The 115,343-nt window shown below is 57.4% G+C and carries 114 protein-coding genes, 8 tRNA genes, 1 other RNA gene and 2 riboswitches (2 of these 125 running past the window's edge); of the genes, 112 read left to right on the top strand and 11 right to left on the bottom strand.

Annotation, left to right across the window (positions count from 1 at the left end; genetic code table 11):
- The 10 genes from BCS37_RS09340 to leuB all read left to right on the top strand — a co-directional run.
- Window positions 1–3,791 carry the end of an autotransporter outer membrane beta-barrel domain-containing protein gene (locus BCS37_RS09340; protein WP_069181174.1) on the top strand. 4,966 nt of this gene lie to the left of the window's left edge, so the window shows 3,791 of its 8,757 coding nt (coding positions 4,967–8,757); its start codon lies off the left edge, out of view; the stop codon is at window positions 3,789–3,791.
- Between the two features lie 191 nt (window positions 3,792–3,982).
- Window positions 3,983–4,297: a hypothetical protein gene (locus BCS37_RS09335; protein WP_069181173.1), complete on the top strand. Its 315-nt coding sequence runs from the start codon at window positions 3,983–3,985 to the stop codon at window positions 4,295–4,297.
- A 64-nt stretch (window positions 4,298–4,361) separates the two neighbouring features.
- Window positions 4,362–5,342 carry a diaminopimelate dehydrogenase gene (locus tag BCS37_RS09330; protein ID WP_069181172.1) on the top strand — a complete coding sequence of 327 codons (981 nt, stop codon included), beginning with the start codon at window positions 4,362–4,364 and terminating at the stop codon, window positions 5,340–5,342.
- 76 nt (window positions 5,343–5,418) lie between these two features.
- The gene (locus tag BCS37_RS09325; protein ID WP_069181171.1) at window positions 5,419–6,045 is read left to right on the top strand and encodes a class I SAM-dependent methyltransferase; all 627 of its coding nucleotides are present in this window, start codon (window positions 5,419–5,421) and stop codon (window positions 6,043–6,045) included.
- A 116-nt stretch (window positions 6,046–6,161) separates the two neighbouring features.
- Window positions 6,162–7,091 carry a hypothetical protein gene (locus BCS37_RS09320; protein WP_069181170.1) on the top strand — a complete coding sequence of 310 codons (930 nt, stop codon included), beginning with the start codon at window positions 6,162–6,164 and terminating at the stop codon, window positions 7,089–7,091.
- Window positions 7,092–7,219: 128 nt separating this feature from the next.
- Window positions 7,220–7,750 (top strand): acetolactate synthase small subunit, encoded by a 531-nt coding sequence (gene ilvN, locus BCS37_RS09315; protein ID WP_069181169.1) that lies wholly within the window; start codon window positions 7,220–7,222, stop codon window positions 7,748–7,750.
- Entirely contained in the window at window positions 7,731–8,744 is a 1,014-nt protein-coding gene (ilvC, locus tag BCS37_RS09310) for a ketol-acid reductoisomerase (RefSeq protein WP_069181168.1), read from the top strand. The genes ilvN and ilvC overlap by 20 nt, the downstream gene beginning before the upstream one ends.
- 119 nt (window positions 8,745–8,863) lie before the next feature.
- Window positions 8,864–10,126 (top strand): 3-isopropylmalate dehydratase large subunit, encoded by a 1,263-nt coding sequence (gene leuC / locus BCS37_RS09305; RefSeq protein ID WP_069181167.1) that lies wholly within the window; start codon window positions 8,864–8,866, stop codon window positions 10,124–10,126.
- Window positions 10,126–10,629 carry a 3-isopropylmalate dehydratase small subunit gene (locus BCS37_RS09300; protein WP_069181166.1) on the top strand — a complete coding sequence of 168 codons (504 nt, stop codon included), beginning with the start codon at window positions 10,126–10,128 and terminating at the stop codon, window positions 10,627–10,629. The genes leuC and BCS37_RS09300 overlap by 1 nt, the downstream gene beginning before the upstream one ends.
- Window positions 10,619–11,692, top strand: a complete 1,074-nt coding sequence (leuB, locus tag BCS37_RS09295) for a 3-isopropylmalate dehydrogenase (protein ID WP_069181165.1) — start codon at window positions 10,619–10,621, stop codon at window positions 11,690–11,692. The genes BCS37_RS09300 and leuB overlap by 11 nt, the downstream gene beginning before the upstream one ends.
- A gap of 57 nt (window positions 11,693–11,749) precedes the next feature.
- On the opposite strand, the gene BCS37_RS09290 is transcribed toward leuB, so the two are convergent.
- On the bottom strand, window positions 11,750–12,946 hold the full coding sequence (locus BCS37_RS09290) for an MFS transporter (RefSeq protein ID WP_069181164.1): 1,197 nt from the start codon (window positions 12,944–12,946) through the stop codon (window positions 11,750–11,752).
- Between the two features lie 226 nt (window positions 12,947–13,172).
- Between BCS37_RS09290 and BCS37_RS09285 the strand changes: the two genes are divergently transcribed.
- A complete protein-coding gene (locus tag BCS37_RS09285) occupies window positions 13,173–13,832 on the top strand; it encodes a 3'-5' exonuclease (RefSeq protein ID WP_069181163.1) in 660 nt (219 codons plus the stop codon).
- Between the two features lie 89 nt (window positions 13,833–13,921).
- On the opposite strand, the gene ssrA is transcribed toward BCS37_RS09285, so the two are convergent.
- Window positions 13,922–14,273, bottom strand: a transfer-messenger RNA (tmRNA) gene (ssrA, locus tag BCS37_RS09280).
- A gap of 151 nt (window positions 14,274–14,424) precedes the next feature.
- Between ssrA and lpxC the strand changes: the two genes are divergently transcribed.
- The 15 genes from lpxC to lptB all read left to right on the top strand — a co-directional run bounded on the left by lpxC (window position 14,425) and on the right by lptB (window position 29,031).
- Entirely contained in the window at window positions 14,425–15,249 is an 825-nt protein-coding gene (gene lpxC / locus BCS37_RS09275) for a UDP-3-O-acyl-N-acetylglucosamine deacetylase (protein ID WP_069181162.1), read from the top strand.
- A 1-nt stretch (window position 15,250) separates the two neighbouring features.
- Entirely contained in the window at window positions 15,251–15,691 is a 441-nt protein-coding gene (gene fabZ, locus BCS37_RS09270; protein WP_069181161.1) for a 3-hydroxyacyl-ACP dehydratase FabZ, read from the top strand.
- A 167-nt stretch (window positions 15,692–15,858) separates the two neighbouring features.
- Entirely contained in the window at window positions 15,859–16,671 is an 813-nt protein-coding gene (lpxA, locus tag BCS37_RS09265) for an acyl-ACP--UDP-N-acetylglucosamine O-acyltransferase (RefSeq protein WP_069181160.1), read from the top strand.
- 10 nt (window positions 16,672–16,681) lie between these two features.
- Window positions 16,682–17,488 (top strand): LpxI family protein, encoded by an 807-nt coding sequence (locus tag BCS37_RS09260; protein ID WP_069181159.1) that lies wholly within the window; start codon window positions 16,682–16,684, stop codon window positions 17,486–17,488.
- 21 nt (window positions 17,489–17,509) lie between these two features.
- Window positions 17,510–18,643 carry a lipid-A-disaccharide synthase gene (gene lpxB, locus BCS37_RS09255; protein ID WP_069181158.1) on the top strand — a complete coding sequence of 378 codons (1,134 nt, stop codon included), beginning with the start codon at window positions 17,510–17,512 and terminating at the stop codon, window positions 18,641–18,643.
- A gap of 22 nt (window positions 18,644–18,665) precedes the next feature.
- A complete protein-coding gene (msbA, locus tag BCS37_RS09250; RefSeq protein ID WP_069181157.1) occupies window positions 18,666–20,390 on the top strand; it encodes a lipid A export permease/ATP-binding protein MsbA in 1,725 nt (574 codons plus the stop codon).
- Window positions 20,391–20,392: 2 nt separating this feature from the next.
- Window positions 20,393–22,906, top strand: a complete 2,514-nt coding sequence (gene lpxK / locus BCS37_RS09245; RefSeq protein ID WP_069181156.1) for a tetraacyldisaccharide 4'-kinase — start codon at window positions 20,393–20,395, stop codon at window positions 22,904–22,906.
- Between the two features lie 23 nt (window positions 22,907–22,929).
- The gene (kdsB, locus tag BCS37_RS09240; protein WP_069181155.1) at window positions 22,930–23,664 is read left to right on the top strand and encodes a 3-deoxy-manno-octulosonate cytidylyltransferase; all 735 of its coding nucleotides are present in this window, start codon (window positions 22,930–22,932) and stop codon (window positions 23,662–23,664) included.
- 91 nt (window positions 23,665–23,755) lie between these two features.
- Window positions 23,756–24,583: a 3-deoxy-8-phosphooctulonate synthase gene (gene kdsA / locus BCS37_RS09235; RefSeq protein WP_069181154.1), complete on the top strand. Its 828-nt coding sequence runs from the start codon at window positions 23,756–23,758 to the stop codon at window positions 24,581–24,583.
- A gap of 9 nt (window positions 24,584–24,592) precedes the next feature.
- Complete coding sequence (locus BCS37_RS09230) at window positions 24,593–25,570, top strand: KpsF/GutQ family sugar-phosphate isomerase (protein WP_069181153.1); 978 nt, start codon at window positions 24,593–24,595, stop codon at window positions 25,568–25,570.
- Complete coding sequence (locus BCS37_RS09225) at window positions 25,570–26,127, top strand: KdsC family phosphatase (protein ID WP_069181152.1); 558 nt, start codon at window positions 25,570–25,572, stop codon at window positions 26,125–26,127. The genes BCS37_RS09230 and BCS37_RS09225 overlap by 1 nt, the downstream gene beginning before the upstream one ends.
- 20 nt (window positions 26,128–26,147) lie before the next feature.
- Window positions 26,148–27,062, top strand: coding sequence for a lysophospholipid acyltransferase family protein (locus tag BCS37_RS09220; protein WP_069181151.1), 915 nt, complete (start codon window positions 26,148–26,150; stop codon window positions 27,060–27,062).
- A complete protein-coding gene (gene lptC, locus BCS37_RS09215) occupies window positions 27,062–27,607 on the top strand; it encodes an LPS export ABC transporter periplasmic protein LptC (protein ID WP_069181150.1) in 546 nt (181 codons plus the stop codon). Before BCS37_RS09220 ends, lptC begins: the two co-directional genes overlap by 1 nt.
- Complete coding sequence (locus BCS37_RS09210) at window positions 27,604–28,299, top strand: LptA/OstA family protein (protein WP_069181149.1); 696 nt, start codon at window positions 27,604–27,606, stop codon at window positions 28,297–28,299. The genes lptC and BCS37_RS09210 overlap by 4 nt, the downstream gene beginning before the upstream one ends.
- A 12-nt stretch (window positions 28,300–28,311) precedes the next feature.
- Window positions 28,312–29,031: an LPS export ABC transporter ATP-binding protein gene (lptB, locus tag BCS37_RS09205; RefSeq protein WP_069181148.1), complete on the top strand. Its 720-nt coding sequence runs from the start codon at window positions 28,312–28,314 to the stop codon at window positions 29,029–29,031.
- A gap of 48 nt (window positions 29,032–29,079) precedes the next feature.
- On the opposite strand, the gene BCS37_RS09200 is transcribed toward lptB, so the two are convergent.
- Window positions 29,080–29,409, bottom strand: coding sequence for a hypothetical protein (locus BCS37_RS09200; RefSeq protein WP_069181147.1), 330 nt, complete (start codon window positions 29,407–29,409; stop codon window positions 29,080–29,082).
- Between the two features lie 165 nt (window positions 29,410–29,574).
- On the opposite strand from BCS37_RS09200, the gene BCS37_RS09195 reads away from it, so the two are divergent.
- The 14 genes from BCS37_RS09195 (at window position 29,575) to BCS37_RS09130 (ending at window position 55,418) form a co-directional block, all read left to right on the top strand.
- Window positions 29,575–31,293, top strand: a complete 1,719-nt coding sequence (locus BCS37_RS09195) for a methyl-accepting chemotaxis protein (RefSeq protein ID WP_069181146.1) — start codon at window positions 29,575–29,577, stop codon at window positions 31,291–31,293.
- A 120-nt stretch (window positions 31,294–31,413) separates the two neighbouring features.
- Window positions 31,414–31,488, top strand: a tRNA-Gly gene (locus BCS37_RS09190).
- A 4-nt stretch (window positions 31,489–31,492) separates the two neighbouring features.
- Window positions 31,493–31,567 (top strand) — tRNA-Gly (locus BCS37_RS09185).
- Between the two features lie 71 nt (window positions 31,568–31,638).
- Window positions 31,639–31,715: transfer RNA gene (locus BCS37_RS09180), tRNA-Ile, on the top strand.
- 57 nt (window positions 31,716–31,772) lie between these two features.
- Complete coding sequence (locus BCS37_RS09175) at window positions 31,773–33,029, top strand: HD domain-containing protein (RefSeq protein ID WP_069181145.1); 1,257 nt, start codon at window positions 31,773–31,775, stop codon at window positions 33,027–33,029.
- A gap of 50 nt (window positions 33,030–33,079) precedes the next feature.
- A complete protein-coding gene (locus BCS37_RS09170) occupies window positions 33,080–33,610 on the top strand; it encodes a gamma carbonic anhydrase family protein (RefSeq protein ID WP_069181144.1) in 531 nt (176 codons plus the stop codon).
- A complete protein-coding gene (ndk, locus tag BCS37_RS09165) occupies window positions 33,610–34,023 on the top strand; it encodes a nucleoside-diphosphate kinase (RefSeq protein ID WP_069181143.1) in 414 nt (137 codons plus the stop codon). Before BCS37_RS09170 ends, ndk begins: the two co-directional genes overlap by 1 nt.
- Before the next feature lie 78 nt (window positions 34,024–34,101).
- Window positions 34,102–34,611 (top strand): cob(I)yrinic acid a,c-diamide adenosyltransferase, encoded by a 510-nt coding sequence (locus BCS37_RS09160; protein ID WP_069181142.1) that lies wholly within the window; start codon window positions 34,102–34,104, stop codon window positions 34,609–34,611.
- Window positions 34,608–37,238, top strand: a complete 2,631-nt coding sequence (polA, locus tag BCS37_RS09155) for a DNA polymerase I (protein ID WP_069181141.1) — start codon at window positions 34,608–34,610, stop codon at window positions 37,236–37,238. Before BCS37_RS09160 ends, polA begins: the two co-directional genes overlap by 4 nt.
- A gap of 2 nt (window positions 37,239–37,240) precedes the next feature.
- Window positions 37,241–37,846: a dephospho-CoA kinase gene (gene coaE, locus BCS37_RS09150; RefSeq protein WP_069181140.1), complete on the top strand. Its 606-nt coding sequence runs from the start codon at window positions 37,241–37,243 to the stop codon at window positions 37,844–37,846.
- The gene (locus tag BCS37_RS09145; RefSeq protein ID WP_069181139.1) at window positions 37,833–38,408 is read left to right on the top strand and encodes a lytic transglycosylase domain-containing protein; all 576 of its coding nucleotides are present in this window, start codon (window positions 37,833–37,835) and stop codon (window positions 38,406–38,408) included. Before coaE ends, BCS37_RS09145 begins: the two co-directional genes overlap by 14 nt.
- Window positions 38,405–42,178, top strand: coding sequence for a PolC-type DNA polymerase III (locus BCS37_RS09140; RefSeq protein WP_069181138.1), 3,774 nt, complete (start codon window positions 38,405–38,407; stop codon window positions 42,176–42,178). Before BCS37_RS09145 ends, BCS37_RS09140 begins: the two co-directional genes overlap by 4 nt.
- Window positions 42,179–42,481: 303 nt before the next feature.
- Window positions 42,482–43,852, top strand: coding sequence for a flagellin N-terminal helical domain-containing protein (locus BCS37_RS09135; RefSeq protein WP_069181137.1), 1,371 nt, complete (start codon window positions 42,482–42,484; stop codon window positions 43,850–43,852).
- Window positions 43,853–43,985: 133 nt separating this feature from the next.
- Window positions 43,986–55,418 (top strand): YDG domain-containing protein, encoded by an 11,433-nt coding sequence (locus BCS37_RS09130; protein ID WP_083205786.1) that lies wholly within the window; start codon window positions 43,986–43,988, stop codon window positions 55,416–55,418.
- 75 nt (window positions 55,419–55,493) lie between these two features.
- Here the strand turns inward: BCS37_RS09130 and BCS37_RS09125 are convergent, their stop codons facing one another.
- On the bottom strand, window positions 55,494–55,952 hold the full coding sequence (locus tag BCS37_RS09125; RefSeq protein ID WP_069181135.1) for a low molecular weight protein-tyrosine-phosphatase: 459 nt from the start codon (window positions 55,950–55,952) through the stop codon (window positions 55,494–55,496).
- A gap of 177 nt (window positions 55,953–56,129) precedes the next feature.
- Between BCS37_RS09125 and BCS37_RS09120 the strand changes: the two genes are divergently transcribed.
- From BCS37_RS09120 to gndA, 43 genes are all read left to right on the top strand, one after another.
- Window positions 56,130–57,785, top strand: coding sequence for a ShlB/FhaC/HecB family hemolysin secretion/activation protein (locus BCS37_RS09120; protein WP_069181583.1), 1,656 nt, complete (start codon window positions 56,130–56,132; stop codon window positions 57,783–57,785).
- A 100-nt stretch (window positions 57,786–57,885) separates the two neighbouring features.
- Window positions 57,886–58,545: a tRNA (guanosine(46)-N7)-methyltransferase TrmB gene (gene trmB, locus BCS37_RS09115; protein ID WP_069181134.1), complete on the top strand. Its 660-nt coding sequence runs from the start codon at window positions 57,886–57,888 to the stop codon at window positions 58,543–58,545.
- A complete protein-coding gene (locus tag BCS37_RS09110; RefSeq protein ID WP_069181133.1) occupies window positions 58,545–59,729 on the top strand; it encodes an FtsW/RodA/SpoVE family cell cycle protein in 1,185 nt (394 codons plus the stop codon). Before trmB ends, BCS37_RS09110 begins: the two co-directional genes overlap by 1 nt.
- A 158-nt stretch (window positions 59,730–59,887) precedes the next feature.
- Entirely contained in the window at window positions 59,888–60,133 is a 246-nt protein-coding gene (locus BCS37_RS09105) for a ribosomal L7Ae/L30e/S12e/Gadd45 family protein (protein WP_069181132.1), read from the top strand.
- A 63-nt stretch (window positions 60,134–60,196) separates the two neighbouring features.
- A complete protein-coding gene (gene rpsL, locus BCS37_RS09100) occupies window positions 60,197–60,574 on the top strand; it encodes a 30S ribosomal protein S12 (protein ID WP_006307578.1) in 378 nt (125 codons plus the stop codon).
- 27 nt (window positions 60,575–60,601) lie between these two features.
- The gene (gene rpsG, locus BCS37_RS09095; protein WP_006691183.1) at window positions 60,602–61,072 is read left to right on the top strand and encodes a 30S ribosomal protein S7; all 471 of its coding nucleotides are present in this window, start codon (window positions 60,602–60,604) and stop codon (window positions 61,070–61,072) included.
- 64 nt (window positions 61,073–61,136) lie between these two features.
- Entirely contained in the window at window positions 61,137–63,215 is a 2,079-nt protein-coding gene (fusA, locus tag BCS37_RS09090; RefSeq protein ID WP_069181131.1) for an elongation factor G, read from the top strand.
- Window positions 63,216–63,229: 14 nt separating this feature from the next.
- Window positions 63,230–64,417 (top strand): elongation factor Tu, encoded by a 1,188-nt coding sequence (gene tuf, locus BCS37_RS09085; protein WP_069181130.1) that lies wholly within the window; start codon window positions 63,230–63,232, stop codon window positions 64,415–64,417.
- Between the two features lie 261 nt (window positions 64,418–64,678).
- Window positions 64,679–64,990 (top strand): 30S ribosomal protein S10, encoded by a 312-nt coding sequence (rpsJ, locus tag BCS37_RS09080; RefSeq protein WP_006695835.1) that lies wholly within the window; start codon window positions 64,679–64,681, stop codon window positions 64,988–64,990.
- A 15-nt stretch (window positions 64,991–65,005) separates the two neighbouring features.
- Window positions 65,006–65,659, top strand: coding sequence for a 50S ribosomal protein L3 (rplC, locus tag BCS37_RS09075; protein WP_069181129.1), 654 nt, complete (start codon window positions 65,006–65,008; stop codon window positions 65,657–65,659).
- A gap of 18 nt (window positions 65,660–65,677) precedes the next feature.
- Window positions 65,678–66,301, top strand: coding sequence for a 50S ribosomal protein L4 (gene rplD / locus BCS37_RS09070; RefSeq protein WP_069181128.1), 624 nt, complete (start codon window positions 65,678–65,680; stop codon window positions 66,299–66,301).
- On the top strand, window positions 66,301–66,582 hold the full coding sequence (gene rplW / locus BCS37_RS09065) for a 50S ribosomal protein L23 (protein ID WP_006694704.1): 282 nt from the start codon (window positions 66,301–66,303) through the stop codon (window positions 66,580–66,582). Before rplD ends, rplW begins: the two co-directional genes overlap by 1 nt.
- Window positions 66,583–66,602: 20 nt before the next feature.
- Complete coding sequence (gene rplB, locus BCS37_RS09060; RefSeq protein ID WP_069181127.1) at window positions 66,603–67,430, top strand: 50S ribosomal protein L2; 828 nt, start codon at window positions 66,603–66,605, stop codon at window positions 67,428–67,430.
- 115 nt (window positions 67,431–67,545) lie between these two features.
- Window positions 67,546–67,827 (top strand): 30S ribosomal protein S19, encoded by a 282-nt coding sequence (gene rpsS, locus BCS37_RS09055; RefSeq protein WP_006307562.1) that lies wholly within the window; start codon window positions 67,546–67,548, stop codon window positions 67,825–67,827.
- Window positions 67,828–67,845: 18 nt separating this feature from the next.
- Complete coding sequence (gene rplV / locus BCS37_RS09050) at window positions 67,846–68,184, top strand: 50S ribosomal protein L22 (protein ID WP_006307561.1); 339 nt, start codon at window positions 67,846–67,848, stop codon at window positions 68,182–68,184.
- A gap of 16 nt (window positions 68,185–68,200) precedes the next feature.
- A complete protein-coding gene (rpsC, locus tag BCS37_RS09045) occupies window positions 68,201–68,872 on the top strand; it encodes a 30S ribosomal protein S3 (RefSeq protein ID WP_069181126.1) in 672 nt (223 codons plus the stop codon).
- Complete coding sequence (gene rplP, locus BCS37_RS09040; protein WP_006307554.1) at window positions 68,872–69,309, top strand: 50S ribosomal protein L16; 438 nt, start codon at window positions 68,872–68,874, stop codon at window positions 69,307–69,309. The genes rpsC and rplP overlap by 1 nt, the downstream gene beginning before the upstream one ends.
- Window positions 69,299–69,490 (top strand): 50S ribosomal protein L29, encoded by a 192-nt coding sequence (rpmC, locus tag BCS37_RS09035; protein WP_069181125.1) that lies wholly within the window; start codon window positions 69,299–69,301, stop codon window positions 69,488–69,490. Before rplP ends, rpmC begins: the two co-directional genes overlap by 11 nt.
- 51 nt (window positions 69,491–69,541) lie before the next feature.
- Window positions 69,542–69,799, top strand: a complete 258-nt coding sequence (gene rpsQ / locus BCS37_RS09030) for a 30S ribosomal protein S17 (RefSeq protein WP_009441255.1) — start codon at window positions 69,542–69,544, stop codon at window positions 69,797–69,799.
- 15 nt (window positions 69,800–69,814) lie between these two features.
- Window positions 69,815–70,183 carry a 50S ribosomal protein L14 gene (rplN, locus tag BCS37_RS09025; RefSeq protein ID WP_009657080.1) on the top strand — a complete coding sequence of 123 codons (369 nt, stop codon included), beginning with the start codon at window positions 69,815–69,817 and terminating at the stop codon, window positions 70,181–70,183.
- Between the two features lie 15 nt (window positions 70,184–70,198).
- Complete coding sequence (gene rplX / locus BCS37_RS09020; protein WP_069181124.1) at window positions 70,199–70,525, top strand: 50S ribosomal protein L24; 327 nt, start codon at window positions 70,199–70,201, stop codon at window positions 70,523–70,525.
- Between the two features lie 27 nt (window positions 70,526–70,552).
- A complete protein-coding gene (rplE, locus tag BCS37_RS09015) occupies window positions 70,553–71,092 on the top strand; it encodes a 50S ribosomal protein L5 (protein WP_006307549.1) in 540 nt (179 codons plus the stop codon).
- Between the two features lie 19 nt (window positions 71,093–71,111).
- A complete protein-coding gene (locus BCS37_RS09010; protein WP_006307548.1) occupies window positions 71,112–71,297 on the top strand; it encodes a type Z 30S ribosomal protein S14 in 186 nt (61 codons plus the stop codon).
- 30 nt (window positions 71,298–71,327) lie between these two features.
- The gene (rpsH, locus tag BCS37_RS09005; protein ID WP_006307547.1) at window positions 71,328–71,726 is read left to right on the top strand and encodes a 30S ribosomal protein S8; all 399 of its coding nucleotides are present in this window, start codon (window positions 71,328–71,330) and stop codon (window positions 71,724–71,726) included.
- 22 nt (window positions 71,727–71,748) lie between these two features.
- On the top strand, window positions 71,749–72,300 hold the full coding sequence (rplF, locus tag BCS37_RS09000; protein ID WP_069181123.1) for a 50S ribosomal protein L6: 552 nt from the start codon (window positions 71,749–71,751) through the stop codon (window positions 72,298–72,300).
- Between the two features lie 21 nt (window positions 72,301–72,321).
- Entirely contained in the window at window positions 72,322–72,681 is a 360-nt protein-coding gene (gene rplR, locus BCS37_RS08995; protein WP_006694692.1) for a 50S ribosomal protein L18, read from the top strand.
- Window positions 72,682–72,693: 12 nt separating this feature from the next.
- On the top strand, window positions 72,694–73,200 hold the full coding sequence (gene rpsE / locus BCS37_RS08990) for a 30S ribosomal protein S5 (protein ID WP_069181122.1): 507 nt from the start codon (window positions 72,694–72,696) through the stop codon (window positions 73,198–73,200).
- A gap of 15 nt (window positions 73,201–73,215) precedes the next feature.
- Window positions 73,216–73,401, top strand: coding sequence for a 50S ribosomal protein L30 (rpmD, locus tag BCS37_RS08985; protein ID WP_006692907.1), 186 nt, complete (start codon window positions 73,216–73,218; stop codon window positions 73,399–73,401).
- Window positions 73,402–73,420: 19 nt separating this feature from the next.
- Complete coding sequence (gene rplO, locus BCS37_RS08980) at window positions 73,421–73,864, top strand: 50S ribosomal protein L15 (RefSeq protein ID WP_069181121.1); 444 nt, start codon at window positions 73,421–73,423, stop codon at window positions 73,862–73,864.
- A 1-nt stretch (window position 73,865) separates the two neighbouring features.
- The gene (gene secY / locus BCS37_RS08975) at window positions 73,866–75,125 is read left to right on the top strand and encodes a preprotein translocase subunit SecY (protein WP_069181120.1); all 1,260 of its coding nucleotides are present in this window, start codon (window positions 73,866–73,868) and stop codon (window positions 75,123–75,125) included.
- A gap of 19 nt (window positions 75,126–75,144) precedes the next feature.
- Window positions 75,145–75,789 (top strand): adenylate kinase, encoded by a 645-nt coding sequence (locus BCS37_RS08970; protein WP_069181119.1) that lies wholly within the window; start codon window positions 75,145–75,147, stop codon window positions 75,787–75,789.
- An 18-nt stretch (window positions 75,790–75,807) separates the two neighbouring features.
- Window positions 75,808–76,026 carry a translation initiation factor IF-1 gene (infA, locus tag BCS37_RS08965; protein ID WP_006307539.1) on the top strand — a complete coding sequence of 73 codons (219 nt, stop codon included), beginning with the start codon at window positions 75,808–75,810 and terminating at the stop codon, window positions 76,024–76,026.
- A 94-nt stretch (window positions 76,027–76,120) separates the two neighbouring features.
- Window positions 76,121–76,234: a 50S ribosomal protein L36 gene (gene rpmJ / locus BCS37_RS08960; RefSeq protein WP_006307538.1), complete on the top strand. Its 114-nt coding sequence runs from the start codon at window positions 76,121–76,123 to the stop codon at window positions 76,232–76,234.
- A 14-nt stretch (window positions 76,235–76,248) separates the two neighbouring features.
- Window positions 76,249–76,617 carry a 30S ribosomal protein S13 gene (gene rpsM / locus BCS37_RS08955; protein ID WP_006307537.1) on the top strand — a complete coding sequence of 123 codons (369 nt, stop codon included), beginning with the start codon at window positions 76,249–76,251 and terminating at the stop codon, window positions 76,615–76,617.
- Between the two features lie 15 nt (window positions 76,618–76,632).
- A complete protein-coding gene (gene rpsK, locus BCS37_RS08950) occupies window positions 76,633–77,025 on the top strand; it encodes a 30S ribosomal protein S11 (protein WP_006307536.1) in 393 nt (130 codons plus the stop codon).
- Window positions 77,026–77,045: 20 nt separating this feature from the next.
- Window positions 77,046–77,639 carry a 30S ribosomal protein S4 gene (rpsD, locus tag BCS37_RS08945; protein ID WP_006692902.1) on the top strand — a complete coding sequence of 198 codons (594 nt, stop codon included), beginning with the start codon at window positions 77,046–77,048 and terminating at the stop codon, window positions 77,637–77,639.
- 50 nt (window positions 77,640–77,689) lie between these two features.
- A complete protein-coding gene (locus BCS37_RS08940; protein WP_069181118.1) occupies window positions 77,690–78,649 on the top strand; it encodes a DNA-directed RNA polymerase subunit alpha in 960 nt (319 codons plus the stop codon).
- A gap of 19 nt (window positions 78,650–78,668) precedes the next feature.
- Window positions 78,669–79,001, top strand: a complete 333-nt coding sequence (rplQ, locus tag BCS37_RS08935; protein WP_006694683.1) for a 50S ribosomal protein L17 — start codon at window positions 78,669–78,671, stop codon at window positions 78,999–79,001.
- A 184-nt stretch (window positions 79,002–79,185) separates the two neighbouring features.
- Window positions 79,186–79,623 carry a PTS sugar transporter subunit IIA gene (locus BCS37_RS08930; protein WP_069181117.1) on the top strand — a complete coding sequence of 146 codons (438 nt, stop codon included), beginning with the start codon at window positions 79,186–79,188 and terminating at the stop codon, window positions 79,621–79,623.
- An 11-nt stretch (window positions 79,624–79,634) separates the two neighbouring features.
- A complete protein-coding gene (ulaG, locus tag BCS37_RS08925; RefSeq protein ID WP_069181116.1) occupies window positions 79,635–80,684 on the top strand; it encodes an L-ascorbate 6-phosphate lactonase in 1,050 nt (349 codons plus the stop codon).
- A 28-nt stretch (window positions 80,685–80,712) separates the two neighbouring features.
- The gene (locus tag BCS37_RS08920; RefSeq protein WP_069181115.1) at window positions 80,713–80,991 is read left to right on the top strand and encodes a PTS sugar transporter subunit IIB; all 279 of its coding nucleotides are present in this window, start codon (window positions 80,713–80,715) and stop codon (window positions 80,989–80,991) included.
- Window positions 80,992–81,034: 43 nt separating this feature from the next.
- Complete coding sequence (locus BCS37_RS08915) at window positions 81,035–82,327, top strand: PTS ascorbate transporter subunit IIC (RefSeq protein WP_069181114.1); 1,293 nt, start codon at window positions 81,035–81,037, stop codon at window positions 82,325–82,327.
- 19 nt (window positions 82,328–82,346) lie between these two features.
- Window positions 82,347–83,771: an NADP-dependent phosphogluconate dehydrogenase gene (gene gndA, locus BCS37_RS08910; RefSeq protein WP_069181113.1), complete on the top strand. Its 1,425-nt coding sequence runs from the start codon at window positions 82,347–82,349 to the stop codon at window positions 83,769–83,771.
- A gap of 63 nt (window positions 83,772–83,834) precedes the next feature.
- Here the strand turns inward: gndA and BCS37_RS08905 are convergent, their stop codons facing one another.
- The gene (locus BCS37_RS08905; RefSeq protein WP_069181112.1) at window positions 83,835–85,595 is read right to left on the bottom strand and encodes an Rqc2 family fibronectin-binding protein; all 1,761 of its coding nucleotides are present in this window, start codon (window positions 85,593–85,595) and stop codon (window positions 83,835–83,837) included.
- 423 nt (window positions 85,596–86,018) lie between these two features.
- Between BCS37_RS08905 and dapF the strand changes: the two genes are divergently transcribed.
- The 7 genes from dapF (at window position 86,019) to metK (ending at window position 91,562) form a co-directional block, all read left to right on the top strand.
- Window positions 86,019–86,858 (top strand): diaminopimelate epimerase, encoded by an 840-nt coding sequence (dapF, locus tag BCS37_RS08900; RefSeq protein WP_069181111.1) that lies wholly within the window; start codon window positions 86,019–86,021, stop codon window positions 86,856–86,858.
- On the top strand, window positions 86,855–87,736 hold the full coding sequence (locus BCS37_RS08895) for a YicC/YloC family endoribonuclease (RefSeq protein WP_069181110.1): 882 nt from the start codon (window positions 86,855–86,857) through the stop codon (window positions 87,734–87,736). The genes dapF and BCS37_RS08895 overlap by 4 nt, the downstream gene beginning before the upstream one ends.
- Before the next feature lie 3 nt (window positions 87,737–87,739).
- On the top strand, window positions 87,740–87,991 hold the full coding sequence (locus BCS37_RS08890) for a DUF370 domain-containing protein (RefSeq protein ID WP_069181109.1): 252 nt from the start codon (window positions 87,740–87,742) through the stop codon (window positions 87,989–87,991).
- Window positions 87,988–88,581: a guanylate kinase gene (gmk, locus tag BCS37_RS08885; RefSeq protein WP_069181108.1), complete on the top strand. Its 594-nt coding sequence runs from the start codon at window positions 87,988–87,990 to the stop codon at window positions 88,579–88,581. The genes BCS37_RS08890 and gmk overlap by 4 nt, the downstream gene beginning before the upstream one ends.
- A 17-nt stretch (window positions 88,582–88,598) precedes the next feature.
- The gene (gene rpoZ / locus BCS37_RS08880; RefSeq protein WP_006692894.1) at window positions 88,599–88,829 is read left to right on the top strand and encodes a DNA-directed RNA polymerase subunit omega; all 231 of its coding nucleotides are present in this window, start codon (window positions 88,599–88,601) and stop codon (window positions 88,827–88,829) included.
- Window position 88,830: 1 nt separating this feature from the next.
- The gene (coaBC, locus tag BCS37_RS08875; RefSeq protein WP_107528601.1) at window positions 88,831–90,036 is read left to right on the top strand and encodes a bifunctional phosphopantothenoylcysteine decarboxylase/phosphopantothenate--cysteine ligase CoaBC; all 1,206 of its coding nucleotides are present in this window, start codon (window positions 88,831–88,833) and stop codon (window positions 90,034–90,036) included.
- Between the two features lie 140 nt (window positions 90,037–90,176).
- A riboswitch (SAM riboswitch) is annotated at window positions 90,177–90,282 on the top strand.
- A gap of 95 nt (window positions 90,283–90,377) precedes the next feature.
- Window positions 90,378–91,562 (top strand): methionine adenosyltransferase, encoded by a 1,185-nt coding sequence (gene metK, locus BCS37_RS08870; RefSeq protein ID WP_069181106.1) that lies wholly within the window; start codon window positions 90,378–90,380, stop codon window positions 91,560–91,562.
- A gap of 73 nt (window positions 91,563–91,635) precedes the next feature.
- Here metK and BCS37_RS08865 read toward each other — a convergent pair whose 3' ends face one another.
- From BCS37_RS08865 to BCS37_RS08855, 3 genes are all read right to left on the bottom strand, one after another.
- Window positions 91,636–92,772 carry an acyltransferase gene (locus BCS37_RS08865; RefSeq protein ID WP_069181105.1) on the bottom strand — a complete coding sequence of 379 codons (1,137 nt, stop codon included), beginning with the start codon at window positions 92,770–92,772 and terminating at the stop codon, window positions 91,636–91,638.
- Complete coding sequence (locus tag BCS37_RS08860) at window positions 92,759–93,475, bottom strand: SIMPL domain-containing protein (RefSeq protein ID WP_069181104.1); 717 nt, start codon at window positions 93,473–93,475, stop codon at window positions 92,759–92,761. The genes BCS37_RS08865 and BCS37_RS08860 overlap by 14 nt, the downstream gene beginning before the upstream one ends.
- An 83-nt stretch (window positions 93,476–93,558) precedes the next feature.
- Window positions 93,559–93,834, bottom strand: a complete 276-nt coding sequence (locus tag BCS37_RS08855; protein ID WP_069181103.1) for a hypothetical protein — start codon at window positions 93,832–93,834, stop codon at window positions 93,559–93,561.
- A 316-nt stretch (window positions 93,835–94,150) separates the two neighbouring features.
- Between BCS37_RS08855 and htpG the strand changes: the two genes are divergently transcribed.
- The 11 genes from htpG to BCS37_RS08800 all read left to right on the top strand — a co-directional run bounded on the left by htpG (window position 94,151) and on the right by BCS37_RS08800 (window position 103,812).
- The gene (gene htpG, locus BCS37_RS08850) at window positions 94,151–96,100 is read left to right on the top strand and encodes a molecular chaperone HtpG (protein WP_069181102.1); all 1,950 of its coding nucleotides are present in this window, start codon (window positions 94,151–94,153) and stop codon (window positions 96,098–96,100) included.
- Between the two features lie 9 nt (window positions 96,101–96,109).
- Window positions 96,110–96,781, top strand: a complete 672-nt coding sequence (locus BCS37_RS08845) for a TerC family protein (protein ID WP_069181101.1) — start codon at window positions 96,110–96,112, stop codon at window positions 96,779–96,781.
- 1 nt (window position 96,782) lies between these two features.
- Complete coding sequence (gene dhaM / locus BCS37_RS08840) at window positions 96,783–97,169, top strand: dihydroxyacetone kinase phosphoryl donor subunit DhaM (protein ID WP_069181100.1); 387 nt, start codon at window positions 96,783–96,785, stop codon at window positions 97,167–97,169.
- Window positions 97,170–97,206: 37 nt separating this feature from the next.
- Window positions 97,207–97,344: riboswitch (FMN riboswitch) on the top strand.
- Between the two features lie 178 nt (window positions 97,345–97,522).
- Window positions 97,523–98,626, top strand: coding sequence for a bifunctional diaminohydroxyphosphoribosylaminopyrimidine deaminase/5-amino-6-(5-phosphoribosylamino)uracil reductase RibD (ribD, locus tag BCS37_RS08835; RefSeq protein WP_069181099.1), 1,104 nt, complete (start codon window positions 97,523–97,525; stop codon window positions 98,624–98,626).
- Window positions 98,627–98,635: 9 nt separating this feature from the next.
- Entirely contained in the window at window positions 98,636–99,271 is a 636-nt protein-coding gene (locus tag BCS37_RS08830) for a riboflavin synthase (protein WP_069181098.1), read from the top strand.
- 10 nt (window positions 99,272–99,281) lie between these two features.
- Window positions 99,282–100,496, top strand: a complete 1,215-nt coding sequence (locus BCS37_RS08825) for a bifunctional 3,4-dihydroxy-2-butanone-4-phosphate synthase/GTP cyclohydrolase II (RefSeq protein ID WP_069181097.1) — start codon at window positions 99,282–99,284, stop codon at window positions 100,494–100,496.
- A 17-nt stretch (window positions 100,497–100,513) separates the two neighbouring features.
- On the top strand, window positions 100,514–101,131 hold the full coding sequence (locus BCS37_RS08820; RefSeq protein ID WP_069181096.1) for a type 1 glutamine amidotransferase family protein: 618 nt from the start codon (window positions 100,514–100,516) through the stop codon (window positions 101,129–101,131).
- 12 nt (window positions 101,132–101,143) lie between these two features.
- Complete coding sequence (gene ribH, locus BCS37_RS08815) at window positions 101,144–101,608, top strand: 6,7-dimethyl-8-ribityllumazine synthase (RefSeq protein ID WP_069181095.1); 465 nt, start codon at window positions 101,144–101,146, stop codon at window positions 101,606–101,608.
- Window positions 101,609–101,612: 4 nt separating this feature from the next.
- Complete coding sequence (gene yfcE, locus BCS37_RS08810) at window positions 101,613–102,176, top strand: phosphodiesterase (RefSeq protein WP_069181582.1); 564 nt, start codon at window positions 101,613–101,615, stop codon at window positions 102,174–102,176.
- Window positions 102,177–102,184: 8 nt separating this feature from the next.
- Window positions 102,185–103,084, top strand: coding sequence for an Hsp33 family molecular chaperone HslO (gene hslO, locus BCS37_RS08805; protein ID WP_069181094.1), 900 nt, complete (start codon window positions 102,185–102,187; stop codon window positions 103,082–103,084).
- Window positions 103,081–103,812, top strand: a complete 732-nt coding sequence (locus BCS37_RS08800) for a M48 family metallopeptidase (protein WP_069181093.1) — start codon at window positions 103,081–103,083, stop codon at window positions 103,810–103,812. Before hslO ends, BCS37_RS08800 begins: the two co-directional genes overlap by 4 nt.
- 41 nt (window positions 103,813–103,853) lie before the next feature.
- Here the strand turns inward: BCS37_RS08800 and BCS37_RS08795 are convergent, their stop codons facing one another.
- Both BCS37_RS08795 and rpmB read right to left on the bottom strand, forming a co-directional pair.
- Window positions 103,854–104,411 (bottom strand): beta-class carbonic anhydrase, encoded by a 558-nt coding sequence (locus BCS37_RS08795; RefSeq protein WP_069181092.1) that lies wholly within the window; start codon window positions 104,409–104,411, stop codon window positions 103,854–103,856.
- Between the two features lie 66 nt (window positions 104,412–104,477).
- The gene (gene rpmB, locus BCS37_RS08790) at window positions 104,478–104,669 is read right to left on the bottom strand and encodes a 50S ribosomal protein L28 (RefSeq protein ID WP_006694657.1); all 192 of its coding nucleotides are present in this window, start codon (window positions 104,667–104,669) and stop codon (window positions 104,478–104,480) included.
- Window positions 104,670–104,956: 287 nt separating this feature from the next.
- Between rpmB and codY the strand changes: the two genes are divergently transcribed.
- From codY to BCS37_RS08765, 5 genes are all read left to right on the top strand, one after another.
- Window positions 104,957–105,787 (top strand): GTP-sensing pleiotropic transcriptional regulator CodY, encoded by an 831-nt coding sequence (gene codY, locus BCS37_RS08785; protein ID WP_069181091.1) that lies wholly within the window; start codon window positions 104,957–104,959, stop codon window positions 105,785–105,787.
- Window positions 105,788–105,909: 122 nt separating this feature from the next.
- Window positions 105,910–105,984 (top strand) — tRNA-Glu (locus BCS37_RS08780).
- Window positions 105,985–105,990: 6 nt separating this feature from the next.
- Window positions 105,991–106,067 (top strand) — tRNA-Asp (locus BCS37_RS08775).
- Window positions 106,068–106,078: 11 nt separating this feature from the next.
- A tRNA-Phe gene (locus tag BCS37_RS08770) sits at window positions 106,079–106,154 on the top strand.
- A gap of 82 nt (window positions 106,155–106,236) precedes the next feature.
- The gene (locus BCS37_RS08765; protein ID WP_069181090.1) at window positions 106,237–106,848 is read left to right on the top strand and encodes a DedA family protein; all 612 of its coding nucleotides are present in this window, start codon (window positions 106,237–106,239) and stop codon (window positions 106,846–106,848) included.
- Between the two features lie 47 nt (window positions 106,849–106,895).
- Here the strand turns inward: BCS37_RS08765 and brnQ are convergent, their stop codons facing one another.
- Window positions 106,896–108,197, bottom strand: a complete 1,302-nt coding sequence (brnQ, locus tag BCS37_RS08760) for a branched-chain amino acid transport system II carrier protein (RefSeq protein WP_442984043.1) — start codon at window positions 108,195–108,197, stop codon at window positions 106,896–106,898.
- 268 nt (window positions 108,198–108,465) lie between these two features.
- Here brnQ and BCS37_RS08755 point away from each other — a divergent pair.
- The 6 genes from BCS37_RS08755 to BCS37_RS08730 all read left to right on the top strand — a co-directional run.
- Window positions 108,466–108,540: transfer RNA gene (locus tag BCS37_RS08755), tRNA-Gly, on the top strand.
- A gap of 6 nt (window positions 108,541–108,546) precedes the next feature.
- Window positions 108,547–108,620, top strand: a tRNA-Cys gene (locus BCS37_RS08750).
- A gap of 73 nt (window positions 108,621–108,693) precedes the next feature.
- Window positions 108,694–110,007 (top strand): tRNA (N6-isopentenyl adenosine(37)-C2)-methylthiotransferase MiaB, encoded by a 1,314-nt coding sequence (gene miaB / locus BCS37_RS08745; RefSeq protein WP_069181089.1) that lies wholly within the window; start codon window positions 108,694–108,696, stop codon window positions 110,005–110,007.
- Window positions 110,008–110,061: 54 nt separating this feature from the next.
- On the top strand, window positions 110,062–112,665 hold the full coding sequence (gene mutS, locus BCS37_RS08740; protein WP_069181088.1) for a DNA mismatch repair protein MutS: 2,604 nt from the start codon (window positions 110,062–110,064) through the stop codon (window positions 112,663–112,665).
- Window positions 112,662–114,551 (top strand): DNA mismatch repair endonuclease MutL, encoded by a 1,890-nt coding sequence (gene mutL, locus BCS37_RS08735; protein WP_069181087.1) that lies wholly within the window; start codon window positions 112,662–112,664, stop codon window positions 114,549–114,551. Before mutS ends, mutL begins: the two co-directional genes overlap by 4 nt.
- Window positions 114,548–115,343, top strand: the 5' portion of a protein-coding gene (locus BCS37_RS08730; protein WP_069181086.1) for a class I SAM-dependent methyltransferase. The gene runs 14 nt beyond the window's last position; the window shows 796 of its 810 coding nt (coding positions 1–796); the start codon lies at window positions 114,548–114,550; the stop codon falls past the right edge of the window. Before mutL ends, BCS37_RS08730 begins: the two co-directional genes overlap by 4 nt.

Genomic DNA, 115,343 nt, shown 5'->3' with positions numbered 1-115,343 from the left:
ATGTAAAGGACGGCGATACGCTGTTGACGTTCGCGCAGGCGGGCGGATTTGACGGTGATGACGTAGACTGGTCGAAAATCAACCTCGACGGAGAGACGCTTCACGCATGGAGTGTGGGCAAACAGCGCACGAATACCATCACGCTGCTCAATGCCGCAGGCATGACATTCACGGGCGCGGCAAATCAGCGTCTCCTCAGCGTCCATGACGGCATGGAGTACGGTCTGCGCACAAATCATGTCGGCAGCACGACGGCGAACAAGATCTACCTCGATGCAAACCGTTTCAAGGACGGCGTGGTTGACTTTACCGCCGCGACGACGGGCGAGGCACTTGGCGGCATTTCTCATTTCGGCAATACGACGGAGAGCAATCGGCTGACGGTCAAGAGTCTCGCCGCAGGTGCGCACAGTGCATACGGCGGCAAGACGATGGGCACGGTAGGCGGCTCGATCAAGAATACGGTCACGGTCACGGGGACGGGCGCAGGTACGCTGACGAACGTCTATGGCGGCTACGTTGATAAGGCTGCGAACAGCGGTGATGTGACGGGCAACACAGTCACGCTCTCGGGCGGTAAGGTTACGGGCGCGGTCTACGGCGGCTACACGAATGGCGGCGGTGCGACTACAAACAATACAGTCAACATCGGCGCGGATCCGACGACGCTGCGTCAGGGCGATACCTCGACGCTCGCGGCGGGAACAGATTTTACTGCTGCTGAACTCTACGGCGGCAACAAGTCCGATGCCTCGGGCAATACGCTGAATATCACGGTAAAGGATGCTGCGGCGAAGAAGGCGCAGAACTTCGAGAACTATACGTTCTATCTGACGAACTCCGTTGCGGCGGACAAGCCGTCGAGCGGCACGGTTGACGATACCTATACTACGAGCCGCGGCACGATGCTGACGCTTGCGAATGGGTTTGACGGACAGACGGCAGACTGGAACAAGGTTACGGTCGATACGTCGAAGCTCTCCGCCGACAAGACGCTCGGCGCGATCACGCTGATGAAGAGTACGGCGGCGAACGAGCTGAAGTTCTCGAACTACGCGGCAAAGAATCATGCGGTGAGCGGCGACTACGAAGTCGTTCAGCGTACGGATACAAATACGGGCGTGGCGAACGCTGTCCTTATTGACGTGAACCGTTTCAAGAATGGCGATGTCATTTATGACGGTGTCAATCCAAACGCCAAGACCTATGCCGGTGTTTCCTACGGCGGCAATACGGCAGAGAAAAATATAATGACGCTTACGGGCATTGCCTCGGGTAATACCGTTGATTACCTCTCGGGTGGACGTTCGGAGGGCACGGCGGGCGGCGCGGTCAACAACACCGTGAACCTCCTCGGCACGGGCTCAGGTACGCTCGAAGAGGTGTATGGCGGCTACATCGGCAAGGCAACGAATGCCGCGAATGCGACCGGCAACACGGTCAACATTGCGGGCGGCACGGCACAGAATGTCTACGGCGGCTATACGAGCGGCACGGGTGAGACCACGGGCAACATCGTGAATATCGGCTATACCGACAAGAACGGTGCATTCCATGCGGTCGCGGATGGCACGAAAGTCACGGGCACAATCTACGGCGGCAGCAAGTCCGATCATGTGACGGGCAATACGCTGAATGTGCGCGGCGCGATTACGGCAGGGCAGATTGCAAACTTTGAGAAGCTGAACTTCGCCGTGAACAAGGATACGGCGGGCAAGACACTCCTTTCGCTGAATGGCGGTGCACAGACCACGGGGCTTGACTGGTCGAAGGTAACGGCGACGGTCGATCCTACGAACATGACGGTGAGCAGCTACGGCGCGTCGCGCATCACGCTGATGGCGAATGCGAACGGCATTGACTTCGGTGCGACCTATCACGGCGCAAAGGGTGAGACGCGCGATGTATTCGAGTTCGTTACCGATAAAGACAACAACAGCGTCTACACGGACACCTATCGTTTCAAGGGCAACGAAGTCTCCTATGCGGCGTCGGACAATACGCACGACTCCGCGTGGGGGGGTCGCTCGGAGCTTGGCAACGTGGTCGAGGAGAATACGCTCACGATGACGGGCGGTGAAATTACAGGTACGGCGTACGGCGGCACATCGCGTACGAACACAGCAAAGAAGAACACGCTTGTCCTGCAGGGCGGCTCGGCGGGCGAACTCGTCGGCGGCTTCGGCACGACGGCGACGGACAACACGGTCGACATCTTCGGCGGCAGGGTGACGGGCGATGTCTACGGCGGACGCGCAACGAACGGCGCAGCATCGAACAATACGGTGAATCTCTATCACGGTGTCACAATCGGCGGCGTGATCCACGGCGGCGCAGGCAATGCGAACAGCACGGACAACACACTCGCGGTGCGTTCGTTCGGCACGACGGCGAAGGATTTTGACGGCGTACAGAACCTCCACTTCTACATTCCGGAGGGGACAACGGCGGATCCCGCAGCAGCGACGATGCTCCGTCTGACGAACGTAGGAGAACTGTCGCACGACGACAAGAAGAATCTGAGCAATGTCAACGTCCGCGTCGGACTTGCGGGCAGCCGCCCGACGCTGAACGTCGGCGACACGGTCAGCCTGATGAAGGCATACAAGGTGGACGGCAGCGACAACCAGGCAGTCGAGATCATAAACGCGCCGAGCGTCAGCGACGCAGAGGGCATGCACGGCATCAGCCTGCGCTACAAGTTCAACCTGCTCACGCGTGAGGCACAGAACGAGACAGATCCGCACACCAAGAATGAAACCCATCTGAAGAATGAGCTTGTCGCCGAGGTGAGCGATGTTTCCGTGAATGATCAGACGAAGTCTCTTGTCGAGACCAGAGTCGCGGCAACCGCCATGATCAACAGCAGCGGCGACCTCCTCGCCGACAGCGGCATCGGTGCGGCGATTAATGCCGTATCCGCAGCCGCCCACGCCCCTGCCGCAAAATCTACGGCAAACGCCGGCACACAGGCATCGGCGGCATCCGCAGCAGCAAGCAGCGCCTTCCAGATGTGGGCGGCACAGAGCGGGTCTGCGACGCGCCTGAACTCCGGCTCGTATGTTGACGCGAAGGGATGGAACCTCAACCTCGGTTTTGCAAAGCAGACAACTATGGGACGGAACACCGTCACCTACGGACCGTTCATCGAATACGGACGCGGCACGTACGACTCCTATCTGGACGACGGCACGCACGGCGACGGCTCGATGAGCCATGTCGGTGTGGGTGTCATGGCAGTGTCCAAGAGCGACAGCGGTGCATATGTCGAGGGCAGCCTGCGTGCAGGACGCGTCAAGAGTGACTATGCGGGCGATATCTCCAATACCACTGCCACCTACGACAGCAGCAGCACCTACTACGCGGCGCATATCGGCGTTGGACGGGAGAAGGAGCTGAAGGGCGGCGACACGATCGACACCTATGCGAAGTATTTCTACTCGCATCAGGGCGGCGATACGGTGAAGCTGAATACGGGCGAGGTCTATGACTTTGACGCGGTGAATTCGAGCCGTCTCCGCATCGGTGCACGCTATACGAAGAAGCTCAATGGAGGCGGTGCGTTCTACACGGGACTTGCGTACGAGTACGAGTTCGGCAGCGATGCGGGTGCAACTTTCGGCGACTACTCCACACCGAGTCCGAGCCTGAAGGGCAGCACGGGAGTTCTGGAACTCGGTTACCGTTTTGCACCGAAATCCAGCAACGTCAGCTACGGCATGAGCCTCATGGGCATGACGGGCAAGCGCAGGGGAATCTCCGGCGGCGTTCAGATCAACTGGGCGTTCTGAGGAGTGTATTGATGTTTGAGAAGGGGGCGGCTTTGGGGCCGTCTCTTTCTGTATACAGAATTATTTTCAGCGGGTAGTTGCGTATGTATGCGAATCGTTCTATAATAAGGAACACCCACAGGGGCAGGATATATCCAAAGGGGTCAGCGATAAAAGAAATTTATCACTGACGAATATAAGAGGTGATACGAGTGAGTGATACATACAGTGTCGCCATCAGCTATGGCGACGTTCTTGGCTGGATTGATTATGATGCGGCATCCCGCGTGGCGACGGTGAATCTCGCGGATGAAAAGGGCCGCGCGGCGGCGGAGGCCTTTCTCGCGCAGGATCATGAGGTCGAGGTGCCGCATGAGACACTGATGGACTTCACGAAGGAGACCGTCACCCCACTCGCGGATCGGGAGAGTTTTGAGCTTGCGCTCACGCGCCTGTGGAATGAAACGGGGGTACAGGTGGACTGGTCGCGGCCGGTCGACTATGTGAAGGCACACCCGCATTACTGAGGAACGGCACGTGCCGTTTCTCCAAAGGTTTTACGCCATCTGGGGGATGGCGGGAGGAGTTTTTATGATTCGTATTGGTATTCTTGGCTATGGTAATCTCGGACGCGGCGTGGAGTACGCCGTCGAGGCAAATGCAGATATGAAGCTCGTCGCCGTGTTTACGCGGCGCGATCCTGCATCGGTGCGGCCGCGCACAAATGTGCCGGTTGTTGCAGCATCGAAGGCGGCGGAGTGGAAGGACAAGGTGGATGTTCTGATTCTCTGCGGTGGTTCTGCCACCGATCTGCCGGAGCAGACGCCGGAGTTTGCCAAGCTGTTCAACGTGGTCGACAGCTTTGACACGCACGCAAAGATCCCCGCGCACTTTGCGGCGGTGGATGCGGCGGCAAAGGCTGCGGGGCACATCGGCGTGATCTCGGTCGGCTGGGATCCGGGGATGTTCTCGCTCGCACGTGTCTACAGCAACGCTGTTCTCACGAATGGTGCAGACTATACATTCTGGGGACGCGGCGTCAGCCAGGGGCACTCGGATGCGATTCGCCGCATCCCGGGTGTGAAGGATGCCAAGCAGTACACCGTGCCCGTTCCGGCAGCGCTCGATGCTGTGCGCAGCGGCGCGAATCCGCAGCTCAGTACGCGTGAGAAGCATACGCGCGAGTGCTACGTCGTACTCGAGCCGGGGGCGGATGCGGCTGCCGTGGAGAAGGCAATCGTGACGATGCCAAATTACTTCTCGGACTATGACACGACGGTGCACTTCATCAGCGAGGAGGAGCTGCAGCGTGACCACGCAGGGCTTCCCCATGCGGGGTTCGTCATCCGCTCCGGTGCGACGGGCAAGGGCGGCGAACACAAGCATGTGATCGAGTTCAGCCTGAAGCTCGATTCGAACCCCGAGTTCACGGCGTGCGTCCTCGCTGCCTATGCGCGTGCGGCATACCGTCTCGCGTCCGAGGGGATGAAGGGCTGCAAGACCGTGCTCGACATCGCCCCTGTCTATCTCTCGGCGCGGAGCGGTGAGGAGCTTCGTGCGGCTTTGTTGTAAAATCCAGTGTCTCGTGCATTTTTGCACGGGGCACTTTTGTATTGGTGCTGCGGCATTCGCAGAAAGGAGGAGCAGCATGGGCTTGCTTCGTAAATTTTTCAGCAATATGGGAAACCCTCAAGGGAAGATGGGGAAATTTGTCATCGCCATGATGAATCGCGGTCATGCGGGCATTGCGGCGTGGGGCTTTTCGCATCTCGACCTGCAAGGGAATGAGCAGGTGCTTGACTGCGGCTGCGGCGGTGGTGCGAACGTCGCCGTGTTCCTGCGGATGGTGGACGAGGGGCATGTGACGGGGCTGGACTATTCAACGGTCTCCGTAGCGAAGGCGCGTGAGGTGAATCGTGCGGCGATTGATGCGGGACGCTGTGAGATCGTGCAGGGGAATGTACTGGAGCTGCCCTTTGAGAATGAACAGTTTGACGTTGTGACGGCGTTCGAAACGGTGTATTTCTGGCCGGAGATTGCACGCTGCTTTACCGAAATTCATCGTGTGCTGAAAGCGGGCGGCGTGTTTATGATAACGAACGAAACAAGCGGAAAGACGGGCGCACATGAAAAGTGGCAGAAACTCGTTGATGGACTGTCTGTCTATACGGGTGAGGAACTTGAGGCACTGCTCACAGGCGCGGGATTTGCACGCGTGGAGATCGACGAGGATTTGGCGCATGACCGTCTGAACGTTCGGGCGTATAAGGCGTAATAATCGTTTCGACATCATAAAAGCGTCCTGTGATCGGCGGGACGCTTTTTCTGTTTCGCCGAAGAGATTTTTCTGCTATAGTAGAGAGAGCAATTTGATGAGAAAGGAGCCCTGCTATGGCGATTACACCGCCGACACCGCCGACACCCCCGACACCGCCGAAGATCACGCTCGGCGATGCGGCGCGTGACGCACAGGCAAATCAGACGCATACAACGGGTGATGCGCAGGCGGAGCAGCAGGCGCGTGACTCGGTGGCGCAGGGAAACGGCGCACTCTCCAAGACAACAACGGGTACACCGAAGGAGAAGAATGCTGCAGAACGCCCAAATGCCGGCGCGCGTACGGATGCGGCGAAGGGGGATCATGTGAGCACCTCCGCATCGAAGGTGGATCACGGGACGAAGGCCGAGGGACAGACGGGTGCGGATGTCACAAATGGTCTCGATATGGCGCAGGAGAACGCGGCGCTTCGGCAGCAGCTTGCGAATACAGAGCAGAAGCCGCCGCAGGCACCGCAGTCCTACACGGCAACGAGCGGGCTCTACTGGGCGGGGATGATTGCTGCTGCGCTTGTGCTTGGAATCGTGTTCTTCCGCAAGTTCGCGCAGAAAAAGCCCGTGGAGGCGGGGACGGAAGACACGTCGCTCGGGGAGCGCATTCTGGCGCATGACAGGGAGAATGCGGTCCCGGCGGCAGAACCACACAGGCATAAGATGTCCTACACCGCAGCGGAGGACGGCACACATGACGAGCTCCTTGCAGCGGCTGCACGTACACGGCGTGCGCGCGATACACACAGCGAGCTCCTGCCCGAGTTCACGGGGCTGACGGCGGGCGAGGCACTTGCACGGCTGACGCAGGAGGAACCGCAAGCGGCACCGCAGAAGACCGCCGCCCTGCCGCGCAGGAAGCTGCCGCAATCCCCGCCGCCAGTGCCGAAACCTGTGCCGACGACACAGCCGCTCACGCAGAAACCTCCTGCAGGATCCCCCACACAGACGAAGGAGACAGAGGAGAAGCCGCATTTCGAGGTGCGCGTCTAGGGGCGCACACGTGCGTATACATGAGGAATCGCCCAAAACATATTGACAAATACTCATGTGTGGGCGATAATGAAGGAGTTTTCCCATACAGAGCAGTCTTGCGGCGCGGCGGAGAGGAGTTTTTTCATATGAAACATGTGCTGTCCGTCTTTGTGGAGAACCAGACGGGGGTTCTGGTGCGCGTCGTGAGTATGTTTTCGCGGCGCGAGTTCAACATCGACAGCCTGTCTGTCGGCGTGACGGAGTCGCCGGATTTCTCACGCATCACGGTTGTGATGCAGGGAGATGGAAATCTCGTCGAGCAAATGATCAAGCAGCTGGAAAAGATGCCCGTCGTGCGGGCGGTTCAGCGGTTGGATGAAAAGAACGCGGCATGCCGCGGCATGACATTCATCAAGGTGCGGGCGGACGACGACAATCGCCTGGACGTGCTGAAGATGGGGGAACTGTTCCGTGCGCACGTCGTCGATGTGGAGTCCGCCTCGATCATTTTTGAGATCACGGGCAGCGATGACAAGGTGACGGCGTTCCTCAAGGTAATCAAACCCTATGGGATCGTCGAGGTTATCCGCACGGGGCTCATTGCGCTCGAGCGAGGGGAACACACAATTTATGAGCATTGTGAGGAGCGGGAGTACTATGGCAAAAACTTACTATGATCAGGATGTCAACTGGAGTGCGATTGAGGGCAAGACGGTTGCCATCATCGGCTACGGCAGTCAGGGGCATGCACATGCGCTGAACCTCAAGGAAAGCGGCGTGAATGTCGTTGTCGGTCTCTATGCCGGCTCGAAGTCCAAGGAAAAGGCAGAGGCGCACGGGCTGAAGGTCGCGACGGTTGCCGAGGCGGTCAAGCAGGCAGACATCACGATGGTGCTCATTCCCGATGAGAAGCAGGCGGATGTCTATAAGGAAGAGATCGGTCCGAACCTGAAGAAGGGCAGTGCACTCGCATTCGCACACGGCTTCAACATTCACTTCAAGCAGATCGTCCCGCCCGAGGGTGTCGATGTGTTCATGGTTGCGCCGAAGGGTCCCGGTCACCTCGTCCGCCGTACGTTCACGGAGGGCTCGGGCGTTCCGGCCGTTTTTGCCGTCGAGAAGGATGAGACGGGCAAGTGCTTTGAGATCGCGCTCGCCTATGCGCGCGGCGTTGGTTCGACGCGCTCCGGCGTGCTCCAGACGACGTTCCGCGACGAGACGGAGGAGGATCTCTTCGGTGAGCAGTGCGTGCTCATGGGCGGTGTCTGCCAGCTCATGCAGACGGGCTTCGAGGTGCTCGTCGAGGCCGGTTATCCGCCTGAGATGGCGTACTTCGAGTGCTTCCATGAGATGAAGCTCATCGTCGATCTCTGCTACGAGGGCGGCATGACGAAGATGCGCCAGTCCTGTTCCGACACGGCGGAGTACGGTGACTACATGATCGGACCGCGCATCATCACGGAGGAGACGAAGAAAGAGATGAAGAAGGTTCTCAAAGAGATCCAGGACGGCACCTTCGCCCGCAACTGGCTGCTCGAGAACCGTGCCGCCGGCCGTGCGAACTTCCTCGCACAGCGCCGTCTCCACAAGGAGCATCAGATCGAGCAGGTTGGCGCACAGCTGCGCAATATGATGCCGTGGCTGCGTGACAAGAAAGAACTCGAATTCTAAGAAATCGCTGATTCTCTATTCTATATGAAAAAGAAGTCTTTCCACGCGGAGAGACTTCTTTTTTCAAAGACTTCGGAGATGGGAAAGCCTGCCATCTCGGAGGATTTTAGGAGGGCAATATGGGCATGAATATGAGCGAGAAGATTCTCGCACGCCATGCGGGGCTGGATCATGTTGAGGCGGGGCAGCTCGTCACCTGCAGGCTCGACATGGTGCTCGCAAACGATGTGACGGGGCCCCCGTCGATCAAGGAGTTTGAAAAGACGGGCCGCCCCGTCTTCGACCGGACGAAGATCGCGCTGATCCCCGACCATTTCCAGCCGGCAAAGGACATCAAGTCCTCGGAGCTGGCGAAGATCATGCGTGACTTTGCACGCAAACATGACATCCTGCACTACTATGAACAGGGGCGTGTCGGCATCGAACACGTTATTCTCCCCGAGAAGGGCATTGTCGGCCCCGGCATGCTGACGATCGGCGCGGACTCGCACACCTGCACCTACGGCGCGGTGAACGGCTTCTCGACGGGTGTCGGCACGACTGATCTGGCGGTCGGCATGGCGACGGGTGAGGCGTGGTTCAAGGTGCCTGAGGCGATCAATGTGCATTTGACGGGAAAGAAGCCTGCCGACATCAGCGGCAAGGATGTGATCCTCACGCTGATCGGCATGATCGGCGTGGACGGCGCGCTCTATCAGAGCCTTGAGTTCACGGGCGAGGGCGTGGCGGATCTCACGATGACCGACCGTTTGACGATTGCCAATATGGCAATCGAGGCGGGCGCGAAGAACGGCATTTTCCCGTACGATGATGTGTGCAAGGAATACGTCGAGGGGCGCATGACGGGCGTGTTTGAGCCCGTGAACCCGGACCCCGACGCGCAGTACGCACGCACGGTGGAGATCAACCTCAGCGAGCTGCGCCCCGTTGTCTCGTTCCCGCATCTGCCGGAGAACACGAAACGCGTCATGGATATCGCAGAGCCGATTGTGATTGATCAGGTGGTGATCGGCTCGTGTACGAACGGACGGCTCGAGGACATGGAGATCGCGGCGAAGATCCTCAAGGGGCATACGGTGCATGAGCGCGTGCGCTGCATTGTCATTCCCGGTTCGCCGTGGGTCTATCAGGAGTCGATGCGGCGCGGCTACCTCGAGATCTTCATGGAGGCGGGTGCGGCGATCTCCACACCGACCTGCGGGCCGTGTCTCGGCGGCTACATGGGCATTCTCGCGGCTGGTGAGCGCTGCGTTTCGACGACGAACCGCAATTTCCGCGGACGCATGGGACACGTCGACAGCGAGGTCTATCTCGCAGGTCCGCACGTTGCGGCGGCGAGTGCGATACTGGGGCGGATTGCAGCCCCTGAGGAGGTGGCATGATGTTCGAGGGAAAGGTCTGGCGCTACGGCGACAACATCGACACGGACGTTATCATTCCCGCGCGTTATCTCAACACGTTCGAACCGAAAGCGCTCGCGGCGCACTGCATGGAGGACATCGACACGACGTTCGCCGGGAACGTGGCAGAGGGCGACATCATGGTCGGCGGACGCAATTTCGGCTGCGGCTCTTCGCGTGAGCACGCACCGATTGCGATTGCGGCGTCGGGCGTGCCTGTCGTGATCGCGGCGAGCTTTGCGCGCATCTTCTACCGCAACGGCATCAATATCGGTCTGCCGCTCCTTGAGATCGGCGACGCGGTGGAGAAGATCAGTGCGGGCGACCGTCTGCGCGTGGACACGGCGACGGGTGCGATCGAAAATCTGACGACGGGCGACACGTTCCACGCGCATCCCCTGCCGGGATTCGTGCAGGACATCGCGCGTGCGGGCGGTCTGCTGAACTATATTCGTGAGAATGGGGGCTTCCGTCATGGCGTATAAGATTGCAGTCGTCCCCGGCGACGGCATTGGGCAGGAGATCACAACGGAAGCCGTGCGCGTGCTGCAGGCGGTCGATGCGAAATTCTCACTCGGGCTGACGTACGAGACGCGCGACGCGGGCGGTACGGCATACGATAAATTCGGCACGCCGCTGCCTGAGGACACACTCGCGGTCTGCAAGGCATCGGACGGCGTACTCTTCGGTGCGGTCGGCGGGACGAAGTGGGACAGTGTGGAGCCTGCCCTGCGCCCCGAGCGTGCGATTCTGGGACTGCGCAAGGGGCTTGGCCTCTATGCAAATCTGCGCCCCGTGAAGGTCGCGGATGCACTTATCGAGCACTCGCCGCTGAAGCCGGAACTCGTACGCGGTGTCGATCTCGTCATCGTGCGCGAGCTGATCGGCGGCATCTACTTCGGAGAGAAATGCGAGTCCGAGCAGGTGGATGGTGCAGAGCGTGCGTGGGACATGGAGAACTACTCCGTGCCCGAGGTGGAGCGCATCGCACGTCTCGCGTTCGAGACGGCACGTCTGCGCCGCGGCAAGGTCACGTCCGTGGACAAGGCGAACGTGCTCGCGACCTCGCGGCTCTGGCGACGCACGGTGACGACACTTGCACCGGAGTACGGCGATGTCGTCCTCGACCATCTCTATGTGGACAACTGCGCCATGCAGCTTGCCGTGCGTCCGACGCAGTTCGATGTGATCGTGACGGGCAACCTCTTCGGCGATATCCTCTCGGATGAGGCGGCGGTGATCGGCGGCTCGATTGGCCTGATGCCGTCTGCATCCATCGGTACGGGAACGAGCCTCTTTGAGCCGATCCACGGCAGTGCGCCTGACATCGCAGGGCAGGGCATCGCAAACCCGCTCGGGACGATTCTCTCGGCGGCGATGCTCCTGCGCTACGCTCTGCGCGAAGAAGCTGCGGCGGACGCTGTCGAGGCTGCGGTGGATGCGGCACTTGCGGACGGCAAGCGCACGGCTGACATCTACATCGAGGGAAGCGGCTGTACGAAGGTCGGCACAACCGAAATGACCGATGCCGTGCTTGCCCATTTGTAAAGTATGCATATGAAAAGGGAATGCCCGCGCGGGCATTCCCTTTTCGTATGCATAAAATTACTCCGTCGCTGCGTGCCTTTTCATGATATATCTCCACCGGACAAACAGTGCGAGCAGGAGGAGGATCGCGCCTGCCGTCGGGAAAAGATAGTGCATGCCGAGGTAGGTTGCGACGATGCCGCCGAGGAGCGGTCCCGTTGCGCCGCCAATTTGCTGTGCGGAAAAGAGAAGCCCAAAGACGCTTCCTTTGAGCTGCGGGGGGGTATGCTGGGCAATGATTGCGTTCAGCGAGGGCTGAATCCCTGCGATAAAGAGCCCAACGCCGAACTGCATGACGGCGAACGGCATGAGCGTATCGGGAATGCCCTGCAGGGTGAACATGATTCCTCCGAACAGCATGGCGAGGAACATGGAGTTGAAGTAGGTGCGCCGCGTGCCGTAGATGCCCCAGAGCGGTGCGGCAATTGCCCCCGCGATCCCGCTGAGAGAGAATACCGCACCTGCGACAAAGACGATGTTGTCCATGGAGCCCGCAAGTGCCTTGATGTAGGTCGTGATGACGGGCATGAGGATATAGAGCACCATTTGTGCGAGCGTGCTCACAATCATCATCGTGCGCAGGATCGGGATGTGCCAGAGGTGCGTCGGATTTTTTTCCTCTGCCGTAAGCGGCACGGTATTTTTCGGCATCGGCGGTTCTTTGATGATAAACGTAAAGGCAAGAAAGTTGATGAAGAGCGCCAGACCGCCGATGTAGAAACTCGCACGCATGCCGAACGCCTCCGCGAGCACGCCGCCGAGCAGAGGCCCTACAACTCCGCCTGCCGTGAGAGTGCCCTGCATGATGCCGAGCGAGAAACCGAGCCGTTCGCGCGGCGCATAGAGCGTCATGATGGCGAGATCCATCGGCCATAGCCCCGAGGCAAAACCCTGAAAGACGCGTACGACGATGAGCTGTTCGGGCGAGGTGACAATACCGCCGAGCAGATAGCTGATCGAGATGAGAAGACTCGCGCGCATCGCCATGAGACGCTTTCCTTTGCGGTCAGCAATGCGCCCCCAGATCGGCGCCATCACCGCCGAGATGAGGAAGGTCACGGAGAACGCCAGCCCCGCCCAGAGATTGACTGCGGCATCGTCCACGCCGAGTTCGATGGTCAGATACATCGGCAGGAATGGAATGATCATCGTATAGCTTGCCGACATGAAGAGTACGTTGCACGTGAGCAGGGCGAGAACCAGTTTCCAAGTCATGGCAGCACCTCTTTCCATCAGCAAATCTTACCTGTATTCTACCACGTTTTTTAGAAAATGAAACAAAAACCCCGGGACGAAATACCTAGACATTGATTTTCTGAAAACTTTATGCTATGATATTTTTAACAGAAAACGCGCGCCCATATGGCGGCGTCATAGAATACCGCAACACCGTCTGCCGTGCGTCATTTGCGGCAGATTTTTTCGAAAGTAAGGATTGCTCATGAAACACATCGTTGTAGACTTGGAGATGAACCCTGTCGCGAAGGAACACAGGGAAATCCGCAGAAAACTCAACGGGGAGATCATCGAGATCGGCGCCGTTCGACTCAACGAGAACTTTGAACAGGAGGATGAGTTCCAGTGCTACGTCTGCCCTGAGTACGGGATGGTGAAGAAGCACATCACCGAGCTCACGGGCATCACCCAGGAGAAGGTTGCGGGACATCCCGTATTTGCCGAGCGCTTTCATTCATTCGTCAACTGGATCGGCGAATCAGAGACGAAGATCTACTCGTGGAGCATGTCCGATATCAAGCAGCTGCGCAAGGAATGCCGGCTGAAGCTGCCCGACTTCGATGTGAACTGGCTCGATACGCGCTGGGTCGACCTGCAGCAGGCATTCGATGATCGCTTGGGGCTGCACAACAGCCTTGCCTTGAAGCACGCGCTCGGTGCGATGGGACGCAGATTCGAGGGGAGTCAGCACTCCGCACTCGCCGACGCGCTCAACACGAGCGCAGTTCTCACACTCATGCAGGATGACGCACGGTTTCGCGAGACCATGCGTCCCGTCCTCGAAATCCTCGAACCGAGCGAGGGTCTCTCCGACTCCATCGGCGAACTCTTCCCCGATCTGGAGAAGTTGAAGAATAATCTGTAATGAGCAGAGCGCCCGCGAAGAAATTCGGTGGTGCTCTTTTTGTATGCACAACAAAAAGCCGCCCGTATGGGCGGCTTTACAAATCGAGTTGGTGGAGATGAGGAGAATCGAACTCCTGTCCGAAGATAATGCTACATGGATTTCTCCGAGCGCAGTCTGTGCTCTGCTTTAAGTATGCCGCCGCCCGCAGACAGGCTGCGACGTACCGATCACGACAGAGTTCCCGTGCGAGTTATCGTGCGATGGCTCGCAGGTATCCCGCGTCTTTCCCCTTTATCCATCCGTGCGGGAGGCAGACGGAAAGGGGCTGGCTTAAGCCGCCAGAGCGTAGTCTTCGTTTGCTTTTATGTTTAAATAAAAGGTTCACCTTACTAACGGGTTGATGACCCCCCGGCTCGCTGTCCACATACCATCCATCCCCGTCGAGACCATTACATCCCCGATAATGGAAGCATGTGTGCTTATCTGATATAATAGCAGATGCTGTGCGCCGTGTCAAATCACGTTTCCTTTGTTTTTTCTTGCAAGATGGAAAAAATTTTAGTATCATGTAAAAGAATTCGAATATGTCAGAGTCCGAGGAGGATATGACTTGCAAAGAGAGAGAACGCTGGCATCGCGTGTGATCTACGACGGCATTGGGCTGCACGCGGGGAAGCCGGTACATATGGAACTCGCCCCGGCGGCACCGGGGACGGGGATCGTATTTGCGCGTTCCGATATGCCCGCCGAAAAGCCCGTTGCCGCAACGGCGGCAAATGTGACGGCAACGCTCCGTGCGACGACGATCGGTGCGGGCACGCTGAAATTCTTCACGATCGAGCATCTGATGAGTGCGCTCCATGTGCATGGGATTGACAACTGCCTCGTGACGCTCGATGCGGAGGAACCGCCCGTAGTGGACGGCAGTGCACGTACGTTCTTCCGCCTGATTGCGCAGGCGGGAACGGCAGAGCAGGATGCGGAGCGGCATGAGACGGTGATTGACCGTGTCTACCGTGTGGACAACGGCAGTCACTTTGTCATGGCAATCCCCTATGACGGACTGCGTGTCTCGTTCACCTCACTGAACGATCATCCGCTGATCGGCGTGCAGTATTACGATATCGAGGTCACACCCGAGACATATGAAAAGGAGATTGCGCCCGCACGGACGATCGCCTACGAGAAGGAAATCGCGGCGCTGCAGGCAAACGGTCTCGGTCTCGGCGGCTCACTTGAAACGGTGATTGTCTATAACGATGAAGGGTGGATGAATCCGCTCAACTTCCCGAATGAGCTCGTACGGCACAAGATTCTCGATGTGCTCGGGGATCTGCGGCTCGCGGGGATCATTCGCGGCCATATCATTGCGGTTGCGTCGGGGCACGCGCTCAACACGGCACTCGCAAAACGGATTGCAGAGGAGAGGGACTAGCATGACTTTGGACATCAATGAGATTCAGCAGATTCTGCCGCATCGCCCGCCGATGCTGCTTGTTGATCGGATTATAGATCTGGTGCCGTTCAAATCGGCGACAGGCATCAAGTGCGTGACGATGAACGAGCCGTTCTTCCTCGGACATTTCCCGGGGCATCCGATCATGCCCGGCGTCCTGCTCCTCGAGGGCATGGCACAGGTGGGCGGCGTGACAATGCTCTACCCCGAGGAGCACCGCGGCAAACTTGCGCTCTTTGGCGGAATGGAGAACGTGAAGTTCAAGCGTCCCGTTGTACCCGGTGATGTCGTTGTGACAAAGGCGGAGCTCGTGCGCGTGCGCAGCGTGTTCGGCGTGCTGCACGCGGATGCGTATGTCGAAGATGAACTCGTCGCTTCGGCGGATTTTAAATTCGCACTGAAAGACGGAAACGATCTCTAAATATAGTGAAAAATGTAGGAAAACCGGACATAATCCACCGAAAAAGAGGATTATTCGGCGATAACGGCTGATTTTCAGAGGTGAAAGAAAAGCGTTCCTGCCGGATATTAACAGAGAGTGGAATATGTCTGCCCCAAATTCGTTTGGGGCTGAAGGAGTTGAAATAGATGACAGGCAGCAGCAAGGTACTTGCCTACATCCATGAGACGGCGGTGGTTGCGCCGACGGCGCGCATCGCGAAGAACGTGGAGATCGGCCCCTATGCGGTCATCTCGGATCATGTCCAGATCGGCGAGGGGACGAAGATTGGTCCGCACGTCGTGATCAAGGAGTGGACGCAGATCGGCCGCGACTGCCATATCTTCCAAGGCGCGTCGATCGGCGAGGTGCCGCAGGATCTGAAGTTCAAGGGCGAGAAGAGCTATACGTTCATCGGCGACCGTACGACGATCCGCGAGTGCGCGACGGTGCACCGCGCGACGGGCGAGGGCGAGGAGACACGCATCGGCGACGACTGTCTGCTGATGGCGTATACGCATATCGCACACAACTGTGTGCTTGGCAACCGCATCATCATGAGCAATGCAGCGATGCTCGCGGGGCACGCGATCGTTGAGGACGGCGTCGTGATCGGCGGCATGGCGGGTGTACACCAGTTTGTCAAGATCGGCCGCAATGCGATGATCGGCGGAACATCGAAGCTCGTGCAGGATGTTGTGCCGTTTACAATGGTGGACGGACATCCAGCGCGTGCCGTGGGGCTGAACAGCGTCGGCATCTCGCGTGCAGGCATTCCGATTGACGTGCGCCGCCGCATCAAACAGGCATACAAGATTCTCTATCGTTCGGGGCTGAATCTCACACAGGCGATTGCAGTCATCGAGCAGGAGGTGGACTCCTGCGAGGAGGTCGATCATCTCCTGCGCTTCCTCCGCAATGCGGAGCGTGGAATCTGCCGCGAACGTCATGAGGATGAGTGAGGGATAAAGCATGGAAAAACTGGGTCTGCTCGCGGGTGTTGGGCATCTGCCCGCCGCATGTGCACGCGCAGCACGTGCGCTCGGTTACGAGGTGCACGCGATTGCCCTGCTGCCGGACTGCGATCCGGAGCTGAAGGATGCGGCGTCGGTCTACCGTGAGATCAGCATCGGCTCGATTGGTGCGATTCTTGCCTATCTTCAGCAGGAGGGCATCGGCAAGGTCACGATGATCGGCAAGGTGACGAAGGAGCTGCTCTTTACGGGGGCAATTCAGCCCGATGAGATGCTGCGCAGTATGCTCATGCAGCTGCCGAACCAGAACGACGATACGATTATGATGATGTTCGTCGGTGCTCTCATGAAGGTCGGCGTGACACCGCTCGACCAGACGGCACTCATCAAGCCGCTGATGCCGTCGGCGGGCGTGCTGACAAGTCGTGCCCCGAGCGATGCCGAGCGTGCGGATATGGAGTATGGTCTGCAGATGGCGCGCGAGATCGGACGGCTCGATGTGGGACAGACCGCCGTGGTGAAGAACCGCGCGGTGATGGCACTCGAGGCGATCGAGGGGACGGATGCGTGCATTCGCCGCGGCGGTCAGCTCGCGGGCGGCGGTGCGGTCGTCGCAAAGGCGGCAAAGCCACAGCAGGACAGTCGTTTCGATGTGCCGGCGGTCGGACTGGATACGATCGAGTCGCTCGTCGCGGCAAAGGCATCTGCACTCGTCATCGAGGCGGACAAGACGCTTTTCATCGACAGGGAGCGTGCGGTGGCACTCGCTGAGGCAAACGGCATCACGATTGCGGCGATGCAATGAATATAAGGAGGTCTTGCCCACTTGAAAATCATGCTTTCGGCGGGGGAGACCTCGGGCGACCTTCACGGGGCAGCGCTTGCGCGTGAACTGCGTGTGCTCGACCCCTCTGTTTCGCTGATCGGTTTCGGCGGCGCAGAGATGGAGGCGGCGGGTGTCGTCCTCCGTCAGAACTATGTGAACTACAACATCATGGGGATCTCGGCAGTTCTCATGAACCTTAGGCGGATCTTTGCCCTCCTTGACGATCTTACACGGCTCATGGAGGAGGAGCGTCCGGATGTGCTCGTCATCATCGACTATCCGGATTTTAATTGGCGGCTCGCAGCGCGGGCGAAAGAGCGGGGGATCCCCGTTTTTTCTTATATTCCGCCCTCTGCATGGGCGTGGCGCAAGGGACGCGCAAAGTCCTGCGCCGCGCTCGCGGATGAGATCGTTGCGATCTTCCCGCACGAACTTCCGCCCTATGAGAACGTGGGAGCGAACATCTCCTTTGTCGGCAATCCACTCGTCGATACGGTACATGCGGAGATGGGGGCGGAGGAGGTACGAAGCCACTTTGGCATTCGTACGGAGGATGTACCAATCCTTCTGATGCCCGGCAGCCGCCGCGAGGAGATCGAGCGGCTGCTCCCGCCCATGCTTGGTGCGGCAGAGATCTTGGCAGCGTGCGACTCTGCGCGACGATTTTTCCTGCCCGTGGCGGGCGGCGTGGATGTCGCGCAGATCAAGAAACATCTTGAGAACTCCTCTGTGGAGGTCACGCTCACGCACGATGCACGCTATGCACTCATGGGCATTGCACGCGCGGCAATCGCAGCATCGGGGACGGTCATCATGGAGGCGGCAATCATGGGGCTGCCTGCCGTTGTTCTCTACCGTATGTCCGCGCTCTCCTACCTTGTCGGGCGGCTGCTTGTCGACGTACCGCGCTTTTCTCTGCCGAACATCCTTGTCGGAGAGACGTTTGAGACGGAGCTGCTGCAGGATGCCGTGCAGCCCGCACGCATTGCCGAGGCCATGGAGCGGATCATCGCAGACGGCACGGAGCGTGACTACGTGACGGAACACCTTGCGCGTGCCGTCGCACTCCTCGGAGAGCCGCACGCCGCCCGCCGCGTCGCAGAGAAGATTCTCGCGCTGGGGAAGCACGCATAATACATTTTCCACTAGGAGAACTATGAAAAATTATACGAGACTGCTCGCCTATATGCGGCCGTACGTGAACAAGTTTGCTCTTGCGATCGTGTGCATCATTCTCGCCTCAGGGGCGAACCTCTATGTCCCGTGGATCATCAAGGACATGATCGACGACGTGCTTGCCGATAAGAATATGGCGCTTCTGAACGCCATCTGCATCGGCATCGTCGTCATCTTTTTCCTGCGCGGGATTTTTTACTTTGGGCAGTCCTATCTCGTCTCCTACATCGGGCAGAAGGTCATCATCGACGTGCGCGAGGTCATGTTCCGAAAGTTCCAGCGGATGCCGCTCGCATACTATGATCGTCACCAGACGGGTGAGATCATGAGCTTCGTCACAAACGACGTTGCCGCGATCCAGTCCGCGCTCGTGGACAACCTTATCGATCTCGTAACGGAGGGATGTATCCTCATCGGCTCGCTCGTCCTCATGTTCTACCTCGATTGGAAACTCTCTCTCCTGACGCTCGTCGTCATTCCGATGGTCGGACAGGCGATGAAGATCTTCGGGCGCAAGATCAAGAAGTCGAGCAATGTCATTCAGGAGCGTCTTGCCGAGATTACGGCGCTCCTGCAGGAGAGCTTTTCCGCAACGCGGGTCGTGAAATCCTTTGTGCGCGAGGACTATGAGATCGACCGTTTCGTCCGCAGCAATCAGCGCAATTTCGACGCCGTGATGAAGAATGTGCAGCAGACGAGCATGCTCACGCCGACGGTCGAATTCCTTGCGGCGATCGCCGTCACGTTCATTGTCTGGTTCGGCGGCTATGAGGTTGTCAACGGCGACATCACGGCGGGTGCGTTCGTCGCGTTCCTCACGTACGCTGTAAACCTCGCAAATCCCGTCAAGCGGCTCTCGCGCATCTACGGAAACCTGCAAAAGGCGATGGCGGCGGTCGACCGTGTATTCAGCGTGGTCGATCTTGAGGAGAGCATTACGGACAAAGCGGACGCACAGGTACTTCCGCCCGTAGAAGGGCGCGTGCGGTTCGAGAATGTGACGTTCTCCTATAAGGAGGGGCGGCGTGCGCTCGATGGCATCTCGCTCGAGGCGGCACCGGGCGAGATGATTGCCTTTGTCGGCCCCTCGGGTGCGGGAAAATCCACGATCGCAAACCTCATTCCGCGTTTCTATGAGGTGGACAGCGGTACGATCACCGTTGACGGACATGACATCCGCGACGTGACGCTTGCATCTCTGCGCGGGCAGATTGGCCTTGTGCCGCAGGAGACGATGCTGTTCTCCACGACCATCCGCGAGAATATCCGCTATGGGCGACTCGATGCGACGGATGCGGAGATCGAAGAGGCGGCGCGTGCGGCGAACGCACATAACTTCATCATGGAGCTCGAGCACGGCTATGATACGCAGATCGGTGAGCGCGGCGTCAGCATCTCGGGCGGGCAGCGGCAGCGCATTGCGATTGCGCGTGCGATCCTCAAAGATCCGCGCATTCTCATCCTTGACGAGGCGACCTCTGCGCTCGATACGGAGAGTGAGAAGATCGTGCAGGCGGCGCTCGACAATCTCATGGTCGGACGCACGAGCTTTGTCATTGCACATCGTCTCTCGACGGTATTTAACGCTGACCGCATCTACGTGATCGACGGCGGCCGCATCGTGGAGCAGGGGGCGCACGAGGAGCTCCTGGCAAAGGGCGGGCTCTATCAGCATCTCTATGACATTCAGTTTCGGGGAGAGTGATTATGAGATTTCTGTATAACTTAGCGGCAATCCTCATCGTCACCATCATCATACCGATCTTCATGCTGCGCGCGACACGCGAGCGCGGCTTTGTGGAACGCATCAAGCAGAGCTTTGGATTCTACCCGCAGGACACGATTGACAAGGTCGCGGGCAAAAATGCGATCTGGGTACACGCGGCATCCGTCGGCGAGATCGTGGCGACGAGCCCTCTCGTGCGCGAGTTCCGAAAAATGTTCCCGGACAGCCCCATCCTCGTTTCGGTTGTCACGACAGGCGGCTACGAGATGGCACACCGCATCATCAAGGATGCGGACGCGATCATCTACTTTCCGCTCGACCTGCCCTTTCTTGCCTCACGCGTCGTGGGACGCATCCGTCCGCGCGTGTTCCTGCCCGTGGAGACGGAACTCTGGCCGAACTTCCTGAAGAAGGCAAAGCAGCTTGACGTGCCCGTCATGATGGTCAACGGGCGCATCAGTGACCGCAGTGTCAAGCAGTACAAATACCTGCTCGGGATGCTGCGCGAGATGATCGGAACGGTGAAATGCTTTGCTATGCAGTCGAGCATTGACGCTGACTATATCATGCGTCTCGGCGCACCGCGCGAGCTCGTCACGGTCACGGGCAACACGAAGTTTGATCAGGCGTATACGAGCGTCAGCCCCGAAGAGCGGGCGGCGCTCATTCAGGAGCTTGGGCTCACGGGGGCGAGTCATATCATGATCGCGGGCTCAACCCATCGCGGCGAGGAGGAGCTGGTACTCGCGGCGTTTGCCGCCGTGCGCGAGCGTGAGCCGAATGTGCGGCTGATCATTGCACCGCGTGAGGTACTGCGTACGATCGAAGTCGAGCACCTCTGTCACAAGGCGGGCTTTACCGTCAATACCCGCAAGAACCTGCAAAAGGGAGCCGAGGGCGGCGAGGACATCGTCATTCTCGACACGGTCGGCGAGCTCGGGCGCGTCTACGGACTTGGTGATGTGATCTACATCGGCGGCAGCCTGATTCCGCACGGCGGGCACAACATCCTTGAACCCGCGGCGCACGGCAAGGCGATCATCGTCGGCAACCAGATGTTCAATTTCAAGGACATCCACGCACTCTTCCGCAACCGCAGTGCCGTTGTGACGGTCACGAACGGGGAGGAACTGACGCGCGAGACGCTGCGCCTCTTTGGGGATGCTGCCGAGCGAGAACGCCTCGAGCGTGAGACGCTTGCCATCATCAATGAAAACAAGGGCGCATCTGCGAAGTCTGCGCAGATTCTTGTGGATATGCTTGCGGCGTACGAGGCACGGCGTGCCCTTCGTGCGCAGGAGCGCATCAGTGCCCATCGGGTGCGCGCGACGCAGAAGGTCGCGAACTTCCAGACATACTTCATTGATCTCGTCCATGACAAGGACGTACGCGGCGTTTCGCGCAGGCTTATCATGGGGGTGTTCTATGCCTTCTCTCTCATCTACGAGCAGCTCGTCAATCTGAAGCTGACGATGTATCGCCTCGGCTGGGCGAAAAAGGAGCAGCTGCCCTGCTTTGTCATCAGCCTTGGCAATGTCACAGTCGGCGGTACGGGCAAGACACCGACAGCACAACACCTTGCACGCGCGATTCACGAGATGGGCTATCGTGTCGCAATTCTCAACCGAGGCTACCGCGCGAAGTGGCGCGGTGAGGTTGGCATTGTCTCCGACGGGCATACACTGAAGATGGATGCGGAGACGGCGGGAGACGAGGCGTTCATGCTTGCAAAGCATCTGCCGGATGTGCCCGTGCTCATTGGTCCGCAGCGCGCCGTGACGGGGCGCTATGCGATCGAGCACTTCGGCGCAGAGGTGGCGATCCTCGACGACGGCTATCAGCACTGGCAGCTCGCGCGTGATATGGATATTCTCCTCGTGGACGCGGTGAACGTGTTCGGCAATGGCTATCTCCTGCCGCGCGGCACACTGCGTGAGCCGCTCTCACATATCGACCGCGCGGATGTCTGCCTTATGACAAAGGTCGATCAGGCGGCACCGGGGGCGATTCAGCATATCTGGGAGACGTTCCGCAGCTACAACCAGGACGGGCTCATCATCGAGAGTATTCATCAGCCGCGCCAGTTCGTGCGGCTCTCCGACTGGTACGAGGACATCGCTGCGGGCGGCGTTCCCGCCACTGAGATGGAGGGCAAAAAGGTACTCGCTGTCTCCGCGATCGGAAACCCCGCCTCGTTTGAGCAGACGCTTGCCGATCTCGGGGTTGAGATGGTCGAGAGCATGCGTTACCCCGATCACCACGACTACGGTGAACGCGATATGGCGGAGGTGCTGTACCGCGCGGAGACGCTTGGAGTCGAGGCGATCGTCATCACGGAGAAGGATGCGGTGAAGGTGCCGGCGGATGTTGTACGCGCGAAGTGGCGCATCCCGATGTATGTTATTTCGGTCGAAGTGACGTTCCAGAAGGGGCAGGAGGAGTTCTTCCATGCGCTCGAGGAGCAGCTTGCGGCGAAGCTGAGACCTGCGGTTTAGTATAGTCTTGTGAAGGTGATTGTATGAAAGTTCTCTGCATTATTCCCGCGCGCTACGCATCCACGCGGCTGCCGGGGAAACCCCTGCGCGAGATTGCGGGCAAGCCCATGATCGTTCGTGTCTACGAGCGCGCCGTGCGGGCAAAGCTCGTGCAGGACGTTGTTGTCGCAACGGATGATGAGCGCATCCGTGCTGCCGTCGAGGAACACGGCGGACGCGCCGTCATGACGCGTACCGATCACGCGACGGGGACGGATCGTCTCGCCGAGGTCGCAGAGAAGATGCAGGATTATGACCTCATCATCAACGTGCAGGGCGATGAGCCTCTCATCGACCCTGCCGTGATTGACGCGCTTGTTGAGCCCTTTCTCGCAGATGAAACGCTGCCGATGGCGACGGCAAAGACGCTCCTCGCAGATGAGGAGGAGATGGCAAATCCGAACAACGTCAAGGTCATCACAGACCTCACGGGCAACGCTCTCTATTTCTCACGTGCCCGTATCCCATATGCGCGGAATGCGGGGACAAAGGTATACAAGCATATCGGAATCTATGCCTACCGCCGCGATTTTCTGCTTGATTACGCACGTATGGCGCAGACCCCGCTCGAGCTTTCCGAGTCCCTCGAGCAGCTGCGCGCGCTCGAGAACGGACACACGATCCGCGTTATCGAAACGGACGCCGTCTTTATCGGCGTCGACACGGAGGACGATCTCGCGGCGGTCAACGAAGAGTACATGAGACGTGGGATTCATTGACCTTTTCGCGTGAAAATTCTATAATAATGATTGTGAATTTCGCATTTCATAGATGCAGATGATGACACGATTGTTGAAAGGAGCCATGAAGATGAACAAAGTGAAGCTGGCGAATTTTGAGATCGGCGGCGGTGAGCCGCTGGTACTTCTTGCAGGACCCTGCGTCCTCGAAGGACTCGAGCACTCGCTCATGATCGGGCGCGGCATCAAGGAGATCACGGATCGTCTCGGCATTCCCTATGTATTCAAGGCATCCTTTGACAAGGCGAATCGATCCGCCTACCACAGCTTTCGCGGCCCGGGACTGGAAGAGGGCGTAAAGATTCTGGGGCAGATCCGCGCGGAACTTGGTGTGCCTGTCGTGACGGACATTCACGAGACCTCGCAGGCGGAGCCTGTCGCGAAGGTCGCGGACATCCTCCAGATCCCCGCGTTCCTCTCGCGTCAGACCGACCTTCTGCACGCGGCGGCGCAGACGGGAGCTGTTGTCAACGTGAAGAAGGGACAGTTCCTCTCGCCGAACGATATGCGCAATGTCGTCGATAAGATTCACGAGAGCGGCAGTGACCGCATACTGCTCACGGAGCGCGGCGAGAGCTTCGGCTACAACAACCTCGTTGTGGATATGCGCGCATTTCCGATCATGCGCAGCTTTGGCTACCCTGTGATCTTCGACGGCACCCACAGCGTACAGCTGCCGGGCGGTGCTGGAACGAGCTCGGGCGGTCAGCGCGAGTATGTTGAGTACCTCGTGCGCGCGGCGGTTGGTGCGGGCGTTGACGGACTCTTCCTTGAGGTGCACGACAACCCGCCTGAGGCACTCTCGGACGGTGCGAACATGGTTTATCTCGACAAGCTCGAGGAGCTCCTGAAGGATGCCCTTGCGATCTACGAAGTTGTGCGGAAAAAGCTGAACTAGGAGAAATATATGGCACAGAGTATTCGAGAGAAAGCAATCGAGACCTTGAAACTCGAAGCACAGGCAGTCGCACAGCTTGCAGAGCGCATTGACGACGATTTCGAGGCGGCCGTGCGCGCCATTTTGGACTGCAAGGCACGTGTTGTCGTCACCGGCATGGGCAAATCCGGTCACGTCGGACGCAAGATTGCCGCAACGCTTGCGAGTACGGGCACGCCGTCTTTCTTTATGCACCCTGCCGAGGCTTTCCACGGTGATCTCGGCATGGTGACGGAGGATGACATCGTCATTGCCATTTCGAACAGCGGTGAATCAAACGAGGTGGTCAACATCCTCTCGATCATCCACCGCATCGGCGCACGGATCGTCGCCATGTGCGGCCGGCGAAACTCCCAGCTCGGGCGCAGTGCGGACTTCTACATCGATATCGGTGTCGAGCGTGAAGCGTGCCCGCTGGGACTCGCCCCGACGAGCTCCACGACGGCGACACTCGCGATGGGTGACGCGATCGCAATGGCACTCATGGAAGCGCGCGACTTCAAGAAGGAGGACTATGCCCTCTTCCATCCGGGCGGTGCGCTCGGGCGCAAGCTGCTCCTCACGGTTGCGAACGTGATGCACACGGGGGATGAAAATCCTGTTGTGCCCTATCATACGACGGCAAAGGATGCACTTTTCGTCATGACGGACAAGGGCCTCGGCGCCGTCTCTGTCGTCGATGCGGACGGCAAATTTATCGGGCTTGTCACCGATGGGATTATTCGGCGTGCGCTGGCGCAGGACTATACCTTTTTGGATAAGGATGTGGAGAGCATCATGTTTGCTACGCCGCTCACAATCGCGCCGGATAAGATGGCGGCAGCGGCGCTCTCCGTCATGGAGAAGCATCAGCCGCGTCCCGTCACAGTTCTGCCCGTTGTCGACGCGGCGGGCGTGCCCGTCGGCATTGTACATTTGACCGATCTTCTGCGTCAGGGGGTTGTGTGATGCCGATTCGAGAGGGCGCAATAGAGTGCGCGAAGAAAATCAAATGCGTGATCCTCGACGTGGACGGGGTGCTCACGGATGGGGGGGTCTACGTCGCCCCCGACGGGAGCGAGCTCTACAAGCCGTTCTTTGCACGGGACGGGCTTGTCATCTCGCTGGCACCGAGAGCAGCACTTATGACCGCCATCATTACGGGCCGTTCGTCTGCAATTGTCGAGCATCGTGCCAAGGAGCTGCATATCGATCTCGTCTATCAGGGCTGCCGCAATAAATGTACCGCCTACGCAGACATCAAGGCGAAAACGGGGCTGACGGACGAGGAGATCGCCTACATCGGTGATGACATCATTGATCTTCCCGTGATGCACATGGTTGGACTGCCCTGCGCGGTGGGCGATGCTGTGCCAGAGGTAAAGGACGCAGCGCAGATCATCGCGAATGAACGCGGCGGACACGGTGCCGTGCGTGAAATCTATGAAATTATCCTAAAGACGCAGGGGCGGTGGGATGAGATTCTTACGGCATTTCAAACGAATGTTGATGAAGTTGCCCAATAACTGGAAGAGGAGGTGCGGCAGTGCTCTATAATACACTCATGTTTCTAAGCTGGCTCGCGTGCCGCACCCCGCGTCCCATCCTGCTCGCTGCGGGCTGGGTGCTCGGCAATCTCTACTATCTCCTGATCCCGAAGATGCGCCGCCGCGCTGTAGAGCATATGATGCCTGCGCTCGACATTGACGAAGCGGAGGCAAAGAAGCTTGTGCGCGCCTCTTTTATCAATATGGCGCGCAACGTCCTCGACATTCTCGCGATGCCCATGCTGAATGAGGAGAACCTCAGTGAGTACATCGAGATCGACCATCTCGAACGGATGCAGGAGGCACTCGCCGAGGGGCATGGTGTGGTCGTCCTCACAGGGCATGTCGGCTGCTGGGAGTGGCTGTCGGCGGCGTTCACGCTGAACGGGATTCCCGTCAGTGCGATTGCAAAGCCGCAGCCAAATATCGAGTACACGCGCGTGCTCGATGATCTGCGTGCGACCATTCACGTCGAGATCTTCTCACGCGGGACGAGCGAGCTGATCGCGGCGGCACGTGCCTTAAAGCGCGGGCGGCTCCTCGGTTTTCTCGCGGATCAGGACGGCGGTCCCGGCGGCGCATTCATCGAATTCCTCGGGCGTACGGCATCGACTCCGCTCGGACCTGCCGTCTTCTCGCGTAAATTCAAATCGCCTGTAGTGCCGGCATTTATCCTGCGACAGCCGAGCGGCAGGCACGAGGTCGTCGTCGGCGAGATCATGCGCTGTCCGGACACGGGGGACAGCGATCGTGATCTGCATGAGTTCACAGTGCAGATGACTGCGATCGTGGAGAAGATCATCCGCGAGAATCCGACACAGTGGATCTGGTTCCAAAAGCGTTGGAATACCGCGCCCGAGCAGCAAAAGACGGGCAAGCATCACATGTCCGTGGCAGCGAAGGAGGGGGATTGATGGCGCAGAGCAAGTGGATTTACGGCGGTGGAGCTGTTCTCCTCGCCGGACTCATCGCATGGGCAGCTGCAACCGTGCCGGAGCCTTCCACGCAAACAGATGAGCCGAGCGGACCGCGCATCATGTCCTATGCGGACAACACACTCAGCGAGGAGCGTGACGGACGCACAATCTGGAAGATGACGGCGGAAAAGGTGAACGTCGATATTGATACAAACGATACAAGCATGACGAAGATCGACGGCGCATTTTTTACGGAGGATGGGCGTACCCTCACGCTCAAAGCAGATGAGGGACGTATGGACAGCAGGACGCGCGATGTCGTACTCACCGGCACGATCGAGGCGACGACGAGCGACGGCGCGCATCTGCGTGCAAAAGAGGTCAAGTGGACGGCGGCAGAGGGGGAGCTCAGCGCCGAGGGCGATGCCGAGTTCGTGCGTGATGACATCCGTGCGACCGGTGACCGCATTGTGAGCACGGATAATTTTCAGCGGTTCAGCGTGATTGGAAATGCACATATAGTAAAGGGTGAGGCGAAATGACAAAGAAGAAACTCTATCGGGGCATTCTAACACTGCTCGCAGTGGGCGCGGTCTGCACGGCGGCAGCTGCGCCGCAGCAAGGGAATGAGCCGACGAATCTCACGGCGGACAGCCTCACCTACGATACGACGACGGGACTCGTCACTGCGGAGAAGAACGTCCGCCTGGAGCAGGGGACGGGGTGGATCGAGGGTGCGCGCGCGACGTACAATACCAAGACCGAGGAGGGGACGGTCGAAGGGGGGGTCCGTGCCATGCGTGAGGATATGAACCTTTCCTGTGATCGTCTCTTTGCTGCATCGCAGGAGCATTGGCAGGCAACGGGCAGCGTTCACATGGTGAAGGCGAAGCGTACATTCACGGGGCCACAGGTCGACTACTATCCTTCGCAGAACGACTACATCCTCGCCGGCAGCGGCGGTACAATTACGAGTGCCGACGGCACGCTTACGGCAGACCGCCTCGAAGGATGGATGAAAGAAAACCGATTCGTCGGCACGGGCAATGCACATATTGTCAGCCCTCCGCGTGATCTTGAGGGGGGCGGCGACCGCATGGAGTATTTCGGCGGGGTCGAACGTCCGTATGTAGTGCTCGATGGGAGTGCATGGGTGTTTCAGGGAAACAATATGGCGCGCAGCAATCACATGACCGTCTACCTCGCGGATGACGGCAGTGCTGTGGCCAAGTGAGGAGGCGCCGCTTTGCATCTCGAATCCCGCAACCTCGTTAAGAAATTTGGCAGCCGCACCGTCGTTGACCGCATCTCTGTCCGCATCGACAAGGGCGAGATCGTCGGTCTGCTCGGCCCGAACGGTGCGGGCAAGACGACGACGTTCTACATGATCGTGGGCCTTGAAAAGCCGACGCACGGCGATGTCTATCTCTCGGACATCTGCATCACGGACTACCCCATGTATCGGCGTGCAGAGCTGGGCATCAGCTACCTCACGCAGGAGCCGTCCATCTTCCGCAAGCTTACCGTCACAGAGAACATCGCCGCGATTCTCGAGACGACGAAACTCTCGAAGGCGGAGCAAAAGTATAGGCTCGACGGACTGCTTGAGGAATTTCACATCGGGCACGTCCGTGATCGGCGCGGCACGGAACTCTCGGGCGGTGAGCGCCGCCGCGTCGAGATTGCGCGATGTCTTGCGCTTGAACCGCAGTTCATCCTGCTCGATGAGCCGTTCGCAGGCGTCGACCCTCTCGCGGTTGCCGATATTCAGGAGATCATCGAGTACCTGCGTCAGCGCGGCATGGGGATCCTCATCACCGACCATAATGTGCGCGAGACGCTCCATATTGTCGACCGCGTCTACCTTCTCAGCGAGGGAAAACTTCTCCTCGAAGGTGACAGCAAGACCATCGCCGAGAGCCCCATTGCACGGAAATTCTATCTCGGAGAGAATTTCAGCCTTTGAACGAAAAAACACCGACAGTCATGTCGGTGTTTTTTCGTTCAAAGGCTCCTATGCAAAGAAACGCCGATACGCATCGAAGAGAAAGAGCGCACCCGCCATGCCGATGGTGACGAAGCTGGCACGCGTCACCATTGTCATCTGTGTCTCGGAGAGACGCTCGACTGCCTGGCGGCGCGTGTAGGTCAATCCGAGAGAAGCCGTCAGCAGGATATACATCGTGAGCGTGAGGCTGTCCAGATCCTCCCATGCCGCAAGTACGACCATGACGGTGAATGCCATGAGAATAAGAAGCATATAGTCCTTCCCAGGAGGGCGCGCCGGTTTCGGCTTTTCCGGGGGTGTGACTTTTTGTTGCAGCTTTTTTAACATTTTTGCCATGGATATCCATCCTTTTGTTTATTTGTTGTAGTAATAGTGTAAGTATATCATAGAAAAATATTTGTTGCCATATGGTTTTTCACAGCAGAGAATGGTATAATCAAAAAAGATTAAGGGAAGATTTTTTCTTTTGAGAAATTGGAGTGTTTTTGGAGGGAACTTAGAATGTCGGTAGCAAAGAAAATTGTGCTGAGCATCGGATTCCTGGTCGTCATGTTTGGCGCATATGGATTCTATGCGAATCATGCGAGCAGCGTGCTCAACAACAATACGGTGAGCGTGTTCAGCTGGGCACACGTCATCAACGTGGGCGGTCAGGTGCAGTCACTCACGGCAGAGGGGCGCGAGTTTGAGCTCATGCGCATCTCGGCACCGAATGAGGAGGAACGTCAACGTGCGGCAGGGCTGATCTCACAGCTCACACCGCAGCTGAACAAGGCGTACGAGGAGTATGAAAAGGCGATTCAGGAAGCACCGTTCCAGAACGAGCCGGACCGCACACAGAAGCTCGCGCGCCTCGAAAAACTCAAGCAGGAACGCAAGGCGTATGCCGAGGTGCGTCAGCGCGCGACGGATCTCATCAATGCGGGCGATCAGGCGGGGGCTGTGCTCCTCGCATTCAACGAGCAGGCAGATGTCTACAAGCGGATGACGGACATCCTCGAGGAGGATAAGGCGGACAGCGTCCGTCTCGCGCGTGCAGAGATGGCACACAGCGAGGAGGTGTTCTCAGGGGTTCAGATGATTACGATCATCTCCCTGATCGTTGTTGTCATTCTGTCGATCATCACGCTTGTCCTGCTGCTCAAAAGCATCAAGAACTCTGTGGATACAATTCTCGATGGTGCACGTCACATCGCGTCCGGTGATCTGCGGTCGAAGATCCAGTTGGACGGTGACGATGAGTTCGCGCACATCGCGCATCAATTCAACACGATGGTCGAGAGCATGCAGAAGATGATCCGCAAGATCAAGACGACGGCGACGGATGTTGCAGGTTCGTCCGAGGAGCTGACGGCGAATGCGAACCAGTCGGCGCAGGTAACGCAGAACGTCGCGCAGTCCATCACCGAGGTTGCAGAGGCGGCGGAGAAGCAGCTGCAGATCATCGATACGAGCCGCATGACCGTGCAGGAGTTCCAGCGCGGTCTTGAGGAGGCGATCACGAACCAGCGCCGTGCACGCGAGCAGACGCAGGCAACGGCGGAGAAGGCAGCGGAAGGCAATGCCTTCGTGCAGACGACGGTTGAACAGATGAACTCGATTGCACGTACTGTTCAGCAGACGGGCGAGATTGTCAGCAAGCTCGGCGAGCGTTCAAAGGAGATCGGCAACATCGTCGAGATCATCTCGAGCATCTCGGGGCAGACGAACCTCCTCGCCCTCAACGCCGCGATCGAGGCCGCGCGCGCAGGTGAGCACGGACGCGGCTTTGCGGTTGTCGCCGAGGAAGTGCGAAAGCTCGCAGAGGAGTCGCAGAATGCCTCCCAGCAGATCTCTGAGCTCATCTGCAGCATTCAGGAGGAGACGGACCGTGCGGTCGCCTCGATGGACGAGGGCCTGCGCGAGGCGGAGACGGGCAAGGAGAACGTCACCGCAACGGGGGAGACGTTCTCGCTCATTTTGAGCATGGTCGAGGATGTCAAGACGGCATCGCTCGCGGTCAGCAAGCGCGTCCTCGAACTGCGCGAGAATATGAACTCGATCATCGAGGGCATGGGCGCTGTGGACAGTTCGGCAAAGGGGATCGGAAGCGAGTCGCAGAACGTCTCTGCCGCGACCGAAGAACAGGCGGCGGGCATGGAGGAGATTGCCTCCTCAAGCCGCAGCCTCGCCGACATGGCAACCGACCTGCAGAGCGAGACGGATAAGTTTAAGGTGTAAATTTAGTGGAGGGGCACGTGCGCAAGCGTGCCCCCTTTTGTTTTGAAATTCCTCCTTGACAGAATGTCCTTCTCTTGCTAAAATATTTCTTGTTGATTGACAGAGATGTCAGTGACGGATGCGGAAGTAGCTCAGTGGTAGAGCACCACCTTGCCAAGGTGGGGGTCGCGAGTTCGAGCCTCGTTTTCCGCTCCATTATGCGGAAGTAGCTCAGTGGTAGAGCACCACCTTGCCAAGGTGGGGGTCGCGAGTTCGAGCCTCGTTTTCCGCTCCATCGCTTACCTGACCTGCGCACTGCGCAGGTTTTTTTGAAAGTGAGAGCTTTCTTGCTCTCTGCACTGTTTGGGGCCTATAGCTCAGTTGGTTAGAGCAACCGGCTCATAACCGGTCGGTCCTTGGTTCAAGTCCAAGTGGGCCCACCAATCGAAACGAGAGCATCACGCAGGTGATGCTTTTTCTTTTGCGGAGGAGGTGAGAAAATGACGGAAGCTGCTTTTGTAGATGCCGTACGGCGCGCGGGGGCATGCGTCTTTCGCGTGGGCGGCTGTGTGCGCGATCAGTTTCGCGGCGTGCCGGCAAAGGATGTCGACTATGTGCTGACGGGCATGACGGAGGAAACACTCTGTGCGATCTTCCCAGGCGCGGAGAAGATCGGGAAGTCCTTTCCCGTCTACCATGTGCGTGTGGACGGCGTACGCCGTGAGGTCGCCTTTGCACGGAGGGAACGCAAGACGGGCGCGGGGTATCGTGGCTTCGCAGTTGCGTTTGACCCGTCCGTGACGATCGCGGAGGATCTCTATCGACGCGATACCACGATGAATGCGATGGCATTGGAACTCCCTGCAGAAAAATTGTTCGACCCCTACGGCGGGCGTGATGATCTCGCAGCGGGTGTAATCCGTGCTGTCTCGGAGCACTTCATGGAGGATCCTGTGCGTGCGCTGCGTGCCGCTCGACAGGCAGCAGCGTTTGGCTTCACGGTGGAGGAGGGGACACTCTCCTATATGCGTGCGTGTGCAGATGAGCTGCGTGCGGAGCCGACAGAGCGATTGATGGGCGAGCTGCGGCGTGCTCTGATGACACCGCGTCCCTCCGCCTTTTTTCGTGTGCTGCGTGCGGCGGATCTGCTTGCCGTTACCTTTCCGGAGATCGCGGCGCTCGAAGGGCAGACGCAGCCGACGGATTTCCACCCCGAGGGGGATGCCCTTGCGCATACGTTCGCGATGGTCGACGCGGTTGCACGTGAGACGGAGGATATCAAGACGCGTTTTGCCGCACTCGTGCACGATCTCGGCAAGGGACTGACCCCACGGGAACTGCTGCCGCACCATTACGGACACGAGTGCACGGGCCTCGATGCGCTCGCTGCATGGAATGCGCGTATGGCGCTGCCGCGTGACTGGCGCAAGGCAGCAGCGTTCGTCATTCGCGAGCATATGCGCGCACCGCGTCTCACGCGTCCCGGGAAGATTGCCGATCTTCTGCTCGGCATTGGTGCGTCGGGGCTTTCGATCGCGCAGTTCAATGTCATCATCCAAGCCGACCACGGCTCTCTGCCGGATTATCTCACGCGCGGCGCGGATTACCTCGCGGCGATGCGGACGGTTACGGGGCGTTCCGCACCGCCGGAGCTCTCGGGCGAGGAGATTGGCGCATGGCTGCGTACGGAGCGCATCCGCATTCTGAGGAGGCACAGAGAAACGCAAAGCGTCAAAAAATTCTTGTTGGAGCGGTAATTGACGTGGTATAATACATCTGAGCAGAGAAAGTGAAGGAGGCGGATTTGATGGAGCCTATCATCCTGCCCTATCGGGGCAAAATGCCCGTTATTGATCCAACGGCATTTATTGCGCCGACAGCGGCGGTCATCGGAGACGTGACGGTCGGTGCCGGTTCGAGCATTTGGTTTGGTGCCGTTGTACGCGGCGATTTTCAACCGATTACCATTGGGCAGAATACGAATATCCAAGAAAATGCGACGATTCACGTCATGCGAGACGTACCTGTCCGCATCGGGGACAATGTGCTCGTTGGGCACAATGCCGTCGTGCATTGCAGCCGCATCGGGGACAATACCCTCATCGGTATGGGCTCCATCGTGATGGGCTACTCCGAGATCGGCGAGAACGTCGTCATCGGCGCGGGCACCTTCCTTCCCCAGCACAAGAGGATTCCGTCGAACTCGCTTGTGTTCGGCAACCCTGCTCAGATCGTACGCGCACTGCGTGACGATGAAATCGAGGCGCTTCGAGATGCGGCGGGCAACTACGCCGATCTTGGAGCGGAGTACAAACGTATCATTGAGGAGATGAAGTAATGGAACAAACTCTGGTTCTCATTAAGCCGGACGCCGTCGGGGCGCATCACATCGGAGATATTACGAAGGCGTACGAGGATGCGGGACTGCAGATTCGTGCGATGAAGATGATGCAGATGACGGACCGCATCGCACGCATTCACTATGCGGAGCATCTCACGAAGCCGTTCTACGGCGAGCTCTCTGCGTTTATGACCTCCGCGCCGCTCGTGGCGATGGTGCTCGCAGGTGAGAATGCGATTGCGCGCGTGCGTGAACTGCACGGTGCGACGAATCCGGCAAATGCGGCGGAGGGCACGATCCGCAAGCGCTTCGCCAAGAACGGGAGCGAGAACGCGGTGCACGCGTCCGACAGCCCCGAGAGCGCAGCGCGCGAGGTGCACATCTTCTTCAGTGAGACGGAGATTTTCTAAAAACGTTCATTTCATCAATATGCCCGGTCGTGCCAGTTGTACGACTGGGCGCATTTATCCGCAGAGGAGGAACATACGATGAGTGTCACGACCAAGACCGGCGATCAGGGACAGACGAGCCTCTTTACGGGCGAGCGGATTGCAAAGGACGATCTGCGCGTCGAGGTGTACGGGATTGTGGACAGCCTCGGCTCCACGCTCGGCATGGCGCGCGCATTCGCTGAGAACAAGCGCGTGAAGGAGGATATCCTCGCCGCGCAGAAGCAGCTTGGCATGCTGATGGCAGACTTTGCCAGCCGCAACAAGCCGCCGCGCATCACGGATGAGATGATCGCGGGAATCGAGGCAGAGATTGCAAGCATCGAGGAGAGCCTGCCTGCGCTGAAGGAGTTCATCATCCCCGGCGATCGGAAGTCGAGCGCGATGCTTGATCTAGCGCGCACGACGGCACGCACCGCCGAGCGCCATGCATGGACGCTTGCACGCCGCGGCTCTGTGGCGGAGGTCGACCTGCGCTATCTGAACCGCCTGTCCGACTACATCTTTGTCCTCATGCGCCTTGAGGATGCGGACAAGCCCGGCCTGTGAGCAGGGAGCAATTTGCCGTACTCGACGGGAGCAGCCTCTTCTTTCGCGCATTCTATGCGCTGCAGCTCCCGCCGAACGCACGCGGCATCCACACGAATGCGGTGCACGGCTTTGCGATGATGCTTGTGAAGCTGATGCGGGAACTCGCACCGACGAACATTGTCATCGCGTTTGACAAGAGCCGCACAACGTTCCGCACGGCACTCTACCCCGCGTACAAGGGGACGCGTGACAAGACGCCGGAGGAGCTGCTTTCCCAGATTCCTCTCCTAAAGGAACTGTCGGCAGCGCTCGGCATTCCCTTCCTCGAACTGGACGGCTACGAGGCGGACGACATCATCGGCACACTCGCAACGCAGGCGGCGGCAGAGGGGATCCCATCCGTCGTTGTGACGGGCGACCGTGACGCACTGCAGCTGATCCGCACAGGGCTCACCGTCATGCTGACGAAAAAGGGAATCAGTGAGACTCGTGCCTACGATGCGGCGACATTTGAGGAGGAGTATGGATTCCCGCCGATCCGCCTCATTGATATGAAAGGGCTGATGGGAGACAGTTCGGACAACATTCCGGGGGTGCCCGGTGTGGGGCCGAAGACCGCAACGAAACTGCTTGTGGAGTACGGTACGATCGAAAATGTGCTCGATCATGCCGCTGAGGTCAGCGGGAAGAAGCTCAGCGCCTCGCTCGTGGAATATCGTGATCAGGCGCTCCTCTCAAAGCAGCTTGCGACGATTGAATGCTCTGTGCCCGAACTCCGCTACCGTGCGGAGGATTTTCGCATGCAGCCGAACCGTGCCGCACTTGAGGCGTTCTGCAGGGAATATGAGCTGCGTACCGTGTGGCGCACACTCTCGGAGTATCTCGGCGCGGCGGCTCCGACGGCAGCGGTGGAACAGTCCCTCTTTGCGGCAGAGGAAGATGAGCCTGCCATGTCTCTCGAAGCAGCAGAACTCACTGCTGCCGACCTCGATGTCCTGCGCGCGGCGAAGGAAATTTCCATCGGTGCAGTGTTCGAAGGGGCAGCTCCCTTTGTTCGGATTGCTCTGCTTGCCCTTGTCTGCGGGGAGAAACGGTATATCCTGCGTCCGGATGTACCGTGTTTTGACGAGGTGCGGAATATCATGGCGGAGTGTTCACTCGTTCTCTGGAATGCAAAGCGTTATGCACAGGCAGGAGTTTCCATCGGCACGAACATCTTTGATCTGGAACTTGCGGACTACCTACTCCATCCCGAGGAGAGCAGGCGCAGTATTGAACGCACGGCATTTGCCCATCTTGCCGAGGCGGCCGAAGTGCCCGCTGACCTCACCGACGAACAGCGCACCGTACGTGAGGCTCTGCTTGCCGCACGTCTCTCTGCGCCCATGCGGACGGCGCTTGCGGCAGCCGGGCTTTTGCGTCTCTGTCAGGACGTGGAACTGCCGCTTGTTCCTGTACTCGCGGCGATGGAGCGAACGGGCATCTATGTGAACCGCGCAGCACTCGAACGAGAGCTTGCTGCGGCGAATGTGCGCATTGATACGCTCGTTAGGGAGATTCACACACTTGCGGGTGCGGAGTTCAACATCAGCTCGCCCAAGCAGCTCGGCGAGATCCTCTTCGAGCGCCTCGGGCTCACGACAGGCGGCAAGGTCAAGAAGACCAAGACGGGCTACTCGACGAACGCCGAGACCCTTGAAGAGCTGCGCGATCAGCACCCCATCGTCGACAAGGTGCTCACCTACCGCATGTGGACGAAGCTGCGTTCGACTTATCTCGAGGGCATCGGCGGCCTCATCCGCCCCGCAACGGGGCGCGTGCATACGAGCTTCAACCAGACCGTGACAGCGACGGGACGGCTCTCAAGTTCCGATCCGAACCTCCAGAACATTCCTGTGCGGACGGAGGAGGGGCGTGCCGTACGTGCACTCTTCGAGCCGGGCGAGGGCTATGATGAGCTCCTCTCGGCGGACTATTCGCAGATCGAGCTGCGTATTCTCGCCCATATGTCGGGCGATGCGACGCTCATCGACGCGTTCCGCAGCGGGCAGGATGTTCACGCGCGCACGGCGGCCGAGGTGTTCGGTGTACCGCTTGATGCGGTGACGGGCGAGCAGCGCCGCCGGGCAAAGGCGGTCAACTTCGGCATCGTCTATGGCCTGAGTGACTTCGGACTTGCGCGGGATCTCGGCATCGGGCGCAAGGAGGCGGCGGGTTATATTGAACGATACTTTGAGCGGTACCACGGCGTGCGGGTGTTTTTGGATAAAATCGTAGCCGATGCACACGTGAACGGTTACGTAACGACACTCTACGGACGGCGGCGTGACCTGCCCGCGCTCAACAGCCGCAACTTTATGCAGCGCTCCTTTGCCGAGCGCATGGCGATGAATACGCCGATCCAAGGAACGGCTGCGGATCTCATTAAGATTGCGATGATCCGCGCGTACGACGCCCTGTGTGCGGCGAACGTGCAGAGCCGCATCCTGCTGCAGGTGCATGACGAACTCGTGCTTGAAGTGGTGGAGGCGGAGGTGGAAGCGGTGACTGAGATCCTGCGCACGGCGATGAGCGGCGCGGCGGAACTTCTTGTGCCGCTCGCCGTGGACGTGCACATCGGCAAGAACTGGGCGGAGGCGAAATAGCCGTGAAGATCATCGGCCTTACGGGCGGCATCGCCTGCGGCAAGTCCACTGTCAGCAAAACGCTGCACGCACTTGGCGCGTATATCATTGATGCGGATGTTCTCGCGCATGAACTCTCGCAGCCAAAGCAGCCGATCTTCAACGTCTATGTGGAGCGCTTTGGGCGCGCGGTTGTGACGGCGGGCGGAACGCTTGACCGTGCGGCAGTTGCGCAGCGCGTCTTTTCTGACCCCGCCGTACGCGCGGAGATGGATGCTGTTACGCATCCGCTGATCCGCGCTGAGGCGGAGCGGCGGATACAGGCGGCACGCACGGCAGGTGAGAGAGCAGCAGTACTCGATGTGCCGCTGCTCTTTGAAGCGGGATGGGATGTGCTCGCCGATGAGACGTGGGTGGTTGCGATCCCAGAGGAGGAGCAGCTGGCGCGTCTTTTGGCACGGGACAAGACGATGCATGAGAGCGAGGCGCGGGCACGCATCGGGGCGCAGATGCCGCTCGCAGAGAAATGCGCGCGGGCAGACATTGTGATCGACAACAGTGGGACAAAGGAAGAAACGCGGGAATACATTGGGAAAGTTTGGAGCGAAAGGATCATTGGGAATTCGTAGTTTGCGGCGCAGATTCTGGTGGGGGCTGCGCCTCATTGTCATCGCCGTTATTGCCTTTGCGATTGTCGGCGGCTGGGGTTGGGTGGAGCGCACCTATATCTATCCCTATGAATATCAGAGCTACATCGAGACGAGTGCCGCCGTCTGCTGCACGGATCCCTACCTCGTCGCCGCTGTCATCAAGCATGAGAGCGGATTCGAGCCGCGTGCGCAGTCCGACGGCGGTGCGCTCGGGCTCATGCAGCTGATGCCGCAGACGGCGGCATGGGTTGCGCGCCAGCTTGACGAGCCGTTTACCGAGGACTACCTTTACGATCCAGCGCTCAACATCCGCTACGGTGTATGGTATCTTGCAGAGCTCGAGCGCGAGTTCGGCGGCAACGACATCCTTGCACTCGCGGCGTATAACGCGGGGCGCGGCAATGTGCGCGACTGGATGGAGCGCTTTCATTGGAACGAGCAGTTTGACGAAATCGAGGCGATTCCCTACCCCGAGACACGGCTCTACGTGCGTCGTGTGCTCGAGGACAGGGAACAGTACAAGAGGCTCTACGACGAATGAACAAGACCTATCGGATTCTTCCCAGTGCGGAGGATATGCTCCTTCGCCTTCTGCGCGGACTCGCCCTCTCCGATGAGGAGCGGGCTCTTTTGCGTGCGTGTGCTCTGCGGCATGTCGAGGTATCGGCAGAGGAAAATACATGGGAACTTGTGATTGGCACTCCCGTCGTTCTCGATGAGGATCTTCTCGCGGCGATTGCACGGCAGGTTGAGACGAACTACAGTCTCGCGGGAGCATTCGTGCAGCAGAATGTCATTGCACTCGATCGTGCCGTTGCGCCGCTCTGGGAGCGCGTCGTGTGTGAGGCAGCAGGGGACGATGCCGTCCTTTTCCACACGCTGCGCCGAACGGAGTACGCCGTCGACGGCAATGTCATCCGTCTCTCTGCGCCGGGGCACTTCGGTGCGGAGTTGTTCGCGCAGAGCGCGGTCGCAAAGCGCATTGAGGCGGCCGTCCGCACGCATGTTGGCTGTACCTGTCGGGTCGTCTGCATGGAGTGTGAACTTGCGGACGATTTGAATGCACCTGCATGGACACCGCCCGTACTTTCCGTTCCCGCCCCCAAGGAGGTTCCCGCAGCTTTGTCTCCCTCGCGTGCCGCAAAGGGTGCAAAGGTCAAAGAGCTGCCTGCAAACGTCATTCTCGGACGCGGGGTCTCGGGTGAGGCGCGTGACCTCGGTGTACTCGAGGATGAGGTCAAGAATATCGTGCTCGAGGGCGAGGTCTTTGCTCCGCAGGCGAACAAGCTCAAATCGGGCGCGTACATCCTCCTGCTCAAATTTGCCGACAAGACGAACGGTATCGCGTGCAAAAAGTTCTTTGCCGCACGCGGGAAAACGACACAGGAGGACATTGACGCGGAGGTCGAGCGAATCCTGAAGGCAATCGGCAAGGGATGCTCTGTCCGCATACAGGGCAAGATTGAATACGATAAATTCATCAGCGATTACGTTCTCTTCATCGACAGTATGGAGCGACGCTCTGTTCCACAGCGTGAGGACACGGCACAGGTGAAGCGGGTCGAGCTGCACGCGCACACGAAAATGAGTGCACTCGATGCCGTTGTCCCGCCGAAGGTGCTCGTCGAGACGGCGGCGCGCTGGGGCTGGCCTGCCGTCGCCATCACCGACCACGGCGTTGTGCAGGCGTTCCCCGAGGCGATGAATACGGCGCGTGCCCTCAAAAAGAAGGGAACGGACATCAAGATCATCTACGGGATGGAGGGCTATCTTCTTGACAAACCGAACGATGCGCGGGCGCACCATATCATCTTCCTTGCGCAGAACAAGACAGGGCTGTATAACCTTTACAAGCTCGTCTCCCTCTCACATATCCGCTACTTCCGCGGCACGAAGAAGCGCGGTCGTCCATGTGTTCCCCGCGCCGTGCTGCAGCAGTACCGTACGGGGATCATTGTCGGCTCTGCGTGCGAGGCGGGCGAACTGATCCGCAGTATCGTCGCGGGGCGGCCCGACGAGGAGCTGGAGGAAATCGCAAAGTTTTATGACTTCCTCGAGATCCAACCGATTCACAACAACGACTTCCTCAAGATTGACGATCGTTTCCCGATTCACACGGATGAAGATCTGCGGGACATCAACCGCAAAGTCGATGCGCTTGCCAAAAAACTCGATAAAATGCTGATTGCGACCTGCGACGTGCACTTCCTCAATCCAGAGGATGCCGTCTACCGCGCCATGCTGCAAAAAGCGAACGGCTACCGTGATGCCGAGCGACAGCCGCCGCTCTATTTGCGCACGACGGACGAAATGCTTGCCGAGTTCGACTATCTCGGTGCGGAGCGTGCCTACGAGTGCGTCGTCACAAATCCAAGGAAGATCGCCGATATGGTGGAGCACTTCCTTCCGATCCCCGACGAACTCTATGCGCCGACGGTGCCGGGCGCGGACCGAGAGATCCAGGAAATGGCCTACGCGCGCGCACGTAAGCTCTACGGTGAGAATCTGCCGCAGATCGTATCCGATCGCCTCGAACTCGAGCTGAAACCGATCCTGCGCTATGGATTTGCTGCGCTCTACATCATCGCACAGCGCCTTGTGAAAAAGTCGAACGACGACGGTTACCTGGTCGGCTCACGCGGTTCGGTCGGATCGTCCTTTGTCGCGACCATGATCGGCGTCACTGAGGTCAACCCGCTGCCGCCCCACTATCGCTGCCGTCACTGTCAGTACAACAAATTCATTGACGACGGCTCCGTCGGGAGCGGCTTTGATCTGCCGCCTTTGGACTGTCCCGTCTGCGGTACGCCGCTTACGAAGGACGGGCACAATATTCCGTTCGCCGTCTTCCTCGGATTTAACGGGGACAAGGTTCCGGATATTGATCTCAACTTCTCGGGCGACTATCAGCCCGTCGCGCATAAGTACACCGAGGTTCTCTTTGGCAAGATGAACGTCTTTCGCGCAGGCACGATCTCGGGTCTGCAGGACAAGAACGCGTACGGCTATGCCATGCACTACTACGAGGATCAGGGGGTGACGAAGGGGCGTCCCTACATCGAGCATATGATGCGCGGCTGCATGGGCGTCAAGGCGACCACAGGGCAGCATGCGGGCGGCATCATGGTTGTGCCGCGCGACATGGACGTGCACTACTTTACACCCATCCAACGCCCCGCAAACAACATGGAGTCGGACACGCTGACGACCCACTTCGACTACCATTCGATCAGCGAGCGCCTCGTCAAGCTCGACATTCTCGGACACGATGACCCGACCGTTATCAAGATGCTCGAGGAGCTGACGCATCGTGATCCCGAGACAATTCCGTTCGATGATCCAGCCACCATGTCGATCTTTACATCGACCGAGGCACTCGGCATCAGCCCCGAGGAACTCGGTGCAAACATGGGAACATACGGCATTCCGGAGTTTCGCACCTCGTTCACGCAGAAGATGATTGACGACTCAAACCCCGACTGCTTTGCCGACCTGGTTCGCATCTCTGGTTTTTCCCACGGCACGAACGTCTGGCTCGGCAACGCGCAGGATCTCATCAAGGCGGGAACGAGCACACTGAAGGATGCCATCTCCGCGCGTGATGATATCATGAATTATCTTATGCAGCACAATGTTGACCCGCTGCTCTCATTTAAGACGATGGAGAATGTGCGCAAGGGGAAGGGGATCGCTGCCGATGTCGTGGAGAAGCTGCGTGCAGGTGGGATTCCCGAGTGGTACATCGAGTCCTGTCAGAAGATCAAATACCTCTTTCCGCGCGCGCACGCGACAGCGTATGTCATGATGGGATACCGCATCGCATTCTGCAAGGTACACTATCCGCTCGCGTACTACGCCGCATACTTCTCCATTCGCGCCGACGAATTTGACGCGAACATCATTGCGAAGGGGAAGACGGCAGTCAAGGCGGCGATTGATGCGCTGAATGCGGAGGCGCGTGAACATCGCGGCAAGCTCGACAACAAGAAGCAGGACATCCTGATTGTACTGCAGCTCGCGTGGGAGATGTACCTGCGCGGCTTCTCCTGCGATCCGGTGGATCTCTACGCGTCCGACGCAGAGAAATTCATCCTCCGCGAAAACTCGCTCCTCCCGCCGTTTACCGCACTTCCCGGCATGGGGCAAAAGGCGGCGCAGGCGATCGTCGAGGCACGGCAATACGGACGTTTTATCTCTGTTGAGGACCTCGCCGCACGCGCTCACGTGCCCGCGCCTGCCATTGATATCCTGCGTGCGCACGGGTGCCTTGACGGCATGATGGAGAGCAATCAGGTGGAGTTGTTTGCGTAGGCTCAATCAACGATTATTTCTTGTCTGGCTCTATGACAAAAGTGTTGGAATCGAGCGCGCCTATCGGGCGTGTCATATTCAACCCGATTGGATTTTATTGCAAGATAAAAGACAAGCAACTACATCTTGTGCTTGTGCGTAGAGGTACGCACAGAGACTTGTTCAAAAAATAAAAAAGCTCTTGGAATATATTTAAGTTGCAGATTCATTTCGACGATATATTTTTCAAGACGGTGTATCTTCGTCTATTTACGTAATTATTTCATAACGAAACCATAGATAACAGTCAGGGAGGCAGTCTTTATGGCGATGGTGGTCAAAAATAATATGTCAGCGGTGAATACGCTCAATACGCTCAACAAGAATCAGAGTGAGCTGTCGAAGAGCCTGCAGAAGGTTTCTTCGGGCATGAAGATCAACAGCGCCGGCGATGATGCATCGGGGATGGCGATCTCTGAGCGCATGCGCGTACAGGTGCGTGCACTCGATCAGGACGACATGAACACGAATAACGGCTCTGCTCTGCTGCGGACGGCAGAGGGAGCAGTTCAGTCCACCATCGAGGTTCTCAAGACGCTCAAAGACAAGGCGATCAACGCCGCGAACGATACGAATACGGACGAGGATCGCGCGCTCATTCAGAAGGAAGTTGACCGCCTGATCGATCAGATTGACGAGAATGCGCTGACGACCTATAACGGGAAGTATCTGATTGATGGTTCAAAAAATGGATTTGTCAGAGGTGAAACAGTACTAGGCACAAAGACAAGTTTGTCGAACATGAGCCTTGCAACTGACACGGATGGGCTGACAAACTTGTTAGACCTGAAACGCAGAGATGGTAATGATGTTGGTATCCACTCTTCTGATACCATCACAGCATCATGGACGCGTAATGGTGTTACCTATTCGAAATCCATTTCACCAATTGGTACTGGAACCCGGTTGGTTGCTGCGATAGGTCTTATCACGGCAAGTGATGCCGGACTTTATCATGAGGATCATGTTGTTGGTGTTGATGAGTACGGGCGTGAAGTAACAACGCCGGATAATCAGCCGGCAATTACAATTCGTGCAAACACTGAAGGTGTTAACGGTCAGATTGCGGGTGTTACGTTCCGTGTTACGGATAGTAGAGGTCATATGCGCAATGAGGTCAATGCAGTCCTTGATGCGTTTAAAGAAACTGTGCGTGCGCAGAACCCGTCGCCGGATAATTCTCTTGTCCTTCAAACAGGAACAAAGGCGAACCAAGCGATTAAGGTCGGTTTCACGGATATGCGTTCAGCTGCATTGGGCCTTCAATCCCAAGACGGCAATGGTTGGAATCGCCAGCCTCATGGTGGCAGTAAAATTGTTGGCTCCGGACCCAAAATTCAGGTGACAACACAGGAGGCTGCAAATGCGGCAATTAATGTATTTGAAAATGCCTTAATTCGTGCAACGGATCAGGCCATTGTTATTGGTGCCGCACAGAATCGTCTCAGCTTTACGAGCAACAATCTCGTTGTTGCATCTGAGAACGTACAGGCATCGGAGTCTACGATCCGCGACTCAGATATGGCAAAGGAAATGACCGCATATACAAAGAATAACGTGCTTACACAGTCGGCACAGGCAATGCTTGCGCAGGCAAATCAGAACTCAAGTGCAGTGCTGAGTCTGCTCCAGTAAAAAGCTTTTGGGAAAATCCTCCGATCATCCGTAGGACGATTGGAGGATTTTTTATTTTTATATGCTATTATTAAATGCACTATAATATTCGATATACTACATAAGGAATAATATGTCTATGGGAGAGCGGAGAATGAAAAACAATCGAACGAAACTATCGCAGCGTGTGCGTTATGCACTGCTTGCAGGCATGGCGGGCGCTTTTTTGATTCCGCAGATCGGCTTTGCTGCACCGACAGGCGAACACGATATGACGACGGGCGTTGCAGTCAGTCGTTCAGGCAGTACGACCAGTATCGGCGCAAGCGCGGCGAACAATGTTATCAAGTGGAAGGATTACTCCGTGGCGAGCGGAGAGACGGTCGCTTATGATACAAAAAATTATCTTAATCTGGTCACGGGTGCAAACACCTCTGCCATCAACGGCACGATTACCGGCGGAGGAAAAATCTACCTTGTAAACCCGAATGGCGTGATCTTTGGCAAGACGGCATCGGTGAATGTCGGAAGTCTCCATGTCTCGACGCAGCCAATCAATACGGTCAACACCGCTGCAGATATGGCGAACAATGTGTCGCCCCTCAGTACGAGTGCCGCCGGACTCTCCGATGTCGTCAACATGGGCTCGATCACGGCGACGAACGTTGAGGTCGTAGGCAAGAACATTCGATTCCTCAATGCAGCAGATGTGCATAGCTCCAATGTCGTGATGTACACCGACACAGCAAACGATGGAACGGCACATATCGGCTATCGGGGAACTGCACCGACATCCGGTTATACGGTCAATGGTACTGCTGCGACGGCGGCAGACAACTATTATCAGCTTGTCGCCAATGCAACAGAGTTCCAGGATATCAATAACGATCTCACAAAGAACTATATGCTCGAGAATGATATTGACTTTGCAGGCGGTTCTTTGACCCCGCTTGGCAACAATGGATCTCAGTTCACGGGAAAAGTAGAGGGCAATTTCTTTAAGGTGCAGAATTTTACCGCTGCGGGTGGGAATCGCGTCGGCCTTTTTGGTGCAACAAATGCGGCGCGGATTGAGAACCTCGGCGTAACCGGCGCTACGATTACAGGCGGTACCAGTTCATCTGATTATACGGGTGGTATTGTAGGGTATGCTACAGGTTCCAAGCTGAAGAACGTATACGTTGCCAATACAACAGTCACGGGCAGCGCTGGTCGACATGGTGGGATTGCCGGCGGTACAGTTAATACGACGATTGACGGTGCATATAGTAAAGCTCATATTGGTGAGGGCGGCGGCATTATCGGACATTCACTGTCAGGAACGGTCGTGAATGATACCTATAGCGATGTGACCACTTCAGGTACGGGAACCTATTTCATTTACTATATGCAGCCTGCGAATGGTACGACGATCAACAATTCCTATTCGTATGGAAATCAGTTTACGTGGTCAAATTTAACAAGCAATATCACTAATACCTTTGAGATTAATAGAGTAACAGGAAAAGCGAATCTTGTCGGTTCTACCAATCAAAAAGATGCATATGCAGTAGACACATATTCCGCATGGGGAAATGCCATCAATAACACAGGTGATCCCGGCGCGAAGTGGCGCATATATGAGGGGCGCACAGCGCCGATGCTGACCGCCTTTATGAGCGGAACGGCGACGGCGAACTACAACTATCGCTATTTCAAAGCAGACGGAACGCTGGATCCGGATAGCTCCAATGCGGTTAAGTCGAACAATGGCGCAGATGTCACGGATCTGACTTACAACAGTCGGTATGTCAAGATTGTTAATGCGGCCGGCACGGGACTCGGCGATAAGTCGGACAAGGTCATCTATGAGGGCGGTGTTGACCTCAATAAGGTGCACGATTATAAGAACCAGACGACGAAGGATTTCGATAAGACAAACGGTATCCGCAATGCGGGGACGAAGGCGATTCTCTGGTCGGACCAGGACGGCCCGAACCTGCGCGGGGTCAATGTGACCATCAAGCCGCGTGAGGTAAAGCTGAACGATGCGAATCTCAAGGTCGACCGTATGTATAACGGGAAATCATCCGTGACAGATGCGTTTAAGAAGGCACTGCAGAATGGCGGCATCACCTCCTCGGGGTTTACCGCGGAGGATAAGGCTGCGAACTCCGTTCAGCTGGACTTTACGAGCGGGAATTTCCAAGCATGGGCAGTTAATGGAGCAGGAAATCCCGATAAAAACGTTGGGGTTGATAAAGCAGTCAAATTCTCAGGTTCGATTGGATTCACCGGCGAGGATGCAGCGAACTACAAGTTTGACAACTCCTCCGTCAATAATATCACAGGAAAGATTACGATCACCAAGGCGCCGCTCTACCTTGACATCTTCAAGAAGACGGCGGCTGAAAAAATCTATGACGGCACCTCTACCGTCATTGATACGGATATGCTCCAGTCCAAGCCGAACATCAAACTGGATAAGTCAAAGACTGCTCCGACGATCGCGCAGATGGGACTCGGCCAGACCATTCAAGATGGCGCGATCATGCGGGATGACAACGATGCGGTGGATTCCGTCGACCTCACAAACGTAGGCGGTCCGAAATATACGGATGCGGCGGGCAACGAGCAGATCCACGCCGGAAACCACAAGCTCCAGTATACGAATGTCGGTCTCACGGGCAACGACGCGGGCAACTATGAGCTGTTCTATACGCCGGACGGTGGCTCCAAGACAGCCGTCACGAATGAGAAGGTCTACCTCGACGGGGCAATCGTTCCACGTAAGATCACACGCGACAGCTTCAAGGTGTACGACAAGACAACCCATGCAGCGGTAACGGCGCAGAAGGTCTATGACGGGGACAGCGAATATAGTCCTGGATCGAACGTCTATCTCTCGACGAATGCAGGTGCTGTCGGCGATACAGGTATTGTCTCGCGCGATCAGGGGCACATTACGTTTGCGTTGACGGGCGGGAAGGGGCATTTCACCGATAACAGCGGAACCCGCACCAAGAACGTCAAGGAAGCGACAAAGCTTGCCTATGAGGTCACGGGGCAGACGGATGATGCTGTGAATCATCGCCTCTCCGACTACTATGTGCTGGATACGGACAATACGACCAGGAAAGCACTGAGTGATACATTCCACGCGACGGGCGACGGCAAGATTACACCGAAGGCGCTGACGGCAACCGTCGTGAACAACAACATTACGAAGGTCTACGACGCGATGGACGACCAGACCGACGGCAGCCGTCATATCATCAAGGGGGACTCTCTTGTCACTCTTTCGGGGTTTGTCGGCTCGGAGTCACGCACGAATACCTCGACGGCGAAGTATGCGTCGAAGAATGTCGTAGTGGATGGGAGCGGAAATCCGACGACGCAGGGCGTTACCTATACGGCGTCCTTTGATGCCGGAACGGGAGCGGAGTCAGAGAACTACACCCTCGGCACAGAGGGCGTAAAGCCGATCGTATCGTCGAAGACGCTTACAGATCCCAGCTATAAGGGAACGATCACACCGCGTAATCTTACGATGACCTTCAACAGTGTAACGAAGGTCTACGACGGCACGGCGACCAACAGCCAAAAGTCTCTTGCATCGCTTGACGATGGCCTTTCAGGCACCGTTGTTGGCGCGGACAACATCACGACCGGCAATTTCAGCATGACGAATGTCACCAGCAGGTATGGCACGGGGAACACCGAGGGGACATTTGCAGAAAATGTAAACGCAGGAAACCGCACCGTTGAGTATGCGGGGCTTTCGAATGCGCTTGGAACAGCGAATCACAACTATAAGATTGCGGATAAGCAGTATGGTACGGGGACGATTACACGCCGCCGCATCGATAAGGGCGGCTTCCGCGTATACAATGCGGATCACACGGTTGCAGATGCGAAGAAGGTCTATGACGGGAACGACCGTCATACGCTCGCGCCCGGTACATATCTGACGGGAACAGCGGCATCGGGGGATACAGGGATTGTCACGCGGGACTACGGGAAGGTGACCTTTGCGCTCAAGAGCGGTTCGACGGGGCATTTCTCCAGCGATGAAGACGGCAACAACCGTACCTCCCACGTCTCTGAGGCGCACTATGTCGCCTATGACGTTGTGGCACGAACGAGCGATCCGACGAATAATCCGCTGTCGAACTATACTTTTGGCTCTGCAGCAGAGGAGACAGCGGGGACACTCCGCAATCTCGAGTCTGTGAATAATGCCAACCCCGCTCATGTTACGGCACATGGGACGATTACGCCTGCTTCGATTCGGGCAACAACGCACGCCGTCGAGAAGGCCTATGACGGTGTGGCAGAGCATACGGACGGCAGCCGCAATATCAAACGCGGGAGTGATATCGTCAGTCTTGCGGCGATGATCACGGACGAGACGGACGGACAGCCGACGAATACCTCGACGGCACGCTACACGGATAAGAATGTCTCGCGTGACGGCAGCGGCAATATCATCAACAAGGATGTCACCTATACGGCACAGCTCACGGGTCAGTATGCGGACGACTATCAGATCGTCGACGCAGGAAATACGGTCATCAGTACGGTTTCGGGCTCTGGTGCAAATAAGACGCTCACGGCGAATGCCGGCACGGTGACGAACGCGGGCAAGATTACGCCGCGCAAGCTGAACATCAAGATGGGCGACGTGTCCAAGACATACGACGGCACGTCGACCAATACGGACAGCAGTGTCACAGAGATCACGGATGCACCGCAGACCTCTGTCATCGGAACGATTCTCACAGGGGACGGCATCACAACTGGTGCGCTGAAGACCGCGTGGGACAATATGCGGTCGGGCGGTACGGCATCAAGCAGCTACGGCAACGGTACGGGCAGTGCCTTCCACGCCGATGCAAATGCGAGCAACGGCACACCGCATGACGTTCGCTATACGAAGATGGACGAGGCATTCAAGGATGCCTTCGGTACGACGGCAGCGGGCAACTATACGGTGGACAAGACCGTCTATGGAAAGGGGACAATCAACCGCAAGGCGATTGATCCGAACAACTTCGATATTGTCGATGCACACGGGAACGCCTCCCATGCGACGAAGGTCTATGACGGCACCAGCAACTACACGGTTCCGTCCGGCTGGAACCTGCGTCCGAGCACGGGGCACGGCACAGGTGTGATTACGGCGGACGAGGACAAGATCAACTTTGCGATCGATCCCAATAAGGGCGCTCATTTCACAAAGGCAGACAATACGACGCGAACGGCGAATGCCTATGAGGCGACGCGCGTTGCCTACAATGTCAAGGCGACGGCGGACAACGGCTACGAGTATCTGCTCAAGAACTACACGCTGAACGGGCAGAACCTTGAGAGCGGGAATGCGACGGCGACTGGTGCGGGCACGATCACGCGCCGCACGATCAATGTCGGTCTTGCAGAGGCGAGCGGCATTGACAAGGTCTATGACGGGAATGCCAACCTCATTGACACCGCGAACCGCCGTCATCAGACCTTTGCGGATGCCGACGGCAGAGCGAATGTCGGCTATGCCGCGGGCACGACCAACGCCAATAAGCTCGTGCGCACGAAGAACGGCTACGGGGTAGATGACAGCGCACAGGTGACAGTGCAGGGCAGCTATGCAGACAAGAATGTCGCGCGCAGCGGCGGCAATGTTACGACGAAGAGCATTACGTATAATGTAAAGATCGCAGGGGATGCCGGGAAGAATTACTACCTCACGGACGGTTCGACCACGGTCAATGCAGAGAATGGCATGAACCTTTCGGCGACGGGAACGATTACGCCGAGGGATCTTTCGGGTGCGTTCAAAAAGGTCACGAAGGTCTATGACGGTACGAAGAATGTCCCTGCCGCGCAGGTCGGATTTGAGATCGGAGCGAATGGGGTCGTGGCTGGTGATGCGGTTGGCCTCGCCAGCGGGCATACGCAGGAGTTTGAGAGTGAGAATGTGCGCGGCAGCGGCACGACGTGGACTGCGCCGGACGGCACGCGCCAACACAACTGGGTCAACTACTCCAACCTCTCGCTCACGGGCGCAGATGCGGGGAACTATACGCTTAGCCTTGGGGCAACGGCAAAGGGGCTTGGCGAGATCACGCCGTTCGAGTTGAATCCGAACACGGTGGACCTTGCCATCGGTACAGCAACGAAGACCTATGACGGGACGAAGACGGTCAAGTGGACGGATGGCTCGAGTGCGCTGAGCGATCAGAAGAAGTACATCACCAGCGCGACGGTGAACATCAACGGCAATGCGGTCAATGTTTTGAATGACCTGAAGCTAACTTCTGCCGAGTATGATACGAAGGATGTCGATAACGGCAGATTCGCCAACCGCGTGACGTACAACCTGAGCTATACGGGGACGAGCGGGAACTTCTCGCTCGGCGGTGCGTCGACATTTGCGAAACAGGGCGACGGCGTTATCACAAAGAAGGATGTCACGGTCACGGTCAAGAGCCCGCTCTCGAAGGTCTATGACGCGACGACGGATGTGCTCGGCGCGGCAAAGAACTCTGCAAACGCAGTTGTCAATACAGCGAATGACATCATCGGCATGACGGGTCTTGTCTCCGGCGACGGTGCGACGAACGAGTCGACGGCGGCGTATGCGGATAAGAACGCAGGCACGGGTAAGGTCGTCAACTATGATGTCAAGCTCGACAGTGCGAATGCGGGCAACTACAATCTGAAGTACAACGGCGCAACGATTACGACGCCGATCTCGACCAATAACAATACAATCACGAAGCGCAAGGTGGATGTGACTTTTGCGCCTGTGACGAAGACCTATGACGGAACGCCGACGAATACGTCGATCACACCGTCTGTTTCGGCTGCCGATGCGGCGGTGCTGAACACGGACAGCACGGGGCTTGTCAATGGATCGAACGAGCTGACCAATCTCAGCACGCTGAACAGTGAGTACGGCACGCGCAGGGGCGGGACGTTTACCGCCGATCCGAATGCGGGCACGAACAAGGATGTCCGATATCAGGGACTCGGTGCGCAGATGGGGACGACGCTCGGCACGGATGCGGCGAACTATGAGTTCGCGGCGGACGGCTACGGAACAGGCACGATCAACAAGGCGAATATCAACGCTTCCGACGTGGATTTCCTCGCATCCAATGCAACGAAAACCTATGACGGTACGCGTACGGTGAAACATAACGGTTCGAGTGAATCGAATGATGTGAAGAACTATATCACGCGCGCACGTGTGCAGCTGAACGGCAACTGGGTTGATCTGCGCAACGACCTTGTCATGGATATGACAGGGACGCAGTACAGCAGTCCGAATGCTACGAACGGCACACCCGATACCGTGACGTACAAATTCTATCTGAACAACAGCAACATTAATATTTCAGGCGACAACAACTTCACGCGGACGGCGCAGGGCACGATTGACCGCCGCAAGATCACGGTTGATCTCGCGGAGAAGACGGGCATTGACAAGACCTACGACGCGAATGCAAATCTCGTGGATACGAATACACGCCACTATGACAAGTTCGTTGACGATGATGCAAAGGGCAATGTCATCTATGCATCGGGTACGACGAACGACAACAAGCTCGTCCGCATGTCGAACGGTGCCTCGGTCAATGACGGCGCGGCGATGACCGTGACGGCATCGTACGCAGACAAGAATGTTGCGTACAGCGGCGGCAATGTGACGACGAAGAACATCGGCTACAACGTGAAGATTGCGGGTGCAGCGGGGCAGAACTATCAGCTCTCGGACGGCGTGACTACGGTCAATGCCGAGGATGGGCTGGATCTCTCGGCGACGGGAACGATCTCCCCGCGCACGATCACGCTCGGCTTTGACAATGTGTCGAAGGCGTATGATACGACCGCAGTCAACAATACGAAGAACATTACCTCCGTGACGGCGGGCAACAGCGACGGACGCGGTGCGGCAACGCTTGCGGCGGACGGCATCACGAGCGCGTCGTTCAATACGGCGGGTGTTCAGAGTTTCTACGGTGCGGGCAATACCGACGGGACATTCACGCAGGATCCGAACGTCGTGAGTGATGCGAACGGAAATGTCATTCAAAACGGCAAGGATGTGCAGTACAAGAATCTCGCAAATACGCTTGGACATCAGTCCTATGCGGGCAACTATACTGTGGCGGATACCGCCTACGGCAAGGGGACGATCCGCAAGCGCACGGTCACGGCGAACGACTTTAACTTTACCATTGGCAATGCCAGGAAAATGTACGACGGTACGAAGGATGTCGTGTGGCAGGAGGGCGGACAGAACTATACCGATATGGCGCATGTCAAGAAGTATTTCCAGAACAGCACACTGGATCTTGGCGGCGGGAATACGGTGCAGATCAACCTTGCCGACATCAGCCTGAACCGCGCGCAGTACAACAATGAGAACGTTGCGCATGCGAACAGTGTTGACTACGACGTGACAATCAACACGACGAATTTTGAGTTCAACGGTACGCGCAATCGAACCATCCATCATACGGGTGATTGGATTGAGCGCCGCGATCTTGCGACACTGCTCCCGCAGCATATCGTCAAGGAGTATGACGGGCAGACGACATTTGACCAGAACAACCGCGACTATGTGAATGCGATGGCAAAGGCGAATCTGACAACGGTCGTTGAGCGGGATAAGAACAAGATTCAGCTTGCCGTCACGGGAACGTACGACAACAAGAATGCCTCGGCAAATACCAAGGCGGAGGCAGAGGCACGTACGCCCGGTACGGCGGAACGGAATGTCACCTATACGCTGACGCTCTCGGGCGATGCGGATACCCTCGCGAACTACACGATCGGCGGACATCCGACGACGAATACGGTGACGGGAAAGGCGGATATCTACAAGAAAGCACTGACGGTTGATGTCGCACGCAAGGTCAAGGACTATGACGGTACGGCGGCGGTCAACAACCTCGGTGTGGGCGATATCACGTTCAGCGGTCTCGTTGGCAGTGAGACGCTGTCGCTTGATACTCCGGCACTGGCTAAAGTACAGGGGCAGTACCTCGACTCGAACGGCAATGCCGATGCGAACGTCAGCCGTGATGCGAACCGTGCAGTGACAGACAAGGCGGTGAAGTACACCGGCTTTAACGATGCACTGACCGATCTTGCAGGGCGGAATTCTACCGCGCAGAACTACATCGTCGACGGCGGCAGCAAGAGCTACACCGCTGCCGATGCGAAGGGGCGCATCAACCCGCGTTCGATCAGTGCAGGCGATGTGACGGCGACGTTCCACGACGCGACGAAGGTCTACGACGGCAATCGTTCTGTAAAGCACAACGGCATCAACTCGCAGGCTGCCGTCAAGAACTATCTGCGGACTGCGACTGCTCGTGTGAACGGAAATGATATCGATATCACGAACGATATCACGATCGCTTCCGATGAGGCGAGCACACACTACGACAATAAGAATGTACAGGGCGGCGCGGCACATACCGTCACCTATAAGCTGACCTATACGGGCAATAACTTCATCGTCGATGGGGTAGAAAAGACCGGCACGGGCTATATCACGCGCAAGAATGTCACGGCGACGGTCAACGGCCCGCTGACGAAGACCTACGATGCCTCGCGTGATGTCTACGATGCAGGGGATACCAGCATCAAGACCTACCGCAAGGACACGGGTACGCGTGTCACAAACGGGGACAGCCTCGTGACTCTGAATGGGCTTGTTGCGGGCGACGGCGCGACGAATGCGACGACAGCACGGTATGACAACAAGTCTGTCGGTGCGAATAAACGCGTGGATTACAACGTACAGATCGACTTGGCGAATCGGGATAACTACAATCTCGTGGATGCAGATGGAAATGCACTGACAACGATCTCGACCAACGACAATGAGATTACGAAACGTACGCTCAACCTGAAATTCGACGATGTTGCCAAGACCTATGATACGAAATCAGACAATGCCTCCGTGACGGCACGAACGATCAGCGATGATGATACGAAGGTGCTCACGCGCGACGGCATCCACTTCGGCACGGGCAGCGACAGCAATAAGCTGACCGATCTCAACGGAGGAAACATTGAGAGCCACTATGGAGACGGTCGGACGGCGGAAACCTTTGTCAAGAATGCGAATGCAGGTTCGCGTGCGGTGCGCTATCAGGGCATCAACCGTACGATGCGCAACTATCTGAGTGCGGGTGCAAATCAGAACTATGAGATTGCGGATGTCGCATTCGGCGATGGCAACATTGATAAGGCACAGGTGAATCGGAGCAACTTTAACTTCGTATTCTATGATGCGGTGAAGGACTATGACGGCACAGATGCCGTCATAGGGCGGAACGGATCGAGCGATATTCGTTCGCTGCTGAATACAGATGAGAATTCCTCGCTGCACAGTACGGTGACCCTCAACGGAAACACCTATGCGCTGCCGGAGAGCGATGTCGAGCGCATGACGGGCAAATATCGCAATGGGGCAAATGCCTCCACGAACAACCCCGTAGATTACAGACTCGAGCTTAACGTGGACAACTATACCTTTACGGACAACTCTGTCGGACGCTACACGGACTCCGGCGCGGGTGTCATCAACCGCCGCAAGCTCATTGCCGATACGAAATCCATCCATCCGACGAAGACCTATGACGGGACGGATACGCTGCTCGGCGTGGCAAAGGATGAAAACGGCAACATCATTCATTCCGCCGACGGTCTTGTGCGGTTCCGTCACTACAGCGACTCGGATACGCGTCACTATGACGATGAAGATGGAATCATCGCGCAGGATCAGCCGCACATCACGCATTCCTCGACAGCGAAGTACGCTGACAAGAATGTCGCGTGGGAGCCGAACGGGAACACCGATCCCAATGCCATGTGGCAGGATCGCAACAATGTTGCGAATAAGGATGTGGACTACCAATTCCGTCTCACGGGCAATCCGCTGTCGAACTACGAACTCGTCGATGAACACGGTACGACCATTGCCACACCGTCGGGCGGCTTGGGGTCTACCACGCTCAATCACAATGCGAGAACGGCGACCGGACGTATCAATCCCGCTGAGATTCGCATGAAGGCAGATCCAAAGACCATCTGGATCAACGAAGGTCTGCCGCCGCGCAGCAGCTACACAGGTACCCCGCAGGGAACCTATCCGGCACCGGGATATCCGACGGGGGTTGCCGGCGAGCATCTGGCAGGTGAGTTCTACTATGATTCGCCGGATGCGCGTCTGCGCATGGGAGACTACGCGGTCAACGGATACTATCGCCCTGCGACAGGCGAGATGGTCTATCGGAACTACCGCTTTGTGCAGGATCCCGCGAATGCAACGGCACTTCACGTCGGTCCGTATATCCCTGATGCAGAGTACTACAGTGCACTCACGCAGGTCAGCAAGATGATTCCCGATGAGTACGCCTATGAGAACGCCTCCCTCGACCGCCGCAGCCACTTTAAACGCGATCCGAAGGCGGAGGTTTCCCATACGCCGCCCTCTGTCAATATGGTGAAGGACGGTGTCGACATCAGCAAGAACGGCATTCGCGTCACGGACGAGACAGTATTCTCCCTCGTGAACGAAGTGTTCGGCTGAGCAAGAGAAATCCAATAGAAACAAAGAGGGACCCCATCGACTGTTTGCATAGTCGATGGGGTCCCTCTTTGCTGTTTAGGCGCTTTTTGTCAGATCTCTCAGCAATGCGCGGCAGCCGGCATCCACATCGCGGTAAGTTGCCTCGAAGTTGCCTGTGTACCACGGGTCGGCGACATCACGTTCCTCGCCAATGTAAGAGAGGAGGCGGCGCACCTTGCCGCGTGGATCGCCGCCCGTAAGGCGTGCGAGGTCGTCCATGTTTTCTGTGTCCATGCCGATAATGCAGTCGTAGGCATCGTAGTCGGCGGCGGTCATCAGCGCTGCCTGCCGTTTGCTGAACGGGATGCCGCGTGCGCGGAGGATTTCGCGTGTGCCGCGATGGGTGTCACTGCCGATTTCGTCGCGGTGGAGCGCCTTGGAAGTGACGCTGATTTTGTCTGCAAGTCCTGCCTCGTGTACGAGATGTTTCATGACGAACTCTGCCATGGGGGAGCGGCAGATGTTGCCGTGGCAGACGAATAGAATTTTTTTCATGGTAGATTCTCCTATCCCAATGCTGTTTTCGCAAGTCTACATCAAAAAAGCACGAATTGCAACCGCAGAGCTGTACCTTCTCCCTTGTGTTTTCACAGGGAAAATGCTAGAATGGAAACAAAATATGAATAATAATGTAGGGGTTGAGATACGATCGTGTACAATGGGATCAATGATATGAAGAAAACTGCGGTCCGTGCAGGGCTTGCTGCGTGTGTTTGTGCGGGGCTGGCATCTGCGGGGACGACGGGATTTGCTGCGCCGTCTCTTGCGCGTCCGGGTGCGGATATTGCACAGGAGCAGCCAAGACCTGAGATCGGTCTGGAGGATCAGGCACCGCGCTACCGTCAGGATGGTGATGACGCGCAGTTTACGATTGAAAACTTCATTATGGAGGCTCCGGATCTCTTCCTTGACAAGGGGGAGCTGACGCGCATTCTCGAGGAGGGGATGGGTGAGCAGAAGACGATGGCGCAGCTGCGTCGGACGGTGGATGCGCTGACTTCGTACTGCCGCACGCATGGTTATCCGGCGGCTGCGGTATATCTGCCGCCGCAGGACAGTCCGGATGGGATTGTGGTGCTGCGTGTGCTGCCGGGCCGTTACGATGAGATCGTGCTCGAAAATAACAGCCGTCTGAAGGATGCCGTCGCACAGGGGATTATTGCAGGGCTGAAATCGGATGATATCATCACTATGTCAAAGCTTGAGACGGCACTCTACTCGGTGTCGGATGCAACGGGAGCGCGTGCAGTCGGCGTCCTGAGTCCGGGCAGGACATTCGGAACGAGCAAGCTGACGGTGCGCATTGATGATTCGAAGGCATCGAATACGGTTTTCTATGTCGAGAACTACGGCAGTCCGAGCACGGGGCGCTACCGCTACGGCGTGCAGGAAACACTCTACGACCCGTCGGGGACGGGGGACAAGGTGAGTGCGGGTGCACTCATCTCGAACGGGAGCCTGCGCAACTTCTACGCAAACTATGAGACGGTGGTCGGGCATGGCGGTACGACGCTCGGCGTTGGCCTCTCGCGCATGAACTATAAGGTGGGCGGCCCGCTCTCCGCAATCGGTGCGGAGGGGCAGTCTTTGACGTTCACGATCTTCGGGCAGACGCCGCTCTACCATTTGACGAACCGCAGCCTCCTCTTCCGCTACGGCTATAACTATCGCGACTTGGATGATGATATTACGGCGTTCGAGCTTGAGGGCAAAAAGCATACGCACAGCATTTATGCGGGGCTGGTCGGTATGCAGCGCCTCTATGGCGGAATGACGGTGAACTATAATGCAAATCTGACCGTCGGAACATTGGGGCTGGACTCGGAGTACAGCCGCATTCTGGGGGATCTCAACCAAACAGAGGAGGGGACGTACGCAAAGCTCGAAGCAGATGTGACAGCGGTGCAGCAGCTTGGTCACGCGACGGATCTCCTCGTCAAGGTCTCGGGGCAGAAGGCGAGCCGAAACCTCGACAGCTCGGAGGAGTTCTATCTCGGCGGACCGAATGGCGTGCGTGCCTACGCGCAGGGCGAGGGCGCGGGGGACGAGGGCGTTCTTGCAACGGCGGAACTGCGCTATCATACACCGGTGCGCGGGCTGACATTCAGCACGTTCTATGATACGGGATCGGTGCGTATGAGCAAGGGGAACAATCTCACCGACAATCATGCAACGCTGCACGGTTGGGGCATTGGTGCGGCGTACAGTGATCCGGGCAACTGGTTCGCACGTGTGGACTACGCACGACGGATTGGCTCGGATTCGTCGGTAGCACCGAAGAACAATGCACGGAACCGCGTTTGGTTCATGGCGGGGAAGATCTGGTAATATCCTGCTGTTTTGCTGCGCCCTCGATGTGATCGGGGGCGCAGTGCATTCAGATGGGGATGCAAAGATAAATGGCCGAATGGGGTGAACGGGAAGGGCTATGAGACTCAGGCGAAAGCCGTGGATTGATACGGCGATTCTGGATTATGCGGATTTCGTCACGCCGCTCGGCGGGGATTGGACGAGGTTCGCCGGTGCGTGGACGGAGACGTTCGGGCGCACGGCACCGCTCCATGTAGAGATCGGTGTAGGCAAGGGCGACTTCCTGACGGAACTTGCGGCACGCAATCCCAATGTGAACTATGTCGGGCTCGAGGCGCAGCAGGGAGTCCTCTACTTTGCCGCGCGCAAGGCGGCGACACGGGAGCTGCCGAATGTGCGGCTTCTCGTCTTTGATGCAGCGCATTTGACGGAACTCTTTGCCTTCGGTGAGGTCGACCGCATCTATTTAAATTTTTCCGACCCGTGGCCGAAGGCACGCCATGCGAAGCGGCGGCTGACGAGTGAGGTCTTCCTCGCGCGCTATGCCGCTGTGCTGAAGGAAGGCGGAGCGATCCATTTCAAGACGGATAATGCTGGGCTCTTTGCCTACTCGCTCGAAACGATGGAGCGGGAGGGCTGGCTGCTCTCGCATGTGACGCATGACCTCCACGCGCTCGCAGAGCCTGACAATATCATGACGGAGTACGAGCGCAAGTTCAGCGCACGCGGTGCGAAGATCGGGCGCCTTGTAGCGTGCCGTCCAACGGGACAAGTCTGATGCGTACGCGTTATACACTCTTTAAGAGTGAGACGGAACCCATTGTTATCATCATGGCGATTCTCCTTGTGACGGGGACGATCAATGTCTTTAGTTCGAGCTATGTGCTTGCGGCGATGGATTTCGAGAATCCGTATTACTTTCTGCAGCGCCATCTTCAATGGCTGCTGCTTGGGATCGTCGCGTGCTGGCTCTGTCGCCGCATGAACTATCAGCGTATGCGCGGGCTGATGTTCGTCGGTATGGGGATCACGGTGTTCCTGCTGATTGCCGTGCTCTTTGTCGGGACGACGGTGAACGGCGCACAGCGTTGGCTTGCATTCGGACCACTGAGCTTTCAGCCGGCAGAGTTTGCGAAATTGATGGCGGTGTTGATGGGTGCATTCTCCATCTCGGCGGTGCTGTCAAAGGAACGCTTTCGTATAGACCGCGACGGCGGACGCGTCTTTATCCCGTTTGGTGCAATTCTCGTGATGGCGTTCCTCGTCTACCGTGAACCGGATTTCGGAACGGCGTGCATTGTGTTTGGCGTTCCGCTTTTGATGGCACTCGTGCTGCTCGTGTCGCCGCGGAGCTGGGTGTGGATCAGTCTGCTTACACTCATCTTGGCCTTTTCAATCGGGACACTGCAGCCCTATCGCATGAAGCGCCTCGAGGTCTGGTACGATCCGTGGTCGGATGCGCGCGATGCGGGTTATCAGATGGTACAGTCGCTCTCGACAATCGGCTCGGGCGGAATCTTCGGCATGGGCTTCGGCGACGGCGTGAGCAAATATGAGTATCTGCCCGAGGCACACACGGACTTTGCGTTTGCGATCTTCAGTCAGGAGCATGGATTCTTCGGTGTTCTGCTGATCTTCTTCCTGTTCGCCGTTCTGCTTGTTACCTGCATGCGTGTGGCGGCTCGTGCGAAGGATACGTTCGGGCAGGTGCTTGCGCTCGGCATCATCTTCCTCGTGCTCGGACAGGCGCTCGCAAATCTCGCGATGGTCTCCGGCCTGCTGCCCGTCGTTGGTGTTCCGCTGCCGTTCATCAGCTATGGCGGTTCTTCGCTGATCGTAACGATGGCGGGGATGGGGATGCTGCTCGGCATCGCCGACCGCAGTCGGGATACACTGCCTGCGGTGAAGAAAAAATCAGAGAAACCTGAGACGCGGCGCAGTAAGATCCATATTGTGCGATGATGAAGAGGTGCACATGCACCTCTTTTTTCTGATTTTTCATCTAAACACGCAAGAAAGATACGCTAGAAAAAGTGTAAATAGAAAACTTTGTAAAATATGCGTTGACAAGCGTTTTTGCGGATGATATTATGTGACAGTCCCCTTTTTGGAGGTGAACTATGTCTCTGGAAAAATTACGCGCGGCACGCACGGTTGCCGGCATTCATCAGGCACTGAGGGCGGTGCAGAACGGCGCGGCAGAGATGGTGTTCATTGCGAGCGATGTGGACGGGCGTGTACTCGACCCGCTCTTTGCAGCGTGTGGGGACGCAGGTATTATACCTGACCGCACGGCGACAAAAGCGGCACTCGGCGCGGCGGTGCACCTCGATGTGGGTGCGGCGGCGGTCGCCAAACTACGGTAAAAACGCAGCCTCTGCGTTTTCATACAAAAGCATTGAAATGACGACAAAGGAAGGAGGTGCAGTATGCCAACGATCAATCAGCTCATTCGCAAGAGCCGGAAGAGCCTTGAGGAGAAATCGAAAGCACCAGCACTGAAGAACAGCCCGCAGAAGCGCGGCGTCTGCACGCGTGTCTATACGTCCACGCCGAAGAAGCCGAACTCTGCTCTTAGAAAGGTTGCTCGTGTTCGCTTGACGAACAGCATCGAGGTGACCGCATACATTCCCGGAATTGGGCACAATCTGCAGGAGCACAGCGTCGTCCTCATTCGCGGCGGCCGTGTGAAGGATCTGCCGGGTGTGCGTTACCACATCATTCGCGGCTCACTCGATACGGCCGGTGTGCAGGATCGTGCACAGGGACGTTCGAAGTACGGCGCGAAGCGTGCGAAGAAGAAGTAAGGCAGTATATCGTTAGGAGGTTGGGCTATGCCACGTAAGGGCCCCGTGCCGAAGCGGGATGTTCTGCCGGATCCGGTATATCATTCCAAGACGGTGACGAAGTTTATCAACAAGGTTATGCTCTCGGGCAAGAAGAGCGTCGCACAGCGTGTTGTCTATGATGCGTTCGAGACGATTCGTGAGAAGACGGGTCAGGATCCGCTCGAGGTATTCGAGACGGCACTGCGCAACGTCATGCCTGTGCTCGAGGTCAAGGCACGCCGCGTCGGCGGCGCCAACTATCAGGTCCCGGTCGAGGTTCGTGCGGATCGCCGCATGACGCTTGGCATCCGCTGGCTTGTCGGCTATGCGCGTCTGCGCGGCGAGAAGACGATGGATGCACGTCTCTCGGCAGAGCTGATGGACGCTGCGAACAACACGGGCGCAGCGATCAAGAAAAAGGAAGATACGCACAAGATGGCGGAGGCCAACAAGGCATTCGCACATTATCGCTGGTAAGAGCCGTTGATGAGAAACATCAGAGGCTACGTAATATCAGCAGTGTAAGGAGCGATAGGAAACAGTGGCAAGAGAATATTCCCTTGAAAAGACGCGGAATATCGGCATCATGGCTCACATCGATGCCGGCAAGACGACGACCACCGAGCGCATCCTCTTCTACACGGGCGTAACGCACAAGATCGGCGAAGTTCATGAGGGCGCTGCCACCATGGACTGGATGGTTCAGGAGCAGGAACGCGGCATTACGATTACGTCGGCGGCAACGACCTGTCACTGGAAAGACCATCGCATCAATATCATTGATACGCCGGGTCACGTTGACTTTACGGTCGAGGTAGAGCGCTCGCTGCGCGTGTTGGACGGCACGGTCGCCGTCCTGACCGCACGCGGCGGCGTTGAGCCGCAGACGGAGACGGTCTGGCGCCAGGCAGAGCGGTACAATGTGCCGCGCATGGCGTATGTCAACAAGATGGACATCACGGGCGCCGATTTCTTCAATGTCATGAACATGATGCGCGAGCGTCTCAATGCGAACCCGGTGGCAATTCAGCTGCCGATCGGCACAGAGGATGAGTTTAAGGGCATCATCGACCTCGTGAAGATGGATGCGATCGTCTACGAGGACGATCTCGGCAAGGTGACCGATGAGGTCGAGATTCCGGCCGAGTACAAAGAGCAGGCGGAAGAGTACCGCGAGAAGCTGATCGAGGCATGCGCCGAGGCAGACGATGAGCTGATGGAGAAGTACCTCGGCGGCGAGGAGGTCACGGAGGAAGAGATCCGCCGTGCGATCCGCAAGGCGACGATCGCCTGCGAGATGACGCCGGTCACCTGCGGTACGTCATACCGCAACAAGGGTGTACAGCCCCTGCTCGATGCGATCGTCGACTACATGCCGGCGCCGACGGACATTCCGCCGATCGCGGGTGTAAACCCCGACACGGGCGAGGCAGACAGCCGTCCTTCCTCAGATACGGCGCCGTTCTCCGCACTCGCGTTCAAGATTATGACAGATCCGTTCGTTGGCAAGCTCGCGTTCTTCCGTGTCTACTCGGGCACGCTGAACTCCGGCTCCTACGTCTTCAATGCGACGAAGGACAACAAGGAACGCATCGGCCGCATTCTCCAGATGCACGCGAACAACCGCAAGGAGATCGATGTGGTCTACAGCGGCGATATCGCGGCGGCGGTCGGGCTTAAGAACACGACGACGGGCGACACGCTCTGCGACGAGAACAATCCGATCATCCTCGAGTCGATGGAGTTCCCCGATCCCGTTATCTCCGTTGCGGTTGAGCCTGCGACGAAGAACGACCAGGAGAAGATGGGCATTGCCCTCCAGAAGCTCGCTGAGGAGGATCCGACCTTCCGCGTGCATACGGACGCAGAGACGGGGCAGGTCATCATCTCGGGCATGGGCGAGCTGCATTTGCAGATCATCGTCGACCGCATGCTCCGCGAGTTCAAGGTCGACTGCAAGGTCGGCGAGCCGCAGGTTGCGTATCGGGAGACGATCCGCAAGTCGGTCAAGGCAGAGGGCAAGTTCGTCCGTCAGTCCGGCGGTCACGGTCAGTACGGTCACTGCTGGCTCGAGCTCATTCCGCAGGATGCGGGCGAGGGCTTCAGCTTCGAGAACAAGGTCGTCGGCGGCGTGATTCCGAAGGAATTCATCAATCCGATCGAGGCCGGTGTTCGTCAGGCCATGGAGGGCGGCGTTGTCGCAGGCTATCCGATGGTCGACATCAAGGTCATCGTCTACGACGGCTCGTTCCACGAGGTCGACTCCTCCGAGGCGGCGTTTAAGGTGGCAGGCTCGATGGCGTTCAAGGCGGGTGCCGAGAAGGCCAGCCCGGTTCTTCTCGAGCCGTATGTCAAGGTTGAGGTCACGGTACCCGAGGAGTACATGGGCGACGTGATCGGCGATCTGAACTCGCGCCGCGGACGCATCGACGGCATGGAACCGCGCAACGGCGTACAGGTCATCAACGCGTTCGTTCCGCTCTCGGAGATGTTCGGTTACTCGACGGATCTCCGTTCCAAAACTCAGGGCCGCGGGAACTACTCGATGGAAGTTTCCTTCTACGATGAAGTTCCTAAGAATATAGCTGACGCTGTAGTCGCCAAGAACAAAGGCGAATAAGGAGGCAATTTTAAATGGCAAAGGAAAAGTTTAACCGCAGCAAGCCCCATGTCAACATCGGCACGATCGGTCACGTTGACCACGGCAAGACGACGCTGACGGCTGCGATCACGAAGGTTCTCTCCGAGAAGGGCTATGCGAAGTTCGAGGACTATGCGGACATCGACAAGGCTCCGGAGGAGCGCGAGCGCGGCATTACGATCAACACGGCGCACGTTGAGTATGAGACGGACAACCGCCACTATGCACACGTTGACTGCCCGGGCCACGCGGACTATGTCAAGAACATGATCACGGGCGCTGCACAGATGGACGGCGCGATTCTCGTTGTCTCCGCTGCAGACGGCCCGATGCCCCAGACGCGTGAGCACATTCTGCTTGCTCGCCAGGTCGGCGTTCCGGCTCTCGTTGTCTTCCTCAACAAGGTTGACCAGGTTGACGATCCCGAGCTCCTCGAGCTCGTCGAGATGGAAGTTCGTGAGCTGCTCTCGCAGTACGAGTTCCCCGGCGACGACATCCCTGTCATTGCAGGCTCCGCACTCAAGGCGCTTGAGGGTGACGAGGCGATGAAGGCGAAGATCCTCGAGCTCATGGATGCGGTTGATTCGTACATCCCGACGCCGACGCGTGACACGGATAAGCCGTTCCTCATGCCGGTTGAGGACGTGTTCACGATCACGGGCCGCGGCACGGTTGCCACGGGTCGTGTGGAGCGCGGCGAGCTGAAGCTGAACGATACGGTTGAGATCGTCGGCCTTCAGGATGAGGCGCGCAGCACGGTTGTCACGGGCATCGAGATGTTCCGCAAGCTGCTCGACAGCGCGGTTGCGGGCGACAACATCGGTGCGCTGCTCCGTGGCGTGGATCGCAAGGACATCGAGCGCGGTCAGGTTCTCGCAAAGCCGGGTTCCATCAATCCGCACACGAAGTTCAAGGCACAGGTCTACGTCCTGACGAAGGAAGAGGGCGGCCGCCACACTCCGTTCTTCACGAACTATCGTCCCCAGTTCTACTTCCGTACCACGGACGTGACGGGCGTTGTCCGTCTCCCCGAGGGCACTGAGATGGTTATGCCCGGCGATAACGTCGAGATGGAAGTCGAGCTCATCACGCCGATCGCGATCGAGCAGGGCCTCCGCTTCGCTATCCGCGAGGGCGGCCACACGGTCGGCGCGGGTCGTGTTACGGCAATCGAGGGCTAATCACCCTTACTGATATTCCCTAGGGAGAGGAGCGGCGCGCTCGCGTCGCTCCTTTTCGAGGGAAATGACGGTTTGACGGAAAGTCCGACTGAAATTTCCCGATGGGGAATATGATAAAACTTCTTTTCATCTTTTGGAATCATACGACAGATGACGTACTCCATGCGATGACATGGCAGATGGCTATGCCCTGACGGGACAGAGGGAACTGCCGTGGAGAAATGTTTGGGGCGAGACCCTGGACGAAGGAGGAAAACTACTTTGGCGAAACAGCAGAAAATCAGAATTCGTTTGAAGGCCTATGACCACAAGGCTCTCGATCAGAGCGCGGCAAAGATTGTTGATACCGCGAAGAAGACGGGCGCAATGGTCTCGGGGCCCATCCCACTTCCGACGGAGAAGAATGTCTACACGATTCTTCGTTCTCCGCATGTCAACAAGGACTCGCGCGAGCAGTTTGAGATGCGTACGCACAAGCGCCTCATCGACATCCTGCAGCCGACGAACAAGACGGTCGACTCGCTCATGCGCCTCGATCTGCCTGCCGGCGTTGACATCGAGATTAAGCTCTAATAGGAGGTGGAAGCCTTGGCTAAGGCTATTTTAGGAAGAAAACTGGGCATGACCCAGATCTTCACAGAGGAAGGCCGCGTCGTTCCCGTGACGGTCGTTGAGTCCGGCAACAACTTTGTGCTGCAGAACAAGACCGACGAGGCGGACGGCTACAACGCTGTGCAGATCGGGTTCGGCGATGTGAAGGAAAAGAACGTCAATAAGCCTCTCAAGGGGCACTTTGAGAAGGCAGGCGTCAAGGCGGTGCGCTTCATTCGTGAGATGCGCCTCACGGCTCCTTCGGAATATAATGTAGGCGATACGATCGGCGTGGACATCTTCGCTGCGGGCGACCTTGTCGATGTGGTCGGCACGTCCAAGGGCAAGGGGTTCGCGGGCGGCATCAAGCGTCACAACTTCGCGCGCGGCCCGATGGGGCACGGCTCGAAGTCGCACCGTGAGCCGGGCTCGACAGGTGCGATGATCTCCGGCCCCGGCGGGCGCGTCCTCAAGGGCAAGAAGCTCCCCGGCCGTATGGGAGGCGAGCGTGTCACAGTGCAGCGCCTGACGATTGTCCGCGTGGACACCGACCGCAATCTCATCCTCATCAAGGGCGCGATTCCGGGCCCGAAGAAGGGATTCGTCGTAATCAAAGATACCGTAAAGCCCGCAAAGGCAGCGAAAGAATAAGGAAGGGGGAATCGCAGCATGGCGAATGTAGCAGTATATGATATGTCGCACAACCAGGTTGGCGAGATCAGCCTGAACGATGAGTTCTTTAATGTTGAAATGAATGCCGGCCTCCTTCATCAGGCGGTCGTCCTCCAGCTCGCATCGCAGCGCCTTGGCACACATGCCACGAAGACGCGCGGTTTTGTGCGCGGCGGCGGACGCAAGCCATGGCGTCAGAAGGGAACGGGCCGTGCCCGTGCAGGTTCGACGCGCAGTCCACTGTGGGTCGGCGGCGGTACGGTCTTTGGACCGCATCCGCGCAAGTACGGCTTTACGATGCCGCGCAAGCAGCGTCGTCTCGCCCTCAAGTGCGCGCTCTCGGACAAGGTTCGCACGGGTGACTTCATTGTCCTCGACCAGCTCGATTTCGAGGCACCGAAGACAAAGGCAGCCGTGAAGCTCCTGAGCGATTTCGGCGTGAATGCAAAGAGCCTCTTCATCACGGCGGACGAAGCTGTGAACGTGGAGCGCTCGACGAGCAATATTCCGGGTGTAAAAGCCATCACGGCAAATGGAATCAATGTCTATGACATTCTCCATCACGACAAGCTCTTCATTACGAAGGATGCCATCACCCGTATCGAGGAGGTATTCGCATAATGGAAGCACGTGATATTCTCGTACGACCGCTCATCACGGAGCGGACGACGCAGCTCATGGCTGAGGGCAAATACGTCTTCGTCGTTGCGAAGGCTGCGAACAAGATCGAGATCGCAAAGGCGGTCTCGGAGATCTTCAAGGTGAAGGTCGCAAAGGTCAACACGGTCAACGTCCTCGGCAAGAAGAAGCGCATGGGTCGTACGCAGGGCAAGCGCCCGGACTACAAGAAGGCCATCGTGAAACTCGCTCCGGGCGAGACCATCGAGTTCTTTGAAGGCTGAGACGAAAGGGAGGTACGAACGTGGCAGTAAAAAGTTTTAAGCCGTATTCTGCCGGCAGACGCTTCATGACGGTCTCTTCCTTCGATGAGATCACAACGGACAAGCCGGAGAAGTCCCTCACCGTCCGCCTGACAAAGACGGGCGGGCGCAACCAGCAGGGCAAACTGACCGTACGTCATCGCGGCGGCGGTCACAAGCGGCTCTATCGCATCATCGACTTCAAGCGTACGAAGGACGGCATCCCCGCCCGCGTTGCGACGATTGAATACGATCCGAACCGCAGCGCGCGCATTGCGCTCCTGAACTACGCAGACGGCGAGAAGCGCTACATCCTCGCGCCGAACGGCCTGAAGGTCGGCGACGTTGTGGAATCGGGTGCCGAGGCTGACATCAAGCCGGGCAACGCGCTTCCGCTTAAGAATATCCCGCTCGGTACGGTTATCCATGCCGTCGAGATGAAGATCGGCAAGGGCGCACAGCTCGTCCGCAGTGCGGGCACGTCTGCACAGCTCATGGCAAAGGAAGGCGACTACGCACTCCTTCGTATGCCGTCCGGCGAGATTCGCCGCGTGCATATCAACTGCCGTGCGACGATCGGGCAGGTCGGCAACCTCGAGCATGAGAACATCACCATCGGCAAGGCAGGCCGCAGCCGCTGGCTCGGACGTCGTCCGGAGACGCGCGGTATTGCGATGAACCCGAACGACCATCCGCACGGCGGCGGCGAGGGCCGTTCGCCGGTCGGACGCAAGAGCCCGATGACGAAGTGGGGCAAGATTGCGATGGGCAAGAAGACGCGCCGCAAGAAGAAGGCGTCGAACCGCTTGATTGTACATCGCCGTAAGTAATCGGCTTTGTGGATAGCCCCTTTGGGGGCGTCCCCTAGGAAACCGCATTAGCACCGCAACTTGCAGATAGAACCATCGCCGAACCGCATCGCGTTCGGCGAAAGGAGGAAAAACTTTGTCAAGATCGATTAAGAAAGGGCCTTTCGTCGCAGAGAGCCTGATGAAGAAGATCGATGCGCTCAACGAAAAGAACGAGAAGAAGGTTGTGCGCACATGGTCGCGCAGCTCGACGATCTTCCCAGATTTCGTCGGCCACACGATCGCTGTCCACGACGGACGCAAGCATGTCCCCGTCTACGTCACGGAGGATATGGTCGGACATAAGCTCGGCGAGTTTGCGCCGACACGTACATTCAAGGGTCACGCGGGCGAAGAGCGCAAGACCTCGCTGCGCTGATAGAGAGGAGGACGATTCGTGGCACAGGAAGTAAAGGCTACCGCCAAATACATCCGTATCGCACCGCGCAAGGTTCGCATTGTGATGAACCTCGTGCGCGGCAAGAGCGTTGCTGACGCTCTCGCGATCCTGAAGTTCACGCCGAAGGTCGGCGCGGACGCCGTGGAGAAGGTGCTCCGCTCTGCTGTTGCAAACGCGGAGAACAACTTTGACATGGATGTGGATCGACTGTTCATTTCCTCAGCTTTCGTTGACCAGGGACCGACGCTCAAGCGCATTCACCCGCGCTCGCGCGGGCAGGCATTCAAGATTTTGAAGCACACGTCCCACATCACGGTTGCCGTAAACGAAAAGTAATAGGGAGGGAAACAGTTTGGGTCAGAAAGTAAATCCCCATGGCATTCGCCTTGGCATCGTCAAGGATTGGGATGCCCGCTGGTATGCAGACAAGGATTTCGCGCAGAATCTGCACGAGGATATCAAAATTCGTGATTACCTCAAGAAGAGCCTCCAGACCGCAGGTGTTCCCCGCGTGGAGACGGAGCGCAGCAAGAACCGCCTGAAGCTCACGATCCATACGGCAAAGCCGGGTATGGTCATTGGACGCGGCGGCTCGGGCATCGAGCAGATCAAAGAGGGGCTCAAGTCCCTCACGGATAAGCGCGTTGACATCAATATTGCAGAGATCAAGCAGCCGGATCTCGACGCGACGCTCGTCGCAGAGAACATTGCAGCCCAGCTTGAGCGCCGCATTGCCTTCCGCCGTGCGATGAAACAGGCGGTCGGGCGCACGATGCGCCTCGGTGCGAAGGGCATCAAGATCGCAGTCAGCGGTCGTCTCGGCGGTGCAGAAATTGCACGCCGCGAGTCCTATCGCGAGGGCAGCATCCCCCTGCACACGCTGCGTGCAGACATCGACTATGGAACGGCCGAAGCACACACGACCTACGGCCGCATCGGCATCAAGGTCTGGATCTTCAAGGGCGAAGTTCTCCCCGACAAGAAGAATCAGCCGAAAAACGGTAAGGAAAGGAGCGAGGCGTAATGTTACTCCCAAAGCGCGTTAAGTACCGCAAGCAGTTCCGCGGACGCATGAAGGGCAAGGCACAGCGCGGCAACACGGTCAGCCATGGCCAGTACGGTCTCGTCGCTCTGGAGCCGGCATGGATTACGAACCGCCAGATCGAGGCTGCACGTATCGCAATGACGCGTTACATCAAGCGCGGCGGCAAGGTCTGGATCAAGATTTTCCCGGACAAGCCGGTCACGGCAAAGCCGGCGGAGACCCGCATGGGTTCCGGCAAGGGCTCGCCCGAGTACTGGGTCGCCGTCGTCAAGCCCGGCCGCGTCCTCTTTGAGATGGACGGCGTGGCACGCGACGTTGCGGCAGAGGCAATGCGCCTCGCAGGACACAAGCTCCCGATCAAGACGAAGTTCGTCGTACGCGAAGAAGTAGAGGGCGGTGAAGTGAATGAAGGTTGATGAGATCCGCGGCATGAGTGCCGACGAGCTCAAGGAAAAACTCGCGTCGCTCAAGGAAGAGCTCTTTGGCCTCCGTTTCCAGCACGCCACCGGACAGCTCGATAACCCGATGCGTATCAAGGACGTAAAGAAGACGATTGCCCGCATCAAGACCATTCAGCGTGAGCAGGCAAACGCCTAAATCTAAGTTGCGGACATTTTATTGATACGCAGGAAGGAGGCTCATATACACATGAGCGATAGAAACGTACGCAAAGTGAGAATCGGCAAGGTCGTGTCCGACAAGATGGACAAGACTGTTGTCGTTGCTGTCGAGGAGCTCGAACAGCACAAGATGTATAAGAAGCCGGTTAAGAAGACGGTGAAGTTCCACGCGCATGACGAGAAGAATGACGCGCACGTCGGCGACCGTGTATCCATCATGGAGACGCGCCCGCTCTCGAAGACGAAGCGCTGGCGCGTGGTCGAAGTCGTCGAGCGCGCGAAGTAAGGAGGAAGAGGATCAATGATACAGCAGGAAACAATCCTGAATGTCGGCGATAACACAGGAGCGAAGGAAATCCTCTGCATTCGCGTACTGGGCGGTTCGTACCGCAAGTATGCCAACATCGGCGATGTTATTGTCGCCTCCGTCAAGGCGGCAGCGCCGGGCGGCACGGTGAAAAAGGGCGATGTCGTCAAGGCGGTTGTCGTTCGCAGCGTCAAGGGCCTGCGCCGTCCGGACGGTTCCTACATCCGCTTCGACGAGAACGCGGCCGTCATCATCAAGGACGACCACACGCCGCGCGGAACGCGTATTTTTGGACCTGTCGCACGCGAGCTGCGCGAGAAGGATTTCATGAAGATCGTCTCGCTCGCTCCCGAAGTTCTTTAAGGAGGAGGTGTTATTTTGTCGCTGGCAAAACTGAACGTCAAGAAGGGCGATACGGTCGTCGTTCTTTCCGGCAAGGATAAGGGAAAGCAGGGCAAGGTCATTGAGGCTCAGCCAAAGAAGGGCAAGGTCGTCGTTGAGGGCGTCAACAAGGTAAAGCGTCACACGAAGCCGAGCCAGAGCGCGCCCCAGGGCGGGATCATCACGAAGGAAGCACCGCTGTTCGCATCGAAGGTGCAGCTCGTCTGCCCTGCGTGCGGCAAGGCGACGCGCGTTGCACACCGCATCGTCGGCGAGCGCAAGGTGCGCGCCTGCAAGAAGTGCGGCGAGCCGATCGAGCAGTAAGATTAGCGGAAAGGAGGAATACGCAAAGTGGAAAGACTCAAGGAAAAGTATCAGAAGGAAGTTGCGCCGGCGCTGACGGAAAAGTTCGGCTATAAGAATGTCATGCAGCTCCCGAAGGTCGAGAAGGTCATCATCAACATGGGCGTCGGCGAAGCGGTCGGCAATCCGAAGGCACTCGATGCTGCAGTGACGGATCTCACCGCCATCGCAGGGCAGAAGCCCCAGCTCACGCGTGCGAAGAAGTCGCTTGCTGCGTGGAAGCTCCGCGAGGGCATGCCGATTGGCTGCAAGGTTACGCTGCGCGGCACGCGTATGTATCAGTTCCTCGACAAGTTCATGAATGTCGCACTTCCGCGCGTCCGCGATTTTCGCGGTGTCAGCGAGAAGGCGTTCGACGGCCGCGGCAACTACGCTGTGGGTCTGCGCGAGCAGCTCATTTTCCCTGAAATTGACTACGACAAGATCGACAAGATTCGCGGCATGAACATCGTCATCGTTACGAGTGCGCATACGGACGAAGAGGCAAAAGAGCTCCTGCGTCTCATGGGTATGCCGTTCCGCGCGTAACGAACAAGGAGGAACAACTGTGGCAAAGAAGGCAATGATTGAGAAGTGGAGCAAAGAGCCCAAGTTCTCGACACGCAAGTACAACCGCTGCAAGATTTGCGGACGTCCGCACGGCTACATCCGCAAGTTCGATATGTGCCGTATCTGCTTCCGTGAGCAGAGTTACAAGGGCGCCATCCCTGGTGTAACGAAGGCAAGCTGGTAATAAAGATAGCAAAAAGGAGGATATCGATTCATGGCAATGACTGATCCTATTGCAGATATGCTGACCCGCATCCGCAACGCGAACTCGGTCTACCACGAGAGCGTCGCGATCCCTGGGTCGAAGGTCAAGACGGCAATCGCCGAGGTCTTGAAAAAGGAAGGCTTCATCAAGGACTACTCCTTCCAGGAGGACGGCAAGCAGGGCGTTCTCACCGTCACGCTGAAGTATGGAGCTAAGCGTGAGCATGTTATCTCCGGTCTGAAGCGCGTTTCCAAGCCCGGACTTCGTCAGTATGCAAAGCACGATGCGCTCCCGCGTGTCTACGGCGGCCTCGGTATCTCTGTGATCTCCACGTCGAAGGGGATCATGAGCGACAAGGACGCACGCAAGGCGGGGCTCGGCGGCGAAGTTCTCGCATTCGTATGGTAATGCACAGGCAGGAGGTGTAACAATGTCAAGAATTGGAAGAGCACCGATTCACATTCCGTCTGGCGTTACCGTCACGGTCGGTGCGGATAATCTCGTGAAAGTGAAGGGCCCGAAGGGCGAGCTTTCGCGCGAGATCCATCCGGATATGAAAATAACCGTCGAGGAAGGTGTCGTAACCGTCACCCGTCCTTCGGACGATAAAATGCACAGGTCGCTCCACGGCCTTTCCCGTACGCTCATCAACAACATGGTGGTCGGCGTGTCGGAAGGCTTCACGAAGACCCTTGAGATCAGCGGCGTCGGCTATCGTGCGGCAAAGCAGGGCAAGAACCTCAATCTCTCGCTTGGCTTCTCGCATCCCGTTGTCGTTGAGCCGCCCGAGGGCATCACGTTTGAGTGCCCCTCTGCTACGGTCATCACGATCTCCGGCATCAACAAGGAAGTCGTCGGTCAGACTGCAGCTGAGATCCGTGCACATCGTGAGCCGGAGCCGTACAAGGGCAAGGGCATCAAGTACGCCGGAGAGCATATCCGCCGCAAGGAAGGCAAAGCCGGCGCGAAGGGCAAGAAATAAGAAGGAGAGGAGTGACACACTGTGCTTATCAAGCAGGATAAGAATAAGGCGCGCCAGAAGCGCCATCTGCGCGTGCGCAATCACATTGCGGGCACTGCGGCTCGACCGCGCCTCAATGTATTCCGCAGCCTGAAGAACATCTACGCACAGATCATCGATGATGAAAAGGGCGTGACGCTCGTCTCCGCGAGCTCCAAGGACAAGGACTTCTCCCAGTACGGCGGAAATGTCGAGGCAGCAAAGGCGATCGGCACTGCTGTTGCGAAGAAGGCTCTTGAAAAGGGCATCACCGAGGTCGTCTTCGACCGCGGCGGCTACATCTATCATGGCCGCGTCGCTGCTCTTGCTGAGGCGGCACGCGAAGCGGGCCTGAAATTCTAAAGGAGGGAAAGCATGGCTAGACATAACGAAAACGAGACGCCGGAGTTCGAGGAGCGTGTCGTGTTCATCAACCGCGTATCGAAGGTTGTCAAGGGCGGCCGACGCTCCTCCTTCAGCGCACTTGTTGTCGTCGGCAACAAGAAGGGCAAGGTCGGCTTCGGCATGGGTAAGGCTGCTGAGGTACCCGAGGCAATCCGCAAGGGCGTCGAGGATGCAAAGAAGAGCCTGATCGAGGTTCCGCTGCGCGACGAGCGCACGATCCCGCATGAGATCACGGGCATCTTCGGTGCCGGCCGCGTGCTCCTGAAGCCCGCTGCCAAAGGTACCGGCGTCATCGCCGGCGGCCCTGCGCGTGCGGTGCTCGAGCTCGCGGGCGTGCGTGATATCCTCACGAAGTCGCTCGGCACGTCCAACCCGAACAACATGGTTCGCGCGACGATGGAAGGTCTCATCGGCCTCAAGAACCCCGCCGATGTGGCAGCACTCCGCGGCAAGACCGTGCGCGAGATTTTTGGCTGATAAGGAGGAACGAACATGGCAAAAGTCAGAGTAACGCTGACACGCAGCTTGATCGGTCGTCCTGAGACGCAGCGCAAGACTGTGAAATCGCTCGGACTGCGCAAGCGCAACTCCGTTACCGAGCTTCCCGACACGCCCGCCGTGCGTGGGCAGCTTCACAAGGTCTCCCACCTCATCACGGTGGAAGAGATTGCAGACTGAAGAGGGGAGGCAAACATCTATGAAACTGCATGAATTACAGCCGGCTGAGGGCTCGCGTAAGACGTCCAAGCGCGTCGGACGCGGCATCGGCTCCGGCATGGGCAAGACCTCGACGCGCGGCATGAAGGGACAGAAATCCCGTGCCGGCGGCGGTGTCCGCAGCGGTTTTGAGGGCGGTCAGATGCCTCTCTACCGTCGTCTCCCGAAGCGCGGCTTCAAGAACATCTGGGCAAAGACCTTTGCTGAGGTGAACGTTGGAAGCCTGAACTGCTTCGAGGACGGTGCGACGGTTGACCCCGTTGCACTCATCGAGGTGGGCATCCTGAAGAACGTCCGTGACGGCATCCGCATTCTCGGCGATGGCGAGCTCACGGCAAAGAATCTCACCGTACGCGCTCAGGGCTTTACGCAGGGCGCGGCGGAGAAAATTGCAGCGGCAGGCGGCAAAGTCGAGGTGATCTAAGGTGCTCCAAGCCCTTGGAAACATCTTTCAGATCCCGGAACTGCGGCAGAAGATTGTATTTACACTCATCATGTTTGCCGTGTTCCGCATGGGGACGCACATCCCCGTGCCCGGCGTCGATCCGACGGCGATCGAGCAGCTCTTCGCACAGGGAACCCTGTTCGGACTGCTCGACCTTTTCTCGGGCGGAGCGTTCAGTAAATTCTCCGTCTTTGCGATGAGTATTACGCCCTACATCAACGCAGCCATCATCATTCAGCTGCTCAATGTCGTCGTTCCGACGCTCGAGCAGTGGTCGAAGGAGGGTGCAGAGGGGCAGAAGAAGACGACGAAGGTCACGCGGTATCTTACGGTTGCACTCGCGTTCTTTCAGGCAATCGGCATGTCGATCGGTCTGAAGAGTGCGATCCTCAACCCCAATCCCGTGAACATCCTCATCATCGCGATCACGCTCACTGCAGGCACAGTCTTTCTCATGTGGCTGGGCGAGCAGATCACGGCGAACGGTGTCGGCAATGGAATCTCTCTGATTATCTTTGCCGGTATCGTTGCCGCACTGCCGAAGAACATCGGCACGATCTACGCCTACGTCAAGGCGGGTACGATCAGCTACTTCAGCGTCTTCGCATTTGCCGTCATTGCGCTTGCGATGATCGTCTTTGTCATCCACATCGAAACGGGCTTCCGCCGCGTGCCGATTACGTATGCAAAACGGCTTGTCGGCGGGCGCGTGGGAACGAGCGGACATTCGAGCCACATCCCGTTCAAGGTGAATCAGGCGGGCGTTATCCCGATCATCTTCGCCTCGTCGGTGCTGATGTTCCCGATTACGGTCGCACAGTTCATCGACGTACCGTGGGTTAAGACCGCAGCGGCGTATCTCGAGTGGGGGAAACCACTCCAGACAACGCTTTATGTGCTCATGATCATCTTCTTCACCTACTTCTATACGTCGGTGACAGTGAAGATTCCGGATATGGCAGACAATCTCAAGAAATACGGCGGCTTTGTGCCGGGGCTTCGCCCCGGACAGGCGACGGCCGACTATCTTGACTACGTGCTGACGCGCATCACGCTCGCGGGGGCATTCTTCCTCGCATTCATCGCAGTTCTCCCCAATATGGTGGCGGGCGCGACGAATATTCAGGGCGTGTACTTCGGCGGCACAGCTCTCCTCATCGTCGTGGGCGTTGCCCTCCAGACGATGAAGCAGATCGAGTCGATGGTTGTTATGCGTCACTACGAAGGCTTTATGAAATAACGTAAGGAGATAGAGAGCAATGCACATCATTTTGATGGGCCCCCCGGGTGCCGGCAAGGGCACGCAGGCGGCAAACCTCGTAAAGCGTTACGGTATTCTGCATATCTCCACGGGCGATATGTTTCGTGAAGCCGTGAAGGAGGGCACTCCGCTCGGCAAAGAGGCGAAGTCCTATATGGACGCGGGCAAGCTCGTCCCCGACGAGGTGACAATCGGAATTGTGCGCGAGCGTCTCAGCAAGCCGGACTGCAAGAAGGGCTTTATCCTGGACGGTTTTCCGCGCACGGTCGAGCAGGCAGATGCACTCACCGAGATCCTTGCGGATAACGGCATCAAGCTGACAGGAGTATTGAACATCAGTGTTCCCGCCGCCGATCTGATCGAGCGTGCTGTCGGCCGCCGCATCTGCAAGAACTGCGGACATTCCTTCCACGTGAAGTTCAACCCGACGAAGGTTGAGGGTGTCTGCGATGACTGCGGCGGTACGACCTATCAGCGTGCCGATGACAGTGAAGAGACCATGAAGAGCCGTCTTTCCGTCTATGAATCCTCCACGCGTCCCCTCATCGACTACTACACGAAGGCGGGCGTCTACAAGGAGATCGACGGCAGACAGGACATCGCGAAGGTCGAGGCGGATCTCGCCGCCGTCCTTGAGGCGTAAAAGGAGCGAAAGGGAAGTATGTCAAAACAGGATGTCATCGAGGTAGAGGGAAGAGTCGTCGAGAAGCTTCCCAATGCGATGTTCCAGGTCGAACTTGAGAACGGACACGTCGTCCTGGCTCATGTTTCCGGAAAGATACGCATGAACTTCATCCGTATTCTGCCGGGCGACAAGGTAACCATCGAACTCACCCCGTACGATCTGACGCGTGGACGTATTACATATCGCTTCAAATAGTCCTGAAAATACTAGCCGAACCGCAAGTTTTGTGCTAGAATAGAAAAGATCGACTTGAACCTTGAATGTAAGGAGACGGAAGGAGGCAAGCGCAGTGAAGGTAAGACCGTCTGTCAAGAAAATCTGCGAGAAATGCAAGATCATTAAGCGCAAAGGCCGTGTCATGGTCATTTGCGAGAATCCGAAGCATAAACAAAGACAAGGATAAAAGGAGGTGCACTTATGGCACGTATTGCCGGTGTAGATTTGCCCCGTGACAAGAGAATTGAGATTTCCCTGACGTACATCTACGGGATTGGCCTGACGACCGCGAAGAAACTGCTCGCGATCGCGAACGTGAACCCCGATACCCGTACGCGCGACCTCACGGAGGATGAAGTCGTTCGACTTCGTGATGCCATCGACAAGAACGCCGTGGTGGAGGGCGACCTTCGCCGCGAAATTCAGATGAACATCAAGCGTCTCGTTGATATCGGCTGCTACCGTGGCCGCCGCCACCGTCTCGGCCTGCCTGTTCGCGGACAGAACACGAAGAACAACGCGCGCACGCGCAAGGGCCCGAAGAAGGCCGTTGCAGGCAAGAAAAAGTAAAGGAGGCTCGTAGAGGTGGCTGTTAAGAAAACAACACGTTCCAAGAAAAAAGTTCGCAAGAACATAGAGTCGGGCGTTGCACACATCAGCTCGACATTCAACAACACGATCGTCACGCTCACCGATAAGAGCGGCAATGCCCTCTCGTGGGCGAGCGCCGGCGGTCTCGGCTTCCGCGGCTCCCGCAAGAGCACGCCGTTCGCAGCACAGATGGCTGCGGAGACGGCGGCAAAGGCTGCGATGGAGCACGGTCTGAAGTCCGTCGAAGTCTATGTCAAGGGCCCGGGTGCAGGTCGTGAGGCGGCAATCCGCTCGCTGCAGGCAACCGGTCTTGAAGTCAACATGATCAAAGACGTGACCCCGATCCCGCACAACGGATGCCGTCCGCCGAAGCGTCGCCGCGTCTAACAGGAGGTGCATGAAACAACATGGCAATTGATAGAGTACCAGTTCTCAAGCGCTGCCGTGCCCTCGGTCTCGAGCCGGCTACACTCGGCCGCTCGCGCCAGTCGACGCGCCAGCTGCGCCGTACGAACCGCAAGGTGTCCGAGTACGGACTCCAGCTCAAGGAAAAGCAGAAGGCAAAGTTCATCTACGGTGTCCTCGAGCGTCAGTTCCGCGGCTACTATGATAAGGCGAAGAAGATGTCGGGCGTCACGGGTGAGAACCTGCTGAGCCTTCTCGAGCGTCGTCTCGACAACGTCGTCTTCCGCCTCGGGCTTGCCAACACGCGCCGTCAGGCACGTCAGCTCGTTCGCCACGGTCATTTCACCGTGAACGGCAAGCGCGTTGACATCCCCTCCGCACTCGTTCGTGAGGGCGACGTGATCGAGGTCGCCGAGAAGAGCCGCGCGAGCGCGTTCTTCAAGGAGCTCAAGGAGAGCAGCAACGCGCTTTCTGCTCCCGCATGGCTGACCGCCGATCAGGCAAATTTGACGGGTACGGTCACGCGTTTCCCCCATCGTGAGGAAATCGACGTACCGGTCAATGAACAGGCCATCGTCGAACTCTACTCCAAATAATGAATGTGAATGTGTCAACATTACGCGTTTATTATGGAGGAGGCACATAGATGACAGACATCGAGAAACCGAAAATCGAGATCGCAGAGATCAGCGAGGACGGACGCTACGGGCGTTTCGTCTGCGAGCCACTCGAACCGGGCTACGGCACGACGTTTGGCAACAGTCTGCGGCGTATGCTGCTCTCCTCACTGGATGGAGCGGCGGTTACCTCCATCCAAATCGACGGCGTGCTGCATGAATTCTCTACAATTCCCGGCGTACGGGATGATGTGACGAGCATCGTGCTTGCACTCAAGCAGCTCTGCATCCGTATGCAGGGCACGGAGCCGCATACCATCCGCATTGAGGCGGCTGGGGAGCGCGAGGTCACCGCAGCCGACATCGAATGCGGCAGCGACATCGAGATCCTGAACCCCGATCTTCATATCGCCACGCTGAACGCGACGGGCAAGCTCAAAATCGAGATGACCGTCGAGCGTGGGCGCGGCTATGTACCGGCGGACAAGAACAAGAAGTCGGATGACTCCATTGGGGTCATTCCCATTGACTCCATCTTCTCCCCCGTGCAGCGCGTCAACTACACGGTCGAGGACACGCGCGTCGGCAACGTCACCGACTACGACCGCCTCATCCTCGACGTGTGGACGAACGGATCCATTCGCCCGGAGGAAGCTGTGAGCAAGGCAGCAGCCATCCTCGTCATGCATCTGCGCCTGTTCCAGAACATGGACGGCACGGTCATCGAGGAGGAGGAGGAAGTTCCGAACTTCCCGCCCGAGGAGGTCGACGACAGCGCGAGGGTGCTGGAGATGACCATCGACGATCTGGATCTTTCTGTTCGTTCCTTCAACTGTCTCAAGCGCGCCGGCATCAACACCGTTGCCGATCTCGCACAAAAGACCGAGGACGATATGATGAAGGTACGCAATCTCGGACGCAAGTCTCTGGATGAAGTGAAGAAAAAACTTGAGGAGCTTGGACTCTCCTTGAGACAGGAAAACGAATAACGATAGGAGTGGGAAACACATGAGAAAGCTCGGACGCAATTCCGCGGCCCGCAAGGCTCTCCTCAGGAGCATCCTCACATCCTTCTTCAAGTACGGACGCATTGAGACGACCGAGGCAAAGGCAAAGGAGCTTCGCTCCCTCGCCGACGGCCTCATCACGCTCGCCAAGCGTGGCGACCTCAGTGCACGTCGTCAGGCTATCGCAGCTCTGGCGGAAGAGGATGTTGTGCGTAAGCTCTTCGGTGAAATCGCAGAGAAGTATACGGATCGCAAGAGCGGTTATACCCGCATCTTGAAGCTCGGTCCTCGTCGCGGCGATGCTGCCCCGATGGCAATCATCGAGCTTGTCTGACCCAACGAATAAAAAGACCGCCTGCGGGCGGTCTTTTTTTGTGTACTCAAATCATATGGAAGCAAAAAAATAAAAAAATGCTTGATATACAACAAATAAAGTGATATTATTTGAATGAAAACTATCATTGCAGTTGGTTTAAGCGGTTACTCTTGGGGCAATTATAATTGGAGGGGTGGAGCGTATGTTGAAGGATATGCTGCCGAAAGAAGCAATTCAGATTGATCTGGATGCGAAGAATTGGCAGGATGCCGTTCGTTTGACCGGGAGTAAATTGGTCGAATGCGGTATGGCGAAGGATTCATTCATTGAAGCAATGGTTGAGGCTGTCCATACACTTGGTCCCTACATTGTATTGATGCCGGGTGTTGCGATGCCCCACGCGCGTCCGGAGTCTGGAGCTCTTAAGACGGGGTTTAGTCTCGGTGTCCTGCGTAATCCTGTCGAGTTCGGCAACGAAGCGAATGATCCCGTTGATATTGTCATCTGTCTTTGTGCCGCATCGAATGAACATCACGTCGAAGCATTGCGAAGTTTGTCCGCATTCCTTGACGATGACGAAAAACTGGAACAGGTGCGTAAGGCAAAGTCACCGGATGAAATCTGGACATTGCTGAACTGAAGGAGGAGACTATGAATGTCAATGAAATTACCTTCGAGGATTGGCTGAAGGCGACCTTCCCCGAATGGGGAACATGGCTGAATGAGGAGATTGCAGAAGAGCAGCCGGAAAAAGACAGCTTCAGTATGTGGTGGCTCGGTTGTGTGGGTCTATGGATTAAGACCGACGTGGGAACGAATCTTACCATTGATCTATGGTGCGGCACCGGAAAACGTACACATTCGAAGAAATTCATGCCGGCTGCGCATCAGTTTACAAAGATGAGCGGATGCCGCGCTATTCAGCCCAATCTACGTGCCATTCCCGTTGTGATCAATCCGTTTGCGGTGGCGGAGATTGATGCGTTTCTCTGTACACATTTTCACAGTGATCATATTGATCCTTTTGTCACCGCTGCTGTCCTAAAGAATTGTCCGAGCGTATCCTTTATCGGGCCGCGTGCCTGCATTGATCTTTGGCGTTCATGGAACGTTCCCGAGGAGCGCCTTGTGCTGGTTCGACCGGGTGATACAATCACGGTAAAAGATGTGAAGATACAGGTGCTGGACTCCTTCGATCGTACGATTCAGCTGACGGAGTACCCTGTTCCGACTGATTTTACGCCGACGATGGCAGATAAATCGGTGAACTACCTGATTGAAACGAGCGGAGGATCGCTCTATCATGCCGGAGATTCCCATTACTCGAATGGATTTGCCCGTCATGGAAACACGTACAAGATCGATGTCGCAGTGGGTGCGTATGGGCAGAATCCGGTGGGTCTTACCGATAAGATGTCCACGTCGGATTTCCTGCGCATGGGCGAGGCCCTTCGCCCCGAGGTGCTTATCCCGCTCCACTATGAAACGTGGAGCAACTTTCAGACGGATCTTCGAGCACTGACCGCGCTCTATGAGATTCAGCATGAGCGGTTGGGCTGGTCGTTCCGTCCGTTCCTCTGGCAGGTAGGCGGTGCGTATCGTTACCCCATGGATCGAGAGAAACGAGCGTTTAATTATGAGCGCGGATTTCCGGATCTGTTTGCAGCAGAGACGGATTGGCCGTGTGAGAATTTTTTCTGAATCGGATTTTATGAAAGGTGTGCTTACCATGAAGATTTTATGTGTATGCGGTTTTGGCCTCGGGTCGAGCATGATCGCGAAAGTCAATGTGGAAGAAATTTGCTCGGATCAGGGTGTCGAGGCAGATGTCGATACCTGTGATCTCGGCAGCATTGCGGGGACCAATGCGGATCTCTACGTGACGACGCGTGAGCTTTTCGAGGATTTTCCAGATAAACTGCGTGAAAAAACGCTTTGCATTACCAATTTCGTAAAGAAAAAGGAAATCGCAGCGGAACTCATTCCATGGCTTGAGGAGCATCGGTGAGCAAGTCTGCATTGTGTAATGATCAGAAGGTGTGGTGTGATTCGTGGAAAACGTAATTAATTTTATCATCTTTCAGATCCTGGATCAGGGACCTGTATTTATCGGTCTTATCGCAGCAATTGGATTGATCCTTCAGAAGAAGAAGGCAAGCGTCGTTCTCGAAGGAACGATTAAGACCGTTGTCGGACTCTTGATTATCTCCCTCGGCGCGGGTATCCTCATGGGTACAATGGGGGGAATTATGGGAACGCTCAATGACACAATTCAGGTCAAGGGGGTTCTGCCGGTCAATGAAGCGGCATGGGCGGTTGCTATGAAGACCATGTCCAATACCATTACATTGACCTTCCTTGTAGGTTTTTTCATACATCTTGCTATGGTCTGGCTGATTCCATGGAAGATTTTCAAGAATGTTTATCTGACTGCACATATGATGTTGTTCCTTGCCTGCTTTGCCGACGTAACGCTCGAGCATATCTTTCATCTTTCGGGGACGACGCTCATCCTGACGGCAGGATTTATGTGCGCTCTCTATTGGACGCTGACGCCGGCAATTGCACGTAAACTTGGAAAGGATTTCTTGGAGGATGACCTGACGCTCGGATTTGCATCTCAGGTTGCTGCGTTTTTTGCGACGCGCATTGCAAAGGTCGTCGGTGATCCAAAGGACGATGCAGAGAATCTGGAGTTGCCGAAGTATCTTGCGATGTTCCGTGATACAACGATTTCGATGTCTGTACTTATGCCGATCATGTTCATTGGAATCGGTCTTGTGGTTGGAGGAGAGACTATTGAGGGCCTCAGCGGAGGACAGAACTGGTTTATCTATCTTGTGATTCAGGGCTTAACCTTTGCTGCAGGTATTGTTATCCTGCTCTCCGGGGTGCGCCTCTTTATCTCCAATATCGTTGCGGCGTTCAAGGGGATTTCCAACAAGCTCATTCCGGGGGCCGTACCTGCACTCGATGCGCCTGCGGTATTCCCCTACTCCCCGACGGGGGCTATGATCGGATTCATCGGCAGTCTCTTTGGTGCATTCTTTGCACTTGCGTTGATGATTGTCGGCAGCAGCCCTGTCATCGTTTTTCCGAGTATCATCATGATGTTCTTTGACGGCGGTGTGCTCGGTGTTTTCGGAAATAAATACGGCGGCTGGAAGGGCGCCTTTATGGCGGGGCTTGTTTGCAACTTCTTCGGACATCTCGGCTGTGCTTATATCTATCCGATGCTCGGTCCGATTTACGGCTCCGGTTTGATGTTCTCGAACACGGACTATTTTTTCATCTGGACGCCGGTTATGTTTGTCCTGAATCTGATTGCCGGCAACGGGTTCTGATCGCTGCTGCGGAGGATATATGATGGATGCAGCAATGGATTTTGGCATGATCGGCATGGCTGTCATGGGGAGCAACCTTGCACTCAACCTTGCCGATCATGGGATTCGGACCGCGTGTTACAACTATACGTCGGATTTGACGGAGGCTTTTGTAAAAGAGCATCCGCATGAGAATATACAGCCATATTATGAGCTGAGGGAATTCGTTCATGCGCTTAAGCGACCGCGGAAGATAATGATGATGATTATGGCGGGTGCACCGGTCGATGAGACGATCAAGGCACTGATTCCGCTCCTGGAGCCGGGTGATATCCTCATTGACGGGGGAAACACATATTTTTCCGATACCGTACGCCGCCATGATTTGCTGAAGAAGCATGGGATTCATTTCTTTGGCGTCGGTGTATCGGGCGGCGAGACGGGAGCGCGGCGAGGACCTTCGCTGATGGCGGGCGGCGACAAGGATGCCTACGCACATATTGCGCCGATGTTGGAGGCAATTTCTGCCAAGGCCGAAGATGGAGCTCCCTGTTGTGCCTATATGGGGGCGGATGGAGCCGGACACTATGTCAAGATGGTGCATAACGGCATTGAGTATGCGGATATGCAGCTGATTGCAGAGGCGTACTTGCTCCTGAAGCATGCCGGCGGATACAGCAATGCCCAGATGGCCGATATTTTTTCGGAATGGAATGACGGAGAACTGCGGAGTTTTCTCATCGGCATCACCGCAGATATTTTGCGTGAAAGAGATGATCTGAGCGACTCCGATTTGGTCGATCAGATCGAGGATCGTGCAGGACAGAAGGGGACGGGGCGATGGACGAGCATGGAGGCGCTTCGTGAGGGCGTCGATCTCTCGTTGATTACCGCAGCCTGTAATGCACGTGTCTTGTCGAATTGCACAGCAGAACGCAAGGCACTGAACGGAGCGCTCCCCGTGGAGCAAATACCGTACGACAGTTCGGAGTGCTTTATCGAGATGGTGCGGCGCAGTCTCTATATAGGGAAGCTGATCGCTTACACGCAGGGGTTTTCCCTCTATCGGGCAGCCGCAGATGCATACGGATGGGATTTTGATTATGCTGGGATTGCCGGAATTTTCCGCGCCGGCTGTATTATACAGGCAGATCTTCTTATCCATATTATGGATGCCTATCGAAAGGACCCGAGGCTGCCGCTGATTCTGCTCGATGACTTCTTCCTCGCAAAGATGAGGGAATATGTCGCAGATCTTCACGCTGTTGCGGTGAAGGCAGTTGAACACAGTGTTTCTGCGCCGGCATTGCTCAGTGCAGTGAGCTATGTTGCTATGCTGCGTGCGCCGCAGGTCGGTGCGAATCTCATTCAGGCGCAGCGAGATTATTTTGGAGCGCATACGTACCAGAGGAATGACCGTCCGGGTACATTTCATCATCACTGGCCGCATGATGTTGTTGTATAGAAAAAATAATAGTCTTGATCGTGCAGAATCCCCCGCAGATGTAAATCTGCGGGGGATTTTACGTTATGTGCTTGTTGTCGGATCTTGGGTAAGAATATGTGCAAGTTCCTCCTCGTCCTCGGTGACGAACAGAGTTTTTTCATTCACGAAGCGGACGAAGCCAGGGACGGAACCCGAGGGCTTCTTGACGAAGCGGACGGCGGTGTAGTCGACGGGTACGTTCGAGGAGCCGCGTGCCTTGCTGAAATGTGCGGCGATTTGTGCGGCAAGGTGGAGGGAGGATTCATTCGGCTCCTCTCCATTTGTGCGAAGAATGACGTGCGAGCCGGGGATATCGCGGACGTGCAGCCAGATGTCCGTGGGGGCGGCGGTCTTAAAGGTGAGAGTATCATTCTGTGCGTTATTCTTGCCCACCAAGATCGATGAGCCGTCGGGTGCGGTGAAGGAGAACGGACGCGCACGGCGATCCTTGCTGCGCTTCGGCAGTTTTTCGTGGAGGTAGCCCGAGGTAATCAGCTCGTCCTGTATCTCTGCGATCTCGGCGAGACGCGTGGAGGAGTCGAGTGATGCTTCGATGCTCTCGAGATGGCGGATGTTCGCCATGCAGTGCTCCTGTTGGACGGCAAGCAGCTGTTGGGCACGCTTCAGCTTGTCGTATTTCTTGTAGTATGCCTGCATGTTCGCGATAATGCCGATGCGGCGGTCAAGCGGAATTGTAATCGTTTCGCCCGTCTCACTGTAGATGTTCGGGACGGTGATTTCATCGTCGGCGTGGTCACTGTACTGATACTGATAGGTCATCAAGTTATCGGCATAGATTTTCTGTTCCTCGGCATTCTCAGCTGCTGCGATCTCCTCGCCGAGCTTGTCATATTTCTCACATGCACGCGAAAGCTCGGTGCGTACGAGACGGCGAAAGCGTTCACGGTCGGGGATGACGTAGCTGCCGAGGCGCTTGTCTGCGTCGATCATCAGTGCACTGAGTGAGGGATAGGAGAGGCGTGTCGTCTCGGGGAGCTCACTAAGGGGGAATGCCGCCATCGCCGTGACTTTGCCGTTTGTGTCAAGGCGCAGAGACGGTGCAGGGCGCTCCATCCATGTGCGAAGTTCTGTGAGTGCGCGGGAGATTTCTTTGAAGTCTGCTGAATCCAGCGCAGAAATAGGGATATTCGGTGCAAGTCCCGCAAGGAATGCGACTTCCTTGGCCGAGATGGGACCGAAACCAAGAATTGCGTTGATAAGTGCCTGAAAGAATTTTGCGTCGCTGTCCGACTGTATGCGTGTGATGATGTCCGTGATGTCTGCCGTAAAGAGATCATATTTGTCCTGCACGGGCGGGAGAGTATATGGGATGCCCTTGAAGACGGTGCGCACGCGGCTTGTATTCTCGCCGATGCGGCGCAGTGCCTCGGTGATGATGCCGTCCTCGTGGAGGATGATGTTGCTGTATTTGCCGATGAGTTCGAGGGTGAGGGTGCGCGTTGTGATGCGCCCGCCGCCCGCAATGACGTCGATGTCGAGATGGATGATGCGGTCGCGTCCCTCCTGCCGCACGGCGGCGATGCGTCCCGTTTCGAGCTGTTTGCGCAGGAGCATGACGAAGGTTGGCGGCTCGGCGGGATTCTCGGGTGCATTTTCGATGAGATGTGCAGATGGGTTGGCTGCGTTGGTGTTGATATAGAGAAGCAGATTTTTCCCCGGCTGGCGTACGGAGAGGACGATGGACTGCTTATTCGGCTGGTTGATTTTATCGATGCGCCCGCCCATGAGTGCGTCTGCGAGTTCTCTCACGAGGGCGGACATAGAGAAGCCGTCAAGGCTCATAGTATTACCTCTTTATATTCTAAACGTCATACGGATGCCACGCGAACGCCTCGTTGCGCAAGTGATCTCGCTCTTGTGCGCTTAAATACCGTCGGAGTTCTTAAACGCGCTTCGCTTGAACGAAAGAACTCCGACGGGGCGCACCGTGAGCGGTCAACGTCAACCAATCACACATCGCTTGCGCTTGTGTTCTTGGGACGTTTTCCCATACGACCTGTTTCTCAATCAGCTTCGTCCTACGGACTTGCTTCTTGGACAGGTCAGCAGCTTTACTCACTTGCTTCACTAGGGTTCGCTTTGGCATTCCGTATTCTTTTATACTCTACAGAAAATTATACACGTCAATCATACAATAGGCAAGCGTTGCGCCTTGCACATGGGGACGTTTCATAGTACAATACGTGCAGCAAGGCGGTGTAATAGATGGAGTTTACAAAGTGGCAAGGCTGCGGCAACGATTTCGTGGTCGTGGACTTCCTGGATAAAGAGCCGATTGACTTTGCGGCGCTCGCGGTCAAGATGTGCGACCGTCATTTTGGCATCGGCGCGGATGGGCTGATGGTTGCCTGTCCGTCGGAGACGGCGGACGTGCGGATGCGCGAGTTCAATCCGGACGGGTCGGAGCCGGAGATGTGCGGGAACGGCATTCGCTGTTTTGCACGGTATCTCTATGACTACGGGCGTGTAGCAAAGGAACAGTTCACGATTGAGACGCTGGCGGGGACGATGGTGCCGCGCATCATTACGCAGAACGGCGCAGTGACGGCGGTCGAGGTGAATATGGGTGTGCCTGTTCTTGATGGAGATAAAATCCCCGTGGCGGGGTTCGGCGCGGAGCGTGTTGTTGCGCAGCCGCTCACAGTGGACAGTACGGAGTACAAGATGACTTGTGTCTCGATGGGCAATCCACATGCGGTCATTTTTGTGGATGATGCAGAGCATTTTCCGCTCGCAGAACTGGGCGCACAGTTCGAGAACCATCCCGCATTTCCGCGCAAGATCAATACGGAGTTCGTTCATGTGCGTGACCGCAGCCACGCGCGTATGCGTGTCTGGGAACGCGGCGCGGGCATCACGCTCGCATGTGGGACAGGAACGTGCGCGACGCTGACGGCGGGCGTGCTGAACGATGTGCTTGACCGTGCGGCGGACATTGAGGTCGACGGCGGCGTAATTCATGTGGAGTGGCGTGCGGACGGGCACATCTTCATGACGGGTCCCGCAGAGCCTGTCTTCACGGGCATATGGCAGGGCTCGCTATGAGTGCGCAGCGCAGGAGCATGACGGGCTACGGCGCGGGCACGGCAGAGACAGCAGACTATCGTGTGACGGTTGAGATCAAGGCGGTCAATCAGCGCTTCTTGGAGATTGCACCACATATGCCTCGTGCATTTGGTGCGTGGGAGAACGATCTGCGCGAGGCAATCCGCAAGCACGCTGCGCGCGGCAAGCTCGATGTTTATGTAAACTTCGAGGATCGCAGCGAAAAGCAGTACGAGGTTCACGTCAACGAAGGACTGGCGCGTGCATACTATGCGGCACTTGGAAAGGTCGCCCGCGCGGTGGATGCGCCGCTTACGGGCGGGGTTCAGATGGCAGCGGCGTACGAGGGCGTGATCTCCGTGAGCGAGCAGACGGATATCATGGGTGCACGCACGGTCTTTCTGAATGCGGTCGCGCAGGCACTCACGGCACTCGATGCGATGCGTCTTGCCGAGGGTGCACACATCGCGCGTGACTTCGAGAAACGCCTCACACGACTCGAGGAGCAGCGCATACAGGTGAAGGAGATCGCACCGCAGATCGTTGCGGACTATCGTGCTCATCTCGCGGAGGTGCTCGCGGAGTTCAAGGAAGTCACGCCCGACGAGACGCGTATCGTCCAGGAGGCAGCACTGTATGCCGATCGCGTGAACATCACGGAGGAGCTGGTGCGCCTTGCGAGTCATTTCGCACAGTTCCGTGCGATCCTCGCGGAGGAGGAGCCGGTCGGACGGCGGCTTGACTTCCTCCTGCAGGAGATCAACCGCGAGACGAACACGATCGGCTCTAAGGCAAACAACGCCGCTGCACAGCAGATTGTCGTCGCGATGAAGAACGAGATCGAGAAACTGCGCGAGCAGGTACAGAATTTGGAGTGATGCATGGAGACGGTCAATATTGGATTCGGCGACATTGTGCTTGCGGGGCGCATGATCGCCATCGTCGCGCCGACCTCCATGTCCGTGAAGCGCATGGTACAGGATGCACGCGAGGCGGGGCGGCTGATTGATGCGACTTACAAGCGGCGGACGCGTGCAGTCATCATCCTGGACAGCGGTCACGTTGTGCTCTCGGCACTCCAGCCGGAGACAATTGCGGGACGCATGACGAATGCAAAGGAGGCGGCAGAGTGAAAAAAGGACTTCTCATTGTGATCTCAGGTGCATCCGGTACGGGCAAGGGGACGGTCTGCAAGGAACTGCTCGCGCGCGAACAGGGGATTGCCTACTCTGTCTCCGCAACCTCCCGTGCACCGCGTGAGGGGGAGCAGGACGGACGTGAGTACTATTTCCGCACGCGTGCGGAGTTCGAGGCGATGATCGAGGAGGGCGCATTTCTTGAATATGCGGATGTGTACGGCAACTACTACGGCACGCCGCTCGCACCGATCGAGGAGCGCCGTGCGGCGGGCGAGGACATCCTCTTGGAGATCGACACGCAGGGGGCACTGAACGTAATGGAGCGCTGCCCCGACGGGACGTTCATCTTTCTCCTGCCGCCTTCGCTTGAAGAGTTGCAGCGCCGCATTACGGGGCGTGGGACGGAGTCAGAGGAAAGCCTTGCGCGCAGGCTTTCGGCAGCGCGGGATGAGATCCTGCTCGGAAAGCGTTACCGCTATGCCGTTCTGAACGATACAGTGGAGGCGGCGACGGAGCGTATTCGGACGATCCTCACAGCTGAGCGTCTGCGTACGGATATGAATCCCGCGCAGTTTGATATTTGAAAGACAGAGGTACAACAATGAAGACGAATGTGGAAATCGGCATGGTCAATCCGTCGACGGACGAGCTGCTGACAAAGGTAGACAGCCGCTACGGTGTGGTCGTTCTTGCGGCGAAGCGTGCGCGCCAACTGCTGGAGGGCGATCCCGTGAAGTCCGAGCGTGCGCGTTCGACAAAGAACGTGACAAATGCGTTTGAGGAGATCGCCGAGGGCAAGATCAGCTATGACCTCTGCACAGAGAGTGTCTGACGTGAGTGCACTTGCGGGGCGGCGTATCGTCCTCGGTGTGACGGGGGGCATTGCCGCCTATAAGGCAGTGGAGATTGCGAGCCGACTGAAAAAGGCAGGCGCGGATGTGCGCGTCATCATGACGCGGGCGGCGGCCTCCTTTGTCACGCCGCTTACGTTCCGCGAGATCACGGGACAACCCGTTGCGGAGACGATGTGGGGCGAGCCGCATCATCACGTCGAGCACATTGCGCTCGCAGAGTTCGCAGAGCTCGTGATTGTCGCACCCGCCACGGCGAACTTCATCGCGAAGGCGGCTGCGGGGCTTGCTGACGATATGCTGACGACAAGCGTGCTTGCGACGCGTGCGCCGCTCTTTATTGCGCCTGCGATGAACACGGGGATGTGGGAGAATCCCGTCACACAGGAGAATGTCGCTCGTCTGACGGCACGCGGCACGACGGTTATCCCGCCTGCTGTGGGACAGCTCGCCTGTGGAACAACGGGGGCGGGACGATTGCCCGAACCCGTAGAGATCGTGCGCATCGTTGAGGAGCATTTTGCGTGCACGCAGAGCCTTGCGGGTCGACGCATCCTCGTGACGGCGGCGGGCACGGAGGAGGCACTCGATCCCGTGCGCTTCCTCGGCAACCGCTCGACGGGGCGCATGGGCTTTGCAGTCGCCGCCGAGGCTGCGCGGCGCGGCGCGGAGGTGATCCTCGTCGCAGGGCCGACCCCGCTCGCAACACCTGCGCGTGTGCGGCGTGTGGACGTGCGGAGCGCGCGCGATATGCACGCGGCAGTACTCGCGGAATATGACGCTGTGGATGCGGTTATCAAGGCAGCGGCGGTCGCAGACTATCGGCCCGCGGAGATTGCCGCACACAAGATCAAGAAATCGGATGGCGAGCTGACGCTCGCGCTTACGCGCAACCCCGACATCCTCTATGAGCTCGGACAAAAAAAGAAGCATCAGATTCTCGTCGGATTCGCGGCAGAGACGCAGAATGTCGCAGACTATGCGCGGGGAAAGCTCGCGAAGAAGAATCTCGACTTTATCGTTGCGAACAACGTCGCAGAGAAGGATGCGGGCTTCGGCGTTCCGACAAATCATGTGCAGATCTTCTATGCGGACGGCCGCGCGGAGGATCATCCGCTCATGCCGAAGGCGGAGCTTGCGGGCGTAATTCTCGATCGCCTTGAGGAAGCCTTTCAGAAGCGAGGATAAGTTTTCCCAGTTGCGCGGGGCAGACGTGATTAGCGACTTTGTTTTATCAGTGATTCCTAAATCCATTAAGAATTTCTATGAAAATAGTCCTTGACAACGCGCCGCACATTCGTTACAATGCGACGTATAGAAGAGAATACACCTCATCCAGAGCAGCGGAGGGAATGGCCCGATGAAGCTGCGGCAACCATGGCGTATGAGCCAACGGTGCCAATTCCTTTAGGCAGAGCGCCTATGAGATGAGAGCGGCAGTTGCAGCCTCCCTTATCTCAGGGAGGCTTTTCTTGTGGGCATGAGGATTTCTTTTTCAAGGATTGTTCAAAACTGAGGGAGGTTTTTGAATGAAAAAAATGCTCTTTACGTCTGAGTCCGTCACTGAGGGACATCCGGACAAACTCGCCGACCAGATCTCCGACAGCATCCTCGACGCGATTCTTGCAGAGGATCCGATGGGGCGCGTCGCGTGCGAGACCCTTGTCACGACGGGACAGGCACACGTCGTCGGTGAAATTTCGACGACGTGCTATGCGGATATTCCGAAGATCATCCGCCAGACGGTGCGCGAGGTCGGCTACACGAATGCCAGCTACGGCTTTGACGCCGATACCTGCGGAATCCTCGTCTCGCTCGATGAGCAGTCACCGGATATCGCGCAGGGCGTCAATCAGGCGATTGAGTCGCGCGAGGGCGACATGGATGCGGCAGAGGCAATCGGCGCGGGCGATCAGGGCATGATGTTCGGCTATGCGACGAACGAGACGCCCGAGTATATGCCGCTCACAACGGTGCTCGCACATAAGCTCGCGCGCCGTCTCACGGACGTACGCAAGAACGGTACGCTCAAATATCTGCGTCCCGACGGCAAGACGCAGGTCACTGTGGTCTATGAGGACGGCAAGCCGGTCTGCGTGGACACCATCGTTATCTCCACGCAGCACGATGAGGCGGTTGACCTCGCGACAATCCGCAAGGATATGATCGAGAAGGTGATCAAGGAGATCGTTCCGGCAGAGCTGCTGCGCGCGGAGACGAAGTACTTCGTCAACCCGACGGGCAAGTTCGTTATTGGCGGTCCGCACGGCGACTCCGGGCTCACGGGCCGCAAGATCATCGTCGACACGTATGGCGGCTGGGCACGTCACGGCGGCGGCGCGTTCTCGGGCAAGGATCCCACGAAGGTTGACCGCAGCGCTGCGTATGCAGCGCGTTACGTTGCGAAGAACATTGTCGCGGCAGGGCTCGCGGATCGCGTCGAGATTCAGCTTGCCTACGCGATCGGTGTCGCGCACCCTGTCTCCATCATGGTGGATACGTTCGGTACGGGCAAGATCGACGAGGAGAAGATTGTCGCTCTCGTGCAGAAGACGTTCGACCTGCGTCCGGCGGGCATCATTAAGATGCTTGACCTGCGTCGTCCCATTTATCGACAGACGGCGGCATACGGACACTTCGGCCGCACGGACGTCGATCTGCCGTGGGAGAAGACGGACAAGGCGGAGCTGCTGAAGAAGGAAGCGGGTCTGTAAACGACATCAGAGCATATAAAAGGCTGCCGCACGAAGGTTGTTGTCTTCGGCGGCAGCCTTTTGTGCTGTCATATTACTTTTTCGGTTTCAGCCCGATTGTCAGCGCATTCAAAATCGGCACCTTCTCGCCAATTCTCCGCACAACAATCGCTCCTAGGAGCGTCAGCAGAAGCGTCGCCGCATACATCGCGAGCGCAAGCGGCGCAGTGAGGACATGACCGCTTCCATGAATCGCCATCAGCAGATAGGTGATCGCAATCGGATGTCCGAGATAGATAAAATATGAGTGCTTTCCGAGGAGTTGGAATGCACGCCCAAGGATGTTCTCCGTCCCGAGACGGGTAAAGAACGCAAAGAGCGCGAGCGTTGCGCCGATGGTGTAGAAGATGCCGAGCGGCGAGAGCTGATGTGCCGTGTAGATGCCCTCAAGCGGTGTATATCCGTCCGCAAGCAGCAGCTTGTAGTACCACGCGAGGAGTGCGGCAAGGCTGACGATGCCGAGCGCATAGAGCCGCATTGTGTTCCGCTCCATCCATGCACGAAAAGCATCAAAATGAAGGGCAATATAGCCGCCGAGCAGGAAGATAAAGACGTAGTGTATAACCCAGTAGTTCAGACGATAGAAGAGCAGTGCACGCAGGAGCGTTCCCTCGGGAAGACCATAGACATAGAGATTGAACGCCGTATTGAAGCTCGACCAGTAGTCAAATGCGATCTGCAGGGCGAGAATCCCCGTGAGCAGCGGCAGGGTCATACGTGCAAGCAGCACGCGCCAGAGCGGCATCAGCAGGTAGAACCAGATCAGGATCACCATGAAGTAGAGCTGATACTTTGCGTTGCCGAAGAAGAGAATCCCCGGCAGTGCGGTCAGCGGCGGGAAACCCACCCCGTATACGTATGCGTCATGAATCAGGTAGAAGAGCGACCACACAAGATAGGGAATCATGACTGCACGGCCGCGCCGCACGAGGAAATCCCGATAGGAGAACGGCGCGGACGGCGACTGCCCGTAGAAGAGGCCGAACGCCGAGATAAAGAAAAAAATCGGTACGGCAAAGCGCGTACCGATGTCAAAAAGCGCCACAAGGTGAATGTTGGGCGATGGATTTGCGAGGTACTCCGCGCCGATGTGAATGCCGATCACGCCCATCATGGAGATGCCGCGGATCGCCTCGACGGCGGAGACTCGCCCATGTTTACTCGATGACATAGGCAATGTTCACCGAGGCTTCAAACGAAAGCTCACCTGCCGAGATCGGCGTTGCGGCATCGTACGCCTCCTTTGCCATCATCATCGGCATAAAATTGCGCGGGGTGTGTGACTGTGCGTCCGAATAGACGTTCAGAATGCGGACGATGCGTACGCCGAGCGCGCGTGCCACGGCATCCGCCTTGCTGCGTGCGTCACGCGCGGCATCGGCAAGCGCAGCGTTCTTTGCGGCACTCGGGTCGCTCGCAGAGAATTCGAGGGAGTCCACGCGATTCGCGCCGTTTGCGAGCGCTGTGTCGATCACCTTGCCCACATTTGCGAGGCTGCGCACCTTAATGACGACCGCGTTCGTCACGGTGTAGCCGGTAACAACGCTGCGCCCGTTGTCCTTCACATCGTAGATCGGAGAAAAATCATAGCGCGTGGTTTGAATGTCGCGCTCTGCGATACCGAGGGCCTTTACCGCATTCTGTATGCGTGCCGCCTGTGCTGCATTGTCGGCATGTGCCCGTGCCGCATCCTTTGCCTCCGTCACAACGCCGAGCGTAATCTCTGCCGTATCAGGGGCAATCTGAGCTGAGCCGACACCGTTCACCGTCAGCGTCGGCACAGCCTCCTCGGCGGATGCCGTGCCTGTCGGAATCATCAGCGCAAGTGCAAATACTGCCGCACATACGAACGTGCCAAATGAAAAGCGGTTCATCATAGTCCTCCATTCTTCTGATTGCAGACGCTAAAACTGCATTTATTATAGCATACTGCCGCAGAAGATGAATGAAAACGGCATTAGCCGAGCTCGGCGTACAGCTGCTCGTTGTACTTCTTTGCCGCCACATATGCCCAGATCGCGCAGATCGGCCATGTAAGGAATACACCAAATCCGAGTGTGAAGATCCCGATTACAATGTTGACGAGAAACATAATGAGTGCGCCTTTGAGCGTCGAATAGCACATGCCGAGCGGCCCGAAGAAGAATCCGAGACCAGCGGCAAGCCCGACATTCTTCGGTGACTTTACAATGATTGTCTGCGGTTTCTGCGGCGTGTTCTGCTCCTGATCCATAATAACATCTCCCTTATCCCATAAAACATAAAATGAAAACAATTACCTGTAAAAGTATAATCGAAAACCATATGAATTGCAAATAGGAGCAGTGTCCTGTATTCTGAAAAACGTCTGCGGCGTTTGCGCTTGCAGGACGAATTTGCTAAAATAGACGGTATACCATAAGGAAACAAGATTGAGGCCTGAGATACGGAGGGCGACAACAGTCTTGTATTTGACTTTTTGTCATTTTTCGTGTACTATACTACATAGTTTACACTTGCATACGCAGAAACATATGCAAAATACTTGACGACAAAGGGAGAACGATAACATGGCAAAGGAAACGTTTGAGTTTCAAGCAGAGACAAAGCAGCTGCTCGATCTGATGATCCACTCGATCTATACGAACCGCGAGATTTTCCTGCGCGAGTTGATCTCGAATGCGTCGGACGCGATGGACAAGCTCCATTTCGAGAGCCTGATGAACCGCGATATGCTTGAGGGCAATGAGAACTATGAGATTTTCCTCGTGCCCGACAAGGAGAGCAAGACGCTGACGATCTCGGACAGCGGCATCGGCATGTCGCGTGCGGAGGTCGTGGAGAACATCGGCACGATCGCGAAGTCAGGCACGAAGGCGTTCATGGAGCAGCTCGCAAAGGCGAAGGAGGAGAACGGCGGCACGCCCGACAAGGAGCTGATCGGGCAGTTCGGTGTGGGCTTCTACTCGGCGTTTATGGTCGCGGAGAAGGTGACGATCGTAACGCGTCGTGCGGGCGAGCAGCAGGCAACACGCTGGGAGTCGACGGGCGACGGCAGCTACACGATCGAGGACACGGAGAAGGAGACGCGCGGCACGACGGTCACGATCCACCTCGCGAAGGAGTTCACGGAGGGCGAAACGGACTACACGGACACGTTCGAGCTTGAGAGTCTCGTGAAGAAGTATTCGGACTATGTACGCTATCCGATTCGCATGAATGTCACGACGGAGGAGATGCCGCGCGACGATGAGGGCAAGGTCATCGAGGGTGCGGAGAAGATCAAGAAGACGGAGCTGCGCACGCTGAACTCGATGCAGCCGCTCTGGACGCGTGCCAAGTCCGAGATCAAGCCGGAGGAGTACAACGACTTCTTCCGTGACCAGTTCCACGAGTGGGAAGCACCGATGGAGGTGTTCCACACGAAGGCGGAGGGCACAGTCGAGTACACGGCACTCCTTGAGATTCCTGCGCGTGCGCCGTTCAACCTCTATCAGGCAGACTATGAGCCGGGGATTCAGCTCTACTCGCGCCATGTGTTCATCATGGACAAGTGCAAGGATCTCCTGCCGGACTATCTGCGTTTCGTCAAGGGGCTCGTGGACTCTCCCGACCTCTCGCTCAACATCTCGCGTGAACTCCTGCAGCAGAGCCGCGAGCTCAAGACCATCGGTCGTGCGCTTGAGAAAAATGTGCTCAAGACGCTCGGCAAGAAGCTCGAGAAAAACCGTGAGGACTACGAGAAGTTCTGGAACGAATACGGGCGGATGCTGAAGATCGGCATTTACAACAGTATGTACTCCGGACGCGATACTGTGGACAAGCTGAAGGATCTCCTGCTCTTCCACAGCTCGAAGGAGGGGGCGCTCGTCTCCCTCAAGGAGTATGTTGCGCGTATGCCCGAGAGCCAGAAGAGCATCTACTATGCGACGGCGAAGGATCAGGCGACGATTGAACAGCTGCCGCAGATGGAGCAGCTGCGCGAGCGCGGGCTTGAGGTGCTGTTCCTGCTCGACCCCGTGGATGAGTTCGCGATTGAGACGGTGCATGAGTACGAGGGGAAAAACTTCCACTCGATCAGCCGCGGTGACTTAGGCCTCGACGATGCGGAGAGCGAGGCGGCGAAGAAGGAGACCGAGGATATCGCCAAGGCGAACGACGATCTCATCAAGGACGTGAAGGATGCCATCGGCGATAAGATTGCCGAGGTCAAGATCTCGCAGCGACTGCGCTCGAGCGCGGTCTGTCTGGTCGCGGATGAGGCGGGGCCGTCGCTGTCGATGGAGCAGACCTTTGCCGAGATGAACAATCCGATGTTCAAGGCACGGCGTATTCTCGAGATCAACCCGCATCACGATCTCTTTGCGAAGCTGAAAGAGGTGCACGCGGCGGGCAAGGACAGCGAGGAGTTCAAGGACTACTGCGACCTGCTCTATACGCAGGCACTGCTGATCGAGGGCATTCTGCCGGAAAATCCTGTCGCCTTTGCGCAGAAACTCGCAAAGATGATGGCAAAATAAGGAGAAGCTGTGGAAGTCGAACTCTTTTCATCGCAGTTCTTTGTGGCACTCTTTTCGATTATCGTGCTCGACCTCGTGCTTGCGGGGGATAATGCCGTTGTCATTGCAATGGCATCAAACCGACTGCCCGTGCACCTCCGAAAGCGTGCGATCTACGTCGGTACGGCGGGTGCGATTATCATCCGCCTGATCATGACGTACTTCGCCGTGCAGCTGCTCTCCGTGCCCTACTTGCAGGCACTCGGGGGACTGGTGCTGCTGCCGATTGCGGTGAAGCTGATGAAGCCGTCCGGCGGGGAGGAGCATATCGAGGCAGCAGAGACGTTTGCAGGAGCGGTCAAGACGATCATCATCGCCGATGCGGCAATGGGGATCGACAATGTAATTGCGATTGCGGGCGCGTCGCACGGCGACTTTCTGCTCGTTGTGCTTGGTCTCATCATCAGCATCCCCATTGTTGTCGGCGGCAGTCAGCTGATCGGCACGCTGATGGACAAATATCCCGTACTCGTCGTGCTCGGCACTGCCATCCTCGGTTGGACGGGCGGTACGATGATCGTGCATGACCGCACGATTGGTGTCATGCTCCTGGAGGCTGCACCACAGGCGGCATATCTCCTGCCTGCAGCACTCGCGGGTGCGGTGTGCGGCATCGGCGGCTATTTGCAGCGGAGAAAATGATATGGTCGGACTTGTGATTGTAACGCACAGCGCCGCACTTGCGCATGGTGTCGCGGAGACTTGCCGCATGATGGCAAAGGACGCGCGGATTGCAACTGCGGGCGGCTTGGAGGACGGCGGTTTCGGGACGAGCTATGCACGGATTGTCGAGGCAATCGACACGGTGTACGGCGCGGACGGCGTCGTGCTCCTCATGGATGCGGGCAGTTCGATTCTGACCGTGGAGACGATTGTGGAGGAAATGTCTGCACGTCGTCTGCGCATGGTCGACTGTCCCCTTGTTGAGGGGAGCGTCGTGGCTGCGATTACGGCGGTCTGCGGAGGCAGTCTCGACGAAGTCGCGTGCCGCGCGGAGGAGACGCGCGGCGCGGTCAAGATTGGCGATTGACAGAGCGAATCTATGATGTTACAATAGCATACGAACGATGCTCTTTGAGGCGGGGTGCAAATCCCCACCGGCGGTACAGCCCGCAAGCCCCAATGTGGGGCACGATTCGGTGCAATTCCGAAGCCGACAGTGAAGGAAGCAGCAGCTTTCGCAGTCTGGATGAGAAAAGGCGCGTCTATGGAAGGAAGCACTGATATCACGTGATCAGTGAATTCTTGGGACGATTTATGTGCCGCCGGAGGAGGATTCTTCCGGCGGCATTTTTATTTTTGCAAATTCTGTTGTACTCTCATTAGGGAGCGGGGAGCACAACATCAACCTGCCAAGACGGCATAGAACAGAATGGGATTGCTATGAACGACATTGACGAATCCTATATGCGCGAGGCTCTGCGGATTGCAGAGTACGCGCGCGGGCGCACTGCGCCGAACCCGCTCGTCGGCGCGGTCATCGTACGGGACGGTACGATCATTGCAAGCGGCTGGCATCGTGCGGCGGGTCAGCCGCACGCGGAGATTCACGCACTGCGGATGGCAGGGGAACTCGCACGCGGTGCGGCGCTCTACGTGACGCTCGAACCGTGTGCACACCACGGACGCACGGGACCCTGCGCCGAGGCGGTGATCGCGGCGGGAATTGCGCGCGTGGTCATTGCGCTCTGTGATCCGAATCCGCTCGTTGCGGGACGAGGGCTTGCACTCCTAAAGGAGGCGGGCATCGAAACTGCAACGGGGGTATGCGAGGCGGAGGCGCGGCTGCAGAATGAGGTGTTCCTCAAATGGATCACGCAGAAGAGGCCCTTCGTCACGCTCAAGACGGCACTGACGCTCGACGGCAAGATCGCAAGCCACACGGGCGCATCACAGTGGATCACGGGAGCGGAGGCACGCACACGCGTGCATATGTACCGCGATGTGAATGACGCGATTCTGGTCGGGATTGGAACGGTGCTCGCGGATGATCCGAGCCTTACGACGCGTCTGCCTGACCGCGCGGGACACAATCCTCTGCGCGTTGTACTCGACTCCGAGGCGCATACGCCGATGGATGCAAAGCTTGTGACGGACGGCGCGGCACCGACGCTGATCGCCGTGAGTGAGCGTGCCGACCAGCGTCGTGTAAAGCTCCTCCGCGCCTGCGGCGCAGAGGTCGTGACACTCGGTGCGGAGCGCGTGGACATCGCCGCTCTGCTCGACTGCCTCGGCGAGAGAGAGATCACATCCCTCTTCGTTGAGGGTGGAGCTGCGGTGAACTGGTCGTTCCTTGCGGGCGGCTATGTGGACAAGGTTCACGCCTTCATCGCGCCGATGCTGATGGGCGGGGAGACGGCGAAAACGCCGATCGGCGGCACGGGCTTTGACAGTCCGCAGGCGGCGCTGCACCTTGCGGATGTGACGGTGGAGCAGATCGGTGCAGACATCCTCGTCACGGGATATCCGCGCGCGTCGGCGCAGTGAGGAGGCGTCATGTTTACAGGAATTATTGAGGAGGTCGGCACCTTTGGCGGACTTTCGGGCGGCAATATCACGATTGGGGCAAAGCTCGTTCAGTCGGATGCGCATATCGGTGACAGCATTGCCGTGAACGGCATTTGTCTCACGGTGACACAGTTTGACACACACGGATTTCGCGCGGCGATCATGCCGGAAACGATTCGACGCACATCACTTGCGGGACTTAACGCAGGTGCACCGCTCAACCTCGAACGCGCCCTGCTCCCGACGACGCGGCTTGGCGGACACTTTGTCAGCGGACATATTGACGGTGTGGGCAAGATCACGGAGATGCACGAGGAGGGCAATGCGATCTTGATGACGGTTGCCGCGGGGAATGAGATCCTGCGCGGCATTGTCGAAAAGGGTTCGGTTGCACTTGACGGCATCAGCCTTACGGTCGCACGCGTGGGCACGTTAGATTTTACTGTCAGCCTCATCCCGCATACGCGCACGGTGACAAATCTCGGTGCGAAGCACGTCGGCAGTCCGCTCAACATCGAGACGGATATTCTCGGGAAATATGCGCTGAAACTGCTCGACGGCGAAAATTCTGCTGAGCTGAGCGCAGGGCTGACGCGGGAATTTCTTTTGCAGCATGGATTTTAGGAGAGATAGCATGTCAGATTTTGCAACGATTGCACAGGCAATTGAGGATATTAAGAACGGCAGGATGCTCGTTGTTGTCGATGATGAGGATCGTGAAAACGAGGGCGATATCATCGTCGCCGCCGAGACGCTTACGCCTGAGCATATGAATTTCATGGCGACGCACGCACGCGGGCTGATTTGTACGCCGATTATCGGCAGCCGTCTGGACGAACTTGCGATTGGGCAGATGGTGGAGAACAACACAGACAACCACGAGACGGCGTTCACGGTCAGCGTCGATGCGTACGATACAACAACGGGCATCTCGGCGTTCGAGCGCTGCCATACAGTGAAGATGCTGATTGACCCTGCGGCAAAACCAGCGCACTTCCGTCGTCCAGGGCATATCTTCCCACTGCGGACGGTAGAGGGCGGTGTCCTGCGCCGTGCGGGGCACACGGAGGCGACCGTGGATCTTGCGCGTCTGGCGGGACTGTATCCTGCGGGGATGTGCTGTGAGATCATGGCGGACGACGGGCATATGATGCGCACGCCCGAGCTCAAGGAGTTTGCAAAAAAGCACGGGCTGAATATTATTACCATCAAAGACCTCATCGAGTATCGCAAGCATACAGAGACATTTGTCCATCGCATTTCGGATGTAGATTTCCCAAGCAAATACGGACATTTCCGTCTGCTTGCGTACGAGAACACACTCAACAAGCGCTGTGATCTCGCCGTTGTGAAGGGCGACGTGCGCGGCAAGGAGAACGTGCTCGTACGTGTACACTCGGAGTGCCTGACGGGCGACGCACTCGGTTCGATGCGCTGTGACTGCGGCGATCAGCTTGCGGCGGCGCTCAAGCAGATTGAGGCGGAGGGCGAGGGCGTGGTCCTCTACGTGCGGCAGGAGGGGCGCGGCATCGGGCTTGCGAACAAGATGCGCGCGTACGCACTGCAGGATCAGGGGCGCGACACAGTCGAGGCGAACGTCGAACTCGGCTTTGCACCCGACCTGCGTGACTACGGACTCGGTGCACAGATTCTCGCCGATCTTGGGCTCACGACGATCCGTCTCATGACGAACAACCCTGCGAAGCGCGCGGGGCTCGAGGGATATGGGCTGAAGATTGTCGAGCGCGTACCGATTGTCATGAGCACACATGACTTTGACCGCAAGTACATGACGGTCAAAAAGGAAAAGATGGGGCATATCCTCAGCGATGAGGAGTTGGGGAAATGAGTGAGAGGGCGTGAGGGATGAAGACGGTTTTACTGGCGCTTCTTGAACAGTATGCAGACTGGGAAGCTGCGTACGTGTCGACGGCAGTTCACATGCTTGGGCAGGGAAAATTCGTGGTCAAGACAGTCTCCCTCTCGAAAGAACCTGTAACCTCCATTGGCGGCATTCGTGCAGTACCGGATTATACAGTGGGATCTGCATCGAAGGATTACGATGCTCTGCTGCTCATCGGTGGACTGTGTTGGCGCGAAGAGCGTGCACAGCAGATGATCCCATTGGTCGAGCATTGTGTGAACAGCGGCAAAGTCCTTGGCGGCATTTGCGATGCGGCAGCATTTTTGGCATCCATCGGTGTGCTCGATTCGGTCAAGCATACAGGAAACCGCTTGTCTGCACTGCAGGAGTGGAAGGGGACAAAATATAAGGGCGCAGAGAACTATCAGGCGAGGCAGGCGGTTTTCGACCGGAACATCATTACGGCAAACGGCTCTGCACCTTTGGAATTTGCCCGAGAAGTTTTGACTGCGCTTCATGTTGCTGAGGAAGCTATGGTTGAGGATTGGTATGTCCTGCATAAGCTGGGATATTATAATACATCGTCGCACAACCGTTTTGTGAAGATGATGGAGGAGTAAGGAGAAAATAATATGGCAAACATCATCGAAGGATATATCAGCGGCAAGGGCCTGAAATTCGGCATCATTGCGGCACGGTTCAATGAGTTCATCGTGAGCAAGCTTGTCGGCGGTGCACTCGATACGCTGCACCGTCACGAGACGGCAGACAGTGACATCGATGTGGCGTGGGTGCCGGGTGCGTTCGAGATCCCGCTTGCGGCAAAGAAGATGGCAGAGAGCGGAAAATATGATGCAGTGCTCTGTCTCGGCGCGGTCATTCGGGGCTCGACGACGCACTATGATTATGTATGCAATGAGGTCTCAAAAGGTGTGGCGCAGGTCGGACTCCAGACGGGCATACCGACGATCTTCGGTGTGGTGACGACGGAGAACATCGAGCAGGCGATCGAGCGCGCGGGCACGAAGGCGGGCAATAAGGGCGCGGACGCGGCGATGGCGGCGATGGAGATGGCAAGTCTCCTTGGAAAGCTGTGAGCAGATGAAGATCGGTATACTCAGCGATACGCACGGGCATGAGGGTGCATGGATACGCGCGTGTGAAAAATTCTTCACGGGCGCCGACCTGATTCTCCATGCGGGCGATGTCGCCTATCACGGACCGCGCAACCCGATGAAGGCGGACTACAATCCGATGGAGCTGATCGAGCGCATCAACACATCGGAGATCCCCGTCATCATCGCCAAGGGAAACTGCGACTCCGACGTGGATGCAAGCTGCCTCGAAGTCCCTCTTATGTCCCCCTATGCCTACGTTGTGTGGGAGGGGAGGCGGATCATCGTCACGCACGGTGATGCCGTCATGACCGATGCGGAAAAGGATCAGGCAGCAAAGCATCTGAAAGCCGACCTCTTTATCAGCGGTCATGTCCATGTCAACGTGCTCGAAAAGCGCGGCAATACGGTATTCCTCAATCCCGGCTCTGCCGCACTCTCGAAGCGCCCCGACGGGCGCAACACCGTCGCGGTGCTTGAGGATGGTACGATACGGATTTTTGACATAGATACGGGTGACGTTCTGCATGAACTCGCACTCGATTGGTAAGGATACATATGGATCAACTGGTTAAGGCGACGGCGGCAAATGGAGAGGTACGCGCATTTGCGGCGGTGACGACGGAGGTCGTCGCCGAGGCGATGCGGCGGCACGACTGCTGGCCCGTTGCGGCGGCGGCACTCGGGCGTACGATGACGGGGGCACTCCTCCTCGCTGCGAATCTCAAGAACAAGGAATCTGTTACGATCAAATTCAAGGGCGACGGTCCTCTTGGTACGGTAACGGCAGATGCGACAGCGGAGGGCTCTGTGCGCGGCTATATCGACCATCCGCACGTCAATCTGCCGCTGAATGCGCTCGGCAAGATCGATGTGGGCGGCGGCATTGGCGCGGGAATTCTCTCGGTCACACGCTTCACTGGACTGAAAGAACCCGTGACGGGCAGTGTCGACATCACAAACGGCGAGGTGGCGGAGGATCTCATCAACTATCTCTATACCTCCGAGCAGACACCGTCCTCCATCGGGCTCGGCGTGCTCGTCAGCCCCGACTTGAAATGTCTCGGTGCGGGCGGTTTCTTCCTCCAACCCCTGCCGGGCGCGTCGGACGAGACGATTGACCGTCTTGAGGAGAACCTGAAGGGGATTTCCTCTGTTTCGCACATGGCTCTGGAGGGACTGGATGCTGCGGGCATCGCCGAAAGAATCCTAGGCGGCTTCGACGATGTGAAGATTCTTTCGACCACCGACCTTGCGTTTCGCTGCAACTGCTCGAAGAACTACATCACCGACCGTCTGCTGACGCTCGGCGAGGAGGACTTGCGTGCGCTGCGCGACGACGGAACGGCAGAGGTGAAATGCCACTTCTGCAGCGAGGCATATACCTTTGACCGCGAGGATCTGAGCGTCATCTACAACGTCGCGCAGAAGATGCGTGCGATGCGCGCGGGCAAATGAGGCGGAAGGTACGCCTTCTGCGGGAGCAGGAGATTACGGTGGATGGTTTGCGGGCGGTGATTCGCTACAAGAACATCAAGAATCTCTACCTTCGCGTCGCCGCCGAGGGCGGACACATCGAGCTGAGTGTGCCGCAGCGGACGGCGCAGAGGGATATGGAAAATTTCGTCCGCCGCAGACGCGCCTGGATTGACGAGCGCCTGCGGCTTTTGCGCGTGCGTGCGGAACGACCTGTGTGCACGTATGCGGAGGGTGAGCGAATACGGCTCTGGGGGCAGGAATATCCGATTGTATGTGTGCCGCTTATACGTGGAAAATCTTACGCTGAGTATGCTAATGGGACGATTGTACTCCATGCTCCGCAGACGGCAGATGTCAATGTGCGCCGTGCGGCAATCGAGGCACTCTACCGTACGGAGCTCGCGGCGGCAATCGAGCGCGAAGCTCCCGCGTGTGAGACTCTTGTCGGAAAGCACGCCGCACGCTGGCGTATCCGCGCGATGAAGACGCGCTGGGGCAGCTGCAACGTCCGCACGGCGGCGATCACGCTGAACCTTCAGCTCGTGCAGTATGACGTGCATGCTCTCCGCTACGTCATCACGCACGAGCTCACCCACCTCTGGGTGCGCGGGCACGATGCCCGCTTCTACGGACGCATGGATCGGTATTTCCCCAACTGGCAGAACGTGCGGCGGGAGCTGAATGCATGGGCACGTGCAGACCTTTGACAACAAAAAAAGAACGCTCCGTGTGAAGCGTTCTTTTTTTGTTATGAGGACTGCTTTGCCGCACCGACCTTCTCGGCCTCCTCGACAACAATGAGCCGCCCCGTATGTACGTCGTAGACATAGCCGTGAATCACGATGGCAGCGGGGACGAGCGGATGCGTCCGCAGACGGCGCACGTCGCGTACCAGATTCTCTTCGATCGTACCGCTGATCGGCATGAAGTCGATGTAGTGCGCCTCCGTTGGGTCGATCCCATGCACATGGGCATCTGACGCGAAGAGATCCCGTGCCTCCTCATTGGTAAAGCCCATCATTCCGCAGTGTGTATGCTGGATGACGAACCATTCCTTCGTTCCAAGCATCTTGTAGGAGATCAGGAGGGAGCGGATCACATCGTCCGTGACACGTCCGCCCGCATTGCGGATCACATGCGCATCTCCCTTTGCCAGTCCCGCAAATTTCGCAGGATCAAGGCGGCAGTCCATGCAGGTGACAATGGCAATGCTGCGCGCCGGATGGTGTGATAGACTCCCCTTGTCACCGAACTCCTCGACATAACGCGCATTTGCTGCGTGAATCTCTTTTACATTCCTGTCCATTAAATCTCCCTTTCCTATAGAAAAAACCGCCCGAACCTGCGGACGGCTTCCTCTATGCACTGATGCTCAAACGGCACGATCAACGTTGCCGGAACGCAGGCAGCGCGTGCACACATTGACGTGTTTGACCTCACCCTTCACAAGGGCGCGGACACGCTGAATATTCGGCTTCCACTTGCGTTTCGTCTTTACATGGGAGTGGCTCACATTGTTGCCGCTCATCGGCCCCTTGCCGCAGACCTCGCATACACTTGCCATTGCTACACCTCCTCGACGCGCACTTCACTCAAGCTGCGCGCAATACCGTGCTATTATACTATGATTCCCTCCATTAGGCAAGACACTGAAAAAATTTTTTCATCGAGTATCGAGTTCTATAATGAAAGGATAGTAGGAATCTATCAATAGAAGATGAAAAACATTCAAGTTTTTCTTGATATTTGGAAAAAATGTAGTATTATATCTATAGAAGGAAAAATGTCTTTTACGGGGTGTGGTTATTTGTTTCGGACTGTGCGGACAGTTCGAGAAAGAGGGGGGTTCAGATGATTACATTGCTGGGAAAAACACGACAAATCAATCGCCTGCTTCAGCGTTCGGAAAGCGTTGAGTACGATGGGATTTCGCGAGTGTTGAGCAATGTCCTTGAGGCGAACGTCTACATTACCGATGAGGGCGGAAAAATTTGCGGATATGCCCTGTTCGACGATGATGACGACCTCATGGTGAACGAGGTGATTGAGCTGGGGCAGTTCCCACGGAAGTATGTCGATTGGCTCAATCGGTTGGAGGAGACGCATGCCAACGTCCGTGTGGATGCAGATGGCGCGTCGTATGAGAAAGAGATGGCGGAGCTCTTTCGCGGGCAGAACATCGTCATCACACCGATCTACGGCCCACGGCGCAGACTGGGGACACTCGTCGTGGCAAGCGGAAAGAAAGAGTTTGGGGATCCTGACCTCCTGCTCTGTGAGTACGGTGCAACCGTGGTCGGTATGGAGATGCTGCGTGATGCGGCACAGCGCAATGAAATCGAGGCGCGTCAGCGCGAGGCAGTACGGATCGCAGTGGAAACGCTTTCGTACTCCGAGCGCAAGGCGGCGCATGCGATTTTGCAGGAGCTCGCGAGCCAAGGGAAGTTCGAGGGCCGACTGATCGCATCGCGCATCGCTGATGAGGCGAAGATCACGCGCTCGGTGATCGTCAATGCGCTTCGCAAGTTCGAATCTGCGGGCGTCATCGAGTCGAAGTCGCTCGGCATGAAGGGGACGTTCGTGCGTGTCACGAATTCCTACCTCATGGAGAAGCTGCCCGAACTCGAGGAATATGCCTCGGATGTTCAGTGGGCAAATCTTGGCAGCGGTGTCAATCTTTGACAAAACGCTCATATTATAGCGTAAATAAAAGATGTTGACAAGCGGTCAAAAATCCCATATAATTGCCTTCGTGAATATGCGGCGGATACCCCCGCGGGTAGTCCGCCGCAATTCATGATTTTGGCGCGTTGGTCAAGTGGTTAAGACACCGCCCTTTCACGGCGGCTTCACGGGTTCGAATCCCGTACGCGTCACCAAAGTACGGCCCGGTAGTTTAGTTGGTTAGAATGCCGCCCTGTCACGGCGGAGGTCGTGGGTTCAAGTCCCATCCGGGTCGCCATTTTTCCTTTCGCCTCGGTAGCTCAGTTGGTAGAGCAGGGGACTGAAAATCCCCGTGTCAGTGGTTCGATTCCGCTCTGAGGCACCACCTTGGACTTGAATCTCCAGTACAGCAGTGCACTGGAGATTTTTTTGTAGAGTTATTGCACATATGCAAAGGAGCCTATGCCGTGGATTACTTCTCTCAGATTTTCCTCTCGTTCATCGCCTCATGGGGGTACGTTGCCGTTGCTGTCCTCATGGCGGCAGAGAATGCGTGTATCCCGATCCCCAGCGAGCTCATCCTCGGCTTTGCAGGCTATCTCGTCTTTGCGGGACATATGTCGTTTGAGGGGGCACTGCTCGCGGGGATGGTCGGCGGACTTCTCGGCTCCGTTTTTGCATACGAGGTCGGCGCACGTGGCGGTCGCCCGTTTGTGGATCAATATGGGAAATACTTCTTCATCAAGAAATCCCATGTCAATACGGCGCAGGACTGGTTCGACCGCTATGGTCTGAAGGCGGTATTCTTCAGCCGCATGCTGCCCGTCATCCGTACATTCATCTCCCTGCCGGCGGGCTTTGCACGCGTTGATCCAAAGCGGTTCTTTATCTACACCATCGCGGGCTCACTTCCATGGACGGCGGCGATCCTCTGCGCGGGAATGATGCTCGGTGAGAACTGGACGGATCTCATGGAGTATGGGCATGAGGCGAGTATCATCTTCGTCCTCTGCGCCGTCGTCGCCATGATCTATTTCTATCTTAAATGGAAGAAGAAAAAGAAACGTCACCTGCACTAAAAATGGGTTACTGCACGAAGTTCGTGCGGTAACCCGTTTTTATATGTTTATATATGTGCCTCCTCTGCGGGCACAGGCGCAGTCTGAAACAGTGAGACGGCAAAGCCGAGAACTGCACCGACAACAGCGGGGCAGACCCAACCCATCATAATCGCATAGAACGGGATATACTCTACAAGCAGCGCGTGTACCGGAGTGCTGCTCAGACCCGCTGCATGCAAACCGTCGATCAGCGAGAATACGAGCGTCAATGCCATCGCGCCCTGATAGATGCTTCTGCGCCAGCCGATGAAACGGTCAAAGAGCGAGAGAATGACGAACACGATGACGAGTGGATAGATCACGACGAGGAATGGAATGGCGAGTGCGATGATCTGCGTCAGACCAACATTCGATGCTGCAAAACTGAACAGAATCGAGAGGAGCAGCAGACGCTCGTATGAGATGCGACCCTTCAGCAGCTTGTTGAAGAACATCGCCGCGCTCGAGGTGATGCCGCAGCAGGTCGTCAGGCACGCAAGCGCGATGATGACGGCGAGCAGAAGATTGCCTGCAGAGCCGAAGAAGATGCCGACTGCGCCCGAGAGAATCTGACCGCCGTTTTCCGAGTGGCCGAGCACCGAGGCACTCGTCGCGCCGATGTAGGCAAGCGAGCCGTAGACAATTGCCATGAGGGTAACGGTGATGAGACCGGAGACGAGACACGCGGCACCGATGGCGCGGCTGTCCGTGATCCCGCGCAGACGTACGGCGTTTGCTACAAGTGCACCGATGGCGATCGAGGCGAGCAGATCCATCGTCTGATAGCCGTCTTGGAATCCCTGTGCAAATGGTGCGTCGATGTAGTTCCCAGTCGGTTCAAGTACACCTCCGAGCGGCGCATGAAACGCCTGCACAAAGAGGATGAGCAGGACGAGCAGGAGTGCCGGCGTCAGCATCTTGCCCACGCGATCGATGATCTTGTTCGGATTCAGCGCGAGATAATAGGACGCGGCAAAGAAGAGTGCCGTGTAGATAAACTGCCCTTGTGTGAGATTTTCCTCGGCGAGGAAGGGGCGTATGCCGATCTCGAATGAGACGGCACCCGTGCGCGGCATTGCAAACAGCGGTCCGATGATGAGGTACAGGATGATGAGCAGCACCGTTGCGAACATCGGCCATGTCTTTGTGCGCAGGAGCGGCACGTATTCACCGCCCGCGAGCGCGATCGCGGTGATGCCGAGCAGCGGCAGCCCGATGCCCGTCGTCATGAAGCCGAGCATTGCGAGCAGTGTATGATCGCCCGCCGCCTGACCGAGCGCGGGCGGGAAAATAAGATTTCCTGCGCCGAAGTAGATGGAAAACATCATAAAACCAAGCGTCAAGAGGTCTTTCTTTTTGAGTGCGTTGATGGCGATTCCCTCCAAAGATATTACACAGAAATAACGATTCAAAATATTATCCTTCATTATTACAGAATACAGCGTGACTGTCAAACGTTTCGGGCGAATTGCGCCAAAAATCCTGATTTCACAACTTCGCCGGTCGTAAATTGCGGGGGAAATTTTCTTCTTGACAGAAACCCTGCGCACAGATATAATGTTTGAGTGTCGCTCTTGCGGCGCAGGAAGATATTATGCGGAAGTAGCTCAGTGGTAGAGCACCACCTTGCCAAGGTGGGGGTCGCGAGTTCGAGCCTCGTTTTCCGCTCCATCTTTCGGCGACATAGCCAAGTGGTAAGGCCGAGGTCTGCAAAACCTTTATCCCCAGTTCGATTCTGGGTGTCGCCTCCAATATGAAATGCGGTCTGGAAGGATTTCTTCCAGACTTTTTTACTATGTGTCTGTGTAAAATGAGAGGAAACGAATGCAGGGACGTTATAAGATACTTGTCTATGGTTGTCAGATGAACATTGCCGATGCGGAGCGCATGGAGGGGCAGCTGCAGGGGGCGGGCTATGAGCGCACGGAGGAGATGGAGACGGCGGATGTGATCCTCATCAACACCTGCTGCGTGCGCGAGACGGCAGAGGACAAGGTCTATGGGAAGATCGGCGAGATCAAGAAGATCAAGGAAAAAAATCCGAAGCTGATCTTTGGAATCGCGGGCTGCATGGCGCAGAAGGAGGGGGACAACCTCATGCGCCGCGCACCGCACATCGACTTCGTGCTCGGGACGGGGAAGGTGCAGGAGCTTGCCCGCATCGTCGCGGAGATTGCGGCGGAGCATTCGCCCGTGGTCGATGTCGCGCTCGCGGACAAGACGATTGCGGAGAATCTGCCCGTTGCACGCGGCGGCAAGTTCTCCGCGTGGGTGCCCATCATGTATGGCTGCAACAACTACTGTACCTACTGCATCGTACCCTATGTGCGCGGACGCGAGCGCAGCCGTGCGCCCGAGGAGATCGTGGCAGAGGTGCGCCGTGCGGTCGCGGAGGGCTATACCGAGGTGACGCTGCTCGGGCAGAATGTGAACTCGTACGGCAAAGACCACAAACAGGCGGATTTTGCCGATCTCCTGCACATGGTGGACGAGGTGGAGGGCATCCGCCGCGTACGCTTTATGACTTCGCATCCGAAGGACATCAGCGACAAGCTCATCAACACGATCAAAAACGGCACGCATATCTGCGAGCACATCCATCTGCCCGTGCAGTATGGGTGCAACCGCATCCTAAAGGCGATGAACCGTGTCTATACGGTGGAGCAGTATCGCGAGCGTGCACAGCGCGTGCGTGAGGCACTGCCGAGTGCAAGCCTCACAACCGATCTCATCGTCGGGTTTCCGGGGGAGACGGAGGAGGACTTCGCCGAGATGCTTGCGTTTCTGCGTGAGATGCGGTATGACTCGGCGTACACGTTCCTCTACTCAAAGCGCTCGGGTACGCCTGCAGCGACGATGGAGCATCAAGTCCCGGATGATGTGAAGCACGCACGGCTGAATGCCCTGATGGAGGAGCAAAATGCGATCAGCCGAGCGATTAACGATCGTCTCCTCGGCGCACAGCTTGAGGTCATGGTCGAGGGCGCGAGCAAGAACGACCCGACTGTTTGGAGCGGGCGCACGCGCACAAACAAGATTGTGCTCTTCCCGCATGGGACAGAACAGGAGGGCGATTTTGTGCAGGTGCGCATCACGCAGCCCCAGACATGGGTGCTCAAAGGGGAAGTGCTCGCGTAACGAGGCGTCGCGTGAGGGTCACGCCGTTATGGTATTTTACTTAGGAGGTTCGTTATGGACGCGCAGAACGTCACGCCGATGATGCAGCAATATCTCTCCGCGAAGGCGGCGCACCCGAACGAACTGCTCTTCTTTCGCCTCGGCGACTTCTACGAGATGTTCTTTGACGATGCAAAGGTGGCGGCAAAGGAGCTTGGCCTGACGCTTACGAGCCGCAGCGGCGATCTCGACAAAAGCCCCATGTGCGGCGTTCCCTACCATGCAGCGGACAGCTACATCGCACGCCTTGTCGCAAAGGGGTTCAAGGTCGCGATTGCCGAGCAGATCGGCGATCCAAAGGCAAAGGGGCTGACGCACCGCGAGGTGGTCAAGGTTGTGACCCCCGGCACGGCGCTCTCGGATGAGGTACTGCGCGACGCGGCAAATATCTACATTGCGCTCCTGCACGAGAGTACAGACGGCACATTTGTGCTTGCGGGCGCGGACATCTCGACGGGCGAGACATTCTACGCACTCTACAGGGGGGAGACAGCGGCACAGCAGATCCTCGACGAGCTCTACCGCCGCATGACGGCAGAGCTCCTGATGACGGACGGCTTCTCTCTTGCAGACACCGTGCGTGCATTCCGTGCACAGCGTCTTCCGCACTGTGCTGTCACGATGATTCCAACGGCGGCAAAGGACGAACTTCTCTCACAGCATTTTCCTGCCGCCGAGATTCCGACGGATGCGGGCGCACGGACGGCGGTTGCAGCCCTTCTTGGCTACCTCCACGATACGGTGATGGCAGATCTCTCGCAAATCAACCGATTGGCCTTCCTCGACACACGCGAGACGATGCAGCTCGACACCTACACGCTGCGCAACCTTGAGATCACGCGCAGCCTGCGCGACGGCGGCAAGAAGAACACCCTTTTCGACGTGCTCGACTTCACACGCACGCCGATGGGCACGCGCCTCCTCAAAGCGTGGCTTGAGCATCCGCTGCTCGTACCGCACCGTATTGACGCACGTCTGGATGCCGTGGCGGAATTGGCGGAGAAAGCGATGCTGCGCGGTGCTCTGCGCGAACATCTGCGCTCGGTCTATGACTTTGAGCGCCTTTTGACGCGCATTGAAACACAGACGGCGAACGCGCGCGATCTGGTCGCACTGCGCGTATCCCTCGCCGCACTTCCTGCCGTACGCGAAGCTCTTGACACGGCGGTGAGCGGTCTTCTTATGCGCGTGCACGCCTCCCTTCAGACATTTGACGAGCTGCGTGACACACTCGCACGCGCGATTGTGGACGAGCCTGGACTATCGGTGCGCGAGGGCGGTATCATCCGTGCGGGCTACGATGGTGCGCTTGACGAACTGCGTGCTTTCTCCCATGACAGCAAGTCTCTCCTGCAGGAGATGGAGGAGCGTGAGCGTGCACGCACGGGGATCAAGACACTCAAGATCGGCTACAACAAGGTGTTCGGCTACTACATCGAGGTGCGCCACAGCGGCAGAGATCAGGTTCCTGCCGACTATATCCGCAAGCAGACCCTCGCAAACACGGAGCGCTTTATCACCGAGGAGCTGAAGGACTTCGAGGCGAAGATTCTCGGTGCCGAGGAGAAGATCACGGCGCTCGAATATCATATCTTCACGCAGCTTCGGGAGCGGGTCAAGGCAGAGCTTGTCCCCATCCAGAACGTTGCACGAAGGATTGCGCGCGTCGATGTGCTGCAGAGCCTCGCCGAGGCGGCGGCAAGCTACCGCTACGTGCGGCCTGCAGTGACGGCAGACGGCGCGATCCGCATACGGGACGGACGTCACCCGCTCGTGGAGCGTATCTTGGATCGAGAGATTTTCGTCCCAAATGACACCGATCTGAGTCATGGCGGGACGGAGACAATGCTCATCACAGGGCCAAACATGGCGGGCAAGTCCACCTATATGCGGCAGGTTGCACTCCTTACTCTCATGGCGCAGGTCGGCAGCTTCGTCCCCGCACGCACGGCAGAGATTGCGCCCGTCGACCGCATCTTTACACGCATCGGCGCGAGCGACGACCTCGTGAGCGGACAGAGCACCTTTATGGTGGAGATGAACGAGGTTGCGCAAATCCTGCGCGAGGCGACGCGTGACAGTCTCGTCATTCTCGATGAGATTGGGCGCGGCACGAGCACGTTCGACGGCATGAGCATCGCACGCGCCGTTGTGGAGCATATCGACAAACATATTCATGCCAAGACACTCTTTGCAACGCATTACCACGAACTCACGGAGATGGAGAACGCGCGCATCCGCAACTACTGCATCGCAGTGCGCGAAAAGGGGAAAAACGTCGCGTTCTTGCGCCGCATCGTTGCGGGCGCAGCCGATAAGTCCTATGGCATCCACGTTGCACGCCTTGCGGGACTGCCGCCGAAGGTAACGGCGCGCGCAGAGGAGATCCTGCACGCGCTCGAACAGAAGGCCGCTGAGAGCGGTGCAGGGGACACTGCTGCCGCACAGCAGAAAGCCGCTCCCGTGCAAAGCCCTGCCGATGGAATGACGTCGCTCTTTGCGGACGGAACGCTCGCGGAGCTGCGGACGCTCGATATTATGACCATGACGCCGCTCGAGGCGATGAACACACTCTATCGTCTGCAGGAACAGGCGCGGAAGGAGGCAGGAGAGGCATGATGCAGATTCACGTACTGGATGATACGACGATCAACAAGATTGCAGCAGGCGAGGTCGTGGAGCGTCCCGCCTCCGTCGTGAAGGAACTTGTCGAGAACGCGATGGATGCAGGCGCGACTGCGATTGAGATCGAAATCATGGGCGGCGGGGTCAGCTTCATCCGTGTGACGGACAATGGGCACGGCATGACGCGTGAGGATGCGGAGACTGCGATCCTGCGCCATGCAACGAGCAAGATTTCCTCCGTCTCGGATTTGCAGACCGTCGCGACGCTTGGCTTTCGCGGCGAGGCTCTGCCGACGATTGCATCCGTCTCGCGCTTCTCGCTCCTCACGCGAAGGGGGACGGACGATCTCGGCACGCGCGTCGACATCTTCGGCGGCAAGCCCCCCGAGATTGAGGATGCAGGCTGCGAGATCGGGACGAGTGTGCGCGTCGAGGAGCTTTTTTTCAATACGCCTGCACGCAAGAAATTTCTAAAGACGAATGCCACCGAGGCGGGCAAGATCAGCGACTATGTGATCCGGCTTGCGCTCTCGCGCCCCGACATCGCATTTCGCTTCATCAACAACAACCGCCTGACGATTATGACGGCGGGCGATGACAGCCTGCGCCATGCGATTGAGAGCATCTACGGCGGCGACGCGGCAGGCGCACTTATCCCGCTGGACTTCCACGACGCAGAGGCGGAGATCCGCATCACGGGCTACATCTCGAAGCCGTCGCTGATCCGCAGCAGCCGTGCGTGGCAGACGTACATCGTCAACGGACGCACGATCCAGAATCGCGCGATTGCAAAGGCGATTGACAACGTGTATCGTGCGCTCGTGCCGAAGATGGGATTCCCCCTCGCGGTTCTCTGCATCGAGGTGCCGCAGCGGACAATTGATGTGAACGTCCACCCGCAAAAAACGGAGATGAAATTCGAGGACGAGGGGCGCATCTTTAAGGCGGTCTACAAGTCAGTGCTCGACGCGATTCGCGGAGCGGCGGGAGAGACGGCGGCAATCGCGGCATCGGTTGAGAAGCCGAAATTCCGCTGCGAAGCCGTGCCGCTGAACGTCGGTGCACCCGCAGGCGGTGCTCCATACACAGCACACACATCTGCCCCTGCAAATACACCCACAAACAACTATGCCCTGCCGCCCGTGCGTCCGCAGACCGTGCACGAGGCGGTGCAGTGGCGCGGCCAGAGTGTTGATCTGCGTGCGGCACAGGATCGCATGGGGATAGAGCGCAGCGCCGAGAGAGATATATTTGCGGCGGCACAGACGGCAGCGCTGCCGACGGAGAGCACGGAAATCGAGGGGAATCTCCTCCCCATCGGACAGGTTGACCTCACCTACATCATCGCCCAGAGTGCGCAGAGTCTCTACATCGTCGATCAGCACGCGGCGCACGAGCGCATCCTCTTTGACCGCTTCTCCGCACAGGCAGACGGAATCCCGTCCCAGCAGATGCTTGTGCACGCGATTCTCTCCTTCGATGCGCGTGAGGCGCAGTACATCGAGGAGAATGCGGAGCTGTTCGATCGTCTCGGATTCCACCTCGAACCTGCGGGGGAGCGCGAATATCGTCTGACCGAGGCGCCTGCCGACATTCCACTCGATGAGGCAGAGGGCACCATTCGCGAGATCCTTATGTCCCTCGGCGATCTGCACGCTGCGACGCCGGCGAACCTGCGTCAGGCAGGGATTGCCACGATGGCGTGCCGTGCGGCGATCAAGGCGGGCGAGGAGCTGAATGTGCGGCAGATGGAGATCCTGCTCGATGAGCTGCGGCGCACGCCGTTTCCGTTTACGTGTCCCCACGGACGGCCGACGATTCTTAAATTCGACACGCATGATCTGGCGAAGATGTTCAAGCGCACGGGGTTCAATCTATGAGGACGGGCAAGGAGGGGATCCGTGCAATTGCTACGACCGTGCGGCGCGGACAGCGCTATACCGAGGCGAATCGTGCACTTGCGGCACGCACGGCAAAGCAGCTCGACATTCCGAACGTCCCGCGCGGGAATGACTCACTCGAAGAACTGCGTGCGGCGTACGGCGCAGATGCCGTGCTCGTCGCGCGGCGCGGGGTCCTCACCCTCGTGACGGCGGAGGGAGAGCTGTTCTTTCACCCGGGTATGGCACATCTGCGCATGAAGAACCTCCTGCTGGGGCACGGCGACCACCTCGTCAGTGCACTTGGGCTTGTGGAGGGGATGAACGTCCTCGACTGCACCCTCGGAACGGGCGCGGATGCGATTGTCGAGAGCTTTGCCGTCGGGGAGCAGGGGGCAGTTACGGCACTCGAATCGAATCCTCTGATTGCGGCGGTGATCGCGGACGGGCTCGCACACGCGACGGGCGATAACTACGAGATGCATGCGGCGATGCGCCGCATTGTGGTGCATCATGCGGACGCGCTCACCTTCCTGCGTACAGCGGAGACGGACAGCTGCGATGTCATTTACTTTGACCCGATGTTTCGCCGCCCCCTGCATGAGAGTGCGGGGATGAATGCGCTCCGCGCGCTCGCGGATATGCGGGCGCTGACGGAGGAGACGATTGCCGAGGCGCGGCGTGTCGCCCGCTGCCGCGTCGTCATGAAGGAACGCCGCGGGAGTGCGGAATTTGACCGTCTCGGCTTCGATACCATCATGGGCGGCAAGTACAGCCGCATTGCATATGGTG

The sequence above is a fragment of the Selenomonas sp. oral taxon 920 genome (assembly GCF_001717585.1).
GTDB lineage: Bacteria > Bacillota > Negativicutes > Selenomonadales > Selenomonadaceae > Centipeda.
The sequence above is the reverse complement of the archived record's forward strand: the minus strand, read 5'-3'. Positions and strand labels throughout refer to the sequence as shown.

Bases quoted from the DNA above. Each gene is read 5' to 3' on its own strand.
- rplP (WP_006307554.1), top strand. From the start codon at position 68,872: ATGTTACTCCCAAAGCGCGTTAAGTACCGCAAGCAGTTCCGCGGACGC.
- trmB (WP_069181134.1), top strand. From the start codon at position 57,886: ATGAGACTCAGGCGAAAGCCGTGGATTGATACGGCGATTCTGGATTAT.
- BCS37_RS09140 (WP_069181138.1), top strand. From the start codon at position 38,405: ATGAACAAGACCTATCGGATTCTTCCCAGTGCGGAGGATATGCTCCTT.
- ilvC (WP_069181168.1), top strand. From the start codon at position 7,731: ATGGCAAAAACTTACTATGATCAGGATGTCAACTGGAGTGCGATTGAG.
- miaB (WP_069181089.1), top strand. From the start codon at position 108,694: ATGCAGGGACGTTATAAGATACTTGTCTATGGTTGTCAGATGAACATT.
- lptC (WP_069181150.1), top strand. From the start codon at position 27,062: ATGGCGCAGAGCAAGTGGATTTACGGCGGTGGAGCTGTTCTCCTCGCC.
- infA (WP_006307539.1), top strand. From the start codon at position 75,808: ATGTCAAAACAGGATGTCATCGAGGTAGAGGGAAGAGTCGTCGAGAAG.
- rpmC (WP_069181125.1), top strand. From the start codon at position 69,299: ATGAAGGTTGATGAGATCCGCGGCATGAGTGCCGACGAGCTCAAGGAA.
- rpoZ (WP_006692894.1), top strand. From the start codon at position 88,599: ATGAAGACGAATGTGGAAATCGGCATGGTCAATCCGTCGACGGACGAG.
- dapF (WP_069181111.1), top strand. From the start codon at position 86,019: ATGGAGTTTACAAAGTGGCAAGGCTGCGGCAACGATTTCGTGGTCGTG.
- BCS37_RS09330 (WP_069181172.1), top strand. From the start codon at position 4,362: ATGATTCGTATTGGTATTCTTGGCTATGGTAATCTCGGACGCGGCGTG.
- BCS37_RS09285 (WP_069181163.1), top strand. From the start codon at position 13,173: ATGAAACACATCGTTGTAGACTTGGAGATGAACCCTGTCGCGAAGGAA.
- BCS37_RS09175 (WP_069181145.1), top strand. From the start codon at position 31,773: ATGACGGAAGCTGCTTTTGTAGATGCCGTACGGCGCGCGGGGGCATGC.
- metK (WP_069181106.1), top strand. From the start codon at position 90,378: ATGAAAAAAATGCTCTTTACGTCTGAGTCCGTCACTGAGGGACATCCG.
- BCS37_RS08800 (WP_069181093.1), top strand. From the start codon at position 103,081: ATGAGGCGGAAGGTACGCCTTCTGCGGGAGCAGGAGATTACGGTGGAT.
- lpxK (WP_069181156.1), top strand. From the start codon at position 20,393: ATGAGATTTCTGTATAACTTAGCGGCAATCCTCATCGTCACCATCATC.
- BCS37_RS08890 (WP_069181109.1), top strand. From the start codon at position 87,740: ATGGAGACGGTCAATATTGGATTCGGCGACATTGTGCTTGCGGGGCGC.
- mutS (WP_069181088.1), top strand. From the start codon at position 110,062: ATGGACGCGCAGAACGTCACGCCGATGATGCAGCAATATCTCTCCGCG.
- rplO (WP_069181121.1), top strand. From the start codon at position 73,421: ATGAAACTGCATGAATTACAGCCGGCTGAGGGCTCGCGTAAGACGTCC.
- BCS37_RS08855 (WP_069181103.1), bottom strand. From the start codon at position 93,834: ATGGATCAGGAGCAGAACACGCCGCAGAAACCGCAGACAATCATTGTA.
- rpmB (WP_006694657.1), bottom strand. From the start codon at position 104,669: ATGGCAAGTGTATGCGAGGTCTGCGGCAAGGGGCCGATGAGCGGCAAC.
- BCS37_RS09300 (WP_069181166.1), top strand. From the start codon at position 10,126: ATGTTCGAGGGAAAGGTCTGGCGCTACGGCGACAACATCGACACGGAC.
- brnQ (WP_442984043.1), bottom strand. From the start codon at position 108,197: ATGATGTTTTCCATCTACTTCGGCGCAGGAAATCTTATTTTCCCGCCC.
- leuB (WP_069181165.1), top strand. From the start codon at position 10,619: ATGGCGTATAAGATTGCAGTCGTCCCCGGCGACGGCATTGGGCAGGAG.
- rpsM (WP_006307537.1), top strand. From the start codon at position 76,249: ATGGCACGTATTGCCGGTGTAGATTTGCCCCGTGACAAGAGAATTGAG.
- kdsB (WP_069181155.1), top strand. From the start codon at position 22,930: ATGAAAGTTCTCTGCATTATTCCCGCGCGCTACGCATCCACGCGGCTG.
- htpG (WP_069181102.1), top strand. From the start codon at position 94,151: ATGGCAAAGGAAACGTTTGAGTTTCAAGCAGAGACAAAGCAGCTGCTC.
- rpmD (WP_006692907.1), top strand. From the start codon at position 73,216: ATGGCAAAAGTCAGAGTAACGCTGACACGCAGCTTGATCGGTCGTCCT.
- BCS37_RS09105 (WP_069181132.1), top strand. From the start codon at position 59,888: ATGTCTCTGGAAAAATTACGCGCGGCACGCACGGTTGCCGGCATTCAT.
- BCS37_RS08905 (WP_069181112.1), bottom strand. From the start codon at position 85,595: ATGAGCCTTGACGGCTTCTCTATGTCCGCCCTCGTGAGAGAACTCGCA.
- BCS37_RS09125 (WP_069181135.1), bottom strand. From the start codon at position 55,952: ATGAAAAAAATTCTATTCGTCTGCCACGGCAACATCTGCCGCTCCCCC.
- kdsA (WP_069181154.1), top strand. From the start codon at position 23,756: ATGAACAAAGTGAAGCTGGCGAATTTTGAGATCGGCGGCGGTGAGCCG.
- codY (WP_069181091.1), top strand. From the start codon at position 104,957: ATGATTACATTGCTGGGAAAAACACGACAAATCAATCGCCTGCTTCAG.
- BCS37_RS09110 (WP_069181133.1), top strand. From the start codon at position 58,545: ATGCGTACGCGTTATACACTCTTTAAGAGTGAGACGGAACCCATTGTT.
- ribH (WP_069181095.1), top strand. From the start codon at position 101,144: ATGGCAAACATCATCGAAGGATATATCAGCGGCAAGGGCCTGAAATTC.
- dhaM (WP_069181100.1), top strand. From the start codon at position 96,783: ATGGTCGGACTTGTGATTGTAACGCACAGCGCCGCACTTGCGCATGGT.
- BCS37_RS09200 (WP_069181147.1), bottom strand. From the start codon at position 29,409: ATGGCAAAAATGTTAAAAAAGCTGCAACAAAAAGTCACACCCCCGGAA.
- BCS37_RS08895 (WP_069181110.1), top strand. From the start codon at position 86,855: ATGAGTGCGCAGCGCAGGAGCATGACGGGCTACGGCGCGGGCACGGCA.
- rpsH (WP_006307547.1), top strand. From the start codon at position 71,328: ATGGCAATGACTGATCCTATTGCAGATATGCTGACCCGCATCCGCAAC.
- rplQ (WP_006694683.1), top strand. From the start codon at position 78,669: ATGAGAAAGCTCGGACGCAATTCCGCGGCCCGCAAGGCTCTCCTCAGG.
- ulaG (WP_069181116.1), top strand. From the start codon at position 79,635: ATGAATGTCAATGAAATTACCTTCGAGGATTGGCTGAAGGCGACCTTC.
- leuC (WP_069181167.1), top strand. From the start codon at position 8,864: ATGGGCATGAATATGAGCGAGAAGATTCTCGCACGCCATGCGGGGCTG.
- tuf (WP_069181130.1), top strand. From the start codon at position 63,230: ATGGCAAAGGAAAAGTTTAACCGCAGCAAGCCCCATGTCAACATCGGC.
- BCS37_RS08825 (WP_069181097.1), top strand. From the start codon at position 99,282: ATGTCAGATTTTGCAACGATTGCACAGGCAATTGAGGATATTAAGAAC.
- hslO (WP_069181094.1), top strand. From the start codon at position 102,185: ATGGATCAACTGGTTAAGGCGACGGCGGCAAATGGAGAGGTACGCGCA.
- gndA (WP_069181113.1), top strand. From the start codon at position 82,347: ATGATGGATGCAGCAATGGATTTTGGCATGATCGGCATGGCTGTCATG.
- ribD (WP_069181099.1), top strand. From the start codon at position 97,523: ATGAACGACATTGACGAATCCTATATGCGCGAGGCTCTGCGGATTGCA.
- msbA (WP_069181157.1), top strand. From the start codon at position 18,666: ATGAAAAATTATACGAGACTGCTCGCCTATATGCGGCCGTACGTGAAC.
- BCS37_RS09230 (WP_069181153.1), top strand. From the start codon at position 24,593: ATGGCACAGAGTATTCGAGAGAAAGCAATCGAGACCTTGAAACTCGAA.
- rplN (WP_009657080.1), top strand. From the start codon at position 69,815: ATGATACAGCAGGAAACAATCCTGAATGTCGGCGATAACACAGGAGCG.
- lpxA (WP_069181160.1), top strand. From the start codon at position 15,859: ATGACAGGCAGCAGCAAGGTACTTGCCTACATCCATGAGACGGCGGTG.
- BCS37_RS09170 (WP_069181144.1), top strand. From the start codon at position 33,080: ATGGAGCCTATCATCCTGCCCTATCGGGGCAAAATGCCCGTTATTGAT.
- yfcE (WP_069181582.1), top strand. From the start codon at position 101,613: ATGAAGATCGGTATACTCAGCGATACGCACGGGCATGAGGGTGCATGG.
- BCS37_RS08820 (WP_069181096.1), top strand. From the start codon at position 100,514: ATGAAGACGGTTTTACTGGCGCTTCTTGAACAGTATGCAGACTGGGAA.
- rpsG (WP_006691183.1), top strand. From the start codon at position 60,602: ATGCCACGTAAGGGCCCCGTGCCGAAGCGGGATGTTCTGCCGGATCCG.
- BCS37_RS08795 (WP_069181092.1), bottom strand. From the start codon at position 104,411: ATGGACAGGAATGTAAAAGAGATTCACGCAGCAAATGCGCGTTATGTC.
- BCS37_RS09320 (WP_069181170.1), top strand. From the start codon at position 6,162: ATGGCGATTACACCGCCGACACCGCCGACACCCCCGACACCGCCGAAG.
- BCS37_RS09325 (WP_069181171.1), top strand. From the start codon at position 5,419: ATGGGCTTGCTTCGTAAATTTTTCAGCAATATGGGAAACCCTCAAGGG.
- BCS37_RS09225 (WP_069181152.1), top strand. From the start codon at position 25,570: ATGCCGATTCGAGAGGGCGCAATAGAGTGCGCGAAGAAAATCAAATGC.
- ilvN (WP_069181169.1), top strand. From the start codon at position 7,220: ATGAAACATGTGCTGTCCGTCTTTGTGGAGAACCAGACGGGGGTTCTG.
- BCS37_RS08830 (WP_069181098.1), top strand. From the start codon at position 98,636: ATGTTTACAGGAATTATTGAGGAGGTCGGCACCTTTGGCGGACTTTCG.
- BCS37_RS09290 (WP_069181164.1), bottom strand. From the start codon at position 12,946: ATGACTTGGAAACTGGTTCTCGCCCTGCTCACGTGCAACGTACTCTTC.
- rplD (WP_069181128.1), top strand. From the start codon at position 65,678: ATGGCGAATGTAGCAGTATATGATATGTCGCACAACCAGGTTGGCGAG.
- BCS37_RS08940 (WP_069181118.1), top strand. From the start codon at position 77,690: ATGACAGACATCGAGAAACCGAAAATCGAGATCGCAGAGATCAGCGAG.
- rplF (WP_069181123.1), top strand. From the start codon at position 71,749: ATGTCAAGAATTGGAAGAGCACCGATTCACATTCCGTCTGGCGTTACC.
- BCS37_RS08860 (WP_069181104.1), bottom strand. From the start codon at position 93,475: ATGAACCGCTTTTCATTTGGCACGTTCGTATGTGCGGCAGTATTTGCA.
- BCS37_RS09160 (WP_069181142.1), top strand. From the start codon at position 34,102: ATGAGTGTCACGACCAAGACCGGCGATCAGGGACAGACGAGCCTCTTT.
- rpsD (WP_006692902.1), top strand. From the start codon at position 77,046: ATGGCAATTGATAGAGTACCAGTTCTCAAGCGCTGCCGTGCCCTCGGT.
- BCS37_RS08930 (WP_069181117.1), top strand. From the start codon at position 79,186: ATGTTGAAGGATATGCTGCCGAAAGAAGCAATTCAGATTGATCTGGAT.
- BCS37_RS09120 (WP_069181583.1), top strand. From the start codon at position 56,130: ATGAAGAAAACTGCGGTCCGTGCAGGGCTTGCTGCGTGTGTTTGTGCG.
- ndk (WP_069181143.1), top strand. From the start codon at position 33,610: ATGGAACAAACTCTGGTTCTCATTAAGCCGGACGCCGTCGGGGCGCAT.
- rpsL (WP_006307578.1), top strand. From the start codon at position 60,197: ATGCCAACGATCAATCAGCTCATTCGCAAGAGCCGGAAGAGCCTTGAG.
- BCS37_RS09210 (WP_069181149.1), top strand. From the start codon at position 27,604: ATGACAAAGAAGAAACTCTATCGGGGCATTCTAACACTGCTCGCAGTG.
- rplW (WP_006694704.1), top strand. From the start codon at position 66,301: ATGGAAGCACGTGATATTCTCGTACGACCGCTCATCACGGAGCGGACG.
- rpsQ (WP_009441255.1), top strand. From the start codon at position 69,542: ATGAGCGATAGAAACGTACGCAAAGTGAGAATCGGCAAGGTCGTGTCC.
- BCS37_RS09195 (WP_069181146.1), top strand. From the start codon at position 29,575: ATGTCGGTAGCAAAGAAAATTGTGCTGAGCATCGGATTCCTGGTCGTC.
- BCS37_RS08865 (WP_069181105.1), bottom strand. From the start codon at position 92,772: ATGTCATCGAGTAAACATGGGCGAGTCTCCGCCGTCGAGGCGATCCGC.
- BCS37_RS08970 (WP_069181119.1), top strand. From the start codon at position 75,145: ATGCACATCATTTTGATGGGCCCCCCGGGTGCCGGCAAGGGCACGCAG.
- BCS37_RS09135 (WP_069181137.1), top strand. From the start codon at position 42,482: ATGGCGATGGTGGTCAAAAATAATATGTCAGCGGTGAATACGCTCAAT.
- rpsE (WP_069181122.1), top strand. From the start codon at position 72,694: ATGGCTAGACATAACGAAAACGAGACGCCGGAGTTCGAGGAGCGTGTC.
- BCS37_RS09260 (WP_069181159.1), top strand. From the start codon at position 16,682: ATGGAAAAACTGGGTCTGCTCGCGGGTGTTGGGCATCTGCCCGCCGCA.
- BCS37_RS08920 (WP_069181115.1), top strand. From the start codon at position 80,713: ATGAAGATTTTATGTGTATGCGGTTTTGGCCTCGGGTCGAGCATGATC.
- fabZ (WP_069181161.1), top strand. From the start codon at position 15,251: ATGACTTTGGACATCAATGAGATTCAGCAGATTCTGCCGCATCGCCCG.
- BCS37_RS09130 (WP_083205786.1), top strand. From the start codon at position 43,986: ATGAAAAACAATCGAACGAAACTATCGCAGCGTGTGCGTTATGCACTG.
- mutL (WP_069181087.1), top strand. From the start codon at position 112,662: ATGATGCAGATTCACGTACTGGATGATACGACGATCAACAAGATTGCA.